The following is a 115,343-nucleotide window of genomic DNA, read 5'->3' on the forward strand; positions in this document are numbered from 1 at the left end:
CCTGTATCAACAACGACTGTCTGGAAAGTTTGCCGGTGCTGCGATGGCGTTAGGTACAACTTGTGGACTGATCGGGTATTTCAGCATCGGCTTCTACGTTGGCGCGCTGATTAGTTGCTGCGTTTCGTTTATTGTCTGTATGCTAGGACTCTTGCTCGAAGACGAACGTTTCGATTGGAACCGATTAGCGAATATGGAGAAGTAATATGCTGATGTCTTTTGATGCACTTCAATTCTTAATTCTCGCGGCGATGGCAGTGACCTGTCTATCGCCAATCATCCTCATAGTGTTACTCGTAAGAGACTGGTTAAAGGACCAATTATGGTAGACCAAATGAAAGATGAAGATCTGGTTTTTTCCAGAGTTAAACCTGATGTATGTGGTGATGCTCATCCTAAAGCATTGCTGAAAACAATCCAGGAAGATGGTGATGCGCTAGTAAAATTAGCGAATCAACATATTATTACCTGCGATCAATTTGACCGCCAAACGATTTTGCAATTATTCCGTTTGGCCAGTAAGTATGAAAGTAACCCTAAGCGTTACAATAATCCTTTACAGGGAAAGATATTGATCAGTGCCTTTTATGAACCGAGCACGCGTACTCGCCTGTCATTCGAAAGTGCATGGCATCGTTTGGGGGGGGATATTATGTCGATTACCGACCGCTCAACAACCGGAATTGCTAAGGGTGAATCGCTTTCTGATATTGGTGAGATGTTTAATAACTATGGCGATTGTGTGGTGTTGCGCGAATCGAACGAAGATTCGGTAAAAGAAATGACGTCGACGTTGCGTATCCCTATTATCAATGCTGGTAATGGTACTGATGAACATCCAACGCAGGCAATGGCAGACCTTTACACTATTTTCAAATGGCGTCCAGAGTTGTTATTGGACAACCCTAAGAAAATTCGTGTTGGTGTGGTCGGGGTACCTAGCTACATGCGTACGGTTCGTAGCTTGTTAAAGATATTTGCTCATTTTCCGGAAATATTTGAAGAAATTGTGATCATTCACGATCAAAAAGATGATGATATTTTTACAGAAGGACAAAGAGAGCAATTGGAGCAGGCGGGTTTAAACTTGCGTTTGACTAACCGTCTCAATAAAGAGCTACCAGAGCTGGACGTGGTATACATTAATGCCATCGCCTGGGTGGATAATGGTTTTGAATCACATGGTGATAAGTTTGTATTAAACGCCGAGTCACCTTTAAAAGATGACGCTATTATTTTGCATCCATTGGCACGCGGTGATGAGTTAGCAACTGATTTGGATGGCACACCACATAACTGGTATTTTTCACAAGCACGGGGTGCAGTTTTTTTACGTATGGCGTTGCTAACCTGCATGGTAGAAAGAACCGAATTGGTTATGGATGTGATCTAGTATCACCAGCCTCTAGCCACAACCTGATCTATTACAGCTGATCGGGTTGTCCCACTAGAAGAAGCTACCTAACCTTATATTTCTAAAATTTAAGATAAGATTCCAAGGAGAATTTTTATATGTGCGGTATTGCCGGTGTCATTCATCGAGACAAAGATCGAAACATTGATGCACAAACGCTCGTTAACATGGCGGCCATCCAATATCACCGAGGGCCTGATAACTTCGGTTATTACAACCCTGAAGGTGTGGGAGTAGGGTTAAGCCATGCGCGATTGACGATCATCGATCTGGATGAAGAGCGTGGGCGACAACCACTAGTCAGCGATGACGAGCGCTATATGATGGTACACAATGGCGAGTTCTATGACTTCCAACGCATTCGTGCTGACATGACAGCACAAGGTGCGCGCTATCAAACTAAAAGTGACTCAGAAATTGTATTGCAAATGTACCCGCACTACGGCATTGAAAAGACGGTAGAAAACTTGCGCGGTGAATTTGCTTTCTCGATTTATGATCGTGAAGAAGAAACGATGTATTTGGTGCGCGACCGTTTTGGGATTAAGCCTTTATACTGGACGGAAACTGAACATGGCGTAGTGTTTGGTTCAGAATTGAAAGTGTTGTTTGCTCATCCTGAGGTTAAGCGTGAGATTGACTCCGAAGGTTTATACCATCAGCTGATTCAAGTGATGATTCCAGGTTCTACTGCGTTTAAAGGCGTTAATCAAGTTCCACCTGGTCATTGGATTAAAATCCAACGCAAAGATGGCAAACTGGAAATTTCGCAGCATAAATATTGGGACATTGACTTCCCACAAGCCGAAGCTCATTTAAATGTTAAAGATGAGCAAGAATATATCGATGGGGTTCGTGAGAATTTATTGGAGGCGGTGCAGCATCGTTTAAATGCGGACGTTCCAGTTGGTGCTTATTTGTCGGGCGGTATCGACTCTTGTTCTATTATAGGTTTGTCAGCTTCAGTACGTCAGGATCCGGTCAAAGCCTTTACGATTGGCTTTGATGATGCGGACTATGATGAAACACCTATTGCTCGGGAAATGGCGGAGATGGTTGGTGCCGAGCAAATTATTCTGCCGCTGTCGGCTGAACATCTGTATGACCATTTCGAGCGCACTATTTGGCACACAGAAAGAACCATCTATAACACGCTAGGTGTTGCCAAGTTATTGATGAGCCAGAAGGTTCGTGAGCAAGGTTACAAAGTCGTATTAACAGGTGAGGGTAGCGATGAACTATTTGCTGGCTATCCGGCATTCCGTAATGACATGTTCCTATATGGTCTGGATGACTTACCAGAAAACCTCCGTAAAGAGATGCAATCTACTCTGGCCGAATCAAACAAGCTGTTCAAGGGTGCCATGTTGCCGCGCGAAGCATTCCGCTCCGATGCGATTGACGCCAAAGTCGGCTTTACACCAACCTGTATCCAGAGCTGGATGGGTTGCGATGGCTTTGCCCGTCAATTAATGAACAAAGATCATCAGGCCAACATCAGTGATTATGATCCCGGCACAGCAATGGCCGAGCAATTTGATGAAACTCAATTAGAAGGTCGCCATCCACTGGATAAAGCTCAGTATGTCTGGATCAAAACAATGTTAGAAGGTCAGATTCTGACTTGGGGCGGAGATCGAGTGGATATGGCCAACTCAATGGAAGCGCGCCCACCATTCCTTGATCATCATCTGGCAGCCTATGCGGTCAATATTCCGCCACAGATGCGTATCAAAGGTCCTGTAGAGAAATACGTATTGAAAGAAGCGATGAAAGGACTCTTGCCTGAAACTCTATACAAACGTCAGAAGTTTGCCTTTATGGCACCGCCAGCGCATACCGATAAGAAAAAATGGAATGCCCTGATGGAACTGATGGAAGAGTTCGCCAGCGAAGAAAAAGTCGCTGAAGCAGGCCTGATTGATTATGGTGCTTTGCAAGATATGCTCAGGAAAAATGATGATCCAACGATTCCGCGCGAAGATAAAGTTCAGATGGATGCCATCCTCAATCATGTTCTAGGCGTACAGCTTCTTCATCACCACTTCATCGAAAATGATGTACCTAAAATGGCCGCCGCCAAAGCCCATGAATTAGGGTGGGTTGCTCACGCATAAAAAATAGCGATAAAAGATATAAACGGCAACTTCAAATGTTGCCGTTTTTTTTATGCCTTTCGAAAGGGTTTTTATCTTCTTGCTCAGAGTCCATGAGTTTTTTTTACGACTAATAGCTGCTATTTATCACGCCAACATAAAGCTTCGATTGCAATTATTGGATACTGTTGTAAGGTTTGATAATAAAATTGATTCATGAAGGAAAGTCTTATGTCGAATGAAGTGATTAAATGTAAAGCTGCGGTTGCCTGGGAGGCGGGTAAGCCTCTGTCTATCGAAGAAGTTGAGGTGCAGCCACCGCAGAAAGGCGAGGTGCGAGTTAAGATTGTGGCAACGGGCGTGTGCCATACTGATGCTTTTACTTTGTCTGGTGATGATCCTGAAGGTGTTTTTCCGAGTATTTTAGGTCATGAAGGAGGTGGTATCGTTGAGTCGGTGGGTGAGGGCGTGACCAGCGTAAAGCCCGGTGATCATGTGATTCCACTCTATACGCCTGAATGTGGCGAGTGTAAGTTCTGTCTGTCTGGCAAAACCAATCTGTGTCAGAAAATTCGGGAAACTCAGGGTAAAGGTTTAATGCCAGATGGCACCACGCGTTTTTCGATTAATGGCAAGCCGATTTTTCATTATATGGGTACTTCGACTTTTTCTGAGTACACGGTTCTTCCTGAGATATCCCTAGCTAAAGTCAATCCAAAAGCACCGCTTGAAGAAGTCTGTTTGCTTGGTTGTGGCGTCACAACGGGTATGGGCGCAGTGATGAATACTGCCAAGGTGGAAGAGGGCGCGACTGTCGCTATTTTCGGTTTGGGCGGTATTGGGTTATCCGCAGTGATTGGTTCGGTGATGGCTAAAGCCAGTCGTATTATTGCAATAGACATTAATGAGTCAAAGTTTGAACTGGCTAAGAAACTTGGAGCTACTGATTGCGTTAATCCAAAGAACTACGACAAGCCGATTCAGGAAGTGATTGTTGAGATGACTGATGGTGGTGTGGACTATTCTTTTGAGTGTATCGGTAATGTTAATGTGATGCGCTCAGCTCTTGAATGTTGCCATAAAGGTTGGGGCGAGTCTGTAATTATTGGTGTGGCTGGTGCCGGCCAGGAAATTAGCACCAGACCCTTCCAGTTAGTAACCGGTCGCGTATGGAAAGGCACTGCCTTTGGAGGAGTAAAAGGTCGCTCTGAATTACCGGATTACGTTGAGCGTTATCTCGCTGGTGAATTTAAGCTGGATGACTTTATTACCCATACCATGCCGCTAGAAGATATTAACCAAGCTTTTGACTTGATGCATGAAGGTAAAAGTATCCGTAGCGTGATTCATTACTAAGAGGTTGATATGAGTATTAATGAAATTTCAGCCAATAAAAGTTTTGCTGGCTGGCATAAACAATACAGCCATTCTTCACAAGTGCTCAATTGTGATATGCGCTTTGCGGTGTATCTGCCGCCGCAGTTAGAAGAGGGTAAAAAGCTACCTGTGTTGTATTGGTTGTCGGGGCTGACCTGCACCGATGAAAACTTTATGCAAAAAGCAGGCGCACATCGCGTAGCAGCTGAGCTGGGTATTATTATCGTAGCACCAGACACCAGCCCACGCGGTGATGATGTCGCGGATGATGATGGTTATGATCTTGGCAAAGGGGCTGGATTTTATGTCAACGCCACTCAGGAGCCTTGGGCACAGCACTATCAGATGTATGATTATATAACGCGTGAATTGCCACAGATTATCGAGGGTAACTTTTCAGTATCCGATAAGAAAGCAATTGCTGGACACTCGATGGGTGGACATGGCGCGCTCATGATTGCTTTACGCAATCCGGATATGTTTGTTTCAGCTTCTGCATTCAGCCCCATCGTTAACCCAATGAATTGTCCCTGGGGGCAAAAAGCTTTTACTTCCTATTTAGGTTCTGACAAACAGGAATGGCAGCAATATGATAGCTGCTACCTTATGGAGCAAATCGAGCAACAAGTTCCCATACTGGTGTCACAGGGTGAGGCGGATCAGTTCTTAGCTGAGCAACTTAAGCCAGAAAAACTGAAAGCCATAGCCAGTAAAAAATCCTACCCTCTAATCCTCGAACATCATCAAGGATATGATCACAGCTATTACTTTATCGCCAGCTTTATTGAGCAGCACTTAAAGTTTCATTCCAAGCATTTGGCTTAACAAGGGCTCAACATTTTTAAGCAAAAAAAGAGGTGCCAATTGGCACCTCTTTTTTTTGCAGAATGTTATTAGTGTCTTAACATCTATGCGCCTTCTTCAATAGGCTTACCAACTGGCTTAACACCTTCAGCTGGTTCACGTAGTCCTTTAATCACCTGCCAGGTTACTGCTAGAGCACCGACGATAAAGACGACGTCACCAATGGTTCTAATCCAGCGCAAGGTGTATAGGAGGTCGCTTTGCATAACGGCTTCGCTACGCGCATACCAGAAGCCTTCGCTGACGCTGGCGTAGAACTGAATCAGACCAACAGGTAGCAAGCTGGTTAGTAACATCATCATCAAACCAATGTTTAACCACCAGAAACCTGTTTTCATTAGCCTTTCATCGAACACCATGTGCGGACGAATGTAACGCAGGATGAGTAGGGCAAAGCCAATCGCCAGGAATCCATAGACCCCGAACAATGCTGCGTGCGCGTGGGTTGGAGTCATGTTCAAACCTTGCACGTAGTAGAGCGATACAGGTGGGTTGATCATGAAGCCTAATACACCGGCACCGAACATGTTCCAGAAGGCCACCGCGACAAAGCACATAAGTGGCCAGCGGATTCTGTCCATCCATGCGGCACGGCTTTTCAAACGATAGTTTTCCCACGCTTCATAACCCAGCACAATCAATGGTACAACTTCCAGCGCAGAGAAGGTTGCGCCCACTGCCATGACAGGTGTTGTGGTGCCTGAGAAGTACAAGTGGTGGAAAGTACCTGGAACCCCGCCGAGCAAGAACAATGAAGCTGAAGCAATACTTGCAGCCGTTGCTGTTGAACGATTGACCAGGCCCATGCTGTGGAAAATAAAGGCTAGTGATACGGTAGCGAACACTTCGAAGAAGCCTTCAACCCATAAGTGAACGATCCACCAGCGCCAGAATTCCATCACAGAGATGTGAGTTCTTTCGCCGTAAAAGAAACCTGCGCCGTAGAATAAGCCGATGGCAACTACTGAAGCAGTTAATAGCACCAGTAAGTTCTTATCGCCAGGTTTTTTCAATGCTGGAGTGATACCACGCAACATTAAGAACAACCAGAAGACGATACCCAGGAATTTACCCCACTGCCACAGACGGCCTAAGTCCACGTATTCGTAACCCTGGTGACCTAACCAGAAGCTCAAGTTCTCAGGTAGGATTTGTGCGATAGCTAAGTAGTTACCAATAAAGGTACCCGCGACTACTGCAACCAATGCCCAGAACAGAATGTTTACGCCGAGTTTCTGGTGTTTAGGATCTTTGCCGCCGTTAATAATCGGAACCAGGAACAAACCCGCTGCCAGGAAGCCGGTGGCAATCCAGAACATGGCTGCCTGAATGTGCCAGGTACGCGCTAATGAGTAAGGAATCCACTTAGAAATTTCGAAACCGTAGAAACCTTGACCTTCAACCGTGTAGTGCGCGGTGAGACCGCCGACTAACACCTGGAAGGTAAAGAGGGCAACGACCACAAACAAGTATTTACCCAATGCTTTCTGCGAAGGGGTCAGTTTGAACGTAGTGATCGGATCTTGATCGGGAGCAGGAGGATCTACTTCATCGTGTTTACGCATGAATGACCAACCCCAAACCAGACCACCGATCCCTGCGATTAACAGGATGACACTGATGATCGACCAAACAATATTTTCAGAGGTTGGTACGTTATCAATCAATGGCTCATGTGGCCAGTTGTTGGTGTAGGTTGCTTCACTACCGGGACGGTTAGTAGAGGCTGCCCAGGCTGTCCAGAAGAAGAACTGATTCATGACTTCGCGACGCTCTGCTTTTGGCAAAGTATTTTCTTTCATCGCATAGTTGTCACGACGCTGACGATATTCTGGAGCGTCACTAAACAGCTTGTGATAATAAGCGTTCACTTCAGCCATTGCTTTAGCACGACGTTCGGAAACAACCGCTGTGTCAGTGGCAAGATCGTAAGTGTTAGTGCGGTAATCTTGCTTTAATCGATACTGCAAGGTTTGTTGCTTTTCGCCATCAAGATCTGCGTAGTTAACACCAAACTCTTCTTGGGAAGCCAGTTCTAGCCAAGCTTCCAACTCACGGTGTAACCAGTCGGCAGTCCAGTCAGGCGCCTGATAAGCACCGTGACCCCAAATCGAACCTAACTGCATACCGCCAATAGATTGCCAGGCAGTTTGACCATCAAGAATCGATTCATTGGTCATTAATACGCGACCATCGGTTGTTACAATTTGCTCTGGAATAGGGGGCGCTTCGCGATACACTTCGCGGCCAAAATAACCGAGGATAGTGAATGTTACCGCTAATACGCCTATCAGGGTAAACCAGAGTTTGCGATATTTACCCATAGTTAGTGTCCTCCAAGGTAGTTATCAATGCGTTCAAATAAAATATTGTTTTCGAGGTGAATATGGTTCATCAGATCTTCCTTGAAGGCGGCAAGCCCGGTGTAAAGTGCTTGCCAGGTATTGCAGGCTTCCGCCGGTAGCTGGAAGTGGTGTGCAAGTTGTTCCAGGCGAGCTAAAGACTCACCGTGATCATCGTGTTCCATGCGCATCACCGCGACTGGGCTTTTCGCCAAACCACCCATGCCACGCTGAATCATTGGAAATAAAATCTGCTCTTCTTTTTGCATATGCGCTTCCATTTCTTGCTCAACATTAATTAGGAAGCTGGCAAGACCGGTAGGGCATTCAGGATGGCTGCTATGAACCATCTCAACTCGCTGTGCCAAACGAATTAACTCAGGCAGCTGTTCACGATGGACTTCATGGTAACGCTCAAGAATGTGGTTAATAAGCTCCTCATTAGGAACAAATTTAAGGCTGTGCTCTTCTGTTTGCGGTGATGTCAGTTGATTAAGCTGTGCCAGCACTGCATCAAGATCCAGATTCTTTGCTTTAATACTGGTGGCCAACCCTTGATGACCACCGCAGCAGAAATCCAGGCCGTGTTGGAAAAACACTGCACTGGCGCCAGGGATGTCGCGGGCAATTTCTCCGAGCGACTTATCCAGTAAATCAATATCAAATGCTGTCATGGCATTGACCTCTTTTAGCATGTGGGATCATCGAAGCGGCATGAGTCACTGTCGCAGATGGTTCTGTGATTGGTTGAGTTTTGCGTACTTGCTTATGCGCAGGTTTCTTTTGTCTAGACACGTTTTGTGAAGATGCTTTTTGAGTAGAGAGTAGAAACACCGCCAGTGCGAAGAACGCTGCTGACCAAGAAAGGGCCGAGAGCCACAACAAGTTAGGTCCTGTCAGACCAGGAGAGGAGTCAAACATGGCTCCGGCCAAAACTCTAAATACTGTCGCTAGGCACAATAATCCCAAAATATTGGCAATCATTACCGTAGGCTGAGGCAGATTTTTAAATTGATGCAGGCGAGATTTGATCATCACTGAGGCTGATAGAGTGCCCATCGCGCCAACAGTAATGAAATGCAGGATTACATTAGTAGCTAGTGCAAAGAAGATGGCAAAGCCTAGGGCAAAAGTTCCAATCGCCAGCCAGCTGTAACCAATACCAAGTCCTATCAGGTCAGCGCGGTCGCCGCAACGCCAGACTTTCCATCGGACCAGACGTACTGCAATAACGATTGCTACGATAATAGATAATACTCCTGCTACCTGCGAAGCGCCTGGGATCAGGGCAGATATGGCACCCGCAGGTAGAAGCAGAAGTATTAAAGCTTCAAGACGTGGTTGCACACGAGCTTGTTGAGTAATGCCACGTTTTTGCATTTCACCGGCAACTGCTGGAGCAATTATCCGCCCTCCGATGAAAGCCATTAACATGACCAATAAAAGAATCATGGCCTGAGATAGTTGGCTTGGCGATACAGGCCAGCCCATTTCTCGCAAAATTAACCAGCCTAAAGGTACGCTGCAAATAGCCATTAACAGCGGACTGATCATGCGGTTGCGCCATTTTTTCGCAGCGAAAAAGCGAGGAACAATTTTCCAGGCCAACGCAATAGCAAATATTGGGCTTGACCATTGACCAATAGCTCCTGCTGGATCAACCCAGTATCCAATGCGGGCAAAAAGCCATAAACCGAAAAGAATCCACAACCAGTGCGCTTCGATCTGCCCGAGGGTATAGCCTGCGATTAATGCCAATGCGAAGCCAAACAGCATTTCATGGGCATGGCCCAATCCAACAAATGCCATTAACCATTCGGAGCTGAACTGATAGGCAAACACAGTTAAAACCGCGGTAATCGCTGCATGAATGCAGGCCGCGGGGAAAAATAGACTCTGTGCGCTAACTTTATTCACTTTGTTTGCCCTGATCGTCTTGTTAAAATCTTAAAGATGTATTTTGCATACATATTAAAAAGTAAAAGCTAAGACGTCAACTAAAAAACACATTATAAATACATCTTTAATGGTGTGGACGCCCTTGTTGAGTCCTATAGTAATGATAAATATGCTTAATACCATGATTTAGATCAATATATGTCTCATATCCTTAAAGGTGTATTACAAATATTGTTTAATTGATCTACAATAAGAGTGTGGGAAATATCCATAGCTGCTTAAAGTTGCTGTTACGAGGTGAGTTTTAATGAAAATTTCGGTGGTCAGTCATAATCGTCAAGACAGATTCTATAAGCGATTGCTTAGTCGCCAATTGGGTTATCGCTGTCTGGCCTTATTCTGCACCGGTTTAGGAATGATTGGTGTTGTTTTACCCCTTTTACCCACAACCCCATTTCTGATAGTCGCTGTCTGGTCTGCCAGCAAAAGCTCGCCTCGTCTCGAACAATGGTTATTAGAACATCGTCAGTTTGGCCCATTACTCAAAGGTTGGCGTGATAGAGGTGCTATTCCCGTTTTCGCAAAATATCTTGCTGGCTTTATGTTGGCCTCAAGCTGGTCGTTATTATGGCTATTAGATATGAAAACTGGGGTATTAATCTTTTTAGCAGTGTTTTTCTCAGTGCTAATGACCTATATAATCAGCCGACCTAATGCTTAGAGCTTGTTTAAAATGCTTAGAGCTTTAAGTACTTTACGGAGACGATAGATGCATATTACCCGTTATACCGACTATTCATTACGTGTTTTATTATTCCTGGCATTGGAAAAAGATCGGCTGTCTACCATTCAGGAAATATCCGATAGTTACAACATTTCAAGTAACCACTTGATGAAAGTGGTGCACGCGCTCAATAAAAAAGGCTACATCGAAACCGTACGCGGTAAAAATGGTGGGATGCGCTTGCGTCTTACCCCAGAAGAAATTCGTATCGGTGTGCTGGTTCGCGAAATGGAACCCGACATGAGTCTGGTCGAATGTTTCTCTCCTGATAATAAATGCATCATAACTCCTGTCTGTGGGCTAAAATCGGTTTTGGGCGAAGCTCTTAAAAACTTCTTAGCCACTTTAGATAAATATACTTTGGAAGATATGTTGCCGCAGGAATATAAACCTCAATTGGCCAGGCTGTTGAAGATTACCGAAGTTTCCTGATTACAATTCATAAGTATTTGCTGGACGTTATAAAGCATTTATAGCGTCGGTCACTTTCTGCTAAAAAACTCCTTAATAAAATCAACTAGTTATGAAGCAAAAGGCTAACAAGCTTAAAATTTTGCTTGACGACAAGAGAATCACCAATAAAGATAGTAACTAATTACTATCTTTATTGGGCTGGTTATGAACATTTTTCAATCAAATTTTCGGGATGAAAAAGGCTGTGATATTGCAGTCGAACAAATTGCTGAATTGATAGATAAGTTAAGCTTTAATCTATCAGTCACAACAAGAAGAAAAAATCATGCCGCAGCTCCATTAATTGAATTGTTATTTAGTAGGGGCCAAATATTGAAGGTAGGTATTAACGAAACAATTAAGAGTGCAACCCATTTTTTCTATAGTTTAAATGGTGGCTTTAACAAAGATACTAATGCAGTAGCAGAGGCTCATTTTTTTAATGAGTATACACATAGTAATGTGGTGGATGTGTTTTTCGGAGTGACTACATGAGAAGTTATCTGATGAATTTTGTCAGGAAGAGTCCAGTTATAACAGGCATAGCTTTAGGTTTAATGCTAATAATCATTTTTGTTGTCAGTCAACAATCTCCAGTGAGAAATGACGAAGAAGAAAAGGCAATCGAAGTTACTGTCTTTAAGTCTGGATTATTGCCTTTTAGAGTTGAAGCAAGAGGGTATGGGGTGGTTCAACCTTCTGAAACTTGGCAGGCATTTGCAAGTGTTGCTGGTAAAGTTGTTAGAAAGCACCACAACTTAGAAAGTGGTGCAACCATATCGGAGGGCGAGCTACTGCTAGCATTAGATCCGAGTCGCTATGAGTTAGCAGTTGCAGAAGCCAAGAGTAGTATAAATAATCTTGAGGAAGAGTTATTAAAACTAAATGTTGAGCAAAAACATACTGAAAGACTTTATGAGCTAGAGAAGGAGCGACTCAAGTTATCGGAAAATGAATTGAACCGTATGCAAGAACTGTTCCGTTCAGGAGCCGTTGCTCAGTCAAAATTCGAGGAGCAGCAGAGGGTTACTATTTCACAACGACAAACTGTTGAAAAGTTAGATAATACATTAGTCCTTTTCAAAAATAATCGAAATCAGGTTCTCTCTCAACTGGAACGTGGTTACATACATCTAGCTCAGGCTGAAGAAGACCTTAAAGATACACGCTTTATTGCTCCTTACGATCTGCAAATCGGTGATGTGGCTATTGAACTTCATCAGTTTGTAAAGACAGGACAACTTCTGTTTAAAGCAGATGATTTAGAAGCCGTAGAAATTGAGGCGCGTATTCCATATTCAGTTATGCAGCGCTTAATCGCGAATTTGACAACTCGCCGGGAACCAGTATCAACCAGCAGTGAAAATCTTGACTTATCAAAAGTCATTGCAGAAATAACGCACGCTGAAACTGATGAAGCTTATTGGAAAGGAAATGTGATACGTGTTGCAAATGGTTTGGATGCTTTAACACGTACTGCTCGAGTAACTGTTCGTGTAGATAATCCTCAGCATGGTGCTCATTCTCACGCTCATCAAGAACTGATTAAAAATATGTACACCAAAGTTGTGCTTTCGGTGCCTAGTATTGTCCCGTTGATGGCTATACCTGTTAGCTCTGTGCATCAGGGAGAAATATGGTTGGTAAATGATGATAATCGCTTGATGCGTCGTAAAGTTAAAGTTGAATTTGAACAGAATGGGTTAGCTGTCATTGCTTCGGGGCTTGAGCCTGGAGAGCTAATTATCACCGATGACTTACCATTGGCGATAAACGGAATGCTATTAGATCCGTATCATGATGAGAAGCTGCAACATAAAATAGAAGTGATGGCTTTAGGAGAGCAGCAATGATTCGTTGGTTTGCAGGACATCCAACTGCGGCTAATCTGTTATTGTTGCTGGTACTGGCTGCAGGTCTTTTTTCAGCGCCTCACCTAAAACGTGAAACGTTTCCAGACTATCGCCCTACAGAAGTATCAATTGAAGTTGTTTATCGAGGGGCTAATGTAGCCGATGTGGAAGACGCTGTTTGTCGTCGGCTTTACGATGCAGTAAAAAGCGTCGACTTTCTTGATGAGTTTTCATGTGTTGCACAGGATAATGTGGCCAGTGCTACAGCAAGCATGGAGCCAAAGGGAGACTCACTTAGATTCATTAACGAATTGGAAACTGAGGTCAGCGCGATAAAAGATTTACCGGTTCGGGCCGACGCACCCGTACTGCGAGAATTACACTTGAGTGATCTAGTTGCCGCTGTTGCTATAACGGGCGATATGCCTGACGGTCAGTTGGAAGATTATGCCTTACGGTTAGAACAAAAACTGATGTTACTGTCTGGAGTGACGAAAGTAGAAATAAAAGGTAGCTCGCAACGGCAATGGCAAATTGAAATTCCGAGGGAAGTGTTAAACCAATATGGTTTGTCGGCTCGAGAAATTGCAAGAAGGATTTCAGCCCAAAGCCTTGATTTACCATTAGGTACTTTGGAAACTCCGGATAGAGACATTTTACTTCGATTTACAGAGCAACGACGTTCACTGTCCGAACTGTCATCTATTGTGGTGCTTTCTGAAGCCGATGGTGGGAGGGTAACTCTTGGTGAGATTGCAACTCTCAGTGAAATGGGTGAGAAAGCAGAAGAAAAAATTCTATTTAATGGTAAGCCTGCTCTAGTACTAGAAGTACATAAGTCACTTAGAGATGATGCTTTATCCGTTAAAGAGAGTTTGGAGCAACTAATAGGAACAGAGAGTGAGCGTTTTAACGGGCATATCGAATTAACTCTCACGCAGGACATGACCAGCATTGTTAAAGATCGGCTTGAGATGTTGGTGGGAAATGGAATTGTTGGTTTTATATTAGTATTGCTGGTGATGAGTGCATTCTTCCGGCCACGCTTAGCCACTTGGGCAGTTTTAGGATTACCAGTTGCTTTTATGGGAGCCTTTATTGTTATGGCTCTTACTGGCTTAACACTTAATATGATCACCTTGGTCGCATTATTAATGGCAATTGGTATTGTTATGGATGACGCGATTGTGATTACCGATAACATTGCCGTTCATGCCGGAGAAACTGATAGTCCCTTAAAGGCAGTGGTGGAGGGAACTCGGCAAGTGTTATCTGGTGTTTTATCCTCATTTCTAACCACAGTAGCTGTGTTTGCCCCCCTTGCCTTTTTAGCCGGAGAGTTAGGGACGGTACTAGAGGTATTGCCAGTAGTACTAATTGCATCATTAGCAGCAAGCTTAATCGAGGCTTTCTGGATTTTACCACACCACCTTAAATCAAGTATTCCAAGAATAAGCAGTGACCACAAGTCAGCATTACGACAGCGCTTCGATCACGGTTTCGAAATTTTTCGTGAGAGGGTGGGTAAGATTACTGATAAGTCTATCCAGCATAGGCGTTGGGTATTGGGAGGGGTTTTTATGATAATACTTGGCTCAGCTGGTTTTGTTGCTGGTGGCCATATAGGTAACGAAGCCATGCCCGATATTGATGGCGATGTGCTGGAGGCACGCATATTGATGCCTCAGGGTACTCCTCTCACACGAACGGAAGCAGTGGCTGAACAGGTTGAAAAAGCCATTGAGCGATTAAATAAGCGCTATACTCCTGAACAACCTGATGCAGCTCCTTTAATAAATGCTGTTCAGATCCGTTTTAATTACAACCCAAGTGCTCGTGAGGCTGGTCCTCATGTCGCAACAGTAGTTGTAGATTTGTTAACAGCAGAACAACGTACTGTAACTTTGGACGAGATTACTACTGAATGGCTTAAAGAGATTGGTAGTATTGCAGGCATTCAGAGGTTGATCGTCCAGGAGCCAGGATTCGGCCCAGCAGGTATCCCAGTTGAGGTGCGATTACAAGGTGAAAATTTAGATGAATTACATTCAGCCGGTCTTGATTTTATTACTTATTTAGACAGCTTTGAGGCGGTGTATAACGTTATTGGTGACCTGCGCTTTGGAAAACCCCAGCGCACTTTTTTTGTAGCTGATAGTGGGTATGGATTAGGCTTATCAGCGGAAGAGATCGCAACTCAACTGCGAGTAGCATTTCTGGGTGAAATTATAGATACCCAACGCATTGGTGAGCACGATGTTGAAATTCTTATTCGTGAAAGCTTGTCAGATAGAAACAGTCTTGATGATCTTGTAGATAAAACACTAACACTTCCAGATGGAAGCCAAGTGCCGCTAGATGTTGTGGCGAGAATACAGGAGACGCGAGATTGGGCACGAGTAACACGCATAAATGGGCGTAGGACTCTGACCATTGAAGCAAACGTTAATGCTCGTCTTTCAAGTGGGCAAGCAATTGTGTCAAGTATTCTTGATGATAAGTGGTTCGGAGAATTTACATCTCGCTATCCCAATATTGAGGTCAGTTTTGAGGGGCAGGTAGCAAATTCAGCAGAGACGGGAAGTTCAATAGGAAGAGGACTGTTGATAGGTTTAATAGGCATCTTTCTCATTTTGTCATTCCAATTCCGAAGTTATATTGAGCCACTGATAGTCATGATTTCGATTCCTCTTGCTTTCATTGGTGCGCTCTGGGGGCATGTGCTAATGGGGTATTACTTATCCATGCCATCTTTAATTGGTGCGGCCTCTTTGGCTGGAATTGTAGTGAATAATGCTATCTTATTAATACAGTTTATAAAAAATAACAGGCAAAATGGATTAGGTGTAGTACGTGCCGCAGGATTAGCAAGCCGTGATCGGTTGCGGGCAATTATCATCTCATCCAGCACAACCATTGCAGGATTGTTACCAATACTGGCTGAAACGAGTAGTCAGGCAGCTGCAATAAAACCTCTAGTTATTTCTGTAGTTTTTGGATTACTTGCTGCCACAGTGTTGGTAATTATTGTAATCCCGGCTCTTTATGTCTTGTTTAATGATTGGGGCTTGACTCAAGATCCGCACTAGCTTTCTCAGTTTAAGGCTAAATTTGGTAGGTGACTGGTAAAAATTGAATCTTTTTTACCGAATGAGTGAGGTTTAGCTTGACGAAATGAGTAAATTAAGAAAAGATAGTAATTGATTACTATCTTGTTGTGAGGCGTTGAATTGTGAAAACTACTTCAAAAAATCTGCGAGCTGATGAGCGCCGTGAAGTCACTGTTCAAACAGTGGTTGAACTAGCGGGGGAGCAAAACCCAAGCGAGATTACTACAGCAGCGATTGCAAAGAGAATGGGGGTGACTCAGGGCGCTTTATTTCGTCATTTCCCGAATAAAGAAGCAATTCTTTCATCGGTCATGGAATGGGTTTCAAAACGTCTATTAGCGCGCATTGATAAAGCCATCAATAAGAACTCGTCGCCTTTGGCGGCACTAGAGGCCATGTTTATGGCGCATGTTGATTTTGTTTGTAAGCATCCAGGTGTGCCGAGAATGCTTTTTGGTGAGTTGCAGGGCGCAAAAGACAGTGCACCTAAGCGTATGGTTCAGCTGATGATTGAAGGGTATAGCTTCAAGTTAAAAGCTCTGCTTGAAGAGGGAGTTGCTAATGGCGAATTGAATCCTGAGCTAGACACTCAATCAGCTGCTCTGTTGTTCATTGGCACAGTACAGGGTTTAGTAATGCAATCTTTATTAGCGGGCGATGTCAAAAAAATGCGTAAGGATGCGCCGGGAGTTTTTGCCATCTATCAACGTGGTATAAGAGGTTAAAGATGAAGCAGAAATTGATTAAAGGCCTGTCGCTTAAAAAGCTCTTTGAGCACAAACGCACTATGGCACTGATTGCGATCATGTTGCCGTTAGCATTGCTATTTCTCTACGTGATTCTGCGCTCGGGACCTCTTTCTCCGATTTTAGTCACCGAAACGAAAGTAATTCAAACCAGTCTTTCACCAGCCTTATTCGGAATCGGTACTGTTGAAGCGCGTTACCGATACAAGGTTGGGCCAATTGTGCCTGGTCGAGTGAAATCACTAGAAGTGGATATTGGCGAGGAAGTGACAAAAGGGCAATTATTAGGTGTCATGGATCCGGTCGATCTTGAGGAGCGGATGACTGCCCAGCAATCAGCCTTGATGCAAGCAAAAGCGAAACTAAGTGAAGCCGAAACACGCTATCAATTTGCTCAGGATCAGTTTAAACGATACCAGAATTTATTAGCTGCAAGTTCAGTAAGCAAGGAGCAATTTGAAGTTAAACAGCAAGAATTACGCATTGCCGAAGCAAGTTTCACTGCTGCTAAACAAGAGTTGTTGAGACAACAAGCCGAGAAAGAAGCGATGAAGGCTCAGAAACAAAACCTTGAGTTGATCAGTCCGGTGGAGGGTTTCATTGTCAGCCGTGGTGCTGAGTCTGGCACTACGGTGGTGGCTGGCCAATCAGTATTAGAAATCATCAATCCTTCGGATATCTGGCTTAATGTTCGCTTCGATCAGATTCACGCAACGGGACTGAATGCAGGCCTAAAAGCCCATATCAAGCTTCGTTCGAAATCCAACCAGGAATTGCTGGGTGAAATTTATCGTGTCGAACCTATCGCTGATGCGGTAACGGAAGAGTTCTTAGCCAAGATCACATTTGATGATTTGCCAGAACCATTGCCGTCAATCGGAGAGTTAGCCGAAGTAACCATCGAACTGGAGGTACTGCCTACCAATGCTGTGATACCTAATGCGGCAGTAAAAAGAATTGATGGCGAGCTGGGTGTCTGGAAGATTGTAGATGGCGATCTTGAGTTCGCACCTATCTCTATCGGGGCGACAGATTTGAATGGACTGGTTGAGATTAAAAGCGGACTGTCGGTGGGCGACTCTGTGGTGCTTTATAGCGAAAAAGTACTGGCTGCCAACAGTCGTATCAAAGTCGTAGAAAAACTGGCCGGTGAAGCAAAATGATCAGTCTGGCTGGTCGTGACATTCTGCATTCCTGGGGCAAGTTTGTCTTTACAGGATTTGGCCTCGGTTTGTTGATCGGCGTTACCTTGATTATGGCTGGCGTCTATCGGGGCATGGTTGATGACGCCAAGGTTTTGTTGGACAACAGCAGTGCTGATCTTTGGGTGGTGCAAAAAAATACACTTGGACCCTATGCAGAATCATCAAGCATTTATGATGATGAATGGCGTGGTATTCGGAGTATGCCCGGAGTAGCCCGCACCGCAAATGTGACTTATCTAACCATGCAGGTCAGGCATGGAAACCGAGATGTACGCAGTATGATTTCGGGTATTGCTGCAGGGCAGCCAGGTCAACCCGGCTGGCCACCTTATTTGATTGATGGTCGACAAATTACCCGGGGGCATTATGAAGCTGTGGCTGATGTAGCAACGGGTTTTAAACTAGGCGATACCCTACAGATACGTCGTAACCAATATAAGGTTGTAGGCTTGACTCGCAGGATGGTGTCATCAAACGGCGACCCAATGGTCTTTATTCCCCTTAAAGATGCACAGGAAGCCCAGTTCTTGAAGGACAATGATGCCATCCTCGAGCAACGCCGCCGTAATGCACAAAACCCTGAGTTTTCTCAGCCGGGTGCTCCGGGATTGTTGGATGCTCTTAATAGTTCGCAAACTAATAACCCTTACGTTAACTCGGTGCTGGTACAGGTTAAACATGGCTCTTCACCCGAAGAAGTTGCTCAGGCAATCGAACGGTGGAAGCGGTTGACGGTTTACACTCGTGAGGAAATGGAAGAAATACTGATTGGCAAAATGATAGCAACTTCTGCTAAGCAAATTGGCATGTTCCTGGCGATCCTGGCGGTAGTCAGTGCCGCTATCGTAGCCTTCATTATTTACACGCTGACGCTGGGCAAGATTCGCGAAATTGCAGTATTAAAATTAATTGGCACTCGTAACCGAACTATTGCCGGCATGATATTACAACAGGCCATTGCGCTGGGAGTGATTGGCTTTGTGGTTGGGAAAATTTCAGCGACTTTTGGTGCGCCGGCTTTTCCTAAATATGTGTTGCTGGAACCTATGGACTCGGCAGCAGGATTTGTTGCTGTAGTTGTTATTTGCATTTTATCGAGCATTATTGCCATTCGGGCCGCACTAAAAGTTGATCCGGCAGAAGCGGTGGGAGGTTAGGATGAGCGGTAAAGGTATTCGTATCGAAGGATTAAGAAAGCGATATGGTTCAGGTGATACTGCTGTGGATGCGCTAAAAGAGGTCAACATGGTTGTTGCACCAGGTGAGGTGGTCGGGTTAATAGGTCCCTCCGGTTCGGGGAAAAGTACCTTGCTTAAATGTTTGGGTGCCGTGATTGAGCCTTCGGCAGGAACCATGACTCTGGGCGATGAAGTTATTTACGATAACGAATGGAAAGTAAAAGATATTCGAGCCTTGCGACGAGACAAAATTGGCTTTGTGTTTCAGGCTCCGTACCTTATTCCTTTTCTGGATGTGACCGATAATGTTGCACTGCCACCGATGCTGGCTGGAGTTGCCAATAAAGAAAGCAGAATGAGTGCGTTAGCACTTTTGGAAGCGCTCGATGTTCAGCATAGAGCCAAAGCCATGCCGTCACAATTGTCCGGTGGTGAGCAGCAAAGGGTTGCCATAGCCAGAGGTCTGGTTAATCGCCCCCCAGTGATTCTGGCGGACGAACCCACAGCGCCACTGGACAGTGAGCGGGCATTGGCTGTGATAAAAATTCTTAATGACATGGCGAAGAAGTTTGAGACGGCCATTATTGTAGTGACACATGACGAAAAAATTATTCCGACATTTAAACGAATCTACCACATTCGTGATGGCGTCACTTATGAAGAAAAAGGCGAGGGCAGAGCCTTTGATATATAAACGATGAGGACAGTAATATGAATAAATTAAATGTAGCAACGAGTGTCAAAACACTGCTTATCAGTGTGACGATTGGCTTAAGCAGTCTTCCTATGCAGTTGAATGCTATGGAAACAGCTGATGAGGGGAAAAGTGATGTTGAGCCAATGGCATTGCGATTAATTATGCAGGACCTAGAGCTTAATATGCAGCGTATTGCCAGTGCCATTATTCGTGAAGATTTGGTTGCTGTGGCAGATCTTGCGCCGTTGGTTGCTGATCACGAGCAACCGCCTATGACTGAGAAAATGCGCATCTTATCTTTTATGGGATCAGACGCTGGTACATTTAAAAGTCTCGATGGCGTGACACATGATACTGCTATGACTTTAAAAGAATTGGCAGAAAATAATGATGGTGATGCAGTCATAAAAACCTATGCAGACTTACTGCAGTCCTGCGTGGCCTGTCATCAAAAATTTAGAAAACCTTTTGTGGCTCATTTTTATAGGTAGGGACTGATGAATATCCGCTTTCCATTTGCTTTACTTCTAGTCTTAACGGTAGTTTCTTGTGCTGTGACGCCAGATTTCAAAGAACCTGATCCACCATCGGTATCTCAATATACCGGTAGTGATGATGCGGTTGTGGTTGGTCATAATAAAGAGCTGGCCACCGGTCAAAAATTACAGTGGGTTGAGGCAACTGAGCAGCAGTGGTGGCGACAATTTCAATCAGACTCACTTAATCTTTTAGTCGAAAAAGTGTTAGTTAAAAACCCAAGTTTATTAGCTGCCAGTGCACAGTTACGCAGTGCCGAAGAGTTGTATCAGGCACGTGTTGGCACGACTCGCTATCCTAAAGTTGATGCGAATATCGGCGCACAAAGGCAAAGATTCAACCCTGGAGTTTTTGGACAGCAGGGCTCACCGCAGGAATTTAGTATTTACAATGCGGGCGTAGATGTTAGCTACCAACTGGATTTGTCAGGTGGCAACAGTCGTGCTTTGGAAGCACTGGCCTCTCGAGTGGACTATCAGCGATATGAGTTGGAGGCAACTCAGCTAGCTTTGGTGGCAACGGTAATTAACACCGCATTTAATCAGGCTAAATTAAGAAGTCAGCTGGAGGTTACTGAGCAGTTAGTGGCAAAGCAGGAGCAGCAATTGGACATCGTTAGGCAGCAACTTGAGTTAGGTCAGGTTTCAAAACATGAGGTTCTGATGTTGCAGTCTGAAGTTGAGCTCACACGTGCCAATATTCCAGTTTTGCGTAATCAAATTCAAAAGACCGAACATCTGTTAGCCGCCATGGCTGGTGAAACTCCTGACTCTGAAATTATTGCTGAATTTAACCTGCAAGATTTTGGCTTACCGGAAAGCCTGCCATTGATTGTTCCATCGGAACTGGTTCGGCAACGACCTGATATTCAGGCTGCTGAATCACTTATGCAGGCTGCCAATGCTGAGTATGGCGTAGCGATTGCCAATATGTACCCAAGCATTAATTTGAATGGACAAATAGGTTCGCAGGCACTATCAACTGGTTCGCTGTTCAGCAGTGAATCTGCGGTGTGGTCTTTGATAGGACAATTAACACAACCTCTTTTCAATCCTGGGTTGCCGGCTGAAAAGCGGGCGGCTCTTGCAGAATTTGAGGCGGCGACCAGTAATTATCAATATGTGGTTCTGGAGGCATTACGTGAGGTTGCAGACACATTACGTCAGCTTGAGAATGATGCGCAAAAGTTAGAAATGCTAGCCCACTCTAGCCAGAGCTCAGAAGAAGCCATGAAGATTACAGGAAAGCGCCATGAGTTAGGAGCTGCAAGTTATATTGAGCTGTTGTTAGCTCAGCAACAATACTTAGCGACAAAAATGCAGCTGATTGATGCTCAATCGCAACAACTGATAAACAGTGTTTCTCTTTATTTGGCCATGGGAGCACACTCTAGTGTTCAGCAAAAAGATTTAGAGGAACACTAGAGGAAAACTGACTGAATCAAGTAGGTGGTGTAACCACAATAGGCAAGTAGCAGTATCGAACCTTCAACCCGGTTAATGCGTCCCGGGCCTTTAAAGCCGTAACCGATTACAAAAATAGATAAGGTCAGCGCACCCATAAACATGGCATCTCGCCACAGAACTTCGGCGTCTACAGTGAGCGGATGAATGACTCCTGCAATGCCTACAACAGCCAGAGTATTGAATAGGTTAGAGCCAATGATATTACCCAGGGCGATATCATGTTCACCTTTTCGGGTGGCGATAATTGAAGAGGCAAGCTCAGGCAAGGAGGTGCCAACGGCGATAATGGTTAAACCAATGATCAAGTCGCTCACGCCAAACATTTGTGCAATTTCAACCGCTCCCCAAACCAGAATACGCGAGCTGGCGATTAACACCAACAGGCCTACTATGAGCCACAAGACAGCCGATTTTAGCGGCATGCTGTGAGCTATCATTTCCTGCTCAACTTCACTGGCGAAAGCATCTGCTTTCCTCTGTAAGCTTTGCCAGATTGACCAACCAATAAATCCGGCAAAACCGATCAAAAGAATAATGGCGTCGAGTCTGGATAAGGTTAAATCCCACATGATGGCAATGACTAATAAAGTCGCGACCATTAACAGAGGCATCTCTTTACGCAAGATTTTCGATTGAACCGCGATGGGGCTGATGACTGCGGTCAGGCCAAGAATTAAAGCAATATTGGTGATGTTAGAACCGAAGGCATTACCCAATGCGATGCCTGGATTGCCCTGGCTGGCAGCAAGTGCCGAAACGACCATCTCTGGAGCCGAGGTACCAAAGCCAACAATAACCATACCAATGAGCAGGGAAGGCATACCGAAGTGACGGGCAGTCGAAGCCGCTCCATCAACAAATTTATCTGCGCTCCAAACCAGCAAAGCAAGACCGGCAATAATCGCTAAAATCGCAACAAGCATCAATGTCCTTAACTATGTTTTGAGTGGGGGTGTTAGTGTGAGAGTATCCATGATTGAGGGTATTGTAACGATTTCATGAAAAAAATAACAAAAGTTATTGTAAGTTAGTGTGCTTGGGAGGATGCTAAACCTATCACAGCTATATAAAACAATGACTTTTCGCGTCTTATTGCAAGTGCTATTATCAAAGTGGCGCAAATTTGATTAATAGAATATCACGAGGTTTCCGGCCACCCTGAAGGGGATATCCTGAGGGAAATATAAAGGAGTCACTATTGGAACGAGAACAGATAAAAAACAACGGTATCAGATTGATAGCAGTCTGGTATAACCGATTACTGATTATCTTGTTAGCCTTCCTGCCTTTGTCCTTGATTCTCTATATCGATTACCAAACTTCGGCCGAAGATAAATTTGTCGCCCATGACTTTCATGTCATAGCCATTGGCTCATCCACTCTTTTCAGCGCATTCCTAAGTTACATCACCTGGCGATGTTATAAGGCAACCGGTGAAGAACTTCTTAGATGGCTAGTGTATGGTTTTCTGGGGTTTACATTTATCTACGCACCTCATGGTTTTCTGACTCATTATTCAATGGATAATATATGGGTGTTTGTCCTTTATGGTCCTGCTTCTCGTCTGGTTTTAGCTTTCTGCTTCCTGGTTGCGATGTTGAATTATGGAAAAATGGTAACGCCAGAAGCAATTAAGAATAAAAAGCTGTATTTCGCTATAGCGATTTTTATTGTAATCAATGTTCTGGTCTTTTGGGTTGCTCATTTAACCTCAGTCAATCTGAACTGGTGGCGACTATTAGCCGAATACCTGTCTATCAGTATTTTTGCAGGTAGTGTTCTATGGATGCTGGTGCAAAAAATTCGAGGTTACATGTCGGTGCTATACGCAGTGGCCATGATTTGGTTTGCCTTGTCTTGTTTGTCATTCACTGTAGCGAGTGTCTGGGATCATCAGTGGTGGCTGGCACATATTATATTCAGCGGCGGGTTCCTAATCCTTAGTTATGGTGTGGTTCAGGCATTCTTAACCACTGGCTCATTTAAAACCATATACAGCCAGAATGAGCTATTCCAACAAATCATTCATGAAAAGAAAAAATCTGAGCAAGCGCTAATTGAGTTACAGAAAGTAAATCAGCGGCTCGAAGAACTTGCGGCGACTGATTCACTTACTGGCGTTGCCAACCGTCGAGAGTTTACAAGGCGTTCTGAGGAAGAGATGTCACGCTCTTATCGCAATAGAACGGATCTTTGTTTGATGGTTATTGACTTTGACCACTTTAAAGAAATCAATGACCAATATGGCCATCAGGCTGGCGATAAGGTCTTGAAAGAATTTGTTAAACTGACTAAAGAAATTATGCGACCATCCGACTTGTTAGGCCGTCTCGGCGGTGAAGAGTTTGCCTTGCTACTTCCTGAGACCAACCTTCGCTCGGCGCTTAAAGTGGCAGAAAGGTTGCGTCAATATATTGAAGGAAACTCGATCGCAGTTGGCAAGCAAAAAATTAAGCTGACAATCAGTATTGGTGTGGCTGAGTATCAACCAAAGGTTGATACTGTTAAAAAATGGTTGCACCGTGCGGATGAGATGCTTTACCAGGCTAAGGATAGAGGAAGAAACCGGGTCGAAGCAGATAGCTCGGAGCAAAAAGGGGAGGAGCATGGTTTATAAAGTAGCCATAAGTGCTATTTTTGTCGGTTTGTTAACGCTGGCGATGCTTTGGAACTTTCAGGGTTCGAATACTGAGAGTGCACGAGAGGTTAGAGTTGGACTCTACCAAAACTCACCAAAGATATACCGTAACAAACAGGGTAAGCCGGATGGCCTCTTTATAAAGCTCTTAGAAGACATTGCGAATGAAGAGGCCTGGAAATTGATCTATGTGGATTGCGAATGGAGTTATTGTCTGGATAACTTATCGAACAAAACGATTGATTTGATGCCTGATGTGGCAATTACTGATGAACGTAATCGCAAGTTTGATTTTCACACAATCGCGGTGACTCATAGTTGGTCAGAAGTTTGGGCTCGAGAAGGCTTGAATATTTTAGGGCTGCCCGATTTGCGAGGTGTTCGAATTGCAGTGTTACGCGAGTCAGTCCAGGAAAATGCGCTACAAAAAGTGATGATGGGTTATGGCGTCGGTTTTAAGTCAGTTCCTGTTAGTACATATGATGAAGGTTTTCAGGCGGTGATTGATGGTAAAGCCGATGCTGTTATTACCAATGTCCATTTTGCTGATATTCATGCTGCCCAGTTTGGTTTACGCAAAACTCCGATCATGCTCAATCCTGCCAGCCTGTATTATGTGACCGCTGCTGGTGAAAATCATGACTTGTTGGAAGCTATTGATAAGCATATTGAGGCCTGGAGAACCGATCCAGACTCAGTCTATTACGAAGCGTTAAAGAGTACCATGGTTCCGGTCCAGGAGCCGGTCATTCCAAAGTTCTGGAAGTGGGTGTTAACCATTGGATTGGCAATGATAGTGTTAATGTTTTGTGCTAACGGGATATTAAGATGGCAAGTGAGAAAACGTACAACACTGTTAGTAGAAACTAACGTTCGCTTTAACCATCTGCTTAAGGCTAGTCCAGTGGTTTTATACCAACTCAAGCAAGATGGAGCTGGCTACAGACCTTTTTGGGTAAGCAAAAATGTTAAACGGTTATTTGGCTATAGCCCTGAGCAGCTGTACAGCCATGATTGGTGGATTGGTGTTTTGCATGAAGAAGACCGGCAGAAAACCTTAGATCAATTTAAAGAAATCTTTAACACAGGCCACATGATTCATGAGTATCGAGTTCATGATGCTGAAGGCAATACCCGTTATATTCGCGATGAGCGGCAATTGATACCTAAAAGCAATCATGGCGAAACCGAAATTGTAGGCACCTGGAGTGATATGACGGATGTGTATGAGAGAGAAGATGAGCTTAAATTCTTATCTCACTATGACCCTTTAACGCACTTGCCAAACCGACAAAAGTTAGAGGAGCGAATAGCAGAGTCGATAGAGCGTAGTGATGAATTGAAAGAGAGTTTCGCAATTTTGAGTATTGATATCGACCGCTTTAAAAAGATCAATGAAACCTTGAGCTATCAAGTGGGTGATGCGGTTATTGCACGAGTCGCGGAACGTTTAAAGCATATTTTGAACGTGGATGATGTACTGGCCCGAGTGGGCGGTGATGATTTTGTACTTGTCATTAATGGCAAGATCGATATTAACAAAGTATCTAGTATTGCACGTAAGGCTCTAAAACGATTTGCCGTTCCCTTGAGGATCGATGAACATGAACTGATGGTTACTGCGAGTATTGGTATCGCAATGTTTCCTGAAGATGGTCGTGATCCTGATACTTTGTTGAAAAATGCAGAGATTGCGCGGTATTCGGCAAAAGACAAAGGCAGGAATAGCTTTGAGTTCTTCAATGACCAACTCTCCAAAGGAATGCATGAGAACCTCTTGTTGGAAAGTGCTTTACGAATGGCCGTCGAGCGAAACGAATTGGTTCTTCATTATCAGCCTCTTGTGTCCTTTGATGATTTTACAATGGTTGGGGTTGAGGCTCTGGTTCGTTGGCAACATCCCACTAAGGGGCTAATCCCACCGTTTAAATTTATTCCGTTAGCTGAAGAAACGGGGCTCATTGGAGAGATTGGATTGTGGGTTTTACGCGAAGCTTGCCGGCAGATGGTTGAGTGGGATAAAGCGGGCTTAAAAGTCGGCTGTGCTTCGGTTAATATTTCAGTTCAGCAGATTGAGGCAGGTCTTTTACCAAAGCAGGTTAATGAAGCCTTGCAGCAAACAGGACTGGCCGCCGAGCGACTCTCCCTCGAGCTAACGGAGTCCACCATTATGCAGGACCCGCACCAAGCTTCTTTGGCGATGACTCAGTTTCAAAAGATGGGCGTTAAATTGGCGGTAGATGATTTTGGCACAGGTTATTCCAGTATGGCTTACCTGAAACGATTGCCGTTGGATCGTCTTAAAATTGACCGTTCATTTATCAAGGATATTGGTACGGATACCAATGATGAAGTGATATGCAGGGCTATCGTCCAATTAGCTAATTCACTCGGGCTCGAAACCGTTGCGGAAGGTGTTGAAGAAGAGTCGCAAGCAGAGTTTTTAAAAGGTTTAGGGTGCGATGTTGCTCAAGGGTACCTCTACAGCAAGCCGGTACCGGCATCTGAACTAGCCGAGAAATGGACTAGTCTTAATAAGAAGAAATCCATATAAGCTATATCAAATATACGTCTTTGTAGGCGCGAATGTTCTATAAGCTGAGCTAATGCTTATGCCTCTCAAAATCATATTATCTGTTTATACTAATAAAACCCTATTTACTTTATGGTTTTATCCCATCCAGTGAATTTGTTCACAGTAACGCCTACTAATTTTAGTTAAAACAATCAATACCTTACATTATGTTTAGGGACATTTGTCCCGTAAGGCATTTATAGCTGGGACTAATAGTCAATCTGTTCTAGAGCATCAGTGAATTATACTGATCCAGATCAAGTAGCAGATTCTTCATTGCTTCATACTAACCTAAAAATAAGTATTATTAATATTGGTTAATAAACGATCTCAGGAGATCATTCTTATGTGGACACAAGCGCTAGTTAAAAAAAGTCTATTGGGTTTGGTTGCAGTTGGTTTGATAAACAGCGCAGCAGCCAAGGGTTTGCCAGAAGAGCAAGCTATCCTTACATCACCTCCCGAAGTGCCACCTGCCATCGTGCGTGAGCATAATGCCAAAGTGGTTGTGGAGCTTGAAACGGTTGAGAAAGTCGGCACTATGGCCGATGGCGTTGAATATGTTTACTGGTCATTTGGTGGCACTGTACCGGGTAGTTTTATTCGTGTTAAAGAGGGCGATGAGATCGAATTCCATCTGTCTAACCATCCCTCTTCAAAAATGCCACATAACATTGACTTACACGCAGTAACAGGTCCAGGGGGCGGTGCAACTTCATCTTTTACAGCTCCAGGGCATACTTCAACCTTTGCCTTTAAAGCACTAAACCCAGGCTTGTATGTTTACCACTGCGCAACAGCGCCTGTGGGTATGCACATTGCCAACGGTATGTACGGTTTGATTCTGGTTGAGCCAAAAGAAGGTTTACCAAAAGTTGACCGTGAATACTATGTCATGCAAGGTGATTTTTATACTAAAGGCAAGTATGGCGACCCTGGTCTCCAGCCTTTCGATATGCAAAAAGCGATTGATGAGCATGCTGATTATGTTGTGTTCAACGGCGCTGTCGGCAGCTTGACAGGTGACAAGTCGCTTAAAGCAAAAGTCGGTGAAACAGTGCGTCTATATGTCGGTAATGGTGGTCCTAACCTAGTATCGTCATTCCACGTGATTGGTGAAATCTTTGATAAAGTGTATGTCGAAGGTGGCAATCTAGTGAATGAAAACATTCAGACTACTTTAGTTCCTGCAGGTGGCTCAGCTATTGTTGAGTTTAAGGTAGAGGTTCCTGGTAACCTGATTCTTGTTGATCACTCTATATTCCGTGCTTTCAACAAGGGTGCTTTAGGTATGCTGGCGGTAGAGGGCAAAGAAGATAAAACCATTTATTCCGGCAAAATTGATGATCGTATTTATCGTCCAGAAGGTTCAGCAGTGCAAAGCGTTGACAAAAAAGTGGTTGAGGTAAAGGCTGCTAATCTCGAAGAGAAAATTAAGTTTGGTAAACGTGTATACGATGCTAACTGCATGGCATGCCACCAACCTAACGGTCAAGGTATTCCTTCAGCATTCCCACCAGTTGCCAAGTCTGATTATCTAAATGAAGATCCTTTGCGAGGTGTTCGTGCCATTGTTCATGGCCTTGAAGGTCCGATCAAAGTCAATGGCGAATCATTTAACAGCGTTATGCCTGCTATGCAATTAAGCGATGACGAGATTGCTAATGTAATGACTTACCTGCTTAATAGCTGGGATAACAAAGGTGGTGAGATCACCGTAGAGCAAGTGAAAAAAGTTAGAGCACAAAAGCCTCACTAATCACTATTGTTAAAGGTTAAAGCATTATGCTTAATCATCAACTAAAACTATTGGTCGTGTCACTGGCTCTTTTGGGAGTCAGTGACAGCGGCTTATTGTATGCGAAAGATGTTGCCAAGGCTCCAGAAGGCATGGAGTTGGTAGAAGGTGGTCAGTACCGCCCGTTATACATGAGTAAAGACAGTCCGATCCAGCTGGTGGATGATTTCTTGCTTGACCAATCCCCAGTGACCAATCAGGACTTCCAAGCATTCATCAATGATAACCCTGCTTGGTCTAAAAGCCAGGCTCCTAAAGTGTTTGTAGAGAAACATTATCTACAGCACTGGCAATCGGATACAGATTATCCGAAAGAGATAAGCTCCAGCCCAGTGGTCAATGTTTCCTGGTTTGCTGCGGATGCGTACTGTCAAGCTCAAGGCAAACGCTTGCCAAGAGTGAGCGAGTGGGAGCTAGCAGCTTTAGCCAGCGAAACACAAGCTGATGGTAGTATTGAAGAAGGTTATAAGCAAAAGATATTGATGTGGTACAGCAGACCAAGCCAGAAACAACTATCGGCAGTCGGACAAAATCAACCCAATTATTGGGGGCTGTACGACATGCATGGCTTGATTTGGGAATGGACTGAAGACTTTAACTCAGCGTTAGTAACAGGTGAATCACGTGGCGATAGTACCATTGATACCAAATTGTTCTGCGCCGGTGGCGCAAGCGGTGCGGTAGACCCGGGTGATTATGCGGCCTTTATGCGCTATGGATTTAGAAGCAGTCTGGAAGCCAAATTTGCACTGCCAAATTTAGGGTTTCGCTGCGCTGCTGATGTCAATCAGCAATAAACAAGAGAGGCAATCATGAACAAATGGCTTCAGGTTAGTTTTGTAATCTTGACGTTCGCATTAAGCGGACAAGCTTACACAGACGACAGTAAAGTAAGTTTACCAGATGACTCGATTTATCATTTGGACAGTGAGTGGGTGACTCAAGATGAGCAGACTATTAATATCCAGTCACTATCAGGTAAACAGCAAATGGTCAGCTTGATATACACACACTGCATGCACACATGCCCAACTATTGTGGCAACCATGCAGAATATTGAGAAAAAACTGCCTCAAGACGTCCTAGATAACACCGAGTTTGTCCTAGTGTCACTTACTCCAGCAAGTGATACAGCGAAAGTACTCAAAGATTTCGCTGAAAAAAGAAAGTTAAATCAAGACCGATGGACATTATTAACAGGCGATCCTCAAGATATACGTAGCCTCGCCATGGCACTTAATATTCGCTACAAGAAAAGTGACGATAATGAAGTTGCTCACTCCAATGTATTTACTCTGCTTGATGAGCAAGGCCGAATCGTTTTTCAGGAAGTTGGTGATATCAACAAAGTTGATGAGACGGTAGCGAGAATCGTTAGCCAGTAGTCTTGATTGCTTACTAAATATGATTTGTGTAGGGGCGGACCGCGTTCGCCTTTTTATTAATTAGGAGGGGGCGGGAATTGCTCGGCTCATCCATGAGCCTCGCCTTCGCTAAGCTCAGGCGAGTTAAAGCTGTCAAAAATTGTTCCGAGCTAGACATTAGTTCGTAGAAAATTGCTCCTGCATTTTCACTCTCGAGTCATAGGGTGGGTTAGGCGCTAGCCGTAACCCATCAAATACATTGTAAACAGACGGCGGGAATTATTCGCACCATCCCTGGTGCTCACCCCTTCGAGTCCATCGTCGCAAGCACCGATGTTCCAATTTACTCCGGGCAAATTGGTCGAACCCGCTCCGCGGGCTCAATACCAACAATCTATAGCCAATAAAAAACCCCAACTCTTGCGAGTTGAGGTTTTGTATTGGTGGAGACGGCGGGAATTGAACCCGCGTCCGCGAATCCTCTGCTCAAGGGTCTACATGCATAGGTCCATCTTTAATTTAGTCTTTGACGTGCCGATGGGCAAGCATTCAAAGACGATCTCGAGGAAAGTTTAACAGTTGGCTGCCGAGCTCAGTTACCTGCGAGTCCCTGTATTGACTGTCTAGCTCCTACCAAGGACGCTCAGAGTAGACAGTTAGCCTTAAGCGGCTAAAGCGTAGTTGTCTTCGTTTGCAACTATTAAGTTTCAGCTTTGATTTTACGAGATTCGCTGACATCTCGACATGCACCAGGAGGTTCGTAATCCACGTCGAATCCAAATCGTCCCCAGATTCTTTTCCATTATAGTGCATTATTGGGCCAAGTACATTAATATCAAGGGTATAGGTCAAGATAATTTGTGGCTTGGTTAACATTCATTTTAAGATCAACAGGCTACACTCTTTTGTAGAAACAGGAGGGGCAATGAGTAGTATACAAATGTCAAAAATACAGTTTGCCATGCTGTCGCATAAAGGGATGTCGCGCCAAAATAATGATGACAAGGTTTTTGCTTCCACTGAGTTGGGGTTGTGGTTGTTGTCTGATGGTGTCGGCGGCCTTAAACAAGGCGAGCAAGCTAGTCAATACGCAGTCGAAGAGATTTCAAAGTCGATCAAGAAAGGCTTTAATTTGCATAGTGCGGTGCACTCGGCTCATTCTGTGATCAAGGCGCATAACAAGCATGAACAGGAGGATCGTGGAGCAACTGTGGTTGCTGTGCATTCCAATGGTTTGGACTATGAGATTGCCTGGGTGGGCGATAGTCGAGCCTATCTTTGGAATCAGGAAACGGGTGAGTTGGCTCAGTTAACCGAAGATCATACCTTGGTTCAGAAGCTGGTGAATGCTGGCTTGCTAGAGAAGGCTGAGGTTAAAAATCATCCTAAACGTCATGTGATCACTCAATGCTTAGGTATTGAGAATGAGAACCAGCTTAATATTGGTTCTTTGAAGCGCGAATGGGGTTATGGGGAGTCTTTATTACTGGCAAGTGATGGTCTTTACGAAGAGCTTTCGAGACAAGAAATTGTTGCTGCTTTAAAGCTTCCTCGTGATAATCAGGCTAAGGTCGAATATCTGGTTGAGCTAGCATGTAAGAATGGGGGTAGCGATAATATTTCTTTAATGCTGATTTCATCGCCTGTAACTGAGCCCAAGCCACAGAAAAAAGAAACGCCGATTGAAAAGTTTATAACAAAAATCAAAACAATCCTTAAACTAGGTTAATGTGAGGTAGGTATGTCTTCTGAGAAAAATCCTTCACAACACAAGTCTGAATTTCGTGAAGATAAAGCGGGACCACAAGGAACACTGGTCTTCGATTCGAGTCAAGTAGAAAGGATGATTAAAGAGGAAATTCAAAAGTTGGAAGATGATGGGACTAAGGTTCCAGCTTTACTTGCAACCACTAAGCCTCACGCTGGGCAGGCATTCTTGCTGGAGTATGGTAAGAATGTTATTGGGCGCGGAAAGGGTAATAGCGTGACTTTGTATGATCCAGCTGCATCATCAACCCATGCTCAGATTACCTTCTCTGACGGGCAGTGGCGCATTCTAAATTTGTTGTCGTCCAATGGTACTATCGTTAATGGTGAGAAGGTTTCGGAGCGAATTATATCGTTTGGCGATAGAATTCAAGTAGGCCATACCGAGTTCCTATTTACATTAGTTGATAGCAATGAAGCTCAGCTACAAGAAGACAAAGAAGAAATGAACTGGATGTTGATCGGTTCATTGGGAGTAGCAGCGGTTATTCTGTTGGGAGTTCTTGCCTGGTTGTTCCTGTAATCATCAATGACTCAAGATAACGAACTGCGCATCGGGCGCTACAAGTTAGTCAAAGAAATTGGCCGTGGAGCTATGTCTGTCGTTTACCAGGCAGAAGATCCAGAAATCGGTCGAATGCTCGCGATAAAACTCTTAAAACACGAACTAGTGGAAAAAGAGGAGTACCGCGAGCTTTTTTTGCGCGAGGCAAAAGCTGCTGGGCGTTTAGGTCATCCTGGCATTGTCACTATTTATGATGTGGGAATCTGGCAAGAGCGTCCCTTCATTGCGATGGAGTTGTTGGAAGGTGAAAACCTTGATGAGTACCTACAACAAAATGGGATTTTGAGTTTAGAGCAAGCCTCTGATCTTGCTAAGCAATTGGCCCTGGCGCTTGACTACGCTCATCAAAATGGTGTGATACACCGTGATTTGAAGCCTGATAATATTTTGGTATTGGATGGTGGCCGCCGGTTCAAAATTACCGACTTTGGTATTGCTCATGTTGAGCACCTCTTTCTTGAAGATGAAGGTGGTAAAAGCAAAGACAAAATAATGGGAACACCTGCCTATATGTCGCCCGAGCAAATAACTGGGCACGGTGTGGACTTTAAAACGGATCTCTATTCGCTTGGTGTGATTCTGTATCAGGTCACCAAAGGGGAGCTTCCTTTTCAGGCTCCGAATTATGCAGCCATGATGCAGGCTGTTCTTCATTTAAATCCCCAGCCAATTAATATTGTGTCTGAACAGGGTTTCATGTGGCAAAGCATTATATTCCGCTTATTGCAAAAGAACCCTGACCATCGTTACCTCACTAGCGATGAACTCCTAGAAGAAATCGAGACGCTAACTAAAGAATTAACCCAGAACAAAGAAGGCTTAGCAGGCATTCGCTTTGTTTCGATGCGGGCACGTTGGGCTATTAGCTTATCGACTGTGGTTTTACTGGTCATGATTCTTGGCATGGTTTGGGTTTATAACAAACAGAATAAACTGATGAATCAGTTAGTGTTTGATTATGGGAATTCAATGGTGCAAATTATTTCTCAGGAAAGCCGAGAGCCTCTATTGCTTGAAGAGCGTATTACTTTACAGGAGTTGACTCGGGATATTGCTGATAATTCCCAAATACGTCATCTCTCGATCCGTGATAAGGATGGGATCGTGCAGAGTAGCAGTCAGCCTGAGCAAATTAGCAAGCCATTCTCATTGCCTCCTGCCAGCGAGATACAACAGAAGACATCTGAAGCTCAGATATACTCAAATTTGACTGATTATGATCAAGAGGTGGTCCTTTTTGACTCTCAGATAAAGTATCAGGATAAAGTTATCGGTAATGCATTTATCGCTATAAGCCGTAATAATTTGAAGAGTGCTACTCAGTCATCGCTGCTGGCAATGATTATCTGGATGTTTTTGATCATGTTGGCGGTATTCTCAGGGGTTTATTGGCTAGCCAATCGCTTTATTCAGCGGGTTAACGAGACGCGGCATGTTATAAGAGAGCTCAGAAATCACGGAGAAGCGGATATACTCAAGGTGGATACGCATGATGAGGTGGGGCGTTTGCAACAGGAGGTCAATGATCTTTCGCAGAAGCTGGCGGGCTTGACTCAAACACAGTATATAGGCACCTCGCCCGATCCGAGTTTGCTTGAAACCATTACCGATTTAGACAAAACCTTGATTATTTCTCAGGATGACACTGACTCTGAATCACCCAAAGACTCTGACCGAGAAAAAGAATAGGTGGTGCAACGGAAGATGGTGTTAGATGAATGCTTAACTATAAAAAGAAAAAGGCTATCTTACGATAGCCTTTTTAGTGTTTGATAACTGGTGATATTTATAACGAGTCAAGGCGTTCTTTTAACGATTTAACTCTGTCTTTATATACAAGTGCCAAATCATCCGATGGATTAATGGCTAAAATTTTATCCCAGTAAATTAACGCCTCGTCGAGCTTCTGATTACGATAGAGTCGAAGTGCTTTTTGGTGATAGTTCTCACTGACTTTATTTCGAGTGCCAGTAAATAATGCATTAGATTCCAAGCGTGTACCTGAGACCTGCCAGGCACTGAGTAGAATATTATAAGACTTATCAAACTCTTGCTGGTCAGCCAGTTGTTTGGCTTCGGCTAAGTCCTGCTCAACATTCAGGGCTGCTAGATTAGAGAGCAAAATCTGTTGGCTCGACTCTGATAGGCGACCATCGTCAATTAATACCTGCAACAAGCCTTCTGCTTCTCCAGTCAGGCTTTCTTGACGGAATAGGCGAACCTGATTCTGTGTGGCGATAATAAGCTGCTCTTGTAACTCATTATTGTCCGATAAATCCTCTTGGGCACGAGCGTGCTCGATAGCTTCGTCATAGCGTTGCTCTGACAGTAACAAATCCATTTTTGATTGCTGGGCTTCTACCTTGGCTGTCTTTTGAGGTTTGGTATCAGCCTGTTTTGTGGTTCTCGGTTGTACCAAAATTAAGCCTTTACTTGGGAGCTTCAATTGTTGACCAACATAAATGGGGGCTTGTGGTTCTATACTATTAAGCTTAGCAATCTCGAGGTAGCGTTGGGCATTACCTAGCATCTGTTTGGCGATCGAGCCTAATGTATCGCCGGAGCGAACAGTATATTCAATAGCATCTGACCGCTGGTCAGAGCTACCTCTATACGTTGAGCGAGTGCCATCGCTAATATCAATAATTTCAACAGGGTCTTGGCTTCTATCTTCGATAAAAGAGCAACCTGTTAACGTTAATGCTAGAAAAATTGTGGTGTAACGTTTCAAGTGAGTTACCTTTGTTCAGTGCTTTTCGACTCATCTGTCAGAAAGTTAAGAGCCTTTAATTAAGTCGTTTAAAATCAATATGCTATACAGTGCAGTAAATACTAACAAAGCACTAAATGGTGCGATGTGGTGTAGCCCACACTTAAGGCATCTGTTAACTTTATACCTTAATTCATAGGGTATGAATAGCCATCCCTAATGACGCTTCATGATGCGTTCTTTTGCTTTGTTCCACTCGCGTTCTTTCTCCGTTGCTCTCTTGTCGTGCATCTTCTTACCTTTGGCACAGCCAATTTCGAGTTTAACGCGATGTTGCTTCCAGTACATTGCCAGAGCCACCACCGTATAGCCCTGTTGCTCCACACCACGGAATAATTGTGCTAGTTCGCGATCATGCAACAGTAATTTTCGAGTACGTGTAGGATCGGCAACAACGTGAGTGGATGCAGAAATTAATGGCGTAATATGGCAGCCAAACAGAAAAGCCTCACCATCTTTGAGTAGAACATAACTCTCCGCAAGGTTTACTTTTCCAGCACGTATGCTTTTTACTTCCCAGCCCTGCAAAACCAGTCCGGCTTCAAAGGTATCTTCGATAAAGTAGTCATGACGTGCGCGCTTATTCAGCGCAATGGTGTTGCCTGAGGGCTTGCCCTTTTTTTTAGCCAAAGTAAATCCTGTATGGGGTTATTGCTAAGTTAGACAGCATTATAGGGGTCTGACTGTCATTGCTCAATAGTTGGTATTTCAGGGGATGGCAGTGTTACAATTGCCGCACTTTTTAACCTTAATATCACTTTTTTGCAATGAAAACCATTCGGCGACAAGCGCTTTTACCTTTTTCGGCAAAACAAATGTTTGATTTAGTGGATGATATTGAAAAATATCCCGAGTTTTTGCCAAATTGTAATGATGCTAAGGTTCTAGAGCGAACTGAGGATACAGTAACTGCCATGCTATCGGTAGCAAAAGGAGGCTTTGCAAAAGAATTTACTACTCGTAATACTAACCATCCTTATCAAAGCATCGCAATGGAATTAGTGATGGGGCCATTTAAGCATTTAACTGGTCAGTGGACGTTTGATGAATTAAGTGAGAATGCCTGTAAAATAGAGCTGGTAGTTGAATTTGAGTTTTCGAATCCCCTTACCAACTTAGCGTTTGGCGCTGTATTTAATCAGATGGCTGAGTCATTTGTGGATGCTTTCTCAAAGAGGGCGAGAGAGGTCTATATCTAATGCCTCAAATTCATAGAATTACTGTGGAAGTTTGTTATGCTCTTCCTGAAAAGCAGACATTGTTATCGCTTGAAGTTGAAGCATCGGCTACTATCGAAGAGATTGTCAGTCAGTCTGGTATCATTGAGCTGCACCCTGAGATCGATTTGACTCAAAATAAAGTTGGGATTTTCAGCAAGTTGGCAAAGCTAACAGACACTCTGCATGATGGTGACAGAATTGAGATTTATCGTCCTCTAATTGCCGACCCAAAAGAAGTGCGAAAGCAAAGAGCAGAAAAAAATAAAACATAGATAAGGCCGATAAGCCTTGGTCATAAGGGAAGACAGATACTTGTTACGTTATCTTTATACATTATTATATATTCTTGCAGCTCCCTTGTTATGCATGCGCTGGGTGTATAAAAGCTTCAAGCCACCGCAGTACCGTGAGCCATTGCGAGAGCGCTTTGGTATTGTTAGCAAACAACACAAGGAAAGTATCTGGTTTCATGCGGTTTCAATGGGGGAGTCTAATGCCGCCATTGCTATCATAAAAAAGCTATTAGCTAAATATCCAGATCTTAATATTATTGTTACTACAACCACCCCCACTGGTGCGAGACAAATCTACAATGGGCTGGGTGATAAAGTGAAACATCACTATTCACCCTGTGACTTACCTGGAACCATTAAGCGTTTTATTCGTCGTGCTAAGCCTCGGTTGTTAGTTATAATGGAAACCGAGTTGTGGCCTAATTGGCTTCATCATCTTAAGGAAAAAAATATTCCTGTCATTTTAGCTAACGCTCGTTTATCTGGTCGTTCGGCAAACAAATATGAAAAGATTGCATCTTTGGCGAATGAAATGATGGATGCCTTCGTTAAAGTTCTAGCAGTTAATAAGCATGATGCAGAACGCTATATTCGACTGGGTTTGTCTAAAGAGAGGTCATTGGTAACTGGCAATATCAAGTTTGATATGGATGTACCGAATTTTACTGACCATGAGTATTACCCTGACTGGAAAGGTGTTCCTGTCTGGATCGCTGCAAGCACTCATAAAGGGGAAGATGAGGCGGTACTTAAGGCTCATAAAATAGTATGTAATAAAATCCCTGGTGCTAAATTAATATTAGTACCTCGTCATCCAGAGCGTTTTGAAGCTGTGTTTCATTTAATTGAAAATGACGGATATAGTGTAGCTCGTCGCTCTTGCCCTGATACTTGGTCCGAGAATGTAGATGTCTTGCTGGGCGATACGATGGGTGAACTTATGAAAGCCTTTAATCTATCGGATATTTGTTGGATAGGGGGCAGCTTTGCTGAAGTTGGTGGGCATAACCCGATTGAGCCAGCCGTGTTGGGGAAACCTGTCTTAACAGGTCCATACATTCATAACTTTAATGAGATTTTTAGGGATTTAATTGAAGCTGCTGGTGCGCAAATGGTGGCCGATGAGAAAGAGTTAGCCAGTGTGATCATTCAGTTATTTGAAGATAAAGTAAGAGCAAAAAGTATGGGTGCCAAAGCTGCTGAGGTCATTAATACTAATCGCGGTGCTCTGGATAAAACGGTCAGCGTTATTGAGTCTTACTTATAATGTAGGAAGTCACCCAATAACACTGACATCAGATTACGTTAGTATTGCTCTAACCAGCTATTGACGATTTCCAGGTCTTTTTCAGTTAAGGTTCCTGCCGCCGCCTTGAGTTGTAAGCTACTGATGAGGTAGTCATATTTTGCACGAATCATATTGCGCTGTGACGAATAGGTGCTCCGCGTAGCAATTAAGACATCGACGATATTTCGGGTACCTGCCTGATAGCCTTCCTGAGTAGACTCTAGTGAACTTGAACTTGATTCGTAAGCACGTTTGTTGGCTTCGAATGACTTTATAGCAGTTTGCAGATTGGTGTAAGCCATACGAGCATTTTTCTGAACCAATCTATCGCTTTGGTCAAGTTCGTGCGTTGTGCGCAAGTAGTTTTGCTTGGCTTGTTCGGTTTGAGCTGAAGTCCTGAAGCCAGAAAAAAGTGGGATGGTCACGGTAATACCGGCTTGATAACCATCCTGCATATTTAATGTATTTTGCTCAATGTTCTGGATTGGGAAGAAGCGATCCGTTTCAGTTTCCTGATCAGAATAACTGACACTCAGATCAGCTGTGGGATAATGGCCGCTACGGTTACGCTTTACTTCTTCGCGAGCGACTCTTACCTCAAATTGCTTTGCCTTGAGGTTCAAGTTGGCTTCACGCGCAGCGCGCATCCAATCATCGATATTTTCTGGGTTGGGTGGCATCAAGGTAATGCTATTATCTGTTGCTTCAAGCTCGGCGTAATATTGACCTGTGATCTCACGCAAGGTTTCTTTCGCATTGTTGTATTCATTCTCAGACTGAAGCTCACTAACTTGCGCCTGGTCGTAGTTTGCCTGTGCATCCAAATAGTCAGTTGCTGTTGATAGACCTGACTCAAATTGCTCGCGAGTCATATCGAGCTGGTTTTGCAAAGCTTCTTTTTCAGAACGCGTAGCAGCAAGAACCTCTTCTGCGCTTAGCACTCTAAAGTAAGCTTGCGCTGTTCGAATCATTAAGTCCTGCAAATTAGCAGCGTGGTTTAGTTCTGCTGCACGAACACGCATTTCAGCTTGTTCCAAAGCAACCCATAGACTCCAATCAAATAGTGATTGGCTGAGTTGAACTCGATAAGTCGTTGAGTCTACAGAGTTGTTAAAAGGATCAGAGGGACTCCCATCAAGGCCTTGGCCTGAATAGTCATTATCACTTCGGCCCTTTGTCGCTGAAGCGCTGACTTGAGGTAACAAGCTTGAACGATTGATGCGCACACCTTGCTCGGTTGCTCTTAAGTTGGCATCACTGATTTTGTATTGTGGATCATTATTCAGAGCATCCTGATAAACATCCATTAGGTCTGTATTTGCATTTGCAGTGAAGCCACTCAGTGACAGGAGTGTCAGAGCGACTAATTTAATCTTTGCTTTAGGCTTCATACCATATTCCAAATTGATTGTTGCGATAAGCACTTTTGTCTTGGTGTTTATCTATTGTTTTTAAAACTCAAATTGCTCGGCACGTTTTGCGTTGATTAGATAGGGCAAAACGGTCTCGAATAATATTTCTTCGTGCCATTCATCATCACCGGTTCGGGTAATGAGTTTCGCTTTCATCGCAGGCTCCTGCCCAACGACACAAAACAAACGGCCCCCGATAGGCAGGTGACGTTTGAATGCTTTAGGTAATTTATAAAAGCTACCAGTTATGGCAATAACGTCATAAGGCTTGTAATGAGGCCAGCCAGTCGCTGCATCGCCTTCTTCAAATTCTATATTCTCGAGTCCTAATTCGAGGGTGCGCTCTTTTGCCTGTTCTATAAATTCGCCGATGATGTCCACGCTATAAACTTTGTGTGCCAATTGTGCCATTAAGGCAGTGCAGTAGCCTGTGCCGGTACCAATTTCCAGCACTACGTCGCTTGGCTGTATGCGTAATGCCTGTAACATGCGAGCTTCTTCGCGAGGCGGCATCATGCATTGGCTATGACCAAGCGGAATTTGCGTATCGGCATAAGCAAGTGAGCAAAATTCTTCGGGTACAAATCTGTCGCGGGGTAAGCCTGAAATCAAATCGAGTAACTGATTATCCAGCACATTCCATGGACGGATTTGCTGTTCAACCATGTTTTGTCGAGCTTGTTCCAAATCAAATATCGGCTGCTCCATGGACACCTCTCTTGGTTGGCTAAAGCATAGTAATTATTGGTATTTCAAACAATACAGTAAGTGTAACAGATTATGAAGTGCTAACATTCGGCCGGTTAGAACGTGCTTGGGATATGGTCTGCGCGCTTGGGGTTTGCTCCGATTGGTGCTAGATTTAATTCATTAAATGCAATTACAGGTAGTTCACTTGAAGAAACAGTTTGGTCCTCAGGATGTTGAGATTATTAAGACTGAAACTCTCTATCAGGGATTTTTCAGCATGCAGAAATACACTTTTCGCCACCGCCAGTATCTAGGTGGCTGGAGTCCGCTTATTCAACGTGAACTATTTGAGCGTGGCAACGCGGTCGGTGTTTTGCTATTCGACCCACGTCTTGATCGCTTTGTAATGATAGAACAATGTCGTCCCGGTTCGCTCAAAGATGAACATTCTCCCTGGTTACTGGAAATCATTGCGGGGATGGTCGAGGAGGGGGAGGAGCCGCATGACGTGGCACACCGAGAAGCTGAAGAAGAGGCACGTTGTTATATCGATAAATTGATTGAGATGCCGGGCTACTGGGTTAGCCCTGGCGGCACTACCGAATACGTTGATCTGTTTCTGGGTTTGGTTGATAGCTCAAACTTGGTAGACTACGCCGGTTTGGATGATGAGCATGAAGATATCAAGGTGTTAGCTGTCTCGCGACAAGAAATGTTGCAACTTCTAGCTAATGGCGGTATTAGTAATGCTATGGCTTTAATTGCCATCCAGTGGTTTTTATTGAATGAGCAGCAACTGGAACTTGCTGATGACTGTTCTCAAGGATAGCTTTTGGTTATTGATGGGTGCTTATGCCTTCAGCAAGAAAGTATGTTCCAGACCTGAAAGAGTTTATGGCGTTGTGCGCCAGTAACTACCTTAAGTTGAATAAACTGATTGGTAGTGCTGGGGAGTCACTATGCCATGAGTCTGATGCGGTTTTTATGAGCGTTGAAAAGCAACCTGACGTGAAGATTACACTGGAACAAATTAGCCGTTACACGGTCACATACCGCTTGAGTCAGTACTGCGATAGCTCAGCCCCTTATGCGTCGGCTGTTAATCGTGAGTTCCTGGTTCGTGTTTATCACGATGCCCAGATGGCTGAAGTCTTATCGGGATTGAATGAGGGAATGTTGCCGCCAGTCTATATTTATCCCAACACCGAGATGAAGCAGCCTGACGAAAAGCTCCAATTAAATCGATTTTTGGGCGAATGGCTTAACTTTTGTCTACAATTTGGTCAATCTCACACTGCGAATACGACCCACTTAGCGTTTTTGCATTAGCATATAAGCGATAATGACTACAACGAATAGGAGATTGATTTGACTTACGACTGCAAACGCCTATTTATTGGGCGACCTGAAATGACCGTTTTGCACCTTTCAGATCCGCATTTGTTTGCTGATGACCAGGGTAGCTTGCTTGGGGTAAATACTCAGGAAAGCTTCTGCGCGGTGTTGGATGATATCCGCACACAGGCAATCGATCCTGATGTGATTATCGTTACCGGTGATATTTCCCAGGACTATTCAAAAGCTTCCTATCAATTCTTTGCTGAGCAAATGGCAAAATTGGGTAAACCAGTCTTCACGCTCGCTGGCAATCATGATGAAGTCGGGTATCTAACCAGCTTCTTATCACAAGCGCCGCTTTTTAATCATAAACAGATTTTGACTGAGCATTGGCAGATACTAATGGTCAGTAGCCACATCGAAGATCAGGTTCATGGTCATATTGATGAGTCAGAGCTTGATTGGGTTAGACGTTGCCTCGAAGAAAACTCTGATTTGCCTACCATGCTCTACATGCATCATCATCCTGTTCCTGTGGGTAGTGATTGGCTCGACGAAATAGGGATTAGCAATAAAGATGAAATACTGGAGTTGGTGACTGAGCATCCTCAAGTGAAGTTATGTGGTTTTGGTCATGTTCATCAATTTTCCGAATATAAAATCGATAATGCAGTTTATTGTTCGGTTCCTTCTACCTGTGTTCAATTTAAGCGCCACTCTGCGGATTTTGCCGCCAGCGGGGAAACTCCAGGCTACGCAGTTTACCAATGTCATGCTGATGGGGTGATTGATAAACAGCATTACCGGGTTGATCATTATTTGCCCAATGTGAATTTTGCCATTTCTGGCTATTAATCAGCGGCTTAATTAGTCTTCGTTGAAAGCACTTTACACCATTCAATAATTTTACTTGCACTTGCTGATCGGCCTTTATAGGATAAGAGCCGAATAACAATATATTGAGTCAATTTGACTCTCCTAACACAAAATCAATAATTTACTTATGGCGAATAATCAATATACAGCTGAATCCATTGAGGTTCTCAGCGGCCTTGATCCAGTTAAAAAACGTCCCGGTATGTATACCGACACCAGCCGTCCAAATCATCTTGGACAAGAGGTGATCGATAACAGTGTGGATGAAGCTTTAGCGGGGCATGCGAAAACCATTAAGGTGACTCTACACAAAGATGGCGGCCTTGAGGTTGAGGATGACGGGCGTGGTATGCCGGTTGATATTCATCCAGAGGAAGGCATACCCGGCGTTGAGCTCATTATGAGCAAACTGCATGCCGGCGGTAAGTTTTCCAATAAAAACTATCAATTTTCAGGTGGCTTGCATGGCGTGGGTATTTCGGTGGTTAACGCCTTATCCAAGCGCGTTGAAGTTACCGTTAAGCGTGATGGTAACCAATACTTCATGGCCTTTGAAGATGGCTTTAAGGTCAAAGATTTGGAAGTGGTTGCTGAAGTTGGCAAGCGCAACACTGGAACCAGTGTTAAATTCTGGCCTGACAGCAAATATTTTGATAGCGAAAAATTCTCAATCTCACGTCTAAAACATCTGCTCAAAGCAAAAGCGATTTTGTGTCCTGGTCTTAAGGTGATCTTTGATAACAAAGCCTCGGGCGAACAGGACGAGTGGCTGTATGAAGATGGTTTAACTGCTTATTTGTTAGAGCAGGCCGGTGGCTTCGAGCGACTACCCGAAGAGCCTTTTACCGGTTCTTTACAGGGTGAAGCGGAAGCGGTGGATTGGGCTTTCATGTGGTTGCCGGAAGGCGGTGAATGTCTGGCAGAAAGTTACGTCAACCTTATCCCCACACCACAAGGCGGCACTCACGTTAATGGTTTGCGTAATGGCTTGTTAGATGCCATGCGTGAGTTCTGTGAATTTAGAAACTTATTACCGCGTGGTGTTAAGTTAAGTGCCGAAGACGTGTGGGATCGCATCAGTTATGTACTATCGGTCAAGCTGGATGACCCGCAGTTTTCAGGCCAGACTAAAGAGCGTTTATCGTCACGCCAGTGCGCAACCTTTGTTGCGGGTGTGGTTAAAGATGCCTTTAGCCTGTGGCTCAATCAAAACCCGGTCATTGGCGATGCTTTAGCGGAGCGCGCCATCAGTAATGCGCATAAGCGAATGCGTGCCAGCAAGAAAATTGTGCGTAAGAAAGTTACCCAGGGACCTGCGTTGCCCGGCAAGCTGGCCGATTGTGCAGGTTCAGATGCCATGAGCAGTGAGCTGTTTCTGGTGGAGGGTGACTCAGCGGGCGGCTCAGCAAAACAGGCTCGCGATAAAGAATATCAGGCAATCATGCCGTTACGCGGCAAAATCCTGAACACCTGGGAAGTCGACTCCAATCAGATTCTGGCTTCGCAGGAAGTTCATGATATTTCAGTAGCCATTGGCCTGGACCCAAGTTCTGATGATTTAAGTAAACTCAGGTATGGCAAAGTCTGCATTCTGGCGGATGCTGACTCTGATGGTCTGCATATTGCCACTTTGTTGTGTGCTTTGTTTGTTCGCCATTTCAGACCATTAGTTCGTGCTGGCCATGTGTTCGTTGCCATGCCGCCGCTGTATCGTATTGATGTGGGCAAAGAAGTTTTTTATGCCCTTGATGAAGATGAAAAGCAAGGTTTGTTGGATCGCATTAAAGCTGAAAATAAGCGCGGCAAAATACAGGTTCAGCGCTTTAAAGGCTTGGGTGAAATGAATCCTAAGCAATTACGCGAAACCACTATGGCCCGTGAAACTCGTCGCTTGGTGCAGTTAACCTTGGGCGGTGATGGCGAGGCTGAGCACATTATGGATATGTTGTTGTCGAAAAAACGTGCTTCTGACCGTAAAGAGTGGTTAGAGCTGAAGGGCAATAAAGCAGAAATTTAAAACGAGAAGTGAACTGTCGTGGAAGAAATGAATTACGAAGGTATTGAGAAAAAGTCACTGGCGGAGTTTACCGAACAGGCTTATTTGAACTACTCCATGTATGTGATCATGGATCGTGCTTTGCCGCATATCGGCGATGGCTTAAAGCCTGTTCAGCGTCGAATTGTGTATGCGATGAGTGAGCTGGGCTTAAAAGCGACCGCAAAATATAAAAAGTCAGCACGTACTGTGGGTGATGTCTTAGGTAAGTTTCATCCGCATGGTGATTCGGCGTGTTATGAAGCCATGGTGTTGATGGCGCAGCCGTTTTCTTATCGCTATCCACTGGTAGACGGGCAGGGTAACTGGGGGGCGCCGGATGATCCTAAATCATTCGCGGCTATGCGTTACACCGAATCGCGTCTAGCGGCTTATGCAGAGCTATTACTGAGTGAGCTGGGGCAGGGGACGGTTAACTGGACGCCTAACTTTGACGGCACCATGGATGAGCCAGAAGTGCTACCTGCGCGTATCCCGAACTTGTTGCTTAATGGCACCACAGGAATCGCGGTTGGTATGGCTACGGACATTCCACCGCATAATTTAGCAGAGGTGGGCAAAGCGTGTGTGCATCTACTGGAAAACCCAAAAGCTGAGTTGCCAGATTTATTAGAGTTTATTCAAGGCCCAGACTTCCCGACCGATGCAGAAATTATTACGCCAAGGGCTGACATTCTTGAGCTATACGAAAAAGGTCGCGGCTCGATTCGTATGCGCGCCCGCTTCGAGAAAGAAGATGGTGATATTGTTATTACCTCGCTACCGCATCAAGCCTCTGGTTCTAAAATTCTTGAGCAAATTGCTGCTCAAATGCAAGCCAAGAAACTACCGATGGTCAGTGACCTGCGTGATGAGTCTGATCACGAAAACCCAACACGGTTAGTCATTGAGCCACGTTCCAACCGGGTTGATGTTGAAGAGTTGATGCGTCACCTGTTTGCCACCACTGATTTGGAACGTACCTATCGTGTCAACATGAACATGATAGGTATCGACGGGCGGCCACAAGTGAAAAACCTGCGGGTGATGCTGAAAGAGTGGCTTGAGTTCCGCCACGAAACAGTTCGTCGTCGTTTGCAGCATCGTTTAGATAAAGTGATGGACCGCCTGCATATTTTAGATGGTTTGTTGATTGCTTATCTGAATATTGATGAAGTGATTCATATTATTCGGACCGAAGATAAACCAAAACTAAAATTAATGAAGCGTTTTGATTTGTCAGACCGTCAAGCAGAGTCCATTCTTGAGTTGAAGTTACGCCACTTGGCAAAACTTGAAGAGATGAAAATCAAAGATGAGCAGTCTGAGCTTGAAGATGAAGCTGACTGGTTACAGCTGACGCTTGGCTCAAAGCAGCGCATGAAAACTTTGATTAAGAAAGAGATTGAAGAAGTGATCGAGCAATATGGCGATGAGCGTCGTTCACCGATAGTAGAGCGTAAGGAAGCCAAAGCTCTATCTGAAACTGAGCTGTTGCCGACTGAGCCAGTGACTGTAATTCTTTCTGAAAAAGGTTGGGTACGCTGTGCTAAGGGGCATGAGGTCGATGCAGTCGGCATGAATTATCGCTCCGGTGATAAGTATCTCGATTCAGCGCAAGGTAAAAGCAATCAATACGCAGTGTTCCTCGACTCTACTGGGCGTACATTCTCGCTATTAGCCAATACTTTGCCGTCTGCACGGGGGTTGGGCGAGCCAGTAACCGGTCGGGTTAATCCTATTGCTGGCGCAGAGTTTATGGCGACCATGATGGGTGAAGATGAGGATAAATTCTTATTCGCTACCGATGCCGGTTATGGCTTCGTAGCTAAGTTCAGTGATCTGGTGACGAAAACTCGAAATGGTAAGGCCTTTTTGAACCTTCCCTCTGGCTCTAAGGTTGTTAAGCCTTGCAATGTCAAAGACCCAGCAAGCCAGTTCTGTGTTGCTGTGTCTAACGAAGGTCGAATGCTGGTGTTCCCTTTAACCGATTTACCGGAGCTGGCAAAAGGTAAGGGCAATAAGATCATTAGCATCCCAACGGCTAAACTAAAACTACGAGAAGAGTTTATGGTTGCTGTGGTTGCTATCAGCGAAGAGGATAGCCTGGTAATTCACTCAGGAAAACGCCATCTGACATTGAAGCCAAAAGACTTGGAACATTATCGTGGTGAGCGAGGTCGTCGCGGGCATAAACTGCCACGTGGATTCCAGCGAGTGGAGCGTATCGAAGTGGACGCAAAAGTTTAGCCCCTATCGTTCTTTATTTGAATCGCGACTCGAAAAAAAGCAAAAGGCCATCACGTGATGGCCTTTTTTTGGTTGTAACTCTGACATAAAATCTTTGATTAACCACCTAGCAAAAAGCGAGCTTGTCGCTCTATACCACTTCGTTGTTGCGCCTCGATATCAGGCACGCGGGTTAATTCAACTTCGCCGATTGATTCGATTTCAAGCTCAATATGCTGTTCACTGTCTATAAATGATTGATGTTTGATATCCGATTCAAGCCAGATTCCTGGCTCCATGACCTCAAAAAAGGTTTCATAGATATCACGGTCAAAATTCAGGTTATGAATTAATATTGCCGGCTCCAGCTTCAGTTGTCGCATGGCTCTTACCAGAACCTGTAGCTGTATTAATTGATTAGATTCCAGCTTTTGTGAATCTTTGCCGAGGATGAGCAAAGATTGCTTAAAGCTTAAAAAGTAAATATTGTTTTTTGGCAACCAGCGATTAAAGACAGTTAATAGTTGATGGGTGGTTCGTTCATTCAGGCGCTCCCAATTGGCTTTAATGACGTATTGGCTGCCATCTTCCTGCTGCTCTTTTTTGCCATTACTATGCTTGAATAGTTGGCGCAGTAATTGGTTTTGGCTGGGTAGTTCTTTGCCAGCCATGGCTGTGTTTTCTTTCGGCTTACGATTCTTCCACCACTGACGAATTTTTTTGAAAGAGATTGCGAATAAGAGTAACCCCCAGCTAATCCCGCTAATAATCCAGATCATGACTGGCTGGGCGACCACTTGAGAGATTAGAGAGGCTTGAGCGGTGGGGCTGAAATACACCGTTAAGTAGCCATTTTTCTTGTCTTGATAATAAATATCGGCGACCACAGAGCGTAAGTCATCGGGAAGTTCATCAGCTTCCAGTTTTGACATAAGGCTTCCATCGCGCTGATAAATGGAGACTTTGAAGATGCTATCATTTTCATACAGACCTTTAGCAACTGCCTCTAAAGAGTCTTTATCCTGAGTATGAATAAAGCTACCCAATTGACTAGATGATGCCGTGGTCAGCATTTCAGTATAGCTGTTGATATAATTCTGTTGCTGCTGATATTGTTGCTCGGTGAGCCACAATTGCAGAAGGCCGCTGGAAATAGCCAGAACGATAGCAGAAAAAATCAGTGCCTTTGTGTTAGGGCTTTTGAAGAATGTCGGTTTAATGCCAATATCTCTTATTCTATAAATTACAATGGGCTTTTCTTGAGGGTTAATATACCATAGTTTTTTCGTCTGAATAGAATCGTCTCTATCCCGATAACACAATTTGAAACCTGTTATGTCTGACTATTATTGTTACTTATTTAATCAAAAAGATCCTGAATACGCCCTTAATCGCTTATTGCATAATGACTTATTTAAATCCTTGGTGAAGGAAGAGCATGAGCAGTTAGCTATTGCTGTATATACAGTTTCAGGCAATGAAGGTGCTTTAAAGTCGGCTTTATATGAGCAAAGCATATTACATGAATTCGATTACTGCCTGTTACCTAAAAATCGGTCCTATGGGCCTTTTAAGTTGGCTGTATTTGACATGGACTCAACCTTAATTCCAATAGAAGTGATTGATGAGTTAGCGAAACAGGCTGGGGTTGGCGAGGAAGTGTCGGAAATTACGGAAGCGGCTATGCGTGGCGAGCTGGACTTTAATCAAAGTCTCGAGCAACGAGTACAGCAGCTCAAGGGTTTGTCGGTAGATGCTATAAAGACAGTAAAACGTCAGCTGGAATTTAATCCGGGTGTGGAGGCTTTTTGTCGGTATTTTATTCAGCAAAGTGGAAAGATTGCGATTGCCTCCGGAGGTTTCATGCCTTTTGCGGAAGAGCTGGCGCGTAGATTACCGTTTTCTCAGCTCAGAGCTAACCGACTGATTTATGCTGATGGGGCTCTGACTGGAGAGGTTGAGTACCCGATTGTTAATGCTGACGTGAAGACTAAGAGTTTGCTGGAGTGGGCATCAGTTGCAGGTTTGAAGGAGCAACAATGTATTGCCGTAGGCGACGGTGCTAATGATTTGAAGATGTTGCAACAGGCGGGAATTGGTGTTGCCTATAAAGCAAAGCCGACTTTAGGTAAGTCGGCTGATTGCGTATTAAATGTCGGCTATTTGGACAGTTTAGTGAATTTGCTGCCCTTAATTGAGCAGCGTCATCGCGTCTAACCTAACAGGTTTTAACTTCTAGAAATCGTTATCGGCAAAGTCATAGTTCAACTTGGACATTGGTTTCGAAATATAGTTGCCTGTAACAAAGTCGACGCCCAGTGGCCAAATCTGCGCTAACGATGAAGCTTCTTCAAGGTTCGTGATAATGGCTTTCGCTTCAACATTGTGAGCAGCCGTTATTAATGGTGCAATTTTGTCGGTACCTTGCTCTTTCAAGACTTCAATCATGCGTCCATCGAAAGCAACATAGTTAGGTCGAACCGATTGAATAAGCTCTAGCTCGTTGGCTTGCACTCCAGATAGACAGAATTGAATCCCATCTTTGTTAAAGACATCCTTAAGTTCTATAGCTTTTTTCAAGTAAGTGGCAGCAAAGTGACTTTTGAGCGTTAGAATCAGGCTCTTACTATCAATGCCTGCTTTAGCGATGCTTTGGCGAACCCAGCGACTGGCATCTTCTCTCAATAGCGTATTGGGATGTAAGGTTAGGAAAAGCTTGGTTGACTTGCCCTCCGCTTTGTCTTTGGCCAGCATTTTCAAGCTATGGGTAAAGGTGATTTTATCAATATCAGCATCAATACCAACTTTCTCGAAGATCGGGAATATGCCCTTACCGAGGCCCCATTTGCCGTCCTGCATCTTATAGCGGAAATAGCAGATATATTGCTGATCGGGACTTCCTTGTAGGCTCATCATCGGTTGGTAGAAGAGAGTCATGTGACCTTCATCTCTGGCCTGGACAAACTCATCATACAAGATCTTTTCTTCTTCGGTTAATAGACTATCAATTGAAGGGTTGAACAACTCATAGCCTTTACCGCCATTATCCTGAACTTTATGGCTGACCGCTGTTGCATGGAGAACCAGCTTATCGGGTTCAAGATCATTATCATGGCAGGTTACGCCACCAATGCTGAAGGTGATGTGTAGGGTTTGTTCGGATACTTCAAAAAGGTGTGAACCAATTTCAGACAGTAATTTTTTGGGTAGTTCACTAGGGGACATTCCTTTTGCAAATGAAATGATACCGAAGCTACTATCGCTGATCCGAGCCACAATAGCTTTATCGCTAACGTGTGACTTCATCCAGTCAGCAATATCTTTTAATAAATCATCACATGCCGCAATACCATATTCAGAGCGGTACTTTGAGAAGTTGTCTATCTCAACAAGGTAAAGTACGGTGTCGATTTTGGTGTCGCGAGCCTTACTCGCAATATTATCTAACCTGTCCATAAATGCTGGACGATTCAAAATACCTGTTACCTGGTCAATTTCGCTGACTTCTTTTAGCTTTTTAAGCAACTCAGTTTGGTCGCTGACTTCGCGAACAACTAATTGTACACAGTGCTCATCGTCATAGATTGCGGTTGATACAATAAAGTCAGCTTCAAAAGTCTCGCCATTTGCATTTTTGCCTTTGAGTACTTGGCTGACTTCTTCGCCGGTTTTTGCTTGGTCTTTTAGTAATGTTTTTATTTTGTCGGTATCGTCGGAGTCAATGAGATCCATGATGGTCATAACGATGATGTCATCTTCTTCATAACCAAAACGCTCGAGATAAGTTGGGTTGGTATAGATATGCATACCGTCATGGATATAGGCGATAGCATCTTTCGAGCTTTCTAACAGCAATTGGTTTCTTTTACTGGTCTCGGAAAGCATTTTGCTGGACTCTGTTACTTTAGCTTCAGCATTAACGAGTGTCTGCTCACGCTTTATGATGAGCGTCAGTAAATCTTTAGCACTACTTGGAATACAATCCTTTACACCTTTAGCAATGGAATCAAAACGCTGCTCTTCAGAGTAATTACTGCTAAGGAGAATGGCTGGTACTGAGTGCTTTTGACTTTTTAGAAGTGTTAAAGCTTGCTGAATTGGTAGGTTATCAAGCTCATCCAGAAATAAAGCTTGTTGCCATTGTTTCTCATCAATTGCAGCTTTGAGCTGCTCGCTGTTAGCTACAACTTGATGTCGTATAGGGAGCCCTTGATTTTTCAAATGGCTGGCGAGTTGTTCACTCTCATTAGCCGAACTTGAGAAAATCAGGGTATTGATTGGTGAATTAGTGCTCTGTTTTTTCATCAGAAATCGAGTTACCTTGAGGACCCTTTATGGTATCCGTTTTTATAAGAAAATGATTTAACTGCCCCACAAATTTAACATTAACTAAGGTTGATCCCCAAGTCCCTTTTCTTTATTGAATCAAGGCCTTTTGCGAAAGTGAAACTGAATAAAGTTATCCGTTTCGATTACTTTGCGAGTGAGCTCAACCTTATATTCTTCTTCGGGAGTCATAATAGCGACTGTTTGCCCAGAACGATAGCCTAATGGTGGCAAAATGATACTCGAGTCAACTCCTGCATTTGGCATTTCAGGAAGTAGCAGGCCATTATGATGATATGCGGGCTTTGCATAATCCCAATCCAGCGTCGCTCGAACTGGCATTGCTTCTGGTGAAATTAGTTCAACTCCGATCAAGAAGACATCATGACCTTGCCAGCGATTCCAGCGAATCAAGCCCAGGTTGTACATTTCTTGACCACTTTTAAGGTTTTTTACGGTAACCAGTTCGTTGGTTTCGGCATATTGCGAAGGGGCCTTTTCAAAAGCTACGCAAAATCCCGCTGGGCTGACATCTTTAACCACACCGCTGATCCATTGATACTTTACTCTGGTCTTAAGCTCTTTATAGGGATTGTTTTCTTTGTCCAGTTTTCTTTCATCGAAGGTTCTGGGTTTATAAATTGAAGCAAAAGCATCTTCGCTTTTGCGTTTATCCTGTATATCCATACCCCGAGGCTTGGATGTTTTCCAGACAAACCCGTGTTGACTCTCTTCCTGTTCAAGCTCCAATGATTCTACCTGGAAAGCGGGTTTTTCTTTGGATTTACCAAAAAAACGGTCATGCAGCTGTTGCCCACCGCGGTCTACCAGAAAGTGGTGTGAGCTGGCTAAGCCTACTGCAACCTGAGTGCTATCATTAGAATTGATACGGATAAAGTTTCGGGTTTTTACAGTATTCCAGCTTTCTAAAATTTGAGCCTTTAAGTCCTCTTCCAGCTTGATTTCGGCAGTTTTCTTAAAGCGGCCAAAAAGCCCGCCTTTCTTTTCCATCATGCTGTTTTCAAGCATGCCAACAGCTTGAGTTAAATCAATCCCATATTTCTTCTGTGATTCGTTTTCAATAGCATTTGCAGGTTGTGGCGGGATTTCGGTATCCGGCAAATAAGCAAACAAAGTGTCGTTATTAAGAGTGGGTAGTAGCTGGATGTGGTTAGTCAAAATTTGTAGGGCATTATAAACATCGCTCGCTTCACCATGCTTCATCTGGTAAGGATTGCAAATTGATAACACCAAATTGATGAGCAATTGTTTTTTGACGCTAACCAGTTCGGTCGAAGATTTTTTTAATTTATGCTCAAGAAAGTCATTAGCTGTCGCCAACTTAAAAATGATATTTTGCTGGCGCCATATCTTACTACCAACGGATTTATATAACTGATAGCGCTGAAGTTGGATTTCGCCAAGATAATGCAGGCTATTGGCACAAGCCGCTGGCAAAATCGTTTTACCGTATTTTTCGAGCAATTCAGACGCGTTGTTTAAATCCTCAATAACCGCGTTGAAGCCAAAAACCAGTTCTGAGGCGAGAGCATGCACTAGCTCAGAAGCTGACTGTAGTTTATGTGAGTATTTTAAAGGACTATGGACGTAAACTTCGGACAGTGAATCAATCAGTGTTTCACAAGTCGGGACAATCGTTTCAAGAATTTGCAGGCGATCTTTAGGGGATAGTGGCGATTGATTCAAATCGTACAGATAATGAAATACCTTGGAGGCTGTTTCCCCCATATCTGCAATTGGTAGCTGATCCAGCCACTGCTCAGCGGCTTTGACGCTGGAAGGTATATCAGCGACCATGATTTCATTTCTGACTCGAACTGTGAGCCCCAGTTGTCCTTGAGTTAAGGCCACTCCCTTTCTCCTTAGCCTATTACCGGCAATTTAGCTTTTATTATTGCATGAAGTGATGGTTTTATAGTAGCGAATAGGCACAGATAGCGCCAGTTTTATTTCTAACTAAGTTATTGATTATCTGAAGTTAATAAGCCCAAATCAATAGGGGATTTGCTGGCTTTTCCGGCCTCCTCTCGAACCAGTTTTGGCACCAGAAAACCTGCAAGGCTAGTATTGAGCTCTTGCATTATCTTTACAGCTTGCGCGTCGTCGACGGCAAAATGGTGGGCACCACTGACTTTATCAAGCTGATGTAGATAATAAGGCTGTATGTGATGAGCGAATAGCTTCTCACTAAGTTCGGTCAAGATCTCGCTATTGTCGTTAACTCCCTTTAAAAGAACGCTCTGATTCAGAAGATGGATGCCGCTTTGATGCAATCTTGCTGTCGCTTGAGCGAAAAGCTCATCAATTTCATTAGGGTGGTTAATGTGGAGCACGACGACAGATTGCAGGCGAGTCTGGGTCAAGGCATCAATGAAGCCTTTCGTCACGCGCTGCGGAATAACCAGCGGCAAGCGGGTGTGAATACGTAGGCGAATGACGGAAGGAATCTTTTCCAGTTGTTGGATAAAGTCGGTTAAATAGGGGTCATTAACTGCTAAGGGGTCGCCACCGCTCAGGATGACCTCATTGATTTTGGGGTGCGCCGCTAAATAGTCGAAAATAGCCTGCCAGCCCTCGCGACCCGTTTGGTGCTCTTGATAAGGGAATTCGCGGCGAAAGCAATAGCGACAGTTGATGGCACAGGCGGTCGACAACATGACCAGAACCCGTGAACGATATTTATGGAGCAACCCGGGTACTTCAGACTCTTGTTCTTTTAATGGATCGGAGACAAAACCGGCAACCTCCAGATTTTCATCGTTCACAGCCAAAACTTGCCGCAACAGCGGATCATGAGGATTACCTTTTTCCATCCGCTCAATAAAAGGTTCCGGTACCTTCTGCACAAATCGGTGCTCAGCCAAAATCGAGTAAGGAAGATCCTGGATAGAAAGATCCAGTCGTGACAATAGCTCAAAAGGCGAAGAAATTGCTTGTGAGAGCAACTTTTTCCACTCCCGCTCCTGCCAATATGAATCATTTCGCGGTAGAATCTGCAGGTTTTGAATCATAAACTCATTGATATCCAGAGGAACACATGGGAACAATTACCACCAACGACATACGTAATGGTACAAAATTAATGCTCGACGGCGAACCGTGCACGGTTGTCGACAACCAATTCGTCCGTCCCGGTAAAGGCCAAGCCTTCAGTAAAACCAAAGTATTATACTTACTAACAGGCCGCACCGTCGAAAAAACTTTTAAATCTGGCGAAAGCATCGAAACAGCAGACGTTATGGATACCGAAATGGAGTACCTCTACAATGATGGTGAGTTCTGGTATTTCATGGACGCTAACACCTTCGAGCAAGTATCAGCCGATAAGAATGCAGTAGGTGACAAAGCCGTTTACCTGATCGAGCAAGATAAATGCTCAATCACATTATGGAACGGTAACCCAATCGACGTAACACCACCCAATTTTGTAGTGCTCGAAGTAACCGACACCGACCCAGGTCTGCGCGGCGATACCTCCGGCGGCGGCTCAAAGCCAGCCACCATGCACACAGGCGCAGTTGTCAAAGTGCCTTTGTTTGTGAATATTGGCGACAAGTTAAAAGTCGATACCCGTACTGGCGATTACGTTTCACGCGCCTAGCTTGTTAAAATATCCTTATGCTTTGTTATCAGGCCTGCTCGGATGCAGCTACTTGCCAACTGCGCGTCCTCACAGACTAGATGCCGCGCCTAAGGATATTTTTCCGTCGCTAGGAAGAGACTAGTCTTTGCTATACTGCGTTACGCTGATTTTTAAAAAAGGTCGTTAAGTTGATCTAAACTCCCTCTATTTAAAAATCAGCAAGCCTTGTCTAGCAAGAATTTCCCTTCGCTAGGTGGGGATGGTGATAGTAAGGGGATTGCATTAGAAGATTGGTAGGGGCAGGCCAATGTGCCTGCCCTTATTTAATATGGAATAATCAATACTAATGTAAGTTTATAGGATGGGTTAGCTTGAAAAGCGTAACCCATCAATCAGTAAAGTTAACTTTCGACTCAAACCTATGACCCACTGGAAACCTTCAGCTTCACTACAAAACCTCAAAGCCCGCGCGAAGTTGTTATCAACAATCCGTGCCTTTTTTGACGAGCGAGAAGTGCTTGAAGTGGATACGCCTGCTTTGTCACATCATGGGGTGACGGATCGCTATATGCATTCGATGACCGCTGATATTGGCTGCTCTGCTGAAAAAGGCTTTCTCCAGACCTCTCCAGAATACGCCATGAAGCGTTTGCTGGCGGCTGGGTCTGGTTCAATTTATCAAATTTGTAAAGCGTTTCGGCAGGATGAGGTTGGAGCTAAACACAACCCGGAGTTCACCATGCTGGAATGGTATCGGTTGGGTTTTGATCTTTTTCAGTTGATGGATGATGTCTTTGGACTGGTTACTGAGGTACTAGGGCCAAAGCAACGACAGGATTTCACCTATCAACAGGTATTTATCGATTATCTTGGCATCGATCCCTTATCCATCAAAGATGATGAGCTTGAGCAGTTTGCTCGTTCTAATCTGGGGAGTCTTCCTGAGGATTTGGAGCGGGATGATTTTCTAAGTCTATTGTTTGAGGACAAGATTGAGCCACAACTTGGTAAGCGGGGCACAGTTTTATTTATTTATGATTATCCAGCCAACCAAGCCGCTTTAGCCCGTATTTCAGAGACAGATCCGCGAGTGGCTCATCGTTTTGAGTTATATATTGAAGGTGTCGAGTTGGCTAATGGCTTTTATGAGTTGGCCAATAGTGAGCAACAACTGGCACGCTTCAACGCCGATAATCAGTGGCGCAAGAGTAATAACTTGCCTGAAATAGCCATTGACCAGCGCTTTATTGCAGCGTTGGAGCATGGCTTGCCTGAGTGCTCTGGGGTTGCTTTAGGGCTCGATCGTTTATTGATGATCAAACTCAATACCAAGGATATTCAAGAGGTCATTGCTTTTCCCTGGGATCGAGCCTAGTTAGGCAACGGATTGTCTAAGCCGCTGAAGGCGCTTTAGCTATCGGTTGATTTCTATTACCTTCAATTCGTCTCGCTGTATTCATTTTGTCATAAGTCCGTTTATCGGCTAAACCGACAAACCGCCTTTTATCCTTTAAGCGAACCATAAACAACACCTGGTCTTCAGTTAAGTCATCCAGCATACGCTCAGTCCGTTCGCTGACCCCCAACATAGTGACCATTTCTTTATTGATTTTATTGAAGGATTCAAGCTGGTTGATGTTAACCGTTTCGCAGAGATAGTGGTTACTGTCTCCGGGAAGAGTAAAGTTACGAAATGAGAAATGACCATTGCCACTTGGAAAGTCGCCGGCGAGAATTGTGATCTTAGACATAAGAACTCCTTGTTTCCTAAATCTGGCTAACCTGCTCTCAACTTAATATGAGCTTGAGAAAAGCGTTAGCGGTTTCCTAAACATCCTGTATCTCCTTACCACCTGCTTTTTATAAGCGATAGTTATAAGGATTGTTTCTATTTGTACTTGAGAAAGGATTCTTCGTCAATAACTGTTTAAAAAATATACAAAAAATAAGGATTAAAAACAGTTTAATGATGAATTATCAAATGCTTAGCTCTCTCCAGTGCTCGATCAGAGTTCTTGAAATGGAGTATTTATTTGGCAGGATAAGCTGCTCACTGTTTACTAACTCATTGATTTGAGAACGAGTAAACCATGCGGCATGCTCTAGTTCATCATCTTTCAACTCAATCGAAGGGTCGGTCGCCTCAGCAGTAAATCCGGTCATTAATGACTGAGGGAAGGGCCAAGGTTGTGAACCAAAATACTGAATATTGGTGACCGTTAGTCCTGCTTCTTCGTTAGCTTCGCGTGCAACCGCTTGTTCCAGACTCTCTCCAGGTTCCACAAACCCTGCAATAACAGAGTAGAGTTTTTCAGGCCACTGAGCCTGGCGCCCCAGTAAAATTTTGTCCTGATAAGTGATAGCACAGATCACAGCCGCGTCGGTTCGCGGATAGTGCTCTTTGTCGCATTCTTGATTACTGCATTGGCGGACAAAACCAGCCAACTTGGAGTAGGTGGCATGGCCACAATAGCCACAATACTGGTGGGTGTTGTGCCAATGTTCAATACCTATCGCTACGTTAGCTAAAAATGCTTCAGATTCCGATAATAGCGGCAACAACTCTCGTAAGCCTTTCAGGGAGACAAAATTAAATTGCTGGATAAAATAGTCTGGTTTGGTAAGCCGGTAACTGAAGTAGTGCTTGATCTGGTCGGCCTCTTTAACCTGTCCTAGATAGATTAAATGCTTATCTTGTATATCCTCGACTGTACCGGATAGCTCCCTCCAGTTTAACCATAGGAGGCTGTCACCCTGAGTCAGCAATTGCTGACGGTGGACTGGCAGGATAATGCTGTCTGTCTGTTGCGCAAGGTCGCGAAGTTGAGCGGGATTGATTCTTAGTTCAGCTTGACGATCCAGCTGATTAAATTGCAGTGCAAACATGATGTTCTCTTAATCTGCTATTGGGTTATGGGCTAATTGGGCTATGGATACCACTGCATGACAACGTACAATGAGCTTATGGATACCGCAAGCCAAAGAATGATACCAAGTAGCATTGAACGAATCGGGATTGCCTTGATTGCAGCTTTATTCAAGCTGGTTCCCATCCAAAGCAGACTCAGTGCAAACAAGTTTTTTGAAGCCGGCTTGATGTAAGTGCCCACTTGCGCCATAAGCTCTGGTGACATGACAAAGCTACTAACCGAGCTGGCTAGCAAAAAGAACACGATAAACAATGGCAGACTGAATCTAATTTTGCCTGAATGTTGCGATAATGAGGCAATGATAGCCAGAGGAATGATCCATAAAGCACGCGAAAGCTTCGTGGTTGTAGCTATATCCAATGCTTCTTCACCATAGACTGCAGCCGCGCCGACCACGCTACTGGTATCGTGAATGCCCAGCGCCGCCCACAGGCCAAACTGGCTTTGTGTCAGTTCCAGCCAATGTCCAATCATCGGAAACACAAATAACGCTACCGCATTCAAAATAAAAACAATCGCCAGTGATATAACCATATTATGGCTACTGGCTTTTATCGATGAGCCCACTGCAGCAATCGCACTACCACCACAAATCGCAGTCCCTGAGCTGATCAGCCAACCCTGTTGATTGTCCAGTTTTAATAGTTTTGCCATCAACAAACCCACTATTAATGCTCCGGCAATAACGCTGACTGTTAATACAAAGCTGTCTTTGGCGGTTCCCCATAACTCCGTTAATGGGAGGCTGAAGCCTAGTAGCACAATAGCAAGTTTTAATAACAGACTGGCCCAGCTAGCGAGGGGTAAAGACTGCTGATCAGCAAAGAACCAGCCCCAGATTAGTCCTGCTGCCAGTGCGTAACTGGCAGGCAACAGGCTGAATACACAGGCAATGCTCAATACTAAAAGCACAATATTAGCTGGCGTAAATGGGAATATTTTGACTGCTTGCACGTTGATAATTAGATGAAAAACTTAAGGTTAGAGTTTACAGGCCTTTACTTTGAAGTTCATTAGCTTTCTTTAATATGGCGACTATCTCAAGACTTGGTACACACTTTGTTACAGCCTTTTTTATAAAAAAATTAAAAAAGTGTTTTACAGAGTTGGTGTTATATCTTAGTATAACACCATGTCAGCAGGACACTGAATGTGATATTTAATGCTCTGCTAGGTTAAGATGTTGATTTTGAATGGTTTTTGTTCAAAACAACAACAGGTAACTGCCAACAGGTAGCTAAATATGCAAATACATTGGGATGACACACAGCCAATTTACCTACAATTGCGCGACAGGGTCTTGAATATGATCCTTGATGGCAGTCTGCAGGAAGGCGATGCTTTGCCCTCGGTGCGGAACATTTCAGCGGAGTATCAGCTGAATCCGATTACTGTATCCAAGGCGTATCAATTATTGGTGGAAAGTGAATTAGCTGAAAAACGAAGGGGATTGGGCATGTTCGTGATTGAGGGTGCGAAAGAAAAATTATTAAAGCAGGAACGTGAGCAGTTTTTGACTGTGGAGTGGCCTGCGTTATTACAAAAGATTGAGCGTTTGCAGATTTCATTGGATGAGCTATTCAAGCGCACAAAGGACGAGGAGAGCGATCATGAGTAATATCCTTGAAGCTAAAGGACTCAATAAGAAATATGGCAGCTTCAAAGCATTGGATAACGTCAGCTTTGAACTAGCGCCAGGACGTATTTTGGGTTTAATTGGCCCAAATGGTGCGGGAAAAACAACATTACTAAAATCAGTGTTGGGTTTAACACCCTTCGAAGGCGAGCTTAATATTTTCGGCCTGGATCCACATAAGCAGCGCGATGAGTTGATGAAGCGCGTTTGCTTTATTGCAGATGTGGCCGTGTTACCTCGCTGGATTAAAGTAAGCCAGGCCATCGACTTTGTAGAGGGGGTACATCCTCGCTTTAGTCGTGAGCTGTGTGAGAAGTACTTGGAACAAACAAAAATAAAAATGAATAGCCGGGTTAAGTCCTTATCCAAAGGAATGGTGGTGCAATTGCACCTGGCCTTAATTATGGCGATTGATGCGGACTTGTTGATTCTGGATGAACCAACATTAGGACTGGATATCCTGTTCCGCAAATCATTTTACGAGCAACTGCTAAACGATTATTTCGACGATAATCGAACTATTATTATAACCACGCATCAGGTCGAAGAAATTGAGCATATTTTAAGTGATCTCATTTTTATCCAGGATGGAAAGATTGTGCTGGATGACTCGATGGACGCGATAGCAGACTCGTATTTTGAAGTTATGGTTGAGAAGGAGTTTGAGGAAGCTGCCTTAGCGATGAAGCCAATGAATGTCAGGGAAGTCTTTGGACAAAAGGTGTGTCTGTTCAACGGCATCGCTAAGGAGCAACTTCAAGAGTTAGGTAAGGTTCGCAAGCCAAGCGTAGCCGATCTGTTTGTTGCCAAGATGAAAGGAGAGGCCGCATGAAAACGTTTCTAACCTTATTAAAAAGAGAATACTGGGAAAACAAGACCAGTTTGCAGTGGGTACCTTTGATTATTGGTGGTATTGCAGTATTCGGTGTCTTCCTTGGGGTCTTTGTATTTAGCACAAGTAACGTGCAGATCAATGGTGTCGGCAGTCATGACTTGACCAGTTTATTTAAGCTGTATGACGTCAGCGTTGACACACGCGTTAAGGAAATTGGTGTACAGATGGGGATGTATAGCGGCATCTTTAGCTTCGGCTTTGTGCTGGCGATTGTTGGATTCTTCTACTGTTTGGGTGCTCTTTACGATGATCGTAAGGATCGTAGCATCCTGTTTTGGAAGTCAATGCCGATATCGGACACCATGACGGTTGTGTCGAAAGTGGTTACAGCCATGTTACTAGCGCCGCTGTTCTTCTGGATCATATTACAGGTAACGACTTTGGCAATTATGATGTTAGCGACTATTTTTGCCTGGGTATCAGATGCCAGCGCCTGGAGCAATATCTGGCAGCCATCGAACTTGTTTGTGATTTCTTTCTATCAATTACAGGCCTTTTATGTAGCAACGTTATGGGCTGCACCCATTATTGGCTACCTGTTGTTGGTATCAAGTTGGACAAAAAAAGTGCCATTCCTGGTGGCTACTGTGCCGGTAGTACTAGTGATTATCGCGGAAAGTATTGTCACTAACACCGCACACGTTGCAACTTATATTGGTGAGCGTTTTGTGATGATTTGGGCTGCTTATATTACTCCAGTAGCAAGTATTGCTGGCGACTTTAGTGATGTGATTGAAAGTGATGCTGCTGACTTCATCAAAGAGGACTGGATTCCTTTAAGCTTCGGTAAGCATCTTATGGATATGGATTTATGGTTAGGGATTGTTGTCGGTGCCGTATTTGTGGTCGGCGCGATTATGATTAGACGTTACCGAGACGAGGCGCTTTAAGCGCTCACCTCGGTTGCAATTAAAGGAGAAAGATTATGGTTTACAATAAACGAAGTACACAATGGTTAAGTCGAGTGTGTCTTTATATTGGAATTGGAGCACTATTGACGATTGTAGCCATTCAATGGAATCACTCAGTACCAGAGATTGAGGTGCTCAATTCTCTGGAGACAGTGAACAAGCTTCAGCTCAGTATTAAGAACTTTTTCAAGTAATAAGAAAGAGCTGTACAACAGCTCTTTCTTTGTCAATATTTAAGCAGCAACTGGAGTTTCTGCTTAAATATTGAACAAATGTCAGGCGGTCCATTCATTGAATCCTTACAAACTGATTGTTTTCTGGCCAAAATAACAGCTTCTTACCGTTAACCTGCTGCAAAAAATCTTGACAAATTAGCATGGTTATATTGCTTGCTTATAAGTGGAAATTATTGATAGTATGCCATTTATAAGTGGTATGACGTCTTACCGTCTTCCGTTTACTTTTGTTTATAGCGAACAGTAAATTCCTATCGATGGGGGAAGGAATTGTATGAAAAATACAGGGTTAAACCATAACAACTCTCCAATGACACGCTTATCCAAGATCGCAGCGGGTGTTGCCTTAGCTATATCAGCTGCAAGCAGTCAGGCGGTTAATTGGGATACAGAAAATTACGATGTTAACTTTGATACCACATTATCTGTGGGTGTTGGCGTCCGTGCTGAGGAACGAGATCGTAATCTAGTCGGTAAGGCGAACCTTTATGAACTAGAAAACGGTCAACCGATTTCAAATCTATATGGTTCAGGTACCGTGCCAGATGGTGCTTGGTCTAATAACGCCGATGACGGTAACTTGAACTTTGATAAAGGTGACTTTTTCTCGCAAGTAATTAAAGGCGTGCATGAACTAGATATTCGCCATAAAGATGGTGACCAAGGTTTGTTTGCTCGTGGCCTTTGGTACTATGACCGCATTTTGATGGATACTGAATTACCTTTCCGTAACCTAGACAGCTATGGCGGCGGCGATGGTAGAAACACTGCAAGAACCGAACAAGGTTACGATGCCCGCATGCTTGATATGTATGTTTGGAAAACCTTCGAATTTGACAATGGAAATGTCATGCAGGTTCGTTTAGGTGAGCAGGTTATCAGCTGGGGTGAGAGTACTTTTATTCAACACAGTTTATCCGAAGCCAACGCAGTTGACTTACGAGTGTTAAGAAACCCGGGAGCTGAGCTTAAAGAAGCTTTTATTCCAACCAGCATGATCTGGACTTCGATTGATTTAAGTGAGAGTTGGAATGTAGAAGCTATATATCAATTCGAATTTGAAGAAGTTAAATTTGATGAGCCAGGTACATTCTTTTCTACCCGTGACTTTTTGGGTCTAAAGGGTGAAGAGGTTCACTTAGGCTTTGCTCAATATTCTGAAGGCCAACCTGGCACGGTAGCATTAAGAGAAGAGACTCGCTTTGCTGATGACCAAGGCCAGTTCGGCGTAAAAGTAGGTTATTTCACGGAATATGGTACTGAGTTTGGTTTCTACTACATGAATTACCATAACCGTCGTCCAATCATTTCAGCTAATGCAGCAAACTCACAAGGTGTCGTAACCGGTTTCCTTGAGTATCCAGAAGATATTCAAATGTATGGTATGAGCTTCAACACTGCGACAGATAGTGGTCTTTCAGTTGCGGGTGAAATTTCTTACCGTGTCGATGAGCCGTTACAGGTGGATGATGTGGAGTTGCTATTTGCGACTCTTGAACCAATTGGCCAGATCCCTGTCGGAACTAGCCAGGTTGCAAATGGCGTTGGTTTAGGTGAAGAGATTTCAGGTTATCGCTTACTGGATACAGTTCAAGCACAGATGACCATTACTTCATTGTTGGGACCTGTTTTCGGATCGGACCAAACTGCATTCTTGATTGAAGTCGGTGCTAACCAAATTTTGGATATGCCAAGTCAAGATGAGTTACGTTTCGAGGCAGAGGGTACATTCCGTTCGGGTAATCCTGATCGAGCTGTTGATTATAACGGAAATGGCACTATTGAAGGGCTATTTGCACTGGATCCGACAGGTACTTCACCTTGCGGCTTTAATCACCCAGTCACCAATCAAAGAATCCGCACTGAATGTGAAGGTATGACCGAAAACGGTTTTGCTGATGAATTTTCATGGGGTTATCGCATGGCAATGCGCTGGGATTACAATAATGTCTTTAGTGGTTGGAACATGTCACCACGCATCGTATTCCAGCATGATGTTAATGGTAACACTCCAGCTCCAATTTCGAACTTCCTTGAAGGCCGTAAGTCGCTGTCAGCAGGTGTAAGTTTTAGTACCTTAAGTGCCTGGAAGTGGGATTTTGCTTATAACAGTTACTTTGGTGGCGGTTCAGCAAACTTGATTTCTGATAGAGATCATGTCTCGTTAGCTTTAAGTTATTCGTTTTAATTAAAGGGTTGTATAAGATATGGCTAAAATGATGAATAAATGGTTATTGGCAGGTGCAGTCGTTTCGGCTTTATGCTCAAGCGTTGCATCAGCTAAAGTTTCAGCAGATAAGGCTGCGCAATTAGGCGGAGATGTCTATACACCCATGGGTTCAATTCGTGCGGGGAATGAAGATGGTTCGATTCCTGCATGGACGGGTGGTATTACAGAAGATTTGATTCCTGAAGGCTATCAGGTAGGCGATCATCACCCCGACCCATTCGCAGACGATGAAAAGCTGTTCACAATTGATGCTTCAAATTATCAGCAGTACCAAGAGCATTTAACGGTTGGCCAGATAGCTTTATTAAAAGCATACCCTGATCGTTTCAAGATGCACATTTACCCAACTCGACGTAGCGCTTCGTATCCTCAGCATGTTTTGGATGCGGTTAAAGCCAATGCGACTCGTGCAGAGTTGATTCAGGAAGGTAATGGTATTAAAGGTGCCGCGGTTGGTATCCCATTCCCGTTTCCTGAAAATGGCTTACAGTTAATCTGGAACTCTATTACGCGCTATCGTGGTATTTCTGTTGAACGCGAAGTGGGTCAGGCTGCACCACTTCCTGATGGTAGTTATGTATTGGTTAAGCTCAGAGATGAACTTCACCACATTTATAACGAACCTGATATGACTCCAGAAAAGTTGGAAGAGGGTAACGTTCTATTCTTGTTCCGTCAGAATGTTACAGCTCCAGCCCGCTTAGCCGGTACTGCATTATTGGTTCACGAAACTATGGATCAGGTGAAAGAGCCGCGTAAGGCATGGACCTATAATACGGGTCAGCGTCGTGTACGTCGTGCACCTAACGTAGCTTATGATGCGCCAGGTACCGCTTCTGATGGTCTGCGTACAACCGATGACTTTGATATGTTCAACGGTGCTCCAGATCGCTATAACTGGACGATTACCGGCAAGAAGGAAATCTATATTCCCTATAACACTTATAAGTTGCATTCAGACGAGGTGACTTATGATGAGATTATCAAACCTGGTGTCATTAATTCTGACCTGGTTCGTTATGAAAAACACCGTGTGTGGGTTTTAGAGGCTAACTTGAAGGATGATACCCGTCATCAATACAAGAAACGTGTTTTCTATATTGATGAAGATAGCTGGCAGATTGCTGCCGAAGAAATGTATGACGAGCGTGGTGAATTGTGGCGTGTCGCTCAAGCATACTTGATTAATTACTATGATGTTCCAACATTATGGTCAACTCTTGAAGCTTATTACGATCTTCCATCAGGCCGTTATCTGGTGATTGGTTTAGATAACCAGGAGAATATGTATAACTTCAATGCTGAGTTTAGTGGTTCACACTTTACTCCTTCAGCGCTACGTCGCGCTGGTAGACGCTAGTTCGACAATCCAAGCGGCCGTTCCTTCGGCCGCTTTTTTTATTTTTACATGATTATAATAACCCGAGAATTCTGTTCTGTATGAAAGCTATCACTAAGTATGCATTTCCTTTGGTGTTTTTGGTCATCACAGCTTTTGCTTCTTCGTGCTTGGAAGCTAAACCTGCATTAATCGCCGATAAAGCAGCAAAGTCATTATTATTAGATATTGTAAAGCTATCATCCGGTCGCTTAGTGACCGTAGGAGAGCGTGGACACATCCTTCTATCAGATGACAGTGGGATTGAATGGCGACAAGTACCAGTGCCAACTCGTGAGCCATTAACGGCAGTCGATTTTTTTGATGACAAGCGTGGTATTGCGGTAGGTTTCAGTCAAACTGTTTTGCTAACCAACGATGGTGGTGAAAGTTGGCAGTTAAGCCATCAGGAAGAATCATTTGAACAGCCAGCATTATTTGATGTGCAATTTATTACCGAAGATTTAATTGTTGCGGTTGGTTCATATGGCTTATACCTCGAGTCATCGGACGCTGGTGAGTCTTGGGAGTCTCGTGAAATTGAAGGTCTAGCCGATTACTATGGTTATTTCAGTCATTTTTATTCGTTTAAGAAAATTACTGAAGATTATTGGGTTATTGCTGGCGAGAAATACATTGATGGAATCGACGATGATGGATTCGAAACAAGCTCTGCACTAGTTGCTGAAACCCGTGACGGTGGTGAGACCTGGCAAAAATTGGCCACTCCTTATGATGGCTCATTTTTTGGAATTCAGTTAGATGACGCTGGCAACCTTTATGTATATGGCCTTCGAGGCAATCTCTATATCTCAAAGGACCAAGGTCAATCATGGCAGGGGCAGTTTTTAAGTACTGCTTCCGGGTTCCACGACATGGCTATTATCGACACTAATCGTTGGGTGCTCGTTGGAACTGGCGGTGTTCTTGTTCATAAAACATTAACCTCGACCGATATTCAAAAGCGTCGTGATTTGAAGGGGCGTACTTCAGTTGTGGTTGTGGATGAGGACACTCTGATTGTCGTTGGTGAGGGTGGCGTTGAGCGCTTGAGCCTTTCTCAACAGTAACTGGCCATAGTATTCGTTAAAGGTTATATAGAATGACAAGAAATAAATTAGAAACATTAGTCTCGACAGTTTTTTTCTCTAAACGAGCGCTATGGATAAGCTTATTCGCAGTATTCACAGTGATCATGGTGTATTTTGCGACGCAATTACGAGTGGATGCCAGTTTCGAGAAAAACATCCCCTTAAAGCATGAGTACATGCAAACTTATCTTGAATATCAAGAGCAGTTCGGGGGAGCCAACCGTGTGCTGGTGGCGCTTGAAGATAAAAGTGGGGATATATTCAATGCCACTTTCTTCGAAGCTTTAAATGAAACTACCGGTCGTGTGGCTGGTATAGCTGGGGTTAATCAGCCTCAAGTTGAATCTCTATTTACACCCAATATTCGATACATTGAAGCGAGCGAGCAGGGGCTTGAAGGTGGACCTGTTATTCCTGCGCGTTTTGATGGTTCTGAGCGCGCCTTGAATCAGGTACGTGATAATATATTAAAAGCAGGGATTGTCGGTCGATTAGTTTCCAATGAGTTTGAGTCGGCCATGGTATCAGCTCAGTTACTGTCTGAATATAATCCAACCGGTGATGAGACCTCAGGTAACAATGGCGATCAGATGGTACAGACTGATTTCGTCCGTGTGGCTCATGATTTAGAGCAGATTCGTACTGATATTGAAGCAAAGTATCCTGATATTGAAGTCCATATAATTGGCTTCTCCAAAATGATTGGTGATGTCAGTGATGCAGCAGGCGGTGTGATTGTATTCTTCCTGATTGCTTTGGTGATTACCGCTTTGCTTGTTTACTGGTATTCCCGTTCCCTAAAATTAACTCTGTTGCCGATTCTGACATCGATCATTGCAGTGGTTTGGCAGTTGGGTCTCTTAACAGCTTTGGGCTACGGCATCGACCCTATGTCGATTCTGGTTCCATTTCTGATTTTTGCTATTGGTGTCAGCCATGGTGTGCAGATGATCAATGGTGTGCAACATAATGTTGCCCATGGCATGAAAACCTACAATGCCGCTATTGCAGCCTGTGCCACATTAATTGTTCCGGGTGGAATTGCTTTAATCAGTGATACGGTGGGTTTCTTGACCTTGCAATTGATCGAGATCGATATCATTCGTGAGTTGGCGGTAACTGCCAGTATTGGTGTTGCAGTGCTGATCCTGACTAACCTGCTACTACTACCTCTTCTATTGTCTTATACCCACTTCTCAGACAAGTTTGTTCAAGGTGTTCGAAAGCGTGAGCAAGCTCGCGAAAAATGGTGGAGAAAAATTGCTGGGTTTGCCCGTAAGCCAGTTTCTACCATTGTTATAGTGGTGGGGCTTTTGTTAGGTATTATCGGCTATTGGCAGTCACTTAACATGAAAGTTGGTGACCTGCAGGCTGGTGCACCTGCTTTAAAGCAGGATTCGACCTATAACCAGGACAATAAATACATCACTGATACCTACGCCATTGGTACCGATGTGATTTATGTCTTAGCTAAAACCAAGGTAGACGGTTGTACCTACTTCGACATCATGAATACGATTGATCAATTCCAGTGGGAAATGAACAATGTTAAGGGTGTTCAGTCCACTATCAGCTTGCCGCAGGTCGCTAAGGTGGTCAATGGTATGTTGAGCGAAGGTAACTTGAAGTGGAAAATCTTACCGAAAGACGAAGCTGTATTGGTACAGTCGATAAGCCGTGTTGAGACCGGTACAGGTTTACTAAACTCCAACTGTAGCATCATGCCCGTCATGATCTTCCTTGATGATCATAAGGCTGAGACCATTGAGCGACTGATTACTGAAGTAAAAGAGTTTCAAAAGCATATCTTTGAGCCAAAGAAAGAAGAAGTATTAAGCCAATTAGACTCTCTGCTTAACGAATTTGAAGGCACAAACAAATCAGTAGTTATCTCGGAAGTGAATGATTATCTGTATAGTTTATCTAGAGGCGGGGAGTTAGTATTACCTTCTGAGTCTACTGGTAATGGCTCGGCGAGCTCAACTCAAGACAGTTCTGGAGATACTGAATCTCCTGGTTCAGAAGTTGCTATGGATAAGTCATCTAACTATCCCCCAGTTTTAAGCGCTAAGACAGGTCTGGATGCTAATCAAGCTAATAAGTTTCTCGTTCACTTGAATGAGCAGATACTCGATGCGGGCATATTAGATCTTAACTTTTTATTAGCAACAGGCCCAGTCGGTGTGATGGCTGCGACCAACGAAGCCGTTTCAGAAGCACAAATCCCGATGATGATATGGGTTTATCTAGCGGTGACTTTATTATGTTTAATTAGTTTCCGTTCAGTGCGCGGCACCATCTGCGTGATTTTGCCATTGGTGGTGGTTTCCTTCCTGGCGCAAGCATTGATGTCATGGCTAAACATAGGTCTGACCGTTGCGACCTTACCTGTGATTGCACTTGGGGTCGGCATTGGTGTTGATTATGGTATCTATATATTCTCTAGAATGGTCGGCTTTATCCGCTCGGGAATGAGTGTTGCCGATGCCTATTTTGAAACCCTGAAACTAACTGGTAACGCAGTACTGTTTACAGGTCTTACCCTGGCTATTGGTGTTAGTACTTGGTTAATGTCTGATCTGCAGTTCCAGGCAGATATGGGTATAATGCTGACGTTCATGTTCTTAGTGAACATGTTAGGCGCAATTATCTTACTGCCTGCTTTAGCGGCTTTGTTATATCGTCGTTAATTAAAATAAAGTCAATACGCCAACAGGGCGTACCAGTTACAAATAATGGCATCTAAAGTGAAATTTAGGTGCCATTTTTGTTTCAAATGGCCTAGAATTGACTCAATTTATTTTTTGATTTTCTTCACCTATTTCAAGCGTATTTGGAAAGGATAATGGCCAGTTCAAACACTTCTCCAAAGCTGTTAAACGATGTTAAGCAGCTGATCGAAACAAAAGCACCAAAACGTCAATCTGATCTCGTAAAACAATTTGCCGACATTATTTATAATAGTGTCTCGGAAGATGAGTTCAATGAGCGTACTCCTGAGCAAATTTTTAATTCAATATTCAGTCTGTGGCAGTTTATTCAGGATTTTGATGGGACATGCAAATTGCGTGTGTATAACCCAACCTCTGATGAGAATAAGTGGAAAACTAAGCATACTATCATTGAGCTCAATCATGCCGATATGCCATTCCTGGTTGACTCCATTCGAATGGAGTTGAATCGACACGGAATTGATGTTCACTTGCATATCCATGTTCCGATAGAAGTGCAACGTGATAAAAGTGGCAAAGTAAAATCGCTCAATCTGTGTGTTGATAGTGAGTGTGTCGATAGCTCTCATATTGAAACTCCGATGTATCTCGAAATTGATAAGCAGCTTGATGATGAAAGCATTAAGCAGGTCGAAGCTGACTTATTAAGAATTTTAGCCGACGTTAGAGCTACAGTTCGTGATTGGCAACCCATGCGAGATAGGCTGGCAAGTATTATTAATGAGTTGGAAACAACACCGCCCCCCCTACGTAAAGACAGAATTGATGAAGCACTAGATTTCTTACGCTGGATGAAAGCCAATCATTTCGTTTTAATGGGCTCACGTACTTATGACTTGAAGAAAACTAAAGATGACTTGGTTTTAAAGTCAATAAAAGGTAGCGGACTTGGTACTTTGTCCGATGAGACTAAGCATCTTGAATATCGCTTGTCACAGTCACCCAAGGGTGCTCAGAAACTGGCATTATCCAATGAGCATATTTTAGTTCTGACTAAAACTAGCACCGTATCATCCGTTCATCGACCAAGCCACATTGATTATATTGGAATTAAGCGCTTCAACAATAAAGGTGAAGTGATTGGTGAGTACCGATTCTTTGGCCTATTCACCTCTGCTGCCTACAATATGGATCCGCAGTTTATTCCTGTTCTGCGTAAGAAGATTCACAATGTCTTGGCTGAATCGGAATTGAAAGAAGGTGGTCATGATTACAAAGCGCTGAAAAATATTCTGGAAACTTATCCTAGAGATGAGTTATTCCAGATCCCAACATTGAAGCTATTAAATGTTGCGATGGGTATTCTGCATATTCAGGAGCGTCGTCAGGTCAGAGCCTTCGTGCGCCGGGATCCTTTTGGGCGATACTTCTCAGTTTTGTGTTTCGTACCAAGAGATACCTACAACACTAAAGTTCGTCTTCGCATGACAGAAATTCTGTCTGATGCATTTGGCAGTAAAGGCGAGATTGAATTTAATACACACTTCTCAGAGTCAAATCTGGTGCGTACCCACTTCCGCGTTCCGGTTGAAAATGCTGAAGCAATTGAGTACGACTTGCAGAAGCTTCAAGCAGACTTACAAGAAGCCGCCTTGAGTTGGGAAGATGTGTTGATGGACACTATTGAGCATCATTATGAGCCATCAGAAGCCATCAAATTGCATAAGAAGTATGGTAATGCTTTCTCACCGGGCTATCAAAATCAGCAAAGCGTTTTGTCGGCGATAGCAGACATTAAGCATATTGAGCGTCTAAGCGAAGACAGACCATTTGATATGTTGCTCTACAAGAAGCAGATCGAAGGCGGTTTATTACGTTTTAAATTATTCAATCGCGAGCAACCGATTCCATTATCCGAAGTATTACCACTTTTGGAGAATATGGGCCTTACGGTCATCGATGAAACGCCTTACAAGATTTCATCAGAAGCGCTTGGCACCATCTGGATCATGGACTTTAGTGTCCGTCATCACCAGGAAATTGATGTCGAAGCCATTCGCGATAATTTCCAGACAGCCTTTGCCAAAGCTTGGACTAATCAGGCTGAGAAAGATGGCTTTAACCGCCTGATAATTGCCACTGGACTGAATTGGCGCCAGGTTGCCATGTTGCGGGCTTATGCTAAATACATGTGGCAAATAGGTTTTACTTTCAGCCAAACTTACATTGAACAAACCTTGTCGCAATATTCGAATATCGCTCATGGTCTTGTTGAATTATTTGAGCTTCGCTTTAATCCTGAGCAAGAATTTAATGAACGCAAATACAGCGCTCATAAACGTGAATTGCGCAAGATATTTGAGCAGGTTAGCAATCTGGATCAGGATAAGATTGTTAATAAATATCTCGAAGTGATTGATGCAACTTTGCGTACTAACTTCTATCAGAAAACAGCGGACGATAAAGATAAGAGCTATATTTCCTTCAAATTAAACCCCTCTATTATTACTGGTATTCCAAAGCCGGTACCGATGTTTGAAATCTTTGTGTACTCACCGCGTGTTGAAGGTGTCCACCTGCGTGGTGGTAAAGTGGCTCGTGGTGGTTTGCGTTGGTCAGATCGTCGAGAAGATTTCCGTACCGAAGTATTAGGCTTGGTCAAAGCTCAGCAAGTAAAAAATTCTGTGATTGTTCCTGTGGGCGCTAAGGGTGGCTTTGTTTGTAAACAGTTGCCTACAACCGGTGGCCGTGATGCCTTCTTTGCAGAAGGTGTAGAGTGTTATAAAACCTTTATTCGTGCTTTGCTGGATATTACTGATAACTATGTATCTGACAAGCTGGTTCACCCGAAGGATGTTGTGATTCATGATGAGCCGGATCCTTATCTGGTTGTAGCAGCTGATAAAGGGACTGCTACCTTCTCTGATATTGCTAATGGTATTTCGCTTGAGTATGGCCACTGGCTAGGCGATGCATTTGCTTCAGGCGGCAGTAATGGTTATGACCATAAGGCTATGGGCATTACCGCGAAAGGTGCATGGGAATCAGTAAAACGTAATTTCCGTGAAATGGGTATTGATTGCCAGAGCGAAGACTTTACCGTAGTCGGCTGTGGTGATATGTCGGGCGATGTGTTCGGTAATGGCATGTTGCTATCTAAGCATATTCGCTTGCAGGTTGCCTTTAACCATATGCATATTTTCGTTGACCCGAATCCAGATGCAGCTGCATCGTATAAAGAGCGCGAGCGTTTGTTTAATTTGCCTCGTTCGGGTTGGAATGACTATAACTCATCCTTGATTTCTAAGGGTGGTGGCGTTTTTGAGCGCAGCGCCAAGTCAATCAGTTTAACCCCAGAAATGAAAGAAATGCTGGGTATTAAAGCTAAGGCTTTGTCACCGAATGAATTTATCCATGCTGCATTAAAGATGAAGGTGGATTTATTCTGGAATGGTGGTATTGGAACCTACTTGAAGTCTTCAAAAGAAACTCATGCCGATGTTGGTGATAGAGCCAATGATAATGTGCGTGTTAATGGTTCTGAAATGAAGGCGCGTGTGATAGGTGAGGGCGGTAACTTAGGCTGCACACAGCTGGGCCGAATTGAGTATATGCTTAATGGTGGTCGTGCGAACACTGACTTTATTGATAATGCGGGTGGTGTGAACTGTTCGGATAATGAAGTCAATATTAAGATTCTGCTTAATGGTGTTATGGTTGAGCACAACATGACCGAAAAGCAACGCAATACGTTATTGGCAAAGATGACCGATGAAGTGTCGCAGATTGTGATTGAAGATAATTATCGTCAGATTCAGTCGATCAGTATTACAGAGTCTCGCGCACCAAGCATGGTTAAAGAGCATATGCGTTTTGTTCATGCTCTTGAAAAGGATGTTCAACTTGATCGCGAACTGGAGTATTTGCCGAGTGATGAGGAGATGCTTGAGCGTGAGTCAAAAGGACAGGGTCTGACAAGAGCCGAGTTGTCGGTTCTGCTTGCTTACGGCAAAATGCAACTTAAAGACTCGTTGCGAATTCCAGAGGTTAGCGAAGAAAAATATTTCGAGCGCTATTTAATAGAGTATTTCCCTAAACCTTTGCGTGCAAAATACGCTGATGTTATGGCTAAGCATCCTCTGCGTGATGAGATCATTGCCATGAGTGTGGCCAATGAAATGGTCAACCTGATGGGTACCAACTTTGCTTTCCGTGTCATTGATGAAGTGGGCGCGAATATTGGGGAAGTCGCTCAATGCTATGCGATGGCCAAAGAAACGTTCGATATGCAAGGACTTTGGAGCAGCATTGAAGCGCTAGATAACAAGGTTCCGGCCAATGTGCAGATCCAGATGATGTTTCAGGCGCGTCGGATCGTCCGCCGAGCAACACGCTGGTTCGTGCGTAACCGCCGTAAAGATCAGTCAATTGCTGAAGTAGTAGAATACTTCCGTGATGGCGTTGTTGAGTTACAGCGTAATGTCCATAAGACATTGGAATCTAAAGAGGCTCAAGGTATTGAAAGAGAAGCGCAGCAACTTATCGCTCAAGGAGTGCCTGAGAAGCTAGCGCGTAAGGTTTCATTATTGAGCACTATGTTCTCAGCAATGGATATTATTGAATTGGCAAAACAGTATGATTTACCGATTCTTTTAGTGGCTGAAGTTTACTACAAGCTGGGTGCGGAAATTAATTTGCACTGGTTCTTAACGCAAATCATTGCACAACCTGTATTAAACCATTGGCAGGCGTTTGCTCGTTCGGCCTTCCGTGAAGAGCTTGATTATCAGCAACGGAACCTGATTGAAGCGGTCTTGCCTCTGACTAACAAGTATAAAACTGCTGATACCAGAATTAAGCACTTTCTGGCTGAGCATGATGATTTGCTGTCTCGTTGGCAAGAAATGGTGACTGATTTCAGACAGAGCAGCACGCATGAGTTCTCCAAGTTTTCGGTGGCTCTACGCGAACTACAAATTCTGGTGCAACGCAGTCATAGATTGATTAAATAACCTTTTTAATACCCAGCTGAAGCTGGGTATTTTTTTACCTGAAGTGATAGAGAGCCATATTTACGACTAAGTGATTAATAAAAAAATAGAGCAATTGCCATAATTCGTCATAATTGACTCATATAACATTCAGAATTCAGTGGTGTAATGGAATCGTCAAATAAACAAAGAGGAAAAAGCCATGTGTACATTAGTATTGTCAGAAGAGCTTAAAGAACCGGCCCGTTTTGCAAAGGAATTTGAGGCCTTTTGGAATTATCAATCGAAAGACAAAGAAACCTATATTAAACAAGAACCTGTTGATCAAAAGCAGATTGATGAAACAATTAAGCAAGAACTGGATGTTGAAGATAACCTGGTGATAGCTGAAAGACGTCAAGATCAGGGTTTTTTAGACTTGGTTAAATATCAGCACCGGTCGTAGGCTTTCTCCTGGGATTGCCATACAGCCAGTGCTGATGTTGCTTGATTACTTTGGGGTGCTGGCTGCCTTACTGCAAGCGAGCTGCTGCATCAAGGCGAATGGTTGAGCCGTTTAAGTATTGATTTTCAACCACTTGCTCTACCGTTAAAGCAAATTCAGAGGGCTTACCAAAGCGTGATGGATTAGGAATACCGGCTGCTATTTGTTCGCAAATTTCGGGGGTAATCTTTTCCATCATTGGTGTTTCAAAAACACCAGGCGCGATAGCCATTACTCGAACATTGATTCGAGCAAATTCACGAGCTAAAGGCAGCACCATGCCGACAATGGCTGACTTGGTTGCTGAATAGGCCGTTTGACCAATCTGACCTTCATATGCTGCGATAGATGCAGTATGAATAATTACGCCACGCTCACCGTCAACCACTTCATTATTTTGCATGTGGCGAGAAGCCGCACGAGTTAATAGAAAAGTGCCTACTAGATTGATATTGACCACATTCTGAAAGTAATCAGCAGGCATTGGCCCTTTCTTGCTATGGATTAGTCCAGCACCTAATACACCAGCGCAACCTACCGCTAAATTGATACCACCCATAAAACCAGCTGCTTTATCTGCCGCTGACTCTACATCACTTTCATTACTGATATCGGTTTTAACGAATAGCGCATTGCTACCCAGTTCCTGGACAGCCTTTAGCCCTTGCTCTTCATTGATGTCGAGTAAAGTGACTTTGCCGCCTTTCTCAATGATATTTTTTGCTGTTGCAAAGCCTAAACCTGAGGCTCCGCCACTGATAATTGCTTTCGATTGATTGAGTTGCATACTGTTATCTCATGACCAAAAAAGGGCATTGTAGCAACAGTCGACCAGAGTGCCAATCGTAGCGCCAATCGGGTCGACTGTTAGCGAAGAAGGTTAAGAGTAGAGTTTGGGTAACCCTTGCTCGTTATGATGACTCTCTGGTTTTGGCAAGTATTGAAGAGCGGTGGCTAAGGCCTGCCCTTGCCAGACCTGTTCGCTGTGCGTCGAGTACAACGCCTCCTGAAGCTTCTCAAGTTGCTCAGAAAGCTGAGTATACTCAACAACTTGCTTGAGCTGATTAAGGTTGCGAATGTGCTTTAAGTGCGACTGATTGCGGCACCATTGTAATAACAACTGATGGGCGAGCTTGGACTGATTGTTATTACAAGCCTTTTCAACCTCAGACAAACTGGATTTAAACATTTGCTCGGTCTGGCTAAGAGGAATGCTTGGATCGGTGGTGTTACTAGCCATTGGTTTTGGCTTAGTAAAACGCCACAGAATAAGTGTCAGCAACCAGAGCGCAGCTAGCACTATGCTAATGACCTGCCAGATAGTGACGTTACCTTGTTCAGAAGTATCCGAGGTTGAAGCTTCTGAAGCTGAGTGGGAGATTGCTGATTCGTTCTCCTGATTTTTTGACACAACGGGTTCTGTGCTGGTGGCTTGGCCAGAAAGAGCTTGAGGTTTTACTTCGATAGTCATGGCTGGCAACACCGCGTAGTCTTGTTTATCCGTAACAGTGTTCCACCAGGGAGTCCGTAGCTCAGGAATGGTTACCAGGCCGGGTTTACTAGGTACTATGGCGAGCTTCTCTATGTGATGGCTGGTAACGCCCAGACGATTAAACAGTTGTTGATACTCAGGACTATCACGATAAATTTTAACACCATCCATCTCAGGGAAAGTGATACTGGGTAACTGAGTTTGCAGCAGACCAGTACCTTTAACTTTGAACTCTAAGGTTGCAGGAGCGCCGACTTCAAAAGTCTGATTACTTGGTTGCCAATTAGCTTCAATTTTTAGGTTGGTTGCTGGTAGCCAGGGCTCTTCTGCCTCAGCAGGTTTATGTTTGACGTTCACTTTATACTGGGGCGTACTCAAAGAAATTGGTTTGGTACGGCTTAGGCCCCAAGGGTTTGAGGACTGGCTATCATCGAGTATGGTTGCAGTGTAGGTCATAGGCTCAATCACAAGCTCGCCACTTTGTTGAGGAAATAGGGCGAACTGACGTTCCACTACCCGATAACTGGTGTTGCCTTGTACCATTTCAAAAGTGCGGTCATCACCCAGCTGCTCTAATAACGCACCCGTAGCTTTCGGCAAAGTTAAACTTTCATGGCGAGTCACTACCGAGCGATAGATTCTGACTGTCAGGATAAGTTGTTGCTGCACATAAACATCTTCAAGGTTTAAGGCTGCACGTAATTTTACTTTAGCAGGACTGTCATCATCTTTCAGTTCATCAATCGCTGGCAAAACACGAATGGTATAGGAGCCAGCTGTTTCATTGCCAAACTTTGTTGCTGGCACGGTGTAAGTTCCCGCTTGCCTTGCCAGTAACTTAACTTCCCAGCCCATCTCGCTCTGAAACTGACCATTGACCATGGTGCTGTTGTTAAACTGTTGCAGGCTGAGACGCTCAAGTTCTTCAGGTAGAAAATCAAGACGTAACGCATTGGCCAAAGTCGAAGGGCTTTGGACCACAATTTTTAAACGGAAGGTTTCATTCTCGCGAATCTCGCCGCGATCTAAACTGTATTCAACTTTGGCCTCAAGTGCTTGAGCAAACATAAGACTGATGGCTAAAAAGCAGTAAAGGGATATTTGCCTAATCATTTTCATTCCACTTAAACCCGTTTAAGGTGTCACTACCATGTTTCATCAACATGTTGTCTGTGGCCACGTTTTCGATATTCCTGGTACATTTTGCGACGTAACAGGCCGCCGGGGTCGTCCGGCAGTCGTTTGAGCCACTGCTCTAATTCCTGATCTTTCTCTTCTTCCTTAAACTGCTGTTGCAGTTCTTCTTCAGTTAATTCTGGTTCTTGCTGTTGTTGCTCGTTTGATTCCTGTTGCTGTTCGCTGCTCTCGTCGCTTTGCGAGTTTTCATCCTGCTGTTGCTCCTGCTGCTGATCACTTTGTTCCTGCTCAGACTCAGAAGGCTCTTCTTTCTGTTGGTTCTGATCCTGTTCTTGTTCCTGTTGTTGCTTTAATAAGTCTTCAACTATCTGTTTATTATGTCGAGCATCCTCATGATTAGCATCAAGGTTGATCGCTTGGTTATAGGATTCAATGGCTGATTCGAGATCGCCAGCCAAGGCCTGAGCATTGGCCTTATTATAATACCGGTCGGCTGGCTTTAACTGTTCTCCATTCTCGAAGTAATCTTCCGCCGCCTTATATTCCTGATTACGATATGCCGCTACCGCTTTCCATTGTGGGTCTTCAAATGTTTTGTAAGCTTCATCATATTGCTCTTCGTTGAGCAGTTTTTTGGCTTGTTGATCTTTATTGAGGAACATTTTCTCAAGCGGGTTAGCCTGCACATCTGGACTGATAACCAGGCCGAATGAGATGACAAAAACAATCGCAAACATTGAGCGGTGTTTAAAGCCCAGCAATAAAATCGGTAGCACTAAAAACAGCAGCCAGAATCCAGCGTCTTCCCAGCTGTCTGCCATAATATCCTGCTTTTCGAGTTTTTCATCAACAGTCAGTTGCTCCCGCTCTAGCAATAAATCAATATCATCATTGCCTGCGGTCATAGGCGTTAAGGTTGCATCTATATTATTGGCAAAGCTGGCCAGATCGTCATAGTTCAGCTTGGGAATGACGATGTTGCCCTTGGAGTCTTTAATGAAGCCGGAACGATTTGGCATAGGGATAGGGGCGCCTTGCTCGGTACCAATGGCCAGGATATTCAGGTTGTAAGGTGTTTTACTGATTAAACTTTTAATTTTGGAAAGTTCACTATCGCTGGCACCATCGGTGATCCAGATAATATCACCTTCACCTGCCGCGCCATTGTCTAACAGTTCTATCGCCTTCTCGATGCCTTTGCTGGGTAGGCTTCCGACCAGCGGCATCAGGTTGGTGGCAAGAACTCCCACCATATTATCAATAGTATCGGTATCATTGGTTAAAGGGCTTAACACAAAGCCATCACCTGCATAGACAACGAAACCAGTTTGCCCGTCTTTGATCGTTTTCAGGATGTCAGTAAGCTTGAACTTAGCTCGCGCCAAACGACTGGGCTGTACATCGGGAGAATCCATTGAAGCCGAAAGATCTAACACCAGAACGCGAGATGCAAGATTCGAGAAGACCGGTTGCGGTAGCTTTTTCCAGCTTGGCCCAGATAAAGCGAACACCGCCAAAATCCAGAAAGCCAGAAGCAGATTTTTTTGCCATTGAATGCTTTTTCCCAGTTGTGACTTTGGCATTAGCCAGCTTAAAAGATGTTGATCAATTAGCTTCGCCCAACCGCTGGCCTGTTGGCCGCGAGTCCGATAGAGCCACCACAAAATCAAAACCGGAATTAACAGTAGCCAAGCCCAGGGTCGAATAAAATGTAGCTGATTCATATCGGGAAGAAAATCAAACATGAGTTTCCTCCTGATGGGCATCGGCAGTTTTGGTTTGCGTGATAGTATTTGAGTTCATGCGCCAGCTGATTAGTGTGCGAATCAAAATAGAGAGCAATGAAATCAGTAACGCCAAAGCAAGAGGGATGTAAAACAAGGCTTTGATAGGACGGTAACTCTGGTAATCATCTTCTACCGGCTCTAGCTCATCAATAATCTGGTAAATTTCTTCCATTTCCTTAGTGTCACGAGCTCGGAAATAACGACCACCGGTTTTCTCAGCAACTGCGATCAAACTCTCTTCATCCAGTTCCAGTGATGGGTTAATACGACGATTACCAAAGAAGCGATTTTTCACAATCATTTCATCGGCACCAACCCCAATGGTGTAAATAGTGATTCCAGCATGTTCAGCCAGTTCGGCTGCTTGAAGCGGGTTTAGCACTCCGGTGTTATTCTGGCCGTCGGTTAATAGAATGAGCACGCGGTTATTGGCGTCACGTTCGCGCAATCGTTTTACAGCCAGGCCAATGCCATCACCGATAGCGGTGCGTGATGAACCGGCTAAACCGATGGTTGTTTCATCGAGCATGGTTTGCACGGTTTTTAAGTCAAAAGTTAGCGGGGTTTGCAGGTAAGCTTGTTCGCCAAATAAAATCATGCCGACGCGATCACCTTTGCGGCGCGCAATAAAATCAGTGAGTAAAGCCTTAACTGCTACCAAACGATCGACTTCTTTATCGTCAATGACCATGTCCGGCATTTCCATTGAGCCTGAAATATCGATGCTGATCATCAGATCGCGGCCAGTAGCCGGTAGGTCCATGGTGTCGCCAACCCATTGTGGGCGGGCCAGGGCAGTAATAACTAATACCCAGATTAAAAAGGTCAGCCAGGGGAAGCGCTTGGTTGATTTGCCTTGCTGTTCTTGAATACTACGCCAGTATAAAAATAGTGGAGCTCTTAAGGCTTGTTTTTGACGCTTGCGTTCTGCCAGCCACCAGACTATCAAAGGTAGAGGTAACAATAACCAAATCCAAGGCCAGACAAACTCAAACATCAGATTGTCCTCCTTGGGCTTCTGTTGCTAAAGACTGAGTAAAAGTAGGAAGTTGTTTTAATTGGGGTAAATTACTTAGCCATAAACTGGCTTCTTGCAAGAACTGTTCTTTATGCTCGTCATCTATTGTGTCTGGATTCCGATAGACGCCTTCTTCGAGCATTTGCAGGCTCTGCTGTGTCCAGATGTCGCTACCGGTTTGATACAACAATATGACCCAGTGTTTGGTATCCATTGAGGCTACTTGAGATTTCGGGAAGTAACATAAACTGGCGCGGCGCATAATTTGGTGTGTCTGTATTAGCCAGTCTTTATTGTCGTTGTGCTTAATATCTTCAAGCTCTTTCAGCGCATAACGAGCGAAGCGTTTGCGCCGTTGTTGCATGATGGCTTTAGCAACCAGCAGCACTATCACAGCTACTACAATGGCTATAATAACCCACCAGCCAATAGCTAACGGCCACCAGCTGACGCCATCGGGTAGATGGATATCGCGTAGCTGTTCTAATAATTGGGCCTGTTGTGGATTCGCCATGGTTTCTATTTATGCTCTTTTACTGGATACTGAACGATTACGGTAGGGATTGATTGCAAATTCGCTAAGCTCTTGTGTGGTGCTGTATTCGACAAAACTACACTGAGCTTCCTGGAAAAATTTTTGTGTCTTTACTAGTTTGTCATGAAACATTTCCTGATAGCGGTTTTTAAAACCCGGTCTTGCTGAATTTAAAGCGATAGTACTATCACCATCAGTAAGCAGAAATTCTCCTGCCACTGGGATCGACTGTTCCAGAGGGTCGGTGATCATTACTGCGTGAATGTCATTGTGTTGGGCAAGATGGATGAGGTCTTGTTTGCATGCTTCAGAAAGATTCGAAAAGTCACTGAAAATATAAATCAAGCTGCCACCTTTAACCAAATGACGTAGCCGTGATAGAGCATCTGACAGCGCATTGCTATTAATAGTAAAGGGTTTTTCCTGTTGATAAATTGCTTGCAGCCGTTGGTTGTGCAGCTCAAGCATATGTTGCAAGAGTCGCAGGCCATTTTGGCGGCGATTGGATGGCTTCAGTTCAACGTGTTCATCAGCTGTACTTAATAAGGCGCCTACGCGGTTGCCAGAATTATGCGCGGTCCAGAATACCCGTGCCGCCTGCAAACAGGCCAGTGTTGATTTGAAGCGCTTCTTGGAGCCAAAAAACATAGAGTCCTGCATATCTACCAACAGGAATACAGGTCTTTCCCGCTCTTCCTGAAATATTTTGGTGTGCACCTCGCCGGTTCGAGCGGTCACTTTCCAGTCAATTGTTCGGATATCATCACCGGGTTGATACTGACGTACCTCAGAAAATTCCATGCCTCGGCCTTTATAAGGCGATAAGTGGCCGCCCACTAGATGAGCTTTGGATTTCTTATTTGGCAAGGGAATGCTTTCGCGTGCCCAATATTGGCAGGCAATTAACTGCTCCAAGCTCAATTCAATAGAGTTTGAGCCTGCTTGCTGTGAGGTGATCGGCTTTTGAGTCATGAACTGATCTTACGGCGTTGGAATTTGTTTGATTAACTCATCAATGATGGTATCGGCAGTAACACCTTCGGCTTCAGCTTGATAACTTAGAATAATTCGATGACGCAGGATATCAAACAGTACGGTTTGGATATCGCCAGGCGTTACATAATCACGGTTATTGAGCCAGGCATTGGCGCGCGCGCATCGATCCAGGGCAATGGTGGCACGTGGGCTGGCACCGTACTCAATATAGCTGGCTAATGCTCCGCCCAGTTTTTCAGGTTGGCGGGTGCAGATAATAAGTTGCACCAGGTATTCTTCGATCTCGGGTGCCATATAAGTTGAGAGAACTTCTTTGCGTGCTGCGAATAAATCTTGCTGGCTAAGCGGGGTAGCTGGTTTTGACTCACCCGTTAAGGCTTCTTGACGATTCAATGCCAGAATTTCTGCCTCAGCTTCTGTGTCGGGATAACCAACAATAACCTGCATCAAGAAACGATCCAGCTGGGCTTCGGGCAGTGGGTATGTACCTTCCTGCTCAATTGGGTTTTGCGTAGCCATCACTAAGAATAGCTCCGGCAGGGCAAAACTATGGCTGCCGACCGTAATTTGACGTTCTGCCATCGCTTCAAGCAGAGCCGACTGGACTTTAGCGGGGGCGCGGTTAATCTCATCAGCCAGAATCATATTATGAAACAATGGGCCTTTCTGAAAATGAAAGGTGCCTTCCTGTGGTCGATAAATTTCGGTACCGGTTAAATCTGCTGGTAATAAATCCGGGGTAAACTGAATGCGGTGGAAGTTGCCTTCGACGGCGGTTGATAGTTCTTTAATAGCACGGGTTTTCGCTAAACCTGGTGCGCCTTCCACTAGCAAATGACCATCGGCAAGTAAGGCAATCAGCATTTTATGAACCAGCTCATGCTGACCAATAATTCGTGACTTAAGGAATTGTTCTAATTCAATAAATTGTTGTTTGATACTCATGTTATGGGGTATCCAGTTGTGGTAATGCTTTGTAAGCCGAATTGATGAATAGTTCAATGTATAAAAAAAGCTCCCTGAGTTGTATCAAAAAACACTTTAAAAATGCAACTAATTGTTTCTTGGTAGAAAAATAATCAACTAAATTGAAGGAGCGGGCGACGGGGTATTCAAACGTTCGTTTGAAAAGTTGGGCTGTTCAGGTACAATCGAAGGAATAATCATTTTAAAGACTCTTGATCAGGAGACAGGCATGAGTGAAACAGTAGCGGGAAAAAAAGCACGGTCGAAGCAAGATCGTGTGGCCATCGTTTCAGGCTTGAGAACACCCTTTGCTAAACAGGCGACCCATTTCAGAGGGATTAATGCTATCGAGTTGGGCAAAATGGTGGTAAATGAGCTGATGGTGCGTAGCGAGCTTGATCCTAAGTTAATTGAGCGCGTTATTTTTGGGCAAGTGGTTATCCTGCCGGAAGCACCTAATATCGCTCGAGAAATTGTGCTGGGCACACCTATGAATGTTCACACTGATGCTTATTCAGTCTCTCGTGCTTGTGCCACCAGCTTTCAATCTGTTGCCAGTATGGCTGATTCGATCGCTTTAGGTGATGTCACCATTGGTATAGCCGGCGGTGCTGACTCTTCATCTGTTGTGCCGATTGGAGTGAGCAGAAAACTACAATTAGCCTTGGTTGACTTGCAGAAAGCAAAAACAGTCGGCCAGAAGCTCTCCATTATCAAAGGACTACGTTTTAAAGATTTATTGCCTGTACCGCCAGCGATTAAAGAATATTCGACCGGTATGACGATGGGCGAAAACGCTGAGCAAATGGCACGAGATCGTGGTATTACACGTGAAGAGCAGGATGCCTTGGCTCATCGCTCGCACACTCTGGCTGCTCAAGCCTGGGAAGACGGTAAGCTGGATGATGAAGTGATGACCGCTTACGCTGAGCCCTACACAAAAGACCCGTTGCACCGCGATAATATTATTCGTTTTGATTCCACGCTTGAAGGTTACGCAAAGTTACGGCCAGCCTTTGACCGCAAATACGGTACTCTGACGGCAGCGAACTCAACGCCATTGAGTGATGGCGCCTCAGCAGTGCTGATGATGAAAGAATCCCAAGCTAAAGCATTAGGCTACGAGCCATTAGGTTATATCAAGAGTTATGCTTTTGCTGCAATTGAAGCCACTCATGACATGCTGATGGGGCCGTCCTATGCAACGCCGATGGCACTTAAGAAAGCCAAAATGCAGCTGAAAGATTTGGACCTAATCGATATGCATGAAGCTTTTGCAGCGCAGACCATTTCCAACATTCAGGCTTTCGGCTCCACTGAATTCGCTAAGGAAAAGCTTGGTCAGCGTACCAAGATTGGTGATATCGATATGGATAAATTCAATGTGCTTGGCGGTTCCTTAGCTTATGGCCATCCCTTCGCGGCAACCGGCACACGGATGATCACGCAAACATTAAGAGAATTAAAGCGTCGCGGCGGCGGAGTTGGTTTAACAACCGCCTGTGCTGCTGGCGGTATTGGCGCAGCAATGATCCTGGAGGTTGAATAATGTCAGAGTCAATTTTTGAACTTGAAATGCACAATGATGGTATCGCTATCATTACTATCGACCTGCCGGGCGAAGCGCAGAATGTCTTAAAACCAGAGTTTGGTGAGCAGGTTGGCGAAATCCTGGAAAAGCTATCCGACGATATCAGCGTTAAAGGCGTGGTTATTCGTAGTGGCAAGGAAGGAAGCTTTATTGCTGGTGCTGATATCAGCGTACTTAAAAGCGTTGATACAGCGCAACAAGCCGAAGAAATTGCTAAAACAGGCCAGCGTCTATTCAATCAGCTGGAAAAATTTAAAGTGCCAGTTGTTGCGGCGATTGATGGTGCCTGTCTTGGCGGTGGTTTAGAGCTGGCGTTAGCCTGTCATGGCCGGGTAGTGAGTGACAGTCCAAAATCAAAACTGGGATTGCCCGAAGTACAATTAGGCTTACTGCCGGGTAGCGGCGGAACACAGCGTTTGCCTCGTTTGGTGGGTATTCCATCGGCCTTAGATATGATGTTGACCGGAAAGCAGCTGTTCCCGAAGCAAGCTAAAAAAATGGGCCTGGTCGATGAGGTGGTGCCAGCAGCAAATTTGATGAAAGCGGCAAACAGGCGTTTGCATGAGTTGCGCAAAGACCGATCCAACAAAAAGCCTTGGACCTATTATTTCTCTTTGCCTGGTATCAAGGAGCTGCTATTAGAAGCTAACCCATTAGGTCGCAACCTGGTTTTCAATCAGGCGCGTAAAACTGTGGATAGTAAAACTAAGGGCAACTACCCTGCGCCGCATAAAATTATTGAATGTGTGGAAAAAGGCTACAGTCAAGGTTTCGATGCCGGTCTTGCAGTAGAAGCTAAAAACTTTGGCCAGCTGGTGGTGACGCCAGAGGCAAAAGCACTAATCAGCATCTTCTTTGCCACAACTGAGCTGAAAAAAGATAAGGGTGTTGATGGTGATGTTGAAGCGGTTACCGTCGATAAAGTGGGCGTACTGGGTGGCGGCTTGATGGGGTCGGGAATTGCTTATGTGTCAGTAGATAAAGCCGGTAAGCAGGTTCGAGTTAAAGATGTTAGCGCAAAAGGTGTTAACGGCGCATTAAATTACAGCTGGAAAATTATCAGCAAGAAAATGAAGCGCCGTATTATTTCGCCAAGCGATGCACGAAATACCATGTCTTATTTAACGGGCTCTACTGACTACAAAGGATTTAAAGACTGTGACATGGTCATTGAGGCGGTTTTTGAAGATCTGGATTTAAAGCATCAAATGGTGAAAGATGTTGAAGAAAACTGCTCAGAAAAGACTATTTTCGCGACCAATACCTCATCAATTCCAATCAGTAAAATTGCAGACGGTGCTAAGCGTCCTGAGCAGGTAGTGGGGCTGCATTACTTCTCGCCTGTAGAGAAGATGCCATTGCTTGAAATCATTAAAACCGACAAAACAGCAGATTGGGTGATTGCAACCTGTGTCTCTTTAGGCAAGCAACAAGGCAAAACGCCTATTGTGGTAAATGATGGCGCAGGCTTTTATGTCAATCGTATTTTGGCGCCTTATGTTAACGAAGCGGGGATCTTGTTGAGCGAAGGCGTGGCTATTGAGACCTTAGATAAAGCGATGGTCAAGGCGGGCTTCCCAGTAGGGCCTATTACCTTATTGGACGAAGTTGGCATTGATGTAGCGACCAAGGTGGCTCCAATCCTTCAAGATGCCTTTGGTGATCGTATGGAACCACCGAAAGCCTTTAGCAAGTTACTTGATGATGATCGCAAAGGTCGAAAAAATAACCGTGGTTTCTACCTATATCCGACGAAGGGTAAGAAGAAGCAGGTCGATGAGACTGTGTATAAAGTACTCGGTGTTGAACCTGGAAAAGATGTCAGTTCTGCCGAGATTGCCGAGCGTGGCATGCTGTTAATGGCCAATGAAGCGGCTCGTTGTCTGGATGAGGGTATTATCCGTAGTGCACGAGATGGTGATGTAGGCGCTATCTTTGGTATTGGCTTTCCACCATTCCACGGTGGGCCTTTCCGCTATATGGATAAGCGCGGAATTGCTACCATTGTGGATAGACTGGAGCATTACCAAGAGCTTTATGGAGAGCGCTTTAAACCAGCCGACGTTTTGATCAAAATGAAGCAAAACCAGGATAGCTTTTATTAACTAAACGCTGCAATAAAAAAAGCCGAGCTATACGCTCGGCTTTTTTTATGTGTGTCGCTAACTATAGCAAAACATAAAGAATAATGAGTGGAAAAATAAAAGGCGACCAAAGCCGCCTTGAAAAACTACAGGGAGGAGTTGTTACTCAAATATTCTTTTTAACAAGGGCTTAGCAGCTAAAGTCAGTACCAATGCAACAAACAACTCTTTATTCTCAGCAAAAAGCTGTGCAAAGTAAGGAGTGTCTGCCAAAAACTTGATACCTGCTAAAGCAGCTACAATAACAAGTATATATTTCATCTCAATTTCCTACGCATTTGGTATTGGTTACATCAGTCTGGTGTATTCTAGAGATATTGCAGAAATGATCTGTGTTCTGATTCTCACTGCATGGGGGGGGTGTGTGAAACAGTTTGCAAAAACGTCGAAAATCTTTACAGACTTATAATTGGTAGGAATATCAAGGCAGATAGAGTGAAAGCCAAGAGCTTTGATGCTCTCGGCTTAAGAACTACTATGGCGTAAAGCGTAAGAATAAGCCTGAAGTTAACCCGGTTGCTTCTTCAGAAGCTGAGATACCGACGGACCATAGTTTTGAGAAGTAGTAGTGGGTCTCAAAGCCATACACCGTGTCGCTGTCATCTTCGTGATTGATCTCATCCACATAAGGCGAAAAGTCTACATCACGATATCCTGCGGTTAGTCTATACTCCCAGTTAGCGGAGAAACGGCCTCTGATGCCAATATTGGCTAAATATCCATCTTCGTCATTTCCATAGGTGTCGCCAGCTAGGATGCCTTCACCATCTTGTTTTAAATATCCGGCTTCTGCAAAAAAGTCGGTACTACGTCCCATTGGGGTGTGCCAACCTAATGCTAGTGAGTATTCTTTAGCGGTAACTTCGCCATACACAGAATTCCAAACATCAGCAGTTTGCTCCTGAACTATGTAGCGCAGATAAGTTGAGTCGTTAAAGCTGCCCACTAGGTCAATTTTAAAACCCGTTTTATCACTAGTTAATTCGCCTTCACTGTGGATATAACCAAACTGCCAATAATCATAGCTAAGTTTGTCGTTCGCTTGTGCGGACAAGCCTAGAGAAGCCATTAGTGCCAAAAATAAAGCTTTTTTCATCGTTATCATTCCATATATTTATAAAATTTCACCGGCCATCATACTATAACCAAATCCGGAAGAGAAAATAAAAAGCCACTTAAAGAAAGTGGCTTTTTAGACAGTCTATGATATAGGTTAGAAGCTATAACGAAAGTTGATTCCAATATGCTCATCTAACTCGTCATCATTACCAATCTCAAGGGCAACAGACATGTTGCGATCAAAGTGGTAACGACCTTCTACAGTGATATCGGTTGAGTCCAGTACGTCAGAACGGGATACATAGGCTCCTACCTCTAGATCGTTAGTAAACATGCTTCTGACACCGGCCATAATGTTATACCCGCTGTCATCAATACCAAAGTCGGCATCAAAGTCTTCATAGCCTAACTCGGCAACAAAGTCAGTATTGTTGGTAAGCTCCATGTTAAATCCTGCATTGATACGCAAGATGCTAACGTCAAAGCCGCCATTATCTAAATCGGTGTAATCAATTTTACCGTAAATATTGTCAGTGAAGCTTTTAGAGAATTCGAAGTTTACGCCATCAAGGTTGTCATAATCTATAAGACCACCTTGAATGTAGTCATAGCTGACGTTGTTCGCCATTGCTAGACCTGATGATAGTGCGATCGTAGTGGCAACGAACAATTTTGTTAATGACATTATTATCTCCTCATGTATTCTTGTTAAATAATGCGAGGTCAATTATCCTCGAAGGTATCTGAACGATAACTGAACTCACTTGGTTGAAACATTAATGGGTTCACAGAACTAACATCAGGAAAGTCTATGCGCAAAAAGTTGACCCCCGTCCTTGACCAGCTGAATAAGGTGGTTTTGGGTAAGCCTCATCAAGTTAAACTGGCGGTTGCTTGTTTATTGGCCAAAGGGCATCTGTTGATAGAAGACTTGCCTGGCATGGGAAAGACTACTCTGGGTCAAGCCGTTGCTAAAGTATTTGGCTTGGAGTTTCAGCGGGTTCAGTTTACCAGTGATATTCTGCCGGGTGATATTGTCGGCGCTAATATTTATGACCGCGAAAAAGGAAGTTTTGAATTTCATCCTGGTCCTATCTTCTCGCAGCTAGTATTAGCCGATGAAATTAATCGAGCTACGCCCAAAGCGCAAAGTGCTTTGCTTGAAGCGATGGAAGAGCAGCAGGTCACCATCGAAGGCAACACCTATCCGCTTCCACACCCCTTTTTTGTCATCGCCACTCAGAATCCTTCTTATCAGATCGGAACTTACTCATTGCCAGAGTCACAACTTGATCGCTTCCTCTTTAGAGTGCAACTGGGATATCCAGAAGCTGGTTTTGAAAAAGTGTTGCTGCGCGGTGAATCTGGACGCGTACAAATGAACAAAATCGAAACTTTGCTGGAGCTTTCTGAGCTGAATGAAATTCAAGGTTTTGTTCAAACTATAACTATCAGCGATCACCTTTTGAGTTATGTGATGGATTTAATCAATGCTACACGGCAAAGCCCTGATTTTGCTCATGGCTTATCGCCACGCGGAGGCTTAGCGCTAATCGGTGCTGCAAAAGCGTGGGCATTTCTTGATGAACGGGATTATGTGCTACCTGAAGATATTCAGAGAGTCTTTGTACCAACCGTTGCCCATCGCCTGCAATCGGTGAAAACCTCCAGTGAAAAAATAGAAGTGCTGGTTGAGCAAATCATTCACGACACCCCAATTTCAGCATAAAGAAAAGTTGATGAAATTAGTCAGTGCAGTTCGACAGAAGTTTTTTTTCTGGGTTGATAAACGCAGCCCCCAGCAACAGGAAGTAACTCTACGTCAGCGTAATATTTATATTCTGCCTACCCGTTATGGTTGGTTGATGTTGATGATTCTAATTTTGATATTAGTGGCTTCGATCAATTATCAAAATAATATGGGGTTTATGGCGGGTTTTGTTTTGTTAGCGATTGGCATGTTATCCGTTTTTTATACTTATCGTAATATTCGGGGGCTGCGGATCCGAGCACTCAAACCGCAGTCAGCGTATGTAGGGCAAAAATGTTCTTTCCCGGTAGTTTTTTTTAACTCCTCTTCAAGTTATCGTTCCTCAATTGGCATAGGAGTCCGTAAAAAGAAGGTTCACTATTTTGATGTCGAGCCGCAAAGTAATACTTTATTTCATGTAAATATCAAAGCAGGCAGACGAGGTTTATTAAAGCCGGAACGGTTTGTCTGTACCAGCATATTCCCTTTTGGTATTTTCCAAGCCTGGTCTTGGTTTAAGCCTACTCATGCGGCCTTGATTTATCCAAAGCCGATAGAGTGTCCTCAGGTATTAGCACCACAATCACAAGGCCAGGAGCAGGGTGCATTTGCCCAAAAAGGCTCGGAAGACTTCTATAGCTTAAGAGATTATCAGTCTGGCGATCCGATTAAGCAGGTGATGTGGAAAGCTTTTGCACGAGAACGGGGTTTATTGACAAAAGAGTTTGAAGAGCAAGTGGGTGAACAACATTTGCTGACTTGGGAAAGTGTTAGTCAATATGATAAAGAACTGGCGATTTCTTACCTGACTGATGCGGTTATTAAAGCCGAGCAAGCAGGAACATTATATGGACTTGAGTTGCCGCATACTCTGGTCGGAAAAGGGCAGGGAGCAGAGCACCTGCATCAATGTTTAAGTGCCTTGGCGTTAATGGAATAAGCTGTGAGCGGATAATTATGAATACACAATTATTACCACTGACTCGACAAGGTATCATCCCATTATTAATTATGGTGCAGGCCATTGTGCTTTTGCCATTATGGTTTCATTTGCCATTCTGGATTTCAGCTTCTACTATTACTCTCTTGTTAATTCGCTTTGTTATATATAAAAAAGAACTCAAGTTGCCTTCATGGCTTATTTTATTATTGGCACTCTGTGCACTGGGTGGCGTATTTATATACTTTAGAACAATCAGTGGCCGTGAAGCTGGGGTGGGTTTGATAAGTTTGATGTATACCTTCAAGCTACTCGAAGCAAAAAATTATCGTGATGGTGCTCTGATCCTGTTCATATCTTTTTTCATCTTAGTCACTGCATTCTTGTATGACGAGTCCATTTTAATGGGTGTCTATTTGCTCATTTCCATAATGGCCATTTTGATGGGACTGATTGCCTTAAATAGTATTAACGGTGTCGCAGGGATTCGCCACCTTGGTAAAATTTCTGGTGTTGCCTTATTGCAGGCTTTACCAATCATGTTGATACTCTTTTTCCTCTTTCCGAGATTGTCTGGGCCTCTGTGGGCCATGCCTTCACAACGCGAGAAAGGCATGGGAATTGATAACGAGATGATACCAGGATCTATGGCGGGCCTATATGGTTTCGATGAGATAGCTTTTAGAGTTGATTTTGATGGTAATACGCCACCAGCAAGCCAAATGTATTGGCGAGGCGTTGTGCTTTCAGAATTTAATGGTATTGCATGGTTAATAGGTGCTGAGTCGCCCATACGTAGTGATGCCTACCCAGCAGGTGAGCCAGCGTACTCTTACCGAGTGCAGCTTGAGCCACATAACCGCCGCTGGGTTTTTGGCTTGGAAGATCTGATTGAACCACCGAAGGAACAAGTTTATTTGTTTAATAATTATACCTGGCGTAGAGCACAAAGGGTTACTCAACGCTTGTTGTACCAAGCTCAGTCTTACCAGTTGGACTACAGTAGTACTGAATTGTCGCAATGGCAAAGACAACTTAATACTCAATTACCAGATAGCGGCAATGACCAAACCAAAGACTGGGCAATAAGCGAGTATGAAAAGGTCGGTGACTCGGAGGAGTTTGTCAGTTTTGTTTTAAGTTATATTCGCCAGCAAAATTTTCATTACACACTTTTGCCAGAGCTACTGGAACAAAATGTTATTGATGGTTTCTGGTTAGGTAGTCGCGAAGGTTATTGCGAGCACTATGCCAGTGCTTTTGTGTTTATCATGCGAGCCGCAGGAATCCCTGCGCGGGTGGTCACTGGCTATCAAGGCGGGGAATATAACCCATATGGTGATTACTATATCATTCGACAAAAAGATGCACATGCCTGGACTGAAGTTTGGTTGGAAGGAGAGGGCTGGCGTCGTGTCGATCCTACAGCCGCAATTCACCCCTCTCGTGTCGATGATTCATTGTTAAATCAAACCAGCTCCCGTGATGACTGGTTTGCTGATTTTGATAGTTTGACTACCACTGATAGTGAAGTTGCCAGAAATGTTTGGCAACAAATTAGCCTGCGTTGGGATGCATTGCAGAGTTTCTGGAATGAAAGCTTAATGGGCTATGACCAAGATATGCAATTTAGTTGGTTGTCTGATTTAGGGGTTAAGAAAAATCAATGGCGTTATCTGGGTTATGCTTTGTTGGCTACTATTATGTTGGCAGGTGCTGGTTTCGGACTGTGGATTTTAAGCCAGGCCAAAGGTCGAGACAAAGTTGAGCGCGCCTATCGTCGTTTCCAACAGGTTTTGGCAAAACAAGGTGTTGAGGTTAAATTAAATGAAGGACCAAAAGATTTGTTAACTCGTATTAGAAAAGAGCATCCAGAGCAATATGCGAAAGCTGTTCCCGTTATTAAGAGATATATTTCGATACGTTATCAGAAAGAGAAGTCCTCAGCTGCCAGTCAGCAGAGTTTTATAAAAGCGGCAAAAGCTTATCATTAAGTCGATACTGCGGTTGCGGACTGACAAGCAAAGGGCAAGTGGGTATAATGCGGCCACATTGCCCTAACCCTGTTTATATAATCATGGCTGATATCACGCCAATTCATAAGTTTCTTCATTGCAAAACGCCAGTTGCTTGGTTAGAGCGTGCGACTAAAGAAATTGAAACTCTTTTAATTGACCACGCTCATTGTGAGAAAAAAGCAGCTGCAACGGCGGTGAAATTAATGTTTCGCTATCCCGAGCGAATTGACCTGCTTAAGAAACTCTCGCAGTTAACGCGTGAAGAAGTGTTGCATTTTGAACAGGTGCTGGAGTTTATGGAGCAACGTGATATTCGTTATCGTGCGATTAAACCTTCTCGTTATGCTGCTGGCTTGCATCAGTATGCCAGCAAAGATGAGCCGCAGCGTTTAATCGATGGCTTGATCATTGGAGCCATTATCGAAGCACGCTCCTGCGAGCGTTTTCATGCCTTGGCACCTTATTTCAAAGAGAGCGAACCGGAGCTCTCAAAATACTATCGGTTCTTATTAAAATCAGAGTCACGTCATTTTGCGGATTATCTGGAGTTGGCACAGAGTTATGCTAAAACTTCTATTGATGAGCGCGTTCAATTTTTTCTTGAAAAAGAGCAAGAGCTGATTGAAAGTCCTGATAAACAATTCCGTTTCCATTCCGGTGTTCCTGAATAAACTTGTTATAATGACTTGATGGAGAGACCTTTTATGTCACACACATCACAACAGAAATTATTATTATTGAGTGCCTCAAGAGAAGGCCAGACCGATTATCTTGAACATGCTTTGCCGTTGATGAACGCTTTTTTGCCTTCATCAGTCAGCGAAATTTTATTCATTCCCTATGCAGGCTTTGCTATGGGCTATGACGCTTATGAGCAAAAAGTTGATAGTGCTTTGCAAGGCATTAATCGCAAAGTGATATCAATCCATCAGTTTGATGATCCGGTTAAAGCGGTTAAGCAAGCACAGGCAATTGCCATCGGTGGTGGTAACACTTTTTATTTGCTGAAACAGCTTTACGACAATGAGTTAGTTGATGCCATCCGTAAGAAAGTAAATGCAGGAACGCCTTATATGGGTTGGAGCGCCGGATCTAACATGGCGGGTTTAACGATATGTACCACTAACGATATGCCTATTGTGCAGCCACGACATTTTAACGCGCTGGCTCTAGTTCCTTTCCAGATTAATCCGCATTACACCGATTATCAGCCGCCTAATCACAATGGCGAAACTCGTGCCGAGCGTATCTACGAGTACACGCGCGCCAACCCTCACCGGTACGTGGTGGGTATAAAAGAAGGTACCGCATTAGAACGTCAGGGTGATCAATTATTCTTGCGTGGTCAGAAAGATGGTTTAATTTTCCGTGATGGTGAAGGCATCAAAACCATTAAAGCAGGTAGTGATATCAGCTGGCTACTTTAAATTCAGCCAAACAATGCAAATATGACCTGGTTTTATTGGCTGGTAAGACCAAATAATCTTTCAGTTTCAAATGGTTATCCTTTGCTATAGGATGAGAGTTAACCAAGGACGGATAGTTTAATAATTACAATGTTGTCATCGTCCTCCTTGGTTTAAATCATAGATGTAAAATCATATAGCACTAAGGAGATCTAACGATGAACAACTTACCAAAGTTGAGCTCATGGTTAGGAGGGATCATAGTTGCAGGATCATTTATAACATCCGCATATGCCTCTGAACCAGAACACCCTAAACATGACGATGAGTTACAAGGCAAAGTACCTTTTCTGACTTCCACAGCACAGAACTTGCATTACGCCGATTCACCCATTCACCCCTTTCTCAATTCAGCGTTACCTAACCCACCCAAGGATGTGTATTCAGGGCCCTTGTTTCAATTACGTCATGACTACCCGTCAAATGTACCGACAGGCCAAAGCTACCCTTGGAAAAAAGTAACTAACAATGGGCCCATTACTACGCAAAACTCCTTGGCTTATGTCGAAGCTTTAAAACAGTACGTCTCCGATGACATGCGTAAATTGCTCTATAGTTATGACAAGTGGCAACCACAAAGTGAACCCTGGTGGCAGTCGATTTGGCTAGGAACTGAGCGTGAGCCGATTCATGGCTTTTATGTGGGTTCTGGTTTTCCTGCCGGCACCATGCCAGAACAAAGTCTCGATCTAACGACTTATGTTTTAACGCTTTATGATGAAACCGCAGCTGTGACTTTGGGCAACATCTGGGGTACCACAGAAGAGCAGGCCTATGAGCCAAATCTGACTAATCCTGCAGCGCAATATGCTGAAGGCAGTGTCATTGTGAAGTTTGCTTTCGTTACGCCTTGTGGCGCAGATTGGGCACCGATGGAAGGCACAGTGTCATGGCCGATCTATTCGACCCTGAACGAAAGTAACGGCTCAGGTAATAACCCAAGTGTCTCGAAATGTCCTAACAATGGTTCAAATGGTTCGACTGCTGATCCGACATTGACCAATGTCTATCTGATGCAGTTCGACATTATTGTTAAAGATAGCGTAGCAGCTCCGGAAACAGGCTGGGTTTTCTCCACCTTGGTTTATGACAAAAATGCACCCGGTAAAGATGCGTGGGACAAAATGATTCCGCTGGGCGCTACCTGGGGTGGTGATCCGGATATCATCAATACCGCAAGTTCTGCGTTAACACCACCGGTTACCGTTAACACCAACCTCCAGCAAAATTGGGTTAACCCAAAAGCGCCCGAATATTCTACAGCGACTTTAGGTTGGGATGGGCGCTTGTCAGGGCCAAATGATGGTGCAGTTGTTACTCCAGCTTGGGCCGGTAGTCATTATTATCCAAAGGGTTTGGCATCAGCTGGTTGCTTAGGTTGCCATAGCAGCGCTCAGTATCCCCAGAAGTCATTCTTGTTGCCGGCTACAACCTATCCACCTCAAGTGACTAATGCTCCCGGTTCAAGTACCAAGCAGGCATTGGTACTCAATGACCCGGGCTCTTCAGAATGGATGAAATGGTTCCAAAGCCGCTCTGGCACTGAAGCCATGGATTCGGGCGAAGGAAGCATTGGCCTGGATTATGATATGGTTACTTCTTTTAAAGCCATTCCAATGTGGCAGGCAGCTCTGAAAGCGATTGAGTCCGAAAATGCAGCCAAGCCGTCTTTGAAAAGAAAGTAGGAGAAGGAATAATCTTGTTATGAACTTAGATGATTTAACACGCAATGTGTTGGACTTCTGGTTCGGCGCGCCTGACTCAGCAGAGTTGGGCGCTGACCGCGCCATCTGGTTTCAGTCTGATCCACAGTTTGACCAGGAAGTTCGCGAGCGATTTGGTGAAGCTCATCGGCTTGCTGCAGAAGGCAAACTGGACAATTTGATGCAAACCCAAAAAGGCGCTCTGGCCTTAATCATTATCCTCGATCAGTTCTCGCGAAATATTTACCGCAATCAAGGACAGGCTTTTGCCACTGATGTGCAGGCCCAACAGTATGCTGAGCAGGCCTTGGAGAAAGGTTTTGATCGGGCATTGTTAACGGTTGAAAAGAAATTTTTCTACATGCCCTTTATGCATGCTGAAGATCTTAAGCTACAAGAAAAAAGTATTGAGCTTTTTGTCAGTCTTGGTGACCCCAATACCTTAACCTTTGCTCTATGTCATCGCGATCAAATCGTACGTTTTGGCCGCTTCCCTGGCCGCAATCAAGCGTTAGGTCGTAAAAGCACCCCAGCAGAAGAGGCTTTCCTGAAAAATCCTTTCTGCTAGCTTTTAGAAGGGGTTCTGAATGGGTTAGACAAATCTTTTTGTGGCACTTCGACTCTCATAATCTTAGTTTTTATGATGTCTCTTTTTTCGTGATGCTTACGCCAATCCCACTCACCATCCAGTAGAATGATGTTCCGTATTCCAAACTTTTCCATATCTTCAACAGAGTAGTCAAAACCTATAAAACTCTGTTCATATAAACCTAGAAACATTAGTGGGTATTGATACCAGCTTATTGGAATGTTTCTATGTGAGCCATAGACACTAATCATAGGATTAACATTGATCTTATTGTAGAAACGCCACTCCGCTAATCGCCACTCAATGGCACTTTCGTCTCCTTCAGCTATGAGCTCATTTACTGATGGCTGAAGACTTCCTCCATGCCAAAGCAGGACAGAGTCTTTATTAAGAAGCTTTTTGTTTGCTGCCGGAAATATGTAGTTAGCGCATGATGAGGCGCAAAGCCCTTTAACATGAACATTTATATTATTGTCATAAACCCAATGAGCTAGCTCTAGCCCCAAAAATACTTCGCCTCCTGTTGAGTCGATGCTTAACTGGTTTGGTTTAGAGTTGGCGTGATGGAATAACTTCAAAAGTTCTTGGTGGGCATCTTTACTTAATTTACCTTCGTAGTGAAGAATATTAGAGTCATCTAAGTAAACTTTAGTGTTCTCTTCAGAAGTGCTCTTTAAAGTTGCACATCCCGAAAGCTGCAATACTACAAAAGTTATTATCAATCCAAGTTTATTCATTTTATATCCTTACATAAAGTCCAAGTTTTAATCGAAATAATGACTGTCGATTTCATCGCCTTCGATGGTCAGGTAATGGCCTTTGTCACCCCAGTCGCTGAGTACGATGCGTTGGCAGTGTTTGCCGTCAACTTCAATGTCATGAAAGTCTGGACGATGGGTGTGACCATGAATCAGGATATCGGCTTGCTGGTTTTGTAAGACTTCTTTAACTGCATCAGGATGCACGTCTGTGATGGCGCTGGCTTTGTTGGCTTGTGCTTCGCGGCTTTTTTGACGCAGGTCAGCAGCGATTCCGCGGCGAACGGCTAAAGGCTGCGACAGTAGTTGCTGCTGCCATTCTTGCGAACGCACCATCTGGCGAAACTGCATGTATTCTTTATCGTCCCAGCACAGACTGTCGCCGTGCATTAAGATTGCCGGTTTATCGCCAATAGTTACTGGATGCACTTCGTCAATAATAACGCCACCGGTTTCTTTGGCAAATACGTCACCTAATAAAAAGTCTCGATTACCATGCTGAAAATACAGTGCTTTGCCTGAATCAGAATAGGCTTTGAACTTAGCAATGACGCTTTTGACAAACTCCGAATCATCATCATCGCCAATCCAGCTCTCAAATAAATCCCCCAAAACATACAAAGCATCCGACTTGGGCGCTATGTCATTCATGTACTGAGTGAAAAGGGCGGTCAGGTCAGGGCGTTCTTCGCAAAGGTGTAAGTCGGAAATAATATGAATCATGGTGGTGTCTTTTTTATTGATGATGAATGGCAAAGCTGTATCAGCCTTGTAACCGATACAGCTTTAGACTGACTTGTAGTTATTCGTTAATAACAGCTTTTTCAATGAAAGCGGGTTCGACCGGTACGTCTTGGTGCACACTGTAGCTACCCGTTTCCACTTCTTTGATTTGGTCAACTACATCCATACCTTCGACTACTTTACCAAATACGCAGTAACCCCAACCTTGCATGGATTCCTGAGAAAAGTTCAAAAAGTCATTGTCTTTAACATTGATGAAGAACTGACAGGTCGCAGAGTGAGGGTCCATAGTGCGAGCCATGGCTACTGTGCCGCGCGCGTTAGTTAAGCCGTTGTTGGCTTCGTTCTCGATTGGGCTATCAGTTGGCTTCTGGCTCATATCTTCGGTGAAGCCGCCGCCCTGAATCATAAAGTTGGAAATAACTCGATGGAATATGGTGCCGTCGTACTGGCCTTTCTCCGCGTAACTGATGAAGTTTTCTACGGTTTTCGGGGCTTTGCGAGCATTAAGCTCGATAACAATATCACCATGATTAGTGGTTAAAGTGACTTTTGGGTGTGTTGTGCTCATGATTTTTATCCTGATTTTAGCTGTTTTTTAACCTATCACCGGGCCAAATCTTGCATTGAGCTAGCCTGCAGGCCTGATGATGGTTACAATATCGGGCTTCTAAGTTTGCCGCCTATGATAATGTTTTTTATCACTAAAAGCTAAATTCAAAACCGAGAAAAGATACTTATGTTACAGATCTACAATAATTTGACCCGTCAGAAAGAACCTTTTAAGCCCATGATTGAAGGCAAGGTTTCCATGTATGTGTGTGGCGTGACAACTTATGATCTGTGCCATATTGGTCATGCTCGGACTTATTCTTCGTTTGATGTCATCAATCGTTACTTCCGCTTTAAAGGCTACGATGTTACCTATGTCCGAAATATTACCGACATTGATGACAATATTATCAAGCGAGCCAATGAAAATGGTGAAGCATTCGATGAGCTTACTAAACGCTTCATTGCCGAAATGTACCAGGATTTCGATGCGATTGGTTTGCAGCGTCCTGATATTGAGCCGCGTGCGACCGGTACCATGGATGAAATCATCAAAATGACCCAAACCCTGATCGAAAAGGGCGCTGCTTATGCCACTGACAATGGGGATGTGTATTTCCATGTGCCAGCCTTTAAAGATTACGGCAAACTGAGTAAGCAGGACTTAACTCAGCTCAATGCTGGTGAGCGCGTTGACGTTAACGACATTAAAAAAGATCCGATGGACTTTGCTTTATGGAAATCCTCGAAGCCGGGCGAGCCTTCGTGGGACTCGCCGTGGGGTAAAGGGCGCCCAGGCTGGCATATCGAATGTTCGGCCATGAGCAAAGAGTGCCTGGGCGATACTTTCGATATTCATGGTGGTGGCTCCGACTTACAGTTCCCGCACCATGAAAACGAAATTGCTCAATCTGAATGTGCTAACGATTGCACCTTTGCGCGTGTCTGGATTCATACTGGCATGGTGCAGGTGGATAAAGAGAAGATGTCTAAATCATTAGGTAACTTCTTCACCATTCGTGATGTGCTGAAGCAGTATCGTCCGGAATCAGTTCGTTATTTTCTGATGAGCGGTCATTACCGCAGTCAGCTCAGTTACACACAGGCCAATCTTGAATCTGCCGATGCCAGTCTTGAGCGTTTGTATAATGCTTTGCGTGGTGTGGACTTGAGTCAGGCAACTGATAACGGACTAGATATTCTGGAGCAGGCCGAAGCACGTTTTATCGAAGCAATGGACGATGACTTTAATGTTCCTGAAGCAATGCCAGTTCTGTTTGATTTGTCTAAAGAAGTGAATCGCCTGAAAGCTACCGACATGCCTGCAGCAGCTACTATTGCAGTAAAGTTAAAAGAGTTGGCAGGCGTTTTGAGCCTGTTGCAACAGGATCCTGAAGCTTTCCTAAAATCAGGTGCTGGCGACAGCGATGTTTCCGATGAGGAAATTGAAAGCCTGATTCAACAACGCCTGCAGGCTCGTGCTGATAAAGACTGGGCATTAGCCGATGAAATCCGTGACAAGCTGCATGCCATGAGTATTGAGCTTGAAGATGCTGCCGGTGGTACCAGTTGGCGCAGGAAGTAATATAAAGTTATCCATAAAAAAGAAGCCGCTTAAAGCGGCTTAAAGCGGCTTTCTTAATATTGATAACTGATAAATCTATTTAACCGTACCAGCTTAGTCGTGCAAGTTCTCGCAGGCAAATAAGGTGTTGCTCATTAGCATGGCGACAGTCATGGGGCCAACACCGCCCGGTACCGGTGTAATCCATGAGGCGCGTTCTTTGGCCACATCAAATTCAATATCTCCCACCAGTTTACCGCTCTCTAAACGGTTGATACCCACATCTATCACGATGGCCCCCGGCTTGATCCAGTCACCTTTAACCATTTCTGGAATACCAACACCAACGACCACTATATCGGCCTCAGAAACTTTTTTAGGCAAGTCTTTGGTTTTGCTGTGGCAGAAAGTAACGGTACAGCGTTCCATCAGTAACTCTAAGCCCATTGGACGACCTACAATATTGGAAACGCCAACGACAACGGCATCTTTACCCACAAGGTCAATACCAGTTTCTTTAAGCATGACCATGACGCCATAAGGCGTACAAGGTCTCATGGTAGGCATTTTTTGGGCTAAACGGCCCATGTTATAAGGGTGAAAACCATCCACATCTTTATCAGCTTTGATTCGTTCCAGAATCACATTGGAATCCAGGTGATCGGGAAGCGGAAGCTGCACCAGAATACCGTCGATAGCTGGGTCGGCATTTAATTCGTCAATGTGTTGTAATAGGCGTTCTTGAGAAGTGTTTGCTTCAAGAACGATTTTACGGGAAATAAAGCCGACTTTTTCACAAGCTTCTACTTTCTTGTTAACGTAGATTTGTGAAGCAGGATCAACACCCACCAGAATCACGGCAAGACCTGGTGCGCGGAGGCCTTTATCAAGGCGAGCTTTCACTTTTTCGGCGAGTTGTAACTTAACTTTTTCGGAAATGGCTTTGCCATCAAGAATTTGAGCAGACATAAGGCGTAATATATTCAAATGAGCGTTTGAAAGGCGTTATTGTCGCAATATTTGCCTATTGGCTCAACGCTTTTATCAGAAGGCCCTTTTTTGTAAAAAAACAAAAGAAAAAGTGTTGACGGTTATGGGGGAAATCAGTAATATGCGCGTCTCGCAGGGGCAAGCCCTTGCGTAGCTTCGGAGATTAGCGCAGTCTGGTAGCGCGCCTGCTTTGGGTGCAGGATGTCGGGGGTTCAAATCCCTCATCTCCGACCAATTTTTTCTTGCCTCGTACGTCTGGATTCACATGCGTCCGTAGCTCAGTTGGATAGAGCAACGGCCTTCTAAGCCGTGGGTCGCAGGTTCGAATCCTGCCGGACGCGCCATTTTAACAGATGGGCGGTAAGAGGGAAGGATTTAAAGGTTGATGGTGGGCGTAGCTCAGTTGGTAGAGCCCCGGATTGTGATTCCGGTTGTCGTGGGTTCAAGTCCCATCGTCCACCCCAGATTCTATCTGCGATGTATTATGATTCTAAGAATCAAGCAGTTAGAAGAACAATATGGTTCGATGAGGGCGTTAGGGCCCGCATTCAAAAATGCGAAAGTGGTGGAATTGGTAGACACGCTGGATTTAGGTTCCAGTGCCGCGAGGCGTGAGAGTTCGAGTCTCTCCTTTCGCACCATTTTAATCTCGGTGCTTAATATAAATGCTGTATAGCAGGTAGTAATCAGACCAGAGATTAAATGGTATTCCCTTCAAGTCTTCATCTAAAAGCCTTATCATATTCATTTTATGTAAAGAATAGCTATTGCTAAAGATAGCCTATTGGAGATCAGCGAATGCAAGTTTCAGTTGAAACCACCAACGGTTTAGAAAGAAAGTTAATCATTGATGTTCCAGCCGAGAATATCGATGGCGCGGTGCAAAAGCGTCTACAAGACTTGGCTCGTAACGTTAAAATGAACGGCTTTCGCCCAGGCAAAGTCCCATTCAGCGTAGTTAAGAAGCGTTATGGCTCATCAGTACGTCAAGAAGTGCTGGGTGATGTTATGCAACGCCACTACTTTGAAGCGGTACAGCAAGAAAAATTGATGCCTGCCGGATATCCTCAATTAGAGCTGATTGAAAACAATGATGGTGCCAACCTGAAGTTTTCAGCAACTTTTGAAGTTTACCCAGAAGTTAAACTAGCTGACCTCAACGCTATTGAGATCGAAAAAGCGACATCTGAAGTTTCCGATGAAGATTTGACTAAAATGATGGATACCTTGCGAGGCCAAAGAGCAAGCTGGGTTGAAGTTAAGCGTAAAGCCAAAGATGGTGACCAAGTGGTTATCGACTTTAAAGGTTTCATCGATGGTGAAGCATTTAAAGGTGGTGAAGCTAAAGAATTCCCATTGGAGCTTGGTGCTGGCAATATGATTCCAGGCTTTGAAGAGCAGCTGGTCGGTGCTTCTGCTGGTGATGATGTCGAAGTTACAGTAACTTTCCCAGAAGATTATCATGTTGATGATTTGAAAGGTAAAGAAGCTAAGTTTGAAACGCATGTACATACCGTTAACAAAAAAGAACTTCCTACAGTAACTGAGTTAGCAGAGCAGCTTGGTGCTGAAGACATCAGTAGTTTAAAAGCTGATGTTAAGCAAAACATGGAGCGAGAGCTGCGTAACGCTATTAAGTCACGCGTTAAAGGCCAAGTGATGACTCAGTTGGTTGATAAGCACGAAGTTGAAGTTCCTAAAGCGATGCTTGATCAAGAGATTGAGCGTATGCGTCAGGAAATGGCTCAGCAAATGCGTGCCCCAGAAGGTCAAACTCCAGACTTGCCTGCGTCATTGTTCGAAGAGCAGGCCACTCGTCGTGTTACACTTGGTTTGATTGTTTCTGAAATCATTAAAGCTGAAGGCTTGAAAGCGGACGAAGATAAGGTACGCGCTCAAGTTGAAGATTTAGCTGGTGTTTACGAAGCCCCGCAAGAAGTTATTGATTGGTACTATGGTGATCCTAGCCGCCTACGTGAAGTTGAGTCTCTAGTATTGGAAGATACAGTAGTTGACTTGGTGCTGGAAAAAGCTAAAGTAACTGAGAAATCAGTAAGCTTCGATGAGCTTTTAAATCCTGATAAAAAACAGGACTAAAAGCAACGCGATTCATTAGCGTTTATTCTCAAAAAGAAGCGGACTTGTTCCGCTTCTTTTGTTTTCAGGCAAGGAAAATACAACATGAGTAAAATTATAGAAACTCAGGCATCTGGCCTGATCCCTATGGTCGTTGAGCAAACCTCTCGAGGTGAGCGTTCATACGATATTTATTCCCGATTACTGAAAGAGCGTGTCATTTTTTGTGTTGGCCAGGTTGAAGACTATATGGCTAACTCAATTGTCGCTCAGATGTTATTTCTTGAGTCTGACAATCCAGACAAAGACATTTATCTTTATATCAATTCTCCAGGTGGGGTGGTAACTGCAGGTCTGTCAATTTATGACACCATGCAGTTTATACGCCCTGATGTTTCTACAGTTTGCGTCGGTCAGGCTGCAAGTATGGGAGCTTTGCTTTTGGCTGGAGGCGCAAAAGGTAAACGTCATACTCTGCCTAATTCTCGCATGATGATTCATCAGCCTCTAGGCGGCTTCCAGGGGCAGGCTTCTGATATTGCGATTCATGCTCAAGAAATTACTGAGTTGAAACACAGACTCAATTCAATCATGGCGAACCACTGTGGTAAAACTGTTGAAGAAGTGGAGCGTGATACCGACCGCGATAACTTCTTGACCGCAGACGAGGCTGTTGAATACGGCCTGGTAGATTCAATCATTAGCTCTAGAAAGCAAAGCTAATCTGACTAATCTTAATTGAGTAACGTACTACATGTAAGCTCCCGCCATGATGCGGGAGCTTGTTTCTTTGGTGTCCTTCTAGAAATTTTCTGCTAATACCTACTTCTTTACAGTTTTTTATCGTTTTCTGTTGTCTAATAGTGGTTGAGCAAGTCAAGGGTGGGCTTTATTAAGCTTACTATCATTTGACTTTCGAAAAGGGAAGGCCATTAGTAGAGGCTGACATGGATAAGACTGACGGAAAATTCAGTAGGTTTGAACTCCTTCTATCCAGAGTAGTGAAGATTCAAGCTGGCGAAGGAAAAAGTATCGCCCTGCATTTTATTACACTTTTTATTCTGATGTTCTCCTACTATCTACTTAAGGTTATAAGAGATCCGCTAATTCTTTCTGAAAGTACTGCGGAGATTAAAAGTTACTCAACTTCCGTTCAAGCCTGTCTCCTTCTTCTGATTGCACCATTATTTAGTAAGGTTTATTTTACTTATTCACAACATAATGATCATTCAAGATTCATAAGAGTGGTCATGCTTTTTTTTAGCTCTAATATATTAATATTCGCCATGTTAAGTTATCTGGATGTTTCAATTGGCGTGATATTCTACATCTGGTTGGGTGTATTTAGTGTGGTTGTTATTGCTCTGTATTGGGCTTTCTGTGCCGACTGCTATAGCACCGAAGCAGGCAACCGGTTATTTATCTTAATAGCTGTTGGTGGTGCCATTGGTGCATGGGTCGGTTCGCAATGTGCAGGCTGGAGTTATGAGCTAATAGGCGTCAGTGGCATTATGATCTTGTCATCAGTTTTACTTATGACTGCAGCGATTCTCACCGGCTACTGTTATCAATCAGTTCCCTGTCAATCAAAATCTATTCCTTCCCCGGAAATTGCTCCCCTTGATAAATGGTATTTGGCAATATTTAAATTATTAAAAAAACCATATTTATCTCTAATTGCTGCGTTTATTGTGCTTGTCAATTTTATTAATTCAATGGGGGAGTATATTTTGGCTAAGTTCGTTGTTGAGTTTGCCTCAGTTCTTGAACTGGCTGGTGATGATAAGCAGTTATATATGACAGAATTCTATGCCGGTTATATTGCATGGATTACTTTGTTCGGCCTAGTGTTACAAATTTTTGTAGTAGCCCGAATCTTCAAGTGGATTGGTGTCGGCGCATCTATACTAATTTTACCAACTTTGATGATGTTTAATTATACACTGGTGTTATACCTACCTATTTTTGCTCTGATAAAATGGACGCTAGTTGTTGAGAATAGCGTTAATTACTCGATTCAGAATACTACTAGGCACGCACTTTTTTTGCCCATCAATCGTGAAGATAAATATATCGGCAAAAATGTGATTGAAGGATTTTTCTATCGTTTCGGAGACTTATTATATGGTGGGGCTGTCGCCATTGGCGTGACATTTTATGGTGTGGATAAAATCGGTTTTATAATGCTAAACGCACTACTAGCTTTTTGCTGCTGTTTGATTGCATTTAAGATTCGGAACTATTATCGAGCTTTGGAAGATGAAATGGATATATCTGCTACCAAGGAAGCCGATTAGCTCTATCCTGTAGAGTTTAGTCGTATTACTAATTTCTAGAACGATACTTCTCTAATATTTTATCTCTTCTTAAGAGAAGCGCCGCTATTTGCTTGTCATTTAAAAGAGAACCCAGCTCTATTTTTAGCGATCCCTTAGTCAGGGATTTTAATGCTTGCTCAAATTGTGGAGACAGTTTACCTGGTGAGGGGAGCTCATACTTTGGTAGAGTGGATTTATTTCTAAAACTTCTTGTGTGATCAATCAGCCATAGAAAACCAGTGTCTAAGCTGTATAACTTGTTGCCCGTATTTCTGTCATCGTTATGGATCAATAAATCAAAGAGATGCATTAAGGCTTCTTCATCACTTTTAGAACAATAGCCGTCAAGCAGTTGCTCGTTCTGTATTAACTCAGTTCTACTCACCGAGTTTTCTATCCAATATTGGATGACTCCGTCTTGCCCCTTGTAGGTAAACGGTGCTGTATAGGGAATCATATACAGTCCAAGTATCCGATCCAGTCTGTAGGCGGCAAGATCATATAAAAAACGGTCAGCAAAATTATCTTCTCGGGAATTTTTTCTTTTATCTTCAAGTTTGGGATCGCTATCAAGGTATTTGAAGATAGCATTATGTTGTTGGCCTTGATGTTCAAAAGTAAGCTTTATAGGTTTACTGAAGAAATCACCTAAAGGTTCTTCTGTAATGACATTTGCGTTTGAGAAAAATTGAGATAAATATTCATCACTTAATTCGTTCGGGTAAAGTGGCTTTCTGACTGGATCGGGATGTGGTTGTATATTACTAGGATCGTCAAGATTCACTAACCGAAGCTGCTCGTTCTCAATTATGGCGGCAGTGGGATGTCCATTGTAATGAGTTTGCAACATCCCGGTATCCAGTAAAATTAACTTGCCATCAAAGCGAGAGCGAGCAACTCGGCTTTCATCTGGTGTATGGCCAACTAGAACTTGCTTGGCATTAAAATGTTTTAGCGCCTTATTTATCGTATGATTTTCCATGTATTCGTGACAGTAAATATTGCCTCGGTACCAGACAGGTCCTGGGGTGGTAATTAATAACGATTGAGACAATTCGATAAATTGCTGTGCTTTTTTTAGGATGCTACTTTTGTTTAAATGTTTTTGTTGAATTTGACCATCAAGAAGAGCCTCCAGAACCTGGATTCTTTCACGTTTATTAAAGTAATGCTTGAACAAACCAACCCTTATAAACTCGTGATACAGTTCAGCATAGGATTTAACGGTTTGACGAATCTCAGCATTAATTTGCTGTTCTGTTAAACCAAGGTCGAGAAGCTCATTCGAAATGCCCGCGTGTAAATACAAGCGATTCTGAAATACTTTTATGGTGTCTTTTTCTAGCAGCCATTTGCCATACTTTCCGGAAGGTGAGTAGGCTTCAATCAACCCGAAATAGCCAGGAGGATACATTAGATTAAAATTAGTTTGGCTTTCTTTTGTATCTTCCTGGTTAGAGTAGTTTAAATAGTCTCGATAAACTGATTCACGATATTTAGCTGACTCCTCCGGTTGGAAGGCCAGAAACTCTTCATCGGAAACATATCGCAGATCCGCGATGATATTCATGATTTCATGATTGCCAAGTAAAACAATGACTTTGCCACTATCCTTCATAGCTTCAGTCTCAAGTCGCATGAATAAGTCTACGACCTTGCGTGATTCTGCACCTCGATCTAGATTATCGCCTAGACTTATAAGGGTTGCGGCACTGCCTGTCCATTCAAGTTCCTGGTTAATGACGTCAGTAGCCTGTAGAAGGTTGACCAGTGAGTTATAATCGCCATGCACATCGGTTAACACTACGGTTTTGCTCTGAGCCGGGCGAGCGTGAAACAGAACGCTCATGATCAGAGTGAATATCAGGAATGTCTTGAATACTTTGGTATGCATACGACCCATAACTTGCGCCCTTAAAATGAGTTCTTACGAATTGCTGCTTGATTCTGTAACTTCTAAGGATAATACCATACAGTCAAATTGACGATACCTTTCCTGCTACCTGTGGGAGAGTTATTCCAGAGGGATTGCAGTTACTGCTGATTAGACACTAAGTATAGGGATTTGTGCTTTTGTTACAGTAATTATTTTGATACTGTAATTGGTAGGAATAAATAAAATGAGCGTCAGCCCTTGAGTTTCAGAGGTTTGGCCTCACTAAACCGTGATAGAAACGCCATTCAGGCGCTGGAAAAGTCTAACGGGCTGTTATGACAGTCTTATGAGGTAATGATGAGTAGCGATAACTCAGACAACAAAACGTTATATTGCTCTTTCTGTGGCAAAAGTCAGCATGAAGTAAAAAAGCTTATTGCTGGTCCAAGAGTGTTCATTTGTAATGAATGTGTGGACCTGTGCAATGATATCATTATTGAAGAAATTCAGGAGATCGCGGCAAAAGAATCTCGCAGTCACCTGCCAAAGCCTCAAGAAATCGCTGAGTTCCTTGAGCAATATGTCATAGGTCAGGATCGCGCCAAGAAAGTATTGTCAGTTGCCGTTTATAACCATTATAAGCGATTAGAAAGTGAACCAGCTTCTAGTGAACATAAAGATGTTGAACTGGGTAAAAGTAATATTTTGTTGATTGGCCCGACCGGTAGCGGTAAAACCTTATTAGCTGAAACTTTGGCGAGGATGCTTGAGGTTCCTTTCACCATGGCAGATGCAACGACCTTAACTGAAGCTGGTTATGTTGGTGAGGACGTAGAGAACATCATTCAGAAATTGCTGCAAAAATGTGATTATGACGTTGAAAAAGCCCAGCGCGGTATCGTTTACATTGATGAAATTGATAAAATTTCTCGTAAATCGGATAACCCTTCTATTACACGTGACGTATCAGGTGAAGGGGTTCAGCAAGCCTTACTTAAATTAATTGAAGGTACTGTGGCGTCAGTCCCTCCGCAAGGTGGCCGTAAGCATCCACAGCAAGAATTCCTACAGGTGGATACTGGAAATATCCTGTTTGTCTGTGGGGGGGCCTTTGCTGGTCTGGAAAAAATCATACAAGAGCGAACCGAAAAGGGTGGTATTGGTTTCGGCGCCGACGTGAAGCAAGTTAAAGAAGGCAAGGCAATCGGTGAAATGCTAAAAGCTGTTGAACCTGATGACTTGGTGAAATTCGGTTTAATTCCTGAGTTTATTGGTCGCTTACCAATTGTTACAACTTTACAGGAGCTTGATGAAGAGGCACTTGTTCGAATCCTTATTGAACCCAAAAATGCCTTGACCAAGCAGTATAGTAAGTTGTTTTCATTGGAGAATGTTGATCTTGAGTTCCGTAAAGATGCGTTGGTTGCGATTGCTCATAAGGCAATGCAGCGAAGAACAGGTGCTCGTGGATTACGTTCGATCCTTGAAGAAATTTTATTAGACACCATGTATAACTTACCTTCCCTTGAAGGCGTCAGCAAAGTATGCATTGATGCGGCTGTGGTAAAAGGTGAGGCTGAGCCTCTACTGATTTATGACAATCAGCAACAAGCTGCCGCTGAGTAGCCTTCGGCATCAAGCAACAGAGCTTGATGGTGAACAAAGATAGCTGAGTAAAGGGGAGAAGGTTAACTTCGCCCCTTTTTTATTACTTATTCAGGATAAATAATTCATGCAAACAGAAACTACTACCAAACAACTTCCTCTGCTGCCACTGCGAGATGTCGTGGTATTTCCACATATGGTGATTCCACTGTTTGTTGGTCGCGAGAAGTCAATCCTGGCCTTAGAAGAGGCGACTAATGGCGACAAGCAGGTGATGCTGGTTGCTCAACGTGAAGCCACTGAGGATATGCCTGATACTGAGCAAATCTATGATTATGGCTGTGTCGCGACAATTCTACAGATGCTTAAACTGCCTGATGGCAATGTTAAAGTTTTAGTTGAGGGTGTGCAGCGAGCGAAAGTGAAGCGTTACGTTGATACTGACCCGATGTTTGTCGCTGAGATAGAGCTTATCCCATCGGATGCTGAGCATAGTGATCAGGCCGATGCTTTGTCACGTGCAGCCTTAAGCAGCTTCGACAAATATGTAAAGTTAAATAAGAAAGTACCGGGCGAAATTTTAACCACGCTGTCTGGAATTGAAAATCCAAGTCGCCTGGCTGATAGTATTGCAGCGCATATGTCGCTAAAAATTGAAGACAAGCAACAAATCCTTGAAATGGAAAATGTTTCTGACCGTCTTGAGCAATTGATGGCTAAGATGGAAAGTGAGATGGATTTGTTAGAAGTCGAAAAGCGTATTCGCGGTCGCGTTAAAGGACAGATGGAAAAGAATCAGCGTGAATACTATTTGAATGAACAGATAAAAGCGATTCAGAAAGAGTTGGGCGAGGGCGAGGAAACGGTTTCTGAGCACGAAGAAATCGCACTTCGCATAGAAGAATCAGGAATGTCCAAGGAAGCTAAGGAAAAAGCCGAAGCTGAATTGAAGAAGCTGAAAATGATGTCTCCAATGTCGGCAGAGGCGACCGTCGTGCGCGGCTACATCGACTGGCTGCTGGGTATGCCTTGGAAGAAACGGACGCGTGTTAAGCATGATTTGAGGCACGCTGAAGAGACTTTGGATGCCGACCACTATGGTTTAGAAAAGATCAAGGATCGTATTCTTGAATATTTAGCCGTTCAACAAAGGGTAAAAAAACTAAAAGGGCCGGTTCTTTGTTTGGTTGGTCCTCCTGGTGTGGGTAAAACCTCTCTGGGGCAGTCAATAGCGCGCGCCACTGGCCGTAAGTATGTTCGTATGGCTCTAGGCGGCGTTCGTGATGAAGCCGAAGTACGTGGCCACCGCCGCACCTATATTGGTGCTATGCCAGGCAAGCTGATGCAGAAAATGAGTAAGGTCGGCGTCAAAAACCCGCTATTCTTGCTCGATGAAATCGATAAGATGGCTATGGACATGCGTGGTGATCCTTCTTCTGCATTGTTAGAAGTCTTAGACCCAGAGCAAAACCATACCTTTAATGATCACTACCTTGAAGTTGACTATGACTTATCCGAGGTAATGTTTGTTGCTACCTCGAACTCGATGAATATTCCAGCACCTTTACTGGATAGGATGGAAGTGATTCGAATTCCTGGTTACACCGAAGCCGAAAAGCTCGAAATAGCAAAACGTTATCTGGTACCTAAGCAGATGAAAAATGCTGGTCTTAAGAAAGGCGAGTTGAAGATGGATGATTCGGCTATCACAGGTATTATCCGTTACTACACCCGCGAAGCTGGGGTGCGGAATCTGGAGCGTGAAATTTCTAAGGTATGCCGTAAAACAGTCAAACAACAATTGTTAGCGGAGAAGCCAGAGAAAACGGTGAAGGTTGATGAGAAGAATCTCGATCAGTACCTAGGCGTTAAAATGTTCGATTATGGCCGTGCTGGAGAGTCGAACAAGGTTGGTCAGGTTACTGGACTTGCCTGGACATCGGTGGGTGGTGAATTGCTAACCATTGAGTCGGTTGTTGTTAACGGTAAAGGAAAAACAACATATACCGGGCAACTGGGTGATGTTATGAAGGAGTCGATTCAGGCTGCCTTGACGGTGGTAAGAAGCCGTTGCCTGGCGTTAGGTATTGAGCCCGACTTCTATGAAAAAAAGGATCTTCACATCCACGTACCTGAAGGAGCGACTCCCAAAGATGGTCCAAGTGCCGGTATTGGCATGTGTACAGCACTGATATCAAGTTTGACTGATATTCCGGTTAGAAAGGATGTAGCCATGACCGGTGAAATCACCCTGAGAGGCGAAGTTCTACCAATCGGCGGACTCAAGGAAAAGCTGTTGGCAGCCCATAGAGGCGGTATTAAAACAGTGATTATCCCGAAAGAAAATGAACGTAACCTTGCTGATATTCCAGAGAATATTAAGAAGGATTTGAAGATAGTTTGTGTCAAGTGGATTGATGAGGTTATTGATATCGCTTTGGAGCGTCCGCCTGAACCAATCACTAAAACGGTCGCAGAAACAGCTGATGCAGAAACTGCAAAAGGCGAAGAGCAAGACAAGCTACATGCTCACTAATGCTCAAAAAGCCCGCAATTAGTGGGCTTTTTAGCCGATTGTCGGAAATTTTCTTGACACATAAAAGGCTCAGTTGATATAACAGCAGACCTTGAGTTGTGCAGTAGAACGCTAATAATTACTGCTTATTTTTTGTACTTCTAATTACTCGAAATAAAAAGGGGAAAGTGAGTGAATAAATCAGAACTAATCGACGCTATCGCAGCCGGCGCGGATATCTCTAAAGCAGCTGCAGGTCGTGCACTAGACTCTATGTTAGGCGCAATAACGGATTCATTACAAAAAGGCGAGCAAGTATCTCTAGTTGGTTTCGGTACTTTTGCTGTTAAAGAACGTGCTGCTCGTACAGGCCGTAACCCAAAAACAGGTGAAACTATTCAGATTAAGGCTGCAAAAGTTCCTGGTTTTAAAGCTGGCAAAGCTCTTAAAGACGCGGTAAACTAGCCGCCGTTTTTGCGGGTGGTTAGCTCAGTTGGGAGAGCATCGCCCTTACAAGGCGAGGGTCACTGGTTCGAGCCCAGTACCACCCACCATGATTCTAAGATACTTTAGGGCATGGCGTCCGTAAAACGACAATTTAGGAGCGGTAGTTCAGCTGGTTAGAATACCGGCCTGTCACGCCGGGGGTCGCGGGTTCGAGTCCCGTCCGCTCCGCCAGAAACTAAACGCGCCTCTACAGGCGCGTTTTTTTTATCTTGATGTCTATGGGCTAGCTAGAAAAGTAAGCTTTCATCGCAAGGGTTTAATTAAAGCAGTTATAACCTTTGCTAAACTCCATTGTTTGAATAACAATTAAAGATTACAGTTCGGACTGAAGATTTAACAAATAGGTAATTTCAGCCATGATGTTGGAAAGAATACAGCAAAGCATGCAAGGGCCAATAATGAAGGTGGTGTTATTTATCATCATTATTTTCTTTATCTTCGCAGGCTATTTCACAGGTACTTTGTTTAGCGGTAACCCAGATAAGGTCGCTGAAGTTGAAGGGGCGGAGATTACTAATGCCCAGATTCAGCAAAGAGTGGATAATGTACGTCGTCAAATGGGTGACCAGTTTGACCAGCAGTATGCAACAGAAGCTAGTCAACAATTGCTGCGTCAACAAATCAAAGAGCAACTTATTTCTGAGCAAGTTTTACGAGTCAATTTGACAAAGGCAGGACTGACGGCTTCGGATGAGCAGATTAAGGCTTGGGCCAGAGAATTCCCAGCATTCCAGATAGGTGGGGTTTACTCAGCTGACCAAGCCAAAATGATTTTGGCTCAGCAAGGTTGGTCTGAAGAACGTTTTCGCCAGTTTGCGCGTCAGCAAATTGCCCAGGAGCAATTGGAGCAAGGTGTTGGTGCCAGTAATTTTGCCTTGAGCTATGAAGTTGAAGCCTACTATCAACTTCAGGAGCAGACTCGTGATGTTGGCTATGTACGAGTGGCTCGCGAGGCCTTTGTGGATTCGGTCGATGTCTCCGATAGTGAGGTAAAAGAATATTACGAGCAAAATCAGACTCAATTTGAGCAACCAGAGATGGTTAATTTGCGTTATGTTCGCTTGTCTCTTGCAGAGCTTAGCCAAGATCTTATAGCCGAGGTTTCCGACGAGCAAATCACTTCATATTATGAGCAGAATAAAGCTAGCTATCAGGATCCAGCAGAGGTTTTAGTGGCTCATATTTTGATTGATAGCTCTATCGATGATGCTCAGACTAAAGCTGAAAGCTTGCTAGGTGATATTAAGCAGGGTGCCGATTTTGCTGAGCTGGCAAAAGAATACTCCAGCGACACATTCAGTGGTGAGAATGGTGGTCAACTAGATTGGGTTGATGCCGTGCCAACATCAGATGACAACCCTTCCGGTACTGGTTGGGTGCCTGAGTTTGAGGCTGCCGCTTTAGCATTGGAGAATGTCGGTGATGTAACCGATGTCGTTGAAACTCAATTCGGTTATCACATTATTAAGTTAGTAGATAAAAAAGAAGCCGATGTATCTCCGCTTGAAAACGTACAAGATGAGATCCGGGAGCAATTGGCTCTTGAACAGGCTCAAAAAACATTCTTTGAAAAACAGGCCATTTTAAACGAAAAATTGTTTGAGTATGGTGATGACCTTGAGAATTTTGCTGAGCAGGTTGAGCTTGAGATTCAAGAAACAGGCTTGTTTAGTGAAAATTCTGCGACAGGTATTGCTGCTAACCCGGTGTTCCTTGAAAAAGCTTTTTCTGCCTCTACTCTCGAGTCAACAGAGGTTAGCGATATGATAGAGCTAGGTCAGGATGATATTGTTTACCTGACTGTTAAAGACTATCAGCCGGCGCAGGTTCAGCCTTTGGAAGAAGTTAAAGAAGCTGTAGTCGAGACTTTAAAAGAAGAGAAGATTGCTGATGCCACGAAAGCCTACGCTGAGCAGGTCTTAGCTGAGCTAGAAGCTGGAGGGTCTGTTGAGGACTTGTTAGCGTCTAAAGAGTTCACTTGGACCGAAAGTGAGGCATTGAAGGCTCGCGGTTCTTCGTTGCAATTTGACCTCTCCAACGCTATCTTTGCCTTGCAGCCGCCACAAGAAGGCAAGGTAGTAAGAGCTGTTGAGCCATTATTTAATGGCGACTTTGCAGTTATTGAAGTGCAGGCAGTTCATTATCCGGATGTTAGTACTATGGATGAGGCAACTCGTAAGCAAATTGCTCAGCGCTTGGCAAATGTTAATGCTCAGGCCGAGCTTCAAGGTTTAATGAAAACCTTTAGAGATAAGTCAGAAATTTCAGAGTAATATTTGAAGGTACTAAAAAAGCCACTCTACTAGAGTGGCTTTTTTTTTGCTCTTAATAGTTAGAGATTATTTCTCAAGAGCTCTTCGGTAGCTGGCAGAAGCGTTTAAAAGCTCTATAGTGTACTTAGACTGGGGTTGGCTAAATACTTCTCCCACGCGCCCATATTCTTTTTGCTCACCGTTATGCATAACCAGTACCTTGTCGCTAAAGTGCTGAACTAGCCCAAGATCGTGCGAGATAAACACATAAGCTAAATCTAATCGATCCTGCAAATCGAGTAACAGGTTAATTATTTGTGCCTGGACAGAAACATCTAGCGCTGAGACCGGCTCGTCAGCAATGATCACCTTAGGGTTTAGCATTAAAGCTCTGGCAATGGCGATACGCTGCCTTTGACCGCCAGAGAATGTATGCGGATATCGATCGGCGTACTCAGGTCTGAGGCCCACCAGTTCGAGCACTTCAGTTATGCGGTCCTTACGAGCTTGGCTATTGCCGATTCTGGCGTTGATGAGCGGTTCTTCAAGACTTTGCCTTATGCTTGCTCTTGGGTTTAATGAGGCTGCTGGATTCTGAAAGATCATCCGAATATTTTGATACCAACTAAAGGATGAATTTTTCAGTATATTGTTACCCTCAAACAGTAGTTCGCCACTGTCTGGTTTTTCAGCTCCAACCAAGATTCGAGCTAGAGTTGATTTACCAGAGCCCGATTCTCCGACTACTGCCAGAGTTTGTCCTGGGTTCAAAGTGAAGCTTACTCCTTTTAGAATTTCAAGATAACGCTGCTTAAAGGGGTTATTTGACACCTTATAAGATTTGCGGATGAGCTTGGCGGATAGCAGACTAGGCATCAGGATTTATCCTCCTCAATTAGAGGGAAGTGACAGCGAACCTGGCGACCTTTTATATTCCTTAATTCGGGATGTTGAACGCACTTCTTGCCAGCATAGGGGCAACGAGGTCCAAGATAACAGCCAACAGGCAAGTGGGTCATGGGCGGTGTTGAACCCGGAAGATTAAACAGGCGGCGTCCTTTCTTATAGCGCATTCCAAAATGAGGAACGCTATCCAGCAGCGCTTTGGTATACGGGTGGTACGGGTGGCTTAATAGATTATAAGTTCTGCCAGACTCAACAATCTCTCCACAATACATAACGTGAACTTTTGAGGTAGTTTCTGCCAGAATTGAAAAGTCGTGGGTAATCAGCATTAACGCCATGTTATGTTCTTCTTTAACTTTTAACAGCAGGTCCAGAATTTGTGACTGAACAGTAACATCTAGCGCAGTGGTTGGCTCATCAGCAATTAATAGTTTTGGCTGGCAGGCCAGTGCGATGGCAATCATGACCCTCTGATTCAGCCCTCCAGACAATTGATGCGGGTACTCTTTATAACGACGCCTGGCATCCATTATCCCAACTTGTGTTAATAATTCCAGCGCACGCTCTCTACGTTGTTTCGGGGTGCCGCCTTCATGAAAGCGAATAGTCTCATCGAGTTGATAGCCGATGGTTAAGGCAGGATTTAAACTCGATGTGGGTTCCTGAAAAATAATTGAGATGTTACTGGTTATATGTTTTTGCCGTTCAGCCACTGACATGCGAGTTAAATCGTGGCCGTCCAGGGTAAACAAGTCAGCTTGCATTCTTGCTGCTGGTGAGAGTAATCCGGCAATTGCCAACGCCATAACGCTTTTGCCGGAACCAGACTCACCGATAACCCCCACAACTTGGCCTTCATTAATGTTTAATTTGACATGGTCAACAGCCATGACTAATCCGTCGTCGGTAACGAAGTCAACATTGAGGTTTTCAATTTGTAATAAACTCATCAAGTTACCTATTGAGACGTGGATCAAAGGCATCACGAAGCCCGTCACCCACCAGGTTGATTGAAAGTACCGTCAAGAAAATGGCGAGGCCGGGCAAAGTCATAGTCCAAGGCGCAAACTGTATGAAAGCTCTAGCTTCTGAAAGCATGGTTCCCCATTCTGCCATCGGTGGTTGTGCACCAAGGCCCAGAAAACCTAACGCAGCAATATCTAAAAGTGCGGTTGAAAAGCTAAAAGTTAGCTGAACAATAATGGCTGGGACTATATTAGGCCAGA

Annotated in this window: 95 protein-coding genes, 6 tRNA genes and 1 other RNA gene (2 of these 102 only partly in view); 68 read left to right on the forward strand and 34 right to left on the reverse strand. The window is 44.0% G+C overall.

The genetic code is table 11. The annotated features are described in order from the left end of the window. The 5 genes from ACN0VI_RS04575 to fghA all read left to right on the forward strand — a co-directional run. Positions 1–205, forward strand: the end of a protein-coding gene (locus ACN0VI_RS04575) for a sodium:solute symporter family protein (protein WP_417445927.1). The gene continues 1,217 nt to the left of window position 1, outside the view; 205 of the gene's 1,422 nt are visible here — the last part of the coding sequence; the start codon falls outside the window, past its left edge; it ends in the stop codon at positions 203–205. A 117-nt stretch (positions 206–322) separates the two neighbouring features. After that, entirely contained in the window at positions 323–1,393 is a 1,071-nt protein-coding gene (locus ACN0VI_RS04580) for an aspartate carbamoyltransferase (RefSeq protein WP_331891573.1), read from the forward strand. Positions 1,394–1,512: 119 nt separating this feature from the next. Further along, the gene (gene asnB, locus ACN0VI_RS04585) at positions 1,513–3,531 is read left to right on the forward strand and encodes an asparagine synthase (glutamine-hydrolyzing) (protein ID WP_417445928.1); all 2,019 of its coding nucleotides are present in this window, start codon (positions 1,513–1,515) and stop codon (positions 3,529–3,531) included. 210 nt (positions 3,532–3,741) lie between these two features. After that, complete coding sequence (locus ACN0VI_RS04590; protein ID WP_417445929.1) at positions 3,742–4,866, forward strand: S-(hydroxymethyl)glutathione dehydrogenase/class III alcohol dehydrogenase; 1,125 nt, start codon at positions 3,742–3,744, stop codon at positions 4,864–4,866. Positions 4,867–4,875: 9 nt separating this feature from the next. Beyond that, entirely contained in the window at positions 4,876–5,712 is an 837-nt protein-coding gene (gene fghA / locus ACN0VI_RS04595; RefSeq protein ID WP_417445930.1) for an S-formylglutathione hydrolase, read from the forward strand. Between the two features lie 83 nt (positions 5,713–5,795). On the opposite strand, the gene ACN0VI_RS04600 is transcribed toward fghA, so the two are convergent. The 3 genes from ACN0VI_RS04600 to ACN0VI_RS04610 are packed head-to-tail and all read right to left on the reverse strand — an operon-like array spanning position 5,796 to position 10,010. Then, positions 5,796–8,075: a nitric-oxide reductase large subunit gene (locus ACN0VI_RS04600; protein ID WP_417445931.1), complete on the reverse strand. Its 2,280-nt coding sequence runs from the start codon at positions 8,073–8,075 to the stop codon at positions 5,796–5,798. A gap of 2 nt (positions 8,076–8,077) precedes the next feature. Then, on the reverse strand, positions 8,078–8,767 hold the full coding sequence (ytfE, locus tag ACN0VI_RS04605; RefSeq protein ID WP_417445932.1) for an iron-sulfur cluster repair protein YtfE: 690 nt from the start codon (positions 8,765–8,767) through the stop codon (positions 8,078–8,080). After that, the gene (locus ACN0VI_RS04610) at positions 8,754–10,010 is read right to left on the reverse strand and encodes an NnrS family protein (RefSeq protein WP_417445933.1); all 1,257 of its coding nucleotides are present in this window, start codon (positions 10,008–10,010) and stop codon (positions 8,754–8,756) included. The genes ytfE and ACN0VI_RS04610 overlap by 14 nt, the downstream gene beginning before the upstream one ends. 289 nt (positions 10,011–10,299) lie before the next feature. On the opposite strand from ACN0VI_RS04610, the gene ACN0VI_RS04615 reads away from it, so the two are divergent. The 11 genes from ACN0VI_RS04615 to ACN0VI_RS04665 all read left to right on the forward strand — a co-directional run bounded on the left by ACN0VI_RS04615 (position 10,300) and on the right by ACN0VI_RS04665 (position 21,979). Next, positions 10,300–10,713 carry a YbaN family protein gene (locus tag ACN0VI_RS04615; RefSeq protein WP_331891473.1) on the forward strand — a complete coding sequence of 138 codons (414 nt, stop codon included), beginning with the start codon at positions 10,300–10,302 and terminating at the stop codon, positions 10,711–10,713. 48 nt (positions 10,714–10,761) lie between these two features. Beyond that, the gene (locus ACN0VI_RS04620) at positions 10,762–11,208 is read left to right on the forward strand and encodes an Rrf2 family transcriptional regulator (protein WP_417445934.1); all 447 of its coding nucleotides are present in this window, start codon (positions 10,762–10,764) and stop codon (positions 11,206–11,208) included. A 186-nt stretch (positions 11,209–11,394) separates the two neighbouring features. Then, complete coding sequence (locus ACN0VI_RS04625) at positions 11,395–11,724, forward strand: hypothetical protein (protein WP_417445935.1); 330 nt, start codon at positions 11,395–11,397, stop codon at positions 11,722–11,724. Continuing rightward, entirely contained in the window at positions 11,721–13,082 is a 1,362-nt protein-coding gene (locus tag ACN0VI_RS04630; RefSeq protein WP_417445936.1) for an efflux RND transporter periplasmic adaptor subunit, read from the forward strand. Before ACN0VI_RS04625 ends, ACN0VI_RS04630 begins: the two co-directional genes overlap by 4 nt. Further along, entirely contained in the window at positions 13,079–16,171 is a 3,093-nt protein-coding gene (locus ACN0VI_RS04635; RefSeq protein ID WP_417445937.1) for an efflux RND transporter permease subunit, read from the forward strand. Before ACN0VI_RS04630 ends, ACN0VI_RS04635 begins: the two co-directional genes overlap by 4 nt. 143 nt (positions 16,172–16,314) lie before the next feature. After that, positions 16,315–16,917: a TetR/AcrR family transcriptional regulator gene (locus ACN0VI_RS04640; protein WP_417445938.1), complete on the forward strand. Its 603-nt coding sequence runs from the start codon at positions 16,315–16,317 to the stop codon at positions 16,915–16,917. A gap of 2 nt (positions 16,918–16,919) precedes the next feature. Further along, positions 16,920–18,101 carry an efflux RND transporter periplasmic adaptor subunit gene (locus ACN0VI_RS04645; RefSeq protein WP_417445939.1) on the forward strand — a complete coding sequence of 394 codons (1,182 nt, stop codon included), beginning with the start codon at positions 16,920–16,922 and terminating at the stop codon, positions 18,099–18,101. Then, positions 18,098–19,300, forward strand: coding sequence for an ABC transporter permease (locus tag ACN0VI_RS04650; RefSeq protein WP_417445940.1), 1,203 nt, complete (start codon positions 18,098–18,100; stop codon positions 19,298–19,300). The genes ACN0VI_RS04645 and ACN0VI_RS04650 overlap by 4 nt, the downstream gene beginning before the upstream one ends. Position 19,301: 1 nt before the next feature. Next, positions 19,302–20,015, forward strand: a complete 714-nt coding sequence (locus ACN0VI_RS04655; RefSeq protein WP_331891468.1) for an ABC transporter ATP-binding protein — start codon at positions 19,302–19,304, stop codon at positions 20,013–20,015. Between the two features lie 17 nt (positions 20,016–20,032). After that, entirely contained in the window at positions 20,033–20,509 is a 477-nt protein-coding gene (locus tag ACN0VI_RS04660; protein WP_331891467.1) for a cytochrome C, read from the forward strand. Between the two features lie 6 nt (positions 20,510–20,515). After that, entirely contained in the window at positions 20,516–21,979 is a 1,464-nt protein-coding gene (locus ACN0VI_RS04665; protein WP_417445941.1) for an efflux transporter outer membrane subunit, read from the forward strand. Here the strand turns inward: ACN0VI_RS04665 and ACN0VI_RS04670 are convergent. Continuing rightward, positions 21,976–22,944, reverse strand: coding sequence for a calcium/sodium antiporter (locus tag ACN0VI_RS04670; protein ID WP_417445942.1), 969 nt, complete (start codon positions 22,942–22,944; stop codon positions 21,976–21,978). The genes ACN0VI_RS04665 and ACN0VI_RS04670 overlap by 4 nt on opposite strands. Before the next feature lie 275 nt (positions 22,945–23,219). On the opposite strand from ACN0VI_RS04670, the gene ACN0VI_RS04675 reads away from it, so the two are divergent. From ACN0VI_RS04675 to ACN0VI_RS04695, 5 genes are all read left to right on the forward strand, one after another. Continuing rightward, on the forward strand, positions 23,220–24,638 hold the full coding sequence (locus ACN0VI_RS04675; RefSeq protein WP_417445943.1) for a GGDEF domain-containing protein: 1,419 nt from the start codon (positions 23,220–23,222) through the stop codon (positions 24,636–24,638). Further along, positions 24,628–27,213 (forward strand): EAL domain-containing protein, encoded by a 2,586-nt coding sequence (locus ACN0VI_RS04680; RefSeq protein ID WP_417445944.1) that lies wholly within the window; start codon positions 24,628–24,630, stop codon positions 27,211–27,213. Before ACN0VI_RS04675 ends, ACN0VI_RS04680 begins: the two co-directional genes overlap by 11 nt. Before the next feature lie 367 nt (positions 27,214–27,580). Beyond that, positions 27,581–28,993: a copper-containing nitrite reductase gene (nirK, locus tag ACN0VI_RS04685; protein WP_331891461.1), complete on the forward strand. Its 1,413-nt coding sequence runs from the start codon at positions 27,581–27,583 to the stop codon at positions 28,991–28,993. Positions 28,994–29,019: 26 nt separating this feature from the next. Continuing rightward, positions 29,020–29,829 carry a formylglycine-generating enzyme family protein gene (locus ACN0VI_RS04690; RefSeq protein WP_331891459.1) on the forward strand — a complete coding sequence of 270 codons (810 nt, stop codon included), beginning with the start codon at positions 29,020–29,022 and terminating at the stop codon, positions 29,827–29,829. Positions 29,830–29,844: 15 nt separating this feature from the next. After that, the gene (locus ACN0VI_RS04695; RefSeq protein WP_331891457.1) at positions 29,845–30,417 is read left to right on the forward strand and encodes an SCO family protein; all 573 of its coding nucleotides are present in this window, start codon (positions 29,845–29,847) and stop codon (positions 30,415–30,417) included. A 420-nt stretch (positions 30,418–30,837) separates the two neighbouring features. On the opposite strand, the gene ssrA is transcribed toward ACN0VI_RS04695, so the two are convergent. Continuing rightward, positions 30,838–31,185, reverse strand: a transfer-messenger RNA (tmRNA) gene (gene ssrA, locus ACN0VI_RS04700). Between the two features lie 136 nt (positions 31,186–31,321). Here ssrA and ACN0VI_RS04705 point away from each other — a divergent pair. From ACN0VI_RS04705 to ACN0VI_RS04715, 3 genes are read left to right on the forward strand one after another with little or no spacing between them, the layout of a single operon-like run. Continuing rightward, positions 31,322–32,125, forward strand: coding sequence for a PP2C family protein-serine/threonine phosphatase (locus ACN0VI_RS04705; protein ID WP_417445945.1), 804 nt, complete (start codon positions 31,322–31,324; stop codon positions 32,123–32,125). 12 nt (positions 32,126–32,137) lie between these two features. Next, positions 32,138–32,686 (forward strand): FHA domain-containing protein, encoded by a 549-nt coding sequence (locus ACN0VI_RS04710; RefSeq protein ID WP_331891453.1) that lies wholly within the window; start codon positions 32,138–32,140, stop codon positions 32,684–32,686. 6 nt (positions 32,687–32,692) lie between these two features. Continuing rightward, the gene (locus tag ACN0VI_RS04715; protein ID WP_417445946.1) at positions 32,693–34,417 is read left to right on the forward strand and encodes a protein kinase domain-containing protein; all 1,725 of its coding nucleotides are present in this window, start codon (positions 32,693–32,695) and stop codon (positions 34,415–34,417) included. Positions 34,418–34,514: 97 nt separating this feature from the next. Here the strand turns inward: ACN0VI_RS04715 and ACN0VI_RS04720 are convergent, their stop codons facing one another. Together ACN0VI_RS04720 and smpB are read right to left on the reverse strand one after the other, a co-directional pair. Further along, on the reverse strand, positions 34,515–35,459 hold the full coding sequence (locus ACN0VI_RS04720; RefSeq protein ID WP_417445947.1) for a LysM peptidoglycan-binding domain-containing protein: 945 nt from the start codon (positions 35,457–35,459) through the stop codon (positions 34,515–34,517). Positions 35,460–35,654: 195 nt separating this feature from the next. Beyond that, a complete protein-coding gene (gene smpB / locus ACN0VI_RS04725) occupies positions 35,655–36,128 on the reverse strand; it encodes an SsrA-binding protein SmpB (RefSeq protein WP_331891450.1) in 474 nt (157 codons plus the stop codon). A gap of 137 nt (positions 36,129–36,265) precedes the next feature. Here smpB and ACN0VI_RS04730 point away from each other — a divergent pair, with 137 nt between their 5' ends. The 3 genes from ACN0VI_RS04730 to waaA are packed head-to-tail and all read left to right on the forward strand — an operon-like array spanning position 36,266 to position 38,278. Continuing rightward, positions 36,266–36,697: a type II toxin-antitoxin system RatA family toxin gene (locus tag ACN0VI_RS04730; RefSeq protein WP_331891449.1), complete on the forward strand. Its 432-nt coding sequence runs from the start codon at positions 36,266–36,268 to the stop codon at positions 36,695–36,697. Further along, a complete protein-coding gene (locus ACN0VI_RS04735; protein ID WP_331891448.1) occupies positions 36,697–36,990 on the forward strand; it encodes an RnfH family protein in 294 nt (97 codons plus the stop codon). Before ACN0VI_RS04730 ends, ACN0VI_RS04735 begins: the two co-directional genes overlap by 1 nt. 40 nt (positions 36,991–37,030) lie before the next feature. Beyond that, complete coding sequence (gene waaA / locus ACN0VI_RS04740; protein WP_417445948.1) at positions 37,031–38,278, forward strand: lipid IV(A) 3-deoxy-D-manno-octulosonic acid transferase; 1,248 nt, start codon at positions 37,031–37,033, stop codon at positions 38,276–38,278. 38 nt (positions 38,279–38,316) lie between these two features. Here waaA and ACN0VI_RS04745 read toward each other — a convergent pair whose 3' ends face one another. Continuing rightward, the gene (locus ACN0VI_RS04745) at positions 38,317–39,690 is read right to left on the reverse strand and encodes a TolC family outer membrane protein (RefSeq protein WP_417445949.1); all 1,374 of its coding nucleotides are present in this window, start codon (positions 39,688–39,690) and stop codon (positions 38,317–38,319) included. Between the two features lie 60 nt (positions 39,691–39,750). Next, complete coding sequence (locus ACN0VI_RS04750) at positions 39,751–40,419, reverse strand: protein-L-isoaspartate O-methyltransferase family protein (RefSeq protein WP_417445950.1); 669 nt, start codon at positions 40,417–40,419, stop codon at positions 39,751–39,753. A gap of 187 nt (positions 40,420–40,606) precedes the next feature. Here ACN0VI_RS04750 and ACN0VI_RS04755 point away from each other — a divergent pair, with 187 nt between their 5' ends. The 5 genes from ACN0VI_RS04755 to parC all read left to right on the forward strand — a co-directional run bounded on the left by ACN0VI_RS04755 (position 40,607) and on the right by parC (position 46,900). Next, positions 40,607–41,230: an NUDIX domain-containing protein gene (locus ACN0VI_RS04755; RefSeq protein ID WP_331891440.1), complete on the forward strand. Its 624-nt coding sequence runs from the start codon at positions 40,607–40,609 to the stop codon at positions 41,228–41,230. A gap of 23 nt (positions 41,231–41,253) precedes the next feature. Continuing rightward, the gene (locus tag ACN0VI_RS04760) at positions 41,254–41,730 is read left to right on the forward strand and encodes a DUF1249 domain-containing protein (RefSeq protein ID WP_417445951.1); all 477 of its coding nucleotides are present in this window, start codon (positions 41,254–41,256) and stop codon (positions 41,728–41,730) included. Between the two features lie 39 nt (positions 41,731–41,769). Beyond that, on the forward strand, positions 41,770–42,594 hold the full coding sequence (cpdA, locus tag ACN0VI_RS04765) for a 3',5'-cyclic-AMP phosphodiesterase (RefSeq protein ID WP_417445952.1): 825 nt from the start codon (positions 41,770–41,772) through the stop codon (positions 42,592–42,594). A 148-nt stretch (positions 42,595–42,742) separates the two neighbouring features. Next, a complete protein-coding gene (parE, locus tag ACN0VI_RS04770) occupies positions 42,743–44,632 on the forward strand; it encodes a DNA topoisomerase IV subunit B (protein ID WP_417445953.1) in 1,890 nt (629 codons plus the stop codon). A 27-nt stretch (positions 44,633–44,659) separates the two neighbouring features. Further along, positions 44,660–46,900, forward strand: a complete 2,241-nt coding sequence (parC, locus tag ACN0VI_RS04775) for a DNA topoisomerase IV subunit A (protein WP_417446575.1) — start codon at positions 44,660–44,662, stop codon at positions 46,898–46,900. A 98-nt stretch (positions 46,901–46,998) separates the two neighbouring features. Here parC and ACN0VI_RS04780 read toward each other — a convergent pair whose 3' ends face one another. Then, on the reverse strand, positions 46,999–48,201 hold the full coding sequence (locus ACN0VI_RS04780; RefSeq protein ID WP_417445954.1) for a hypothetical protein: 1,203 nt from the start codon (positions 48,199–48,201) through the stop codon (positions 46,999–47,001). Positions 48,202–48,214: 13 nt separating this feature from the next. Between ACN0VI_RS04780 and serB the strand changes: the two genes are divergently transcribed. After that, the gene (gene serB, locus ACN0VI_RS04785) at positions 48,215–49,096 is read left to right on the forward strand and encodes a phosphoserine phosphatase SerB (RefSeq protein WP_417445955.1); all 882 of its coding nucleotides are present in this window, start codon (positions 48,215–48,217) and stop codon (positions 49,094–49,096) included. 18 nt (positions 49,097–49,114) lie between these two features. Here the strand turns inward: serB and ACN0VI_RS04790 are convergent, their stop codons facing one another. From ACN0VI_RS04790 to epmB, 3 genes are all read right to left on the reverse strand, one after another. Next, positions 49,115–51,184: an EAL domain-containing protein gene (locus ACN0VI_RS04790; protein ID WP_331891430.1), complete on the reverse strand. Its 2,070-nt coding sequence runs from the start codon at positions 51,182–51,184 to the stop codon at positions 49,115–49,117. Positions 51,185–51,304: 120 nt separating this feature from the next. Then, positions 51,305–53,077 (reverse strand): hypothetical protein, encoded by a 1,773-nt coding sequence (locus tag ACN0VI_RS04795; RefSeq protein ID WP_417445956.1) that lies wholly within the window; start codon positions 53,075–53,077, stop codon positions 51,305–51,307. 110 nt (positions 53,078–53,187) lie between these two features. After that, positions 53,188–54,237, reverse strand: a complete 1,050-nt coding sequence (gene epmB / locus ACN0VI_RS04800; protein ID WP_417445957.1) for an EF-P beta-lysylation protein EpmB — start codon at positions 54,235–54,237, stop codon at positions 53,188–53,190. A gap of 26 nt (positions 54,238–54,263) precedes the next feature. On the opposite strand from epmB, the gene efp reads away from it, so the two are divergent. Together efp and epmA are read left to right on the forward strand one after the other, a co-directional pair. Continuing rightward, entirely contained in the window at positions 54,264–54,827 is a 564-nt protein-coding gene (efp, locus tag ACN0VI_RS04805; protein WP_331891427.1) for an elongation factor P, read from the forward strand. Positions 54,828–55,230: 403 nt separating this feature from the next. Further along, the gene (gene epmA / locus ACN0VI_RS04810; RefSeq protein WP_417445958.1) at positions 55,231–56,184 is read left to right on the forward strand and encodes an EF-P lysine aminoacylase EpmA; all 954 of its coding nucleotides are present in this window, start codon (positions 55,231–55,233) and stop codon (positions 56,182–56,184) included. A gap of 16 nt (positions 56,185–56,200) precedes the next feature. On the opposite strand, the gene ACN0VI_RS04815 is transcribed toward epmA, so the two are convergent. The 3 genes from ACN0VI_RS04815 to ACN0VI_RS04825 all read right to left on the reverse strand — a co-directional run bounded on the left by ACN0VI_RS04815 (position 56,201) and on the right by ACN0VI_RS04825 (position 58,651). After that, on the reverse strand, positions 56,201–56,560 hold the full coding sequence (locus ACN0VI_RS04815) for a hypothetical protein (protein WP_331891425.1): 360 nt from the start codon (positions 56,558–56,560) through the stop codon (positions 56,201–56,203). 226 nt (positions 56,561–56,786) lie between these two features. Continuing rightward, on the reverse strand, positions 56,787–57,695 hold the full coding sequence (gene nudC / locus ACN0VI_RS04820) for an NAD(+) diphosphatase (protein WP_417445959.1): 909 nt from the start codon (positions 57,693–57,695) through the stop codon (positions 56,787–56,789). A gap of 41 nt (positions 57,696–57,736) precedes the next feature. Further along, entirely contained in the window at positions 57,737–58,651 is a 915-nt protein-coding gene (locus ACN0VI_RS04825; RefSeq protein ID WP_417445960.1) for a YeiH family protein, read from the reverse strand. A 331-nt stretch (positions 58,652–58,982) separates the two neighbouring features. On the opposite strand from ACN0VI_RS04825, the gene ACN0VI_RS04830 reads away from it, so the two are divergent. From ACN0VI_RS04830 to ACN0VI_RS04875, 10 genes are all read left to right on the forward strand, one after another. Further along, the gene (locus ACN0VI_RS04830; RefSeq protein ID WP_331891422.1) at positions 58,983–59,357 is read left to right on the forward strand and encodes a GntR family transcriptional regulator; all 375 of its coding nucleotides are present in this window, start codon (positions 58,983–58,985) and stop codon (positions 59,355–59,357) included. Further along, positions 59,350–60,207 (forward strand): ABC transporter ATP-binding protein, encoded by an 858-nt coding sequence (locus tag ACN0VI_RS04835; protein WP_417445961.1) that lies wholly within the window; start codon positions 59,350–59,352, stop codon positions 60,205–60,207. Before ACN0VI_RS04830 ends, ACN0VI_RS04835 begins: the two co-directional genes overlap by 8 nt. Beyond that, positions 60,204–61,160: a hypothetical protein gene (locus ACN0VI_RS04840; RefSeq protein WP_417445962.1), complete on the forward strand. Its 957-nt coding sequence runs from the start codon at positions 60,204–60,206 to the stop codon at positions 61,158–61,160. The genes ACN0VI_RS04835 and ACN0VI_RS04840 overlap by 4 nt, the downstream gene beginning before the upstream one ends. A 35-nt stretch (positions 61,161–61,195) precedes the next feature. Then, positions 61,196–61,375 (forward strand): hypothetical protein, encoded by a 180-nt coding sequence (locus ACN0VI_RS04845; RefSeq protein ID WP_331891417.1) that lies wholly within the window; start codon positions 61,196–61,198, stop codon positions 61,373–61,375. Between the two features lie 316 nt (positions 61,376–61,691). Continuing rightward, a complete protein-coding gene (locus ACN0VI_RS04850; RefSeq protein ID WP_417445963.1) occupies positions 61,692–63,605 on the forward strand; it encodes a DUF1302 domain-containing protein in 1,914 nt (637 codons plus the stop codon). Between the two features lie 19 nt (positions 63,606–63,624). Then, positions 63,625–65,007, forward strand: a complete 1,383-nt coding sequence (locus ACN0VI_RS04855) for a DUF1329 domain-containing protein (protein WP_417445964.1) — start codon at positions 63,625–63,627, stop codon at positions 65,005–65,007. 80 nt (positions 65,008–65,087) lie between these two features. Continuing rightward, entirely contained in the window at positions 65,088–66,095 is a 1,008-nt protein-coding gene (locus tag ACN0VI_RS04860; RefSeq protein WP_331891412.1) for a YCF48-related protein, read from the forward strand. A 32-nt stretch (positions 66,096–66,127) separates the two neighbouring features. Further along, the gene (locus tag ACN0VI_RS04865) at positions 66,128–68,806 is read left to right on the forward strand and encodes an efflux RND transporter permease subunit (protein WP_417445965.1); all 2,679 of its coding nucleotides are present in this window, start codon (positions 66,128–66,130) and stop codon (positions 68,804–68,806) included. A gap of 155 nt (positions 68,807–68,961) precedes the next feature. Further along, complete coding sequence (locus ACN0VI_RS04870) at positions 68,962–73,800, forward strand: NAD-glutamate dehydrogenase (protein ID WP_417445966.1); 4,839 nt, start codon at positions 68,962–68,964, stop codon at positions 73,798–73,800. A 181-nt stretch (positions 73,801–73,981) separates the two neighbouring features. Then, positions 73,982–74,224, forward strand: a complete 243-nt coding sequence (locus ACN0VI_RS04875; protein WP_331891408.1) for a hypothetical protein — start codon at positions 73,982–73,984, stop codon at positions 74,222–74,224. A 67-nt stretch (positions 74,225–74,291) separates the two neighbouring features. Here the strand turns inward: ACN0VI_RS04875 and ACN0VI_RS04880 are convergent, their stop codons facing one another. The 7 genes from ACN0VI_RS04880 to ACN0VI_RS04910 all read right to left on the reverse strand — a co-directional run bounded on the left by ACN0VI_RS04880 (position 74,292) and on the right by ACN0VI_RS04910 (position 82,173). After that, positions 74,292–75,050, reverse strand: a complete 759-nt coding sequence (locus ACN0VI_RS04880; protein ID WP_417445967.1) for an SDR family NAD(P)-dependent oxidoreductase — start codon at positions 75,048–75,050, stop codon at positions 74,292–74,294. Between the two features lie 93 nt (positions 75,051–75,143). Further along, a complete protein-coding gene (locus tag ACN0VI_RS04885; protein WP_417445968.1) occupies positions 75,144–76,868 on the reverse strand; it encodes a BatD family protein in 1,725 nt (574 codons plus the stop codon). A gap of 32 nt (positions 76,869–76,900) precedes the next feature. Then, on the reverse strand, positions 76,901–78,637 hold the full coding sequence (locus tag ACN0VI_RS04890) for a VWA domain-containing protein (protein WP_417445969.1): 1,737 nt from the start codon (positions 78,635–78,637) through the stop codon (positions 76,901–76,903). Then, positions 78,630–79,676 carry a vWA domain-containing protein gene (locus ACN0VI_RS04895; protein ID WP_417445970.1) on the reverse strand — a complete coding sequence of 349 codons (1,047 nt, stop codon included), beginning with the start codon at positions 79,674–79,676 and terminating at the stop codon, positions 78,630–78,632. The genes ACN0VI_RS04890 and ACN0VI_RS04895 overlap by 8 nt, the downstream gene beginning before the upstream one ends. Then, a complete protein-coding gene (locus ACN0VI_RS04900) occupies positions 79,669–80,211 on the reverse strand; it encodes a DUF4381 domain-containing protein (RefSeq protein WP_417445971.1) in 543 nt (180 codons plus the stop codon). The genes ACN0VI_RS04895 and ACN0VI_RS04900 overlap by 8 nt, the downstream gene beginning before the upstream one ends. Before the next feature lie 9 nt (positions 80,212–80,220). Beyond that, complete coding sequence (locus ACN0VI_RS04905) at positions 80,221–81,204, reverse strand: DUF58 domain-containing protein (protein WP_417445972.1); 984 nt, start codon at positions 81,202–81,204, stop codon at positions 80,221–80,223. A 9-nt stretch (positions 81,205–81,213) separates the two neighbouring features. After that, entirely contained in the window at positions 81,214–82,173 is a 960-nt protein-coding gene (locus ACN0VI_RS04910; protein ID WP_417445973.1) for an AAA family ATPase, read from the reverse strand. A gap of 250 nt (positions 82,174–82,423) precedes the next feature. Between ACN0VI_RS04910 and fadI the strand changes: the two genes are divergently transcribed. Next, a complete protein-coding gene (fadI, locus tag ACN0VI_RS04915) occupies positions 82,424–83,743 on the forward strand; it encodes an acetyl-CoA C-acyltransferase FadI (protein ID WP_417445974.1) in 1,320 nt (439 codons plus the stop codon). Then, the gene (gene fadJ, locus ACN0VI_RS04920; RefSeq protein WP_417445975.1) at positions 83,743–85,890 is read left to right on the forward strand and encodes a fatty acid oxidation complex subunit alpha FadJ; all 2,148 of its coding nucleotides are present in this window, start codon (positions 83,743–83,745) and stop codon (positions 85,888–85,890) included. Before fadI ends, fadJ begins: the two co-directional genes overlap by 1 nt. 141 nt (positions 85,891–86,031) lie before the next feature. On the opposite strand, the gene ACN0VI_RS04925 is transcribed toward fadJ, so the two are convergent. The 3 genes from ACN0VI_RS04925 to ACN0VI_RS04935 all read right to left on the reverse strand — a co-directional run bounded on the left by ACN0VI_RS04925 (position 86,032) and on the right by ACN0VI_RS04935 (position 87,673). After that, the gene (locus ACN0VI_RS04925; protein WP_015780992.1) at positions 86,032–86,190 is read right to left on the reverse strand and encodes a hypothetical protein; all 159 of its coding nucleotides are present in this window, start codon (positions 86,188–86,190) and stop codon (positions 86,032–86,034) included. 214 nt (positions 86,191–86,404) lie between these two features. Further along, entirely contained in the window at positions 86,405–87,025 is a 621-nt protein-coding gene (locus tag ACN0VI_RS04930; protein WP_417445976.1) for a hypothetical protein, read from the reverse strand. Positions 87,026–87,142: 117 nt separating this feature from the next. After that, entirely contained in the window at positions 87,143–87,673 is a 531-nt protein-coding gene (locus ACN0VI_RS04935; RefSeq protein WP_417445977.1) for a hypothetical protein, read from the reverse strand. Between the two features lie 126 nt (positions 87,674–87,799). Here ACN0VI_RS04935 and ACN0VI_RS04940 point away from each other — a divergent pair, with 126 nt between their 5' ends. The 7 genes from ACN0VI_RS04940 to ACN0VI_RS04970 all read left to right on the forward strand — a co-directional run bounded on the left by ACN0VI_RS04940 (position 87,800) and on the right by ACN0VI_RS04970 (position 95,433). After that, positions 87,800–88,717, forward strand: coding sequence for an AAA family ATPase (locus ACN0VI_RS04940; protein ID WP_417445978.1), 918 nt, complete (start codon positions 87,800–87,802; stop codon positions 88,715–88,717). 10 nt (positions 88,718–88,727) lie between these two features. Further along, positions 88,728–89,678: a DUF58 domain-containing protein gene (locus tag ACN0VI_RS04945; protein WP_417445979.1), complete on the forward strand. Its 951-nt coding sequence runs from the start codon at positions 88,728–88,730 to the stop codon at positions 89,676–89,678. 17 nt (positions 89,679–89,695) lie between these two features. Beyond that, the gene (locus ACN0VI_RS04950) at positions 89,696–91,672 is read left to right on the forward strand and encodes a transglutaminaseTgpA domain-containing protein (RefSeq protein ID WP_417445980.1); all 1,977 of its coding nucleotides are present in this window, start codon (positions 89,696–89,698) and stop codon (positions 91,670–91,672) included. 83 nt (positions 91,673–91,755) lie between these two features. Beyond that, positions 91,756–92,367, forward strand: a complete 612-nt coding sequence (locus tag ACN0VI_RS04955; protein ID WP_417446576.1) for a tRNA-(ms[2]io[6]A)-hydroxylase — start codon at positions 91,756–91,758, stop codon at positions 92,365–92,367. Between the two features lie 33 nt (positions 92,368–92,400). After that, on the forward strand, positions 92,401–93,123 hold the full coding sequence (gene pepE, locus ACN0VI_RS04960) for a dipeptidase PepE (protein ID WP_417445981.1): 723 nt from the start codon (positions 92,401–92,403) through the stop codon (positions 93,121–93,123). A gap of 197 nt (positions 93,124–93,320) precedes the next feature. Next, the gene (locus ACN0VI_RS04965; protein ID WP_417445982.1) at positions 93,321–94,847 is read left to right on the forward strand and encodes a hypothetical protein; all 1,527 of its coding nucleotides are present in this window, start codon (positions 93,321–93,323) and stop codon (positions 94,845–94,847) included. 19 nt (positions 94,848–94,866) lie between these two features. Next, on the forward strand, positions 94,867–95,433 hold the full coding sequence (locus ACN0VI_RS04970; protein ID WP_331890337.1) for a DUF924 family protein: 567 nt from the start codon (positions 94,867–94,869) through the stop codon (positions 95,431–95,433). Here the strand turns inward: ACN0VI_RS04970 and ACN0VI_RS04975 are convergent. Genes ACN0VI_RS04975 through ACN0VI_RS04985 form a run of 3 tightly spaced genes read right to left on the reverse strand, consistent with a single transcriptional unit; the run spans position 95,430 to position 97,527 of the window. After that, a complete protein-coding gene (locus ACN0VI_RS04975; RefSeq protein ID WP_417445983.1) occupies positions 95,430–96,191 on the reverse strand; it encodes a hypothetical protein in 762 nt (253 codons plus the stop codon). The genes ACN0VI_RS04970 and ACN0VI_RS04975 overlap by 4 nt on opposite strands. A 27-nt stretch (positions 96,192–96,218) precedes the next feature. Beyond that, entirely contained in the window at positions 96,219–96,968 is a 750-nt protein-coding gene (locus ACN0VI_RS04980; protein ID WP_417445984.1) for a UDP-2,3-diacylglucosamine diphosphatase, read from the reverse strand. A gap of 46 nt (positions 96,969–97,014) precedes the next feature. Continuing rightward, positions 97,015–97,527 carry a peptidylprolyl isomerase gene (locus ACN0VI_RS04985; protein WP_417445985.1) on the reverse strand — a complete coding sequence of 171 codons (513 nt, stop codon included), beginning with the start codon at positions 97,525–97,527 and terminating at the stop codon, positions 97,015–97,017. 168 nt (positions 97,528–97,695) lie between these two features. On the opposite strand from ACN0VI_RS04985, the gene cysS reads away from it, so the two are divergent. Next, complete coding sequence (gene cysS, locus ACN0VI_RS04990; RefSeq protein ID WP_331890345.1) at positions 97,696–99,093, forward strand: cysteine--tRNA ligase; 1,398 nt, start codon at positions 97,696–97,698, stop codon at positions 99,091–99,093. 93 nt (positions 99,094–99,186) lie between these two features. Here cysS and folD read toward each other — a convergent pair whose 3' ends face one another. After that, positions 99,187–100,041: a bifunctional methylenetetrahydrofolate dehydrogenase/methenyltetrahydrofolate cyclohydrolase FolD gene (folD, locus tag ACN0VI_RS04995; protein ID WP_331890347.1), complete on the reverse strand. Its 855-nt coding sequence runs from the start codon at positions 100,039–100,041 to the stop codon at positions 99,187–99,189. Between the two features lie 178 nt (positions 100,042–100,219). Here folD and ACN0VI_RS05000 point away from each other — a divergent pair. From ACN0VI_RS05000 to ACN0VI_RS05030, 7 genes are all read left to right on the forward strand, one after another. Continuing rightward, positions 100,220–100,296 (forward strand) — tRNA-Pro (locus tag ACN0VI_RS05000). Between the two features lie 33 nt (positions 100,297–100,329). After that, positions 100,330–100,406 (forward strand) — tRNA-Arg (locus ACN0VI_RS05005). 44 nt (positions 100,407–100,450) lie between these two features. Continuing rightward, positions 100,451–100,526: transfer RNA gene (locus ACN0VI_RS05010), tRNA-His, on the forward strand. Between the two features lie 92 nt (positions 100,527–100,618). Further along, positions 100,619–100,703, forward strand: a tRNA-Leu gene (locus ACN0VI_RS05015). Between the two features lie 157 nt (positions 100,704–100,860). Then, positions 100,861–102,159 (forward strand): trigger factor, encoded by a 1,299-nt coding sequence (tig, locus tag ACN0VI_RS05020; RefSeq protein ID WP_417445986.1) that lies wholly within the window; start codon positions 100,861–100,863, stop codon positions 102,157–102,159. An 84-nt stretch (positions 102,160–102,243) separates the two neighbouring features. Continuing rightward, positions 102,244–102,861 (forward strand): ATP-dependent Clp endopeptidase proteolytic subunit ClpP, encoded by a 618-nt coding sequence (gene clpP, locus ACN0VI_RS05025; RefSeq protein ID WP_331890956.1) that lies wholly within the window; start codon positions 102,244–102,246, stop codon positions 102,859–102,861. A gap of 224 nt (positions 102,862–103,085) precedes the next feature. Then, positions 103,086–104,435: an NTP/NDP exchange transporter gene (locus ACN0VI_RS05030; protein WP_417445987.1), complete on the forward strand. Its 1,350-nt coding sequence runs from the start codon at positions 103,086–103,088 to the stop codon at positions 104,433–104,435. A 28-nt stretch (positions 104,436–104,463) separates the two neighbouring features. Here ACN0VI_RS05030 and ACN0VI_RS05035 read toward each other — a convergent pair whose 3' ends face one another. After that, positions 104,464–106,260 (reverse strand): metallophosphoesterase, encoded by a 1,797-nt coding sequence (locus ACN0VI_RS05035; RefSeq protein WP_417445988.1) that lies wholly within the window; start codon positions 106,258–106,260, stop codon positions 104,464–104,466. Between the two features lie 429 nt (positions 106,261–106,689). On the opposite strand from ACN0VI_RS05035, the gene clpX reads away from it, so the two are divergent. The 6 genes from clpX to ACN0VI_RS05065 all read left to right on the forward strand — a co-directional run bounded on the left by clpX (position 106,690) and on the right by ACN0VI_RS05065 (position 113,232). Then, positions 106,690–107,958 carry an ATP-dependent Clp protease ATP-binding subunit ClpX gene (clpX, locus tag ACN0VI_RS05040; protein WP_417445989.1) on the forward strand — a complete coding sequence of 423 codons (1,269 nt, stop codon included), beginning with the start codon at positions 106,690–106,692 and terminating at the stop codon, positions 107,956–107,958. Between the two features lie 106 nt (positions 107,959–108,064). Continuing rightward, positions 108,065–110,473 carry an endopeptidase La gene (lon, locus tag ACN0VI_RS05045; RefSeq protein WP_417445990.1) on the forward strand — a complete coding sequence of 803 codons (2,409 nt, stop codon included), beginning with the start codon at positions 108,065–108,067 and terminating at the stop codon, positions 110,471–110,473. Between the two features lie 171 nt (positions 110,474–110,644). Beyond that, positions 110,645–110,917, forward strand: coding sequence for an HU family DNA-binding protein (locus ACN0VI_RS05050; protein WP_015780967.1), 273 nt, complete (start codon positions 110,645–110,647; stop codon positions 110,915–110,917). A gap of 13 nt (positions 110,918–110,930) precedes the next feature. Continuing rightward, positions 110,931–111,006 (forward strand) — tRNA-Val (locus tag ACN0VI_RS05055). Positions 111,007–111,053: 47 nt separating this feature from the next. Then, positions 111,054–111,130 (forward strand) — tRNA-Asp (locus ACN0VI_RS05060). 188 nt (positions 111,131–111,318) lie between these two features. Continuing rightward, a complete protein-coding gene (locus tag ACN0VI_RS05065) occupies positions 111,319–113,232 on the forward strand; it encodes a SurA N-terminal domain-containing protein (RefSeq protein WP_417446577.1) in 1,914 nt (637 codons plus the stop codon). Between the two features lie 66 nt (positions 113,233–113,298). Here ACN0VI_RS05065 and ACN0VI_RS05070 read toward each other — a convergent pair whose 3' ends face one another. The 3 genes in view from ACN0VI_RS05070 to ACN0VI_RS05080 are tightly spaced (at most 4 nt apart) and all read right to left on the reverse strand, a layout consistent with a single transcriptional unit that may run on beyond the window. Continuing rightward, the gene (locus tag ACN0VI_RS05070; protein WP_331891921.1) at positions 113,299–114,087 is read right to left on the reverse strand and encodes an ATP-binding cassette domain-containing protein; all 789 of its coding nucleotides are present in this window, start codon (positions 114,085–114,087) and stop codon (positions 113,299–113,301) included. Then, entirely contained in the window at positions 114,087–115,067 is a 981-nt protein-coding gene (locus tag ACN0VI_RS05075; RefSeq protein WP_331891920.1) for an ABC transporter ATP-binding protein, read from the reverse strand. Before ACN0VI_RS05075 ends, ACN0VI_RS05070 begins: the two co-directional genes overlap by 1 nt. A 4-nt stretch (positions 115,068–115,071) precedes the next feature. Then, positions 115,072–115,343, reverse strand: partial view of an ABC transporter permease subunit gene (locus tag ACN0VI_RS05080; RefSeq protein WP_331891918.1) — the end only. It continues 592 nt past the right edge of the window; only the last 272 of its 864 coding nucleotides appear in the window; its start codon lies off the right edge, out of view — the gene reads right to left on this strand; it ends in the stop codon at positions 115,072–115,074.

This window comes from Kangiella sp. (assembly GCF_048265365.1).
GTDB lineage: Bacteria > Pseudomonadota > Gammaproteobacteria > Enterobacterales > Kangiellaceae > Kangiella.

Bases quoted from the DNA above. Each gene is read 5' to 3' on its own strand.
- ACN0VI_RS04580 (WP_331891573.1), top strand. From the start codon at position 323: ATGGTAGACCAAATGAAAGATGAAGATCTGGTTTTTTCCAGAGTTAAA.
- asnB (WP_417445928.1), top strand. From the start codon at position 1,513: ATGTGCGGTATTGCCGGTGTCATTCATCGAGACAAAGATCGAAACATT.
- ACN0VI_RS04590 (WP_417445929.1), top strand. From the start codon at position 3,742: ATGTCGAATGAAGTGATTAAATGTAAAGCTGCGGTTGCCTGGGAGGCG.
- fghA (WP_417445930.1), top strand. From the start codon at position 4,876: ATGAGTATTAATGAAATTTCAGCCAATAAAAGTTTTGCTGGCTGGCAT.
- ACN0VI_RS04600 (WP_417445931.1), bottom strand. From the start codon at position 8,075: ATGGGTAAATATCGCAAACTCTGGTTTACCCTGATAGGCGTATTAGCG.
- ytfE (WP_417445932.1), bottom strand. From the start codon at position 8,767: ATGACAGCATTTGATATTGATTTACTGGATAAGTCGCTCGGAGAAATT.
- ACN0VI_RS04615 (WP_331891473.1), top strand. From the start codon at position 10,300: ATGAAAATTTCGGTGGTCAGTCATAATCGTCAAGACAGATTCTATAAG.
- ACN0VI_RS04620 (WP_417445934.1), top strand. From the start codon at position 10,762: ATGCATATTACCCGTTATACCGACTATTCATTACGTGTTTTATTATTC.
- ACN0VI_RS04625 (WP_417445935.1), top strand. From the start codon at position 11,395: ATGAACATTTTTCAATCAAATTTTCGGGATGAAAAAGGCTGTGATATT.
- ACN0VI_RS04630 (WP_417445936.1), top strand. From the start codon at position 11,721: ATGAGAAGTTATCTGATGAATTTTGTCAGGAAGAGTCCAGTTATAACA.
- ACN0VI_RS04635 (WP_417445937.1), top strand. From the start codon at position 13,079: ATGATTCGTTGGTTTGCAGGACATCCAACTGCGGCTAATCTGTTATTG.
- ACN0VI_RS04645 (WP_417445939.1), top strand. From the start codon at position 16,920: ATGAAGCAGAAATTGATTAAAGGCCTGTCGCTTAAAAAGCTCTTTGAG.
- ACN0VI_RS04650 (WP_417445940.1), top strand. From the start codon at position 18,098: ATGATCAGTCTGGCTGGTCGTGACATTCTGCATTCCTGGGGCAAGTTT.
- ACN0VI_RS04655 (WP_331891468.1), top strand. From the start codon at position 19,302: ATGAGCGGTAAAGGTATTCGTATCGAAGGATTAAGAAAGCGATATGGT.
- ACN0VI_RS04660 (WP_331891467.1), top strand. From the start codon at position 20,033: ATGAATAAATTAAATGTAGCAACGAGTGTCAAAACACTGCTTATCAGT.
- ACN0VI_RS04665 (WP_417445941.1), top strand. From the start codon at position 20,516: ATGAATATCCGCTTTCCATTTGCTTTACTTCTAGTCTTAACGGTAGTT.
- ACN0VI_RS04670 (WP_417445942.1), bottom strand. From the start codon at position 22,944: ATGCTTGTTGCGATTTTAGCGATTATTGCCGGTCTTGCTTTGCTGGTT.
- ACN0VI_RS04680 (WP_417445944.1), top strand. From the start codon at position 24,628: ATGGTTTATAAAGTAGCCATAAGTGCTATTTTTGTCGGTTTGTTAACG.
- nirK (WP_331891461.1), top strand. From the start codon at position 27,581: ATGTGGACACAAGCGCTAGTTAAAAAAAGTCTATTGGGTTTGGTTGCA.
- ACN0VI_RS04690 (WP_331891459.1), top strand. From the start codon at position 29,020: ATGCTTAATCATCAACTAAAACTATTGGTCGTGTCACTGGCTCTTTTG.
- ACN0VI_RS04695 (WP_331891457.1), top strand. From the start codon at position 29,845: ATGAACAAATGGCTTCAGGTTAGTTTTGTAATCTTGACGTTCGCATTA.
- ACN0VI_RS04705 (WP_417445945.1), top strand. From the start codon at position 31,322: ATGAGTAGTATACAAATGTCAAAAATACAGTTTGCCATGCTGTCGCAT.
- ACN0VI_RS04710 (WP_331891453.1), top strand. From the start codon at position 32,138: ATGTCTTCTGAGAAAAATCCTTCACAACACAAGTCTGAATTTCGTGAA.
- ACN0VI_RS04715 (WP_417445946.1), top strand. From the start codon at position 32,693: ATGACTCAAGATAACGAACTGCGCATCGGGCGCTACAAGTTAGTCAAA.
- ACN0VI_RS04730 (WP_331891449.1), top strand. From the start codon at position 36,266: ATGAAAACCATTCGGCGACAAGCGCTTTTACCTTTTTCGGCAAAACAA.
- ACN0VI_RS04735 (WP_331891448.1), top strand. From the start codon at position 36,697: ATGCCTCAAATTCATAGAATTACTGTGGAAGTTTGTTATGCTCTTCCT.
- ACN0VI_RS04745 (WP_417445949.1), bottom strand. From the start codon at position 39,690: ATGAAGCCTAAAGCAAAGATTAAATTAGTCGCTCTGACACTCCTGTCA.
- ACN0VI_RS04750 (WP_417445950.1), bottom strand. From the start codon at position 40,419: ATGGAGCAGCCGATATTTGATTTGGAACAAGCTCGACAAAACATGGTT.
- ACN0VI_RS04760 (WP_417445951.1), top strand. From the start codon at position 41,254: ATGCCTTCAGCAAGAAAGTATGTTCCAGACCTGAAAGAGTTTATGGCG.
- parE (WP_417445953.1), top strand. From the start codon at position 42,743: ATGGCGAATAATCAATATACAGCTGAATCCATTGAGGTTCTCAGCGGC.
- parC (WP_417446575.1), top strand. From the start codon at position 44,660: ATGAATTACGAAGGTATTGAGAAAAAGTCACTGGCGGAGTTTACCGAA.
- serB (WP_417445955.1), top strand. From the start codon at position 48,215: ATGTCTGACTATTATTGTTACTTATTTAATCAAAAAGATCCTGAATAC.
- ACN0VI_RS04790 (WP_331891430.1), bottom strand. From the start codon at position 51,184: ATGAAAAAACAGAGCACTAATTCACCAATCAATACCCTGATTTTCTCA.
- epmB (WP_417445957.1), bottom strand. From the start codon at position 54,237: ATGATTCAAAACCTGCAGATTCTACCGCGAAATGATTCATATTGGCAG.
- efp (WP_331891427.1), top strand. From the start codon at position 54,264: ATGGGAACAATTACCACCAACGACATACGTAATGGTACAAAATTAATG.
- epmA (WP_417445958.1), top strand. From the start codon at position 55,231: ATGACCCACTGGAAACCTTCAGCTTCACTACAAAACCTCAAAGCCCGC.
- ACN0VI_RS04815 (WP_331891425.1), bottom strand. From the start codon at position 56,560: ATGTCTAAGATCACAATTCTCGCCGGCGACTTTCCAAGTGGCAATGGT.
- nudC (WP_417445959.1), bottom strand. From the start codon at position 57,695: ATGTTTGCACTGCAATTTAATCAGCTGGATCGTCAAGCTGAACTAAGA.
- ACN0VI_RS04830 (WP_331891422.1), top strand. From the start codon at position 58,983: ATGCAAATACATTGGGATGACACACAGCCAATTTACCTACAATTGCGC.
- ACN0VI_RS04835 (WP_417445961.1), top strand. From the start codon at position 59,350: ATGAGTAATATCCTTGAAGCTAAAGGACTCAATAAGAAATATGGCAGC.
- ACN0VI_RS04840 (WP_417445962.1), top strand. From the start codon at position 60,204: ATGAAAACGTTTCTAACCTTATTAAAAAGAGAATACTGGGAAAACAAG.
- ACN0VI_RS04845 (WP_331891417.1), top strand. From the start codon at position 61,196: ATGGTTTACAATAAACGAAGTACACAATGGTTAAGTCGAGTGTGTCTT.
- ACN0VI_RS04850 (WP_417445963.1), top strand. From the start codon at position 61,692: ATGAAAAATACAGGGTTAAACCATAACAACTCTCCAATGACACGCTTA.
- ACN0VI_RS04855 (WP_417445964.1), top strand. From the start codon at position 63,625: ATGGCTAAAATGATGAATAAATGGTTATTGGCAGGTGCAGTCGTTTCG.
- ACN0VI_RS04860 (WP_331891412.1), top strand. From the start codon at position 65,088: ATGAAAGCTATCACTAAGTATGCATTTCCTTTGGTGTTTTTGGTCATC.
- ACN0VI_RS04865 (WP_417445965.1), top strand. From the start codon at position 66,128: ATGACAAGAAATAAATTAGAAACATTAGTCTCGACAGTTTTTTTCTCT.
- ACN0VI_RS04870 (WP_417445966.1), top strand. From the start codon at position 68,962: ATGGCCAGTTCAAACACTTCTCCAAAGCTGTTAAACGATGTTAAGCAG.
- ACN0VI_RS04875 (WP_331891408.1), top strand. From the start codon at position 73,982: ATGTGTACATTAGTATTGTCAGAAGAGCTTAAAGAACCGGCCCGTTTT.
- ACN0VI_RS04880 (WP_417445967.1), bottom strand. From the start codon at position 75,050: ATGCAACTCAATCAATCGAAAGCAATTATCAGTGGCGGAGCCTCAGGT.
- ACN0VI_RS04885 (WP_417445968.1), bottom strand. From the start codon at position 76,868: ATGATTAGGCAAATATCCCTTTACTGCTTTTTAGCCATCAGTCTTATG.
- ACN0VI_RS04890 (WP_417445969.1), bottom strand. From the start codon at position 78,637: ATGTTTGATTTTCTTCCCGATATGAATCAGCTACATTTTATTCGACCC.
- ACN0VI_RS04895 (WP_417445970.1), bottom strand. From the start codon at position 79,676: ATGTTTGAGTTTGTCTGGCCTTGGATTTGGTTATTGTTACCTCTACCT.
- ACN0VI_RS04900 (WP_417445971.1), bottom strand. From the start codon at position 80,211: ATGGCGAATCCACAACAGGCCCAATTATTAGAACAGCTACGCGATATC.
- ACN0VI_RS04905 (WP_417445972.1), bottom strand. From the start codon at position 81,204: ATGACTCAAAAGCCGATCACCTCACAGCAAGCAGGCTCAAACTCTATT.
- ACN0VI_RS04910 (WP_417445973.1), bottom strand. From the start codon at position 82,173: ATGAGTATCAAACAACAATTTATTGAATTAGAACAATTCCTTAAGTCA.
- fadI (WP_417445974.1), top strand. From the start codon at position 82,424: ATGAGTGAAACAGTAGCGGGAAAAAAAGCACGGTCGAAGCAAGATCGT.
- fadJ (WP_417445975.1), top strand. From the start codon at position 83,743: ATGTCAGAGTCAATTTTTGAACTTGAAATGCACAATGATGGTATCGCT.
- ACN0VI_RS04925 (WP_015780992.1), bottom strand. From the start codon at position 86,190: ATGAAATATATACTTGTTATTGTAGCTGCTTTAGCAGGTATCAAGTTT.
- ACN0VI_RS04930 (WP_417445976.1), bottom strand. From the start codon at position 87,025: ATGAAAAAAGCTTTATTTTTGGCACTAATGGCTTCTCTAGGCTTGTCC.
- ACN0VI_RS04935 (WP_417445977.1), bottom strand. From the start codon at position 87,673: ATGTCATTAACAAAATTGTTCGTTGCCACTACGATCGCACTATCATCA.
- ACN0VI_RS04940 (WP_417445978.1), top strand. From the start codon at position 87,800: ATGCGCAAAAAGTTGACCCCCGTCCTTGACCAGCTGAATAAGGTGGTT.
- ACN0VI_RS04945 (WP_417445979.1), top strand. From the start codon at position 88,728: ATGAAATTAGTCAGTGCAGTTCGACAGAAGTTTTTTTTCTGGGTTGAT.
- ACN0VI_RS04950 (WP_417445980.1), top strand. From the start codon at position 89,696: ATGAATACACAATTATTACCACTGACTCGACAAGGTATCATCCCATTA.
- ACN0VI_RS04955 (WP_417446576.1), top strand. From the start codon at position 91,756: ATGGCTGATATCACGCCAATTCATAAGTTTCTTCATTGCAAAACGCCA.
- pepE (WP_417445981.1), top strand. From the start codon at position 92,401: ATGTCACACACATCACAACAGAAATTATTATTATTGAGTGCCTCAAGA.
- ACN0VI_RS04965 (WP_417445982.1), top strand. From the start codon at position 93,321: ATGAACAACTTACCAAAGTTGAGCTCATGGTTAGGAGGGATCATAGTT.
- ACN0VI_RS04970 (WP_331890337.1), top strand. From the start codon at position 94,867: ATGAACTTAGATGATTTAACACGCAATGTGTTGGACTTCTGGTTCGGC.
- ACN0VI_RS04975 (WP_417445983.1), bottom strand. From the start codon at position 96,191: ATGAATAAACTTGGATTGATAATAACTTTTGTAGTATTGCAGCTTTCG.
- ACN0VI_RS04985 (WP_417445985.1), bottom strand. From the start codon at position 97,527: ATGAGCACAACACACCCAAAAGTCACTTTAACCACTAATCATGGTGAT.
- cysS (WP_331890345.1), top strand. From the start codon at position 97,696: ATGTTACAGATCTACAATAATTTGACCCGTCAGAAAGAACCTTTTAAG.
- folD (WP_331890347.1), bottom strand. From the start codon at position 100,041: ATGTCTGCTCAAATTCTTGATGGCAAAGCCATTTCCGAAAAAGTTAAG.
- tig (WP_417445986.1), top strand. From the start codon at position 100,861: ATGCAAGTTTCAGTTGAAACCACCAACGGTTTAGAAAGAAAGTTAATC.
- clpP (WP_331890956.1), top strand. From the start codon at position 102,244: ATGAGTAAAATTATAGAAACTCAGGCATCTGGCCTGATCCCTATGGTC.
- ACN0VI_RS05030 (WP_417445987.1), top strand. From the start codon at position 103,086: ATGGATAAGACTGACGGAAAATTCAGTAGGTTTGAACTCCTTCTATCC.
- clpX (WP_417445989.1), top strand. From the start codon at position 106,690: ATGAGTAGCGATAACTCAGACAACAAAACGTTATATTGCTCTTTCTGT.
- lon (WP_417445990.1), top strand. From the start codon at position 108,065: ATGCAAACAGAAACTACTACCAAACAACTTCCTCTGCTGCCACTGCGA.
- ACN0VI_RS05065 (WP_417446577.1), top strand. From the start codon at position 111,319: ATGTTGGAAAGAATACAGCAAAGCATGCAAGGGCCAATAATGAAGGTG.
- ACN0VI_RS05070 (WP_331891921.1), bottom strand. From the start codon at position 114,087: ATGCCTAGTCTGCTATCCGCCAAGCTCATCCGCAAATCTTATAAGGTG.
- ACN0VI_RS05075 (WP_331891920.1), bottom strand. From the start codon at position 115,067: ATGAGTTTATTACAAATTGAAAACCTCAATGTTGACTTCGTTACCGAC.